Origin of the sequence: Kitasatospora sp. McL0602, assembly GCF_052076145.1 — a bacterium.
Classification (GTDB): Bacteria; Actinomycetota; Actinomycetes; order Streptomycetales; family Streptomycetaceae; genus Kitasatospora.
The window spans coordinates 5,113,872-5,229,214 of record NZ_CP197246.1 but is presented as its reverse complement, the minus strand read 5'-3'; the positions used below and the strand labels follow the sequence as shown (position 1 = coordinate 5,229,214).

General features: G+C 70.8%; 85 protein-coding genes, 2 tRNA genes, 3 rRNA genes and 1 pseudogene (1 of these 91 only partly in view). 18 read left to right on the top strand and 73 right to left on the bottom strand.

From position 1 onward, the window contains the following. From ACR68M_RS23780 to ACR68M_RS23675, 22 genes are all read right to left on the bottom strand, one after another. Nucleotides 1–63, bottom strand: partial view of an SCO2584 family spore wall biosynthesis protein gene (locus ACR68M_RS23780; RefSeq protein WP_441246131.1) — the 5' end (the start) only. The gene continues 519 nt to the left of window position 1, outside the view; 63 of the gene's 582 nt are visible here — the first part of the coding sequence; it begins with the start codon at nt 61–63; its stop codon lies beyond the left edge, outside the window. A gap of 102 nt (nt 64–165) precedes the next feature. Then, on the bottom strand, nt 166–1,449 hold the full coding sequence (locus tag ACR68M_RS23775; protein ID WP_441246130.1) for a glutamate-5-semialdehyde dehydrogenase: 1,284 nt from the start codon (nt 1,447–1,449) through the stop codon (nt 166–168). Nucleotides 1,450–1,507: 58 nt separating this feature from the next. Beyond that, nucleotides 1,508–1,981 (bottom strand): hypothetical protein, encoded by a 474-nt coding sequence (locus tag ACR68M_RS23770; protein WP_441246129.1) that lies wholly within the window; start codon nt 1,979–1,981, stop codon nt 1,508–1,510. 75 nt (nt 1,982–2,056) lie between these two features. After that, nucleotides 2,057–3,193, bottom strand: coding sequence for a glutamate 5-kinase (gene proB / locus ACR68M_RS23765; protein WP_441246128.1), 1,137 nt, complete (start codon nt 3,191–3,193; stop codon nt 2,057–2,059). 111 nt (nt 3,194–3,304) lie between these two features. After that, the gene (gene obgE, locus ACR68M_RS23760) at nt 3,305–4,783 is read right to left on the bottom strand and encodes a GTPase ObgE (protein ID WP_441246127.1); all 1,479 of its coding nucleotides are present in this window, start codon (nt 4,781–4,783) and stop codon (nt 3,305–3,307) included. Between the two features lie 136 nt (nt 4,784–4,919). Further along, nucleotides 4,920–5,177: a 50S ribosomal protein L27 gene (gene rpmA, locus ACR68M_RS23755; RefSeq protein WP_280718232.1), complete on the bottom strand. Its 258-nt coding sequence runs from the start codon at nt 5,175–5,177 to the stop codon at nt 4,920–4,922. Between the two features lie 16 nt (nt 5,178–5,193). After that, the gene (gene rplU / locus ACR68M_RS23750; RefSeq protein ID WP_441246126.1) at nt 5,194–5,508 is read right to left on the bottom strand and encodes a 50S ribosomal protein L21; all 315 of its coding nucleotides are present in this window, start codon (nt 5,506–5,508) and stop codon (nt 5,194–5,196) included. Nucleotides 5,509–5,728: 220 nt separating this feature from the next. Next, a complete protein-coding gene (locus tag ACR68M_RS23745) occupies nt 5,729–9,199 on the bottom strand; it encodes an Rne/Rng family ribonuclease (protein ID WP_441246125.1) in 3,471 nt (1,156 codons plus the stop codon). 427 nt (nt 9,200–9,626) lie between these two features. Continuing rightward, entirely contained in the window at nt 9,627–10,391 is a 765-nt protein-coding gene (locus ACR68M_RS23740; protein ID WP_441246124.1) for a TIGR03936 family radical SAM-associated protein, read from the bottom strand. A 122-nt stretch (nt 10,392–10,513) separates the two neighbouring features. After that, nucleotides 10,514–11,167: a hypothetical protein gene (locus ACR68M_RS23735; protein WP_441246123.1), complete on the bottom strand. Its 654-nt coding sequence runs from the start codon at nt 11,165–11,167 to the stop codon at nt 10,514–10,516. Nucleotides 11,168–11,254: 87 nt separating this feature from the next. Continuing rightward, nucleotides 11,255–13,183 carry a TIGR03960 family B12-binding radical SAM protein gene (locus tag ACR68M_RS23730; protein ID WP_441246122.1) on the bottom strand — a complete coding sequence of 643 codons (1,929 nt, stop codon included), beginning with the start codon at nt 13,181–13,183 and terminating at the stop codon, nt 11,255–11,257. Between the two features lie 64 nt (nt 13,184–13,247). Beyond that, a complete protein-coding gene (gene rodA / locus ACR68M_RS23725; RefSeq protein WP_441246121.1) occupies nt 13,248–14,447 on the bottom strand; it encodes a rod shape-determining protein RodA in 1,200 nt (399 codons plus the stop codon). Continuing rightward, nucleotides 14,444–16,699, bottom strand: coding sequence for a penicillin-binding protein 2 (mrdA, locus tag ACR68M_RS23720; RefSeq protein WP_441246120.1), 2,256 nt, complete (start codon nt 16,697–16,699; stop codon nt 14,444–14,446). Before mrdA ends, rodA begins: the two co-directional genes overlap by 4 nt. 22 nt (nt 16,700–16,721) lie before the next feature. Next, nucleotides 16,722–17,378 carry a rod shape-determining protein MreD gene (gene mreD / locus ACR68M_RS23715; RefSeq protein WP_441246119.1) on the bottom strand — a complete coding sequence of 219 codons (657 nt, stop codon included), beginning with the start codon at nt 17,376–17,378 and terminating at the stop codon, nt 16,722–16,724. A 2-nt stretch (nt 17,379–17,380) separates the two neighbouring features. Further along, nucleotides 17,381–18,322: a rod shape-determining protein MreC gene (mreC, locus tag ACR68M_RS23710; protein WP_441246118.1), complete on the bottom strand. Its 942-nt coding sequence runs from the start codon at nt 18,320–18,322 to the stop codon at nt 17,381–17,383. Between the two features lie 101 nt (nt 18,323–18,423). Continuing rightward, the gene (locus tag ACR68M_RS23705) at nt 18,424–19,449 is read right to left on the bottom strand and encodes a rod shape-determining protein (protein WP_104820811.1); all 1,026 of its coding nucleotides are present in this window, start codon (nt 19,447–19,449) and stop codon (nt 18,424–18,426) included. A 330-nt stretch (nt 19,450–19,779) separates the two neighbouring features. Further along, nucleotides 19,780–20,193, bottom strand: coding sequence for a nucleoside-diphosphate kinase (gene ndk / locus ACR68M_RS23700; RefSeq protein WP_441246117.1), 414 nt, complete (start codon nt 20,191–20,193; stop codon nt 19,780–19,782). Between the two features lie 99 nt (nt 20,194–20,292). After that, on the bottom strand, nt 20,293–20,619 hold the full coding sequence (locus ACR68M_RS23695) for a DUF4233 domain-containing protein (RefSeq protein ID WP_441246116.1): 327 nt from the start codon (nt 20,617–20,619) through the stop codon (nt 20,293–20,295). 2 nt (nt 20,620–20,621) lie between these two features. After that, nucleotides 20,622–21,989, bottom strand: coding sequence for a bifunctional tetrahydrofolate synthase/dihydrofolate synthase (folC, locus tag ACR68M_RS23690; protein ID WP_441251696.1), 1,368 nt, complete (start codon nt 21,987–21,989; stop codon nt 20,622–20,624). An 80-nt stretch (nt 21,990–22,069) separates the two neighbouring features. After that, nucleotides 22,070–22,603, bottom strand: coding sequence for a hypothetical protein (locus ACR68M_RS23685; RefSeq protein ID WP_441246115.1), 534 nt, complete (start codon nt 22,601–22,603; stop codon nt 22,070–22,072). A 219-nt stretch (nt 22,604–22,822) separates the two neighbouring features. Next, the gene (locus tag ACR68M_RS23680) at nt 22,823–23,866 is read right to left on the bottom strand and encodes a rod shape-determining protein (protein ID WP_441246114.1); all 1,044 of its coding nucleotides are present in this window, start codon (nt 23,864–23,866) and stop codon (nt 22,823–22,825) included. Nucleotides 23,867–24,109: 243 nt separating this feature from the next. Beyond that, the gene (locus ACR68M_RS23675) at nt 24,110–26,752 is read right to left on the bottom strand and encodes a valine--tRNA ligase (protein ID WP_441246113.1); all 2,643 of its coding nucleotides are present in this window, start codon (nt 26,750–26,752) and stop codon (nt 24,110–24,112) included. 137 nt (nt 26,753–26,889) lie between these two features. Here ACR68M_RS23675 and ACR68M_RS23670 point away from each other — a divergent pair, with 137 nt between their 5' ends. Both ACR68M_RS23670 and ACR68M_RS23665 read left to right on the top strand, forming a co-directional pair. After that, the gene (locus ACR68M_RS23670; protein ID WP_441246112.1) at nt 26,890–27,891 is read left to right on the top strand and encodes a hypothetical protein; all 1,002 of its coding nucleotides are present in this window, start codon (nt 26,890–26,892) and stop codon (nt 27,889–27,891) included. 56 nt (nt 27,892–27,947) lie between these two features. Then, nucleotides 27,948–28,814 carry a hypothetical protein gene (locus ACR68M_RS23665; RefSeq protein WP_441246111.1) on the top strand — a complete coding sequence of 289 codons (867 nt, stop codon included), beginning with the start codon at nt 27,948–27,950 and terminating at the stop codon, nt 28,812–28,814. A gap of 92 nt (nt 28,815–28,906) precedes the next feature. On the opposite strand, the gene clpX is transcribed toward ACR68M_RS23665, so the two are convergent. The 6 genes from clpX to ACR68M_RS23635 form a co-directional block, all read right to left on the bottom strand. Further along, on the bottom strand, nt 28,907–30,196 hold the full coding sequence (clpX, locus tag ACR68M_RS23660) for an ATP-dependent Clp protease ATP-binding subunit ClpX (protein ID WP_441246110.1): 1,290 nt from the start codon (nt 30,194–30,196) through the stop codon (nt 28,907–28,909). Between the two features lie 335 nt (nt 30,197–30,531). Further along, nucleotides 30,532–31,188 carry an ATP-dependent Clp protease proteolytic subunit gene (locus ACR68M_RS23655; RefSeq protein WP_441246109.1) on the bottom strand — a complete coding sequence of 219 codons (657 nt, stop codon included), beginning with the start codon at nt 31,186–31,188 and terminating at the stop codon, nt 30,532–30,534. A gap of 67 nt (nt 31,189–31,255) precedes the next feature. Beyond that, nucleotides 31,256–31,873: an ATP-dependent Clp protease proteolytic subunit gene (locus ACR68M_RS23650; protein WP_371682527.1), complete on the bottom strand. Its 618-nt coding sequence runs from the start codon at nt 31,871–31,873 to the stop codon at nt 31,256–31,258. A gap of 285 nt (nt 31,874–32,158) precedes the next feature. Beyond that, nucleotides 32,159–33,541 carry a trigger factor gene (gene tig / locus ACR68M_RS23645; RefSeq protein WP_441246108.1) on the bottom strand — a complete coding sequence of 461 codons (1,383 nt, stop codon included), beginning with the start codon at nt 33,539–33,541 and terminating at the stop codon, nt 32,159–32,161. 237 nt (nt 33,542–33,778) lie between these two features. Then, nucleotides 33,779–35,245 carry an MDR family MFS transporter gene (locus tag ACR68M_RS23640; RefSeq protein ID WP_441246107.1) on the bottom strand — a complete coding sequence of 489 codons (1,467 nt, stop codon included), beginning with the start codon at nt 35,243–35,245 and terminating at the stop codon, nt 33,779–33,781. Between the two features lie 119 nt (nt 35,246–35,364). Further along, nucleotides 35,365–35,438: transfer RNA gene (locus ACR68M_RS23635), tRNA-Pro, on the bottom strand. 185 nt (nt 35,439–35,623) lie between these two features. On the opposite strand from ACR68M_RS23635, the gene ACR68M_RS23630 reads away from it, so the two are divergent. Together ACR68M_RS23630 and ACR68M_RS23625 are read left to right on the top strand one after the other, a co-directional pair. Then, a tRNA-Gly gene (locus ACR68M_RS23630) sits at nt 35,624–35,697 on the top strand. Between the two features lie 170 nt (nt 35,698–35,867). Then, on the top strand, nt 35,868–36,644 hold the full coding sequence (locus ACR68M_RS23625) for a DUF6348 family protein (protein WP_441246106.1): 777 nt from the start codon (nt 35,868–35,870) through the stop codon (nt 36,642–36,644). A gap of 36 nt (nt 36,645–36,680) precedes the next feature. Here ACR68M_RS23625 and ACR68M_RS23620 read toward each other — a convergent pair whose 3' ends face one another. Then, a complete protein-coding gene (locus ACR68M_RS23620; RefSeq protein ID WP_441246105.1) occupies nt 36,681–36,875 on the bottom strand; it encodes a hypothetical protein in 195 nt (64 codons plus the stop codon). A 423-nt stretch (nt 36,876–37,298) separates the two neighbouring features. Continuing rightward, nucleotides 37,299–38,531: a PP2C family protein-serine/threonine phosphatase gene (locus tag ACR68M_RS23615; protein ID WP_441246104.1), complete on the bottom strand. Its 1,233-nt coding sequence runs from the start codon at nt 38,529–38,531 to the stop codon at nt 37,299–37,301. Between the two features lie 207 nt (nt 38,532–38,738). Between ACR68M_RS23615 and ACR68M_RS23610 the strand changes: the two genes are divergently transcribed. After that, nucleotides 38,739–40,028: a GNAT family N-acetyltransferase gene (locus ACR68M_RS23610; protein ID WP_441246103.1), complete on the top strand. Its 1,290-nt coding sequence runs from the start codon at nt 38,739–38,741 to the stop codon at nt 40,026–40,028. A gap of 49 nt (nt 40,029–40,077) precedes the next feature. On the opposite strand, the gene ACR68M_RS23605 is transcribed toward ACR68M_RS23610, so the two are convergent. Both ACR68M_RS23605 and ACR68M_RS23600 read right to left on the bottom strand, forming a co-directional pair. Further along, nucleotides 40,078–40,563 (bottom strand): ribose-5-phosphate isomerase, encoded by a 486-nt coding sequence (locus ACR68M_RS23605; RefSeq protein ID WP_441246102.1) that lies wholly within the window; start codon nt 40,561–40,563, stop codon nt 40,078–40,080. 46 nt (nt 40,564–40,609) lie between these two features. Beyond that, entirely contained in the window at nt 40,610–41,209 is a 600-nt protein-coding gene (locus ACR68M_RS23600; RefSeq protein ID WP_441246101.1) for a biotin transporter BioY, read from the bottom strand. Nucleotides 41,210–41,489: 280 nt separating this feature from the next. Between ACR68M_RS23600 and ACR68M_RS23595 the strand changes: the two genes are divergently transcribed. Beyond that, nucleotides 41,490–42,911, top strand: a complete 1,422-nt coding sequence (locus tag ACR68M_RS23595) for an amino acid permease (protein WP_441246100.1) — start codon at nt 41,490–41,492, stop codon at nt 42,909–42,911. 122 nt (nt 42,912–43,033) lie between these two features. On the opposite strand, the gene ACR68M_RS23590 is transcribed toward ACR68M_RS23595, so the two are convergent. Next, nucleotides 43,034–43,669 carry a mycothiol-dependent nitroreductase Rv2466c family protein gene (locus tag ACR68M_RS23590; RefSeq protein ID WP_441246099.1) on the bottom strand — a complete coding sequence of 212 codons (636 nt, stop codon included), beginning with the start codon at nt 43,667–43,669 and terminating at the stop codon, nt 43,034–43,036. Nucleotides 43,670–43,864: 195 nt separating this feature from the next. On the opposite strand from ACR68M_RS23590, the gene pepN reads away from it, so the two are divergent. Further along, a complete protein-coding gene (gene pepN / locus ACR68M_RS23585) occupies nt 43,865–46,423 on the top strand; it encodes an aminopeptidase N (protein WP_441246098.1) in 2,559 nt (852 codons plus the stop codon). A gap of 45 nt (nt 46,424–46,468) precedes the next feature. On the opposite strand, the gene ACR68M_RS23580 is transcribed toward pepN, so the two are convergent. The 3 genes from ACR68M_RS23580 to acnA all read right to left on the bottom strand — a co-directional run bounded on the left by ACR68M_RS23580 (nt 46,469) and on the right by acnA (nt 51,302). Further along, nucleotides 46,469–47,809 carry a glycoside hydrolase family 18 protein gene (locus tag ACR68M_RS23580; protein ID WP_441246097.1) on the bottom strand — a complete coding sequence of 447 codons (1,341 nt, stop codon included), beginning with the start codon at nt 47,807–47,809 and terminating at the stop codon, nt 46,469–46,471. 139 nt (nt 47,810–47,948) lie between these two features. Next, on the bottom strand, nt 47,949–48,572 hold the full coding sequence (locus ACR68M_RS23575; protein ID WP_441246096.1) for a maleylpyruvate isomerase family mycothiol-dependent enzyme: 624 nt from the start codon (nt 48,570–48,572) through the stop codon (nt 47,949–47,951). An 84-nt stretch (nt 48,573–48,656) separates the two neighbouring features. Further along, a complete protein-coding gene (acnA, locus tag ACR68M_RS23570) occupies nt 48,657–51,302 on the bottom strand; it encodes an aconitate hydratase AcnA (protein WP_441246095.1) in 2,646 nt (881 codons plus the stop codon). A 311-nt stretch (nt 51,303–51,613) separates the two neighbouring features. On the opposite strand from acnA, the gene ACR68M_RS23565 reads away from it, so the two are divergent. Both ACR68M_RS23565 and ACR68M_RS23560 read left to right on the top strand, forming a co-directional pair. Next, on the top strand, nt 51,614–52,048 hold the full coding sequence (locus ACR68M_RS23565) for a type II toxin-antitoxin system VapC family toxin (protein ID WP_441246094.1): 435 nt from the start codon (nt 51,614–51,616) through the stop codon (nt 52,046–52,048). 84 nt (nt 52,049–52,132) lie between these two features. After that, the gene (locus ACR68M_RS23560; RefSeq protein ID WP_441246093.1) at nt 52,133–52,660 is read left to right on the top strand and encodes a superoxide dismutase family protein; all 528 of its coding nucleotides are present in this window, start codon (nt 52,133–52,135) and stop codon (nt 52,658–52,660) included. A 43-nt stretch (nt 52,661–52,703) separates the two neighbouring features. Here the strand turns inward: ACR68M_RS23560 and argF are convergent, their stop codons facing one another. The 3 genes from argF to ACR68M_RS23545 form a co-directional block, all read right to left on the bottom strand. Further along, the gene (gene argF, locus ACR68M_RS23555; protein ID WP_441246092.1) at nt 52,704–53,705 is read right to left on the bottom strand and encodes an ornithine carbamoyltransferase; all 1,002 of its coding nucleotides are present in this window, start codon (nt 53,703–53,705) and stop codon (nt 52,704–52,706) included. Nucleotides 53,706–53,815: 110 nt separating this feature from the next. Then, nucleotides 53,816–56,434 carry a polynucleotide kinase-phosphatase gene (locus ACR68M_RS23550; protein WP_441246091.1) on the bottom strand — a complete coding sequence of 873 codons (2,619 nt, stop codon included), beginning with the start codon at nt 56,432–56,434 and terminating at the stop codon, nt 53,816–53,818. Next, nucleotides 56,431–58,035 (bottom strand): 3' terminal RNA ribose 2'-O-methyltransferase Hen1, encoded by a 1,605-nt coding sequence (locus ACR68M_RS23545; protein ID WP_441246090.1) that lies wholly within the window; start codon nt 58,033–58,035, stop codon nt 56,431–56,433. The genes ACR68M_RS23550 and ACR68M_RS23545 overlap by 4 nt, the downstream gene beginning before the upstream one ends. Before the next feature lie 116 nt (nt 58,036–58,151). On the opposite strand from ACR68M_RS23545, the gene dapD reads away from it, so the two are divergent. After that, nucleotides 58,152–59,141 (top strand): 2,3,4,5-tetrahydropyridine-2,6-dicarboxylate N-succinyltransferase, encoded by a 990-nt coding sequence (gene dapD / locus ACR68M_RS23540; RefSeq protein ID WP_441246089.1) that lies wholly within the window; start codon nt 58,152–58,154, stop codon nt 59,139–59,141. 234 nt (nt 59,142–59,375) lie between these two features. On the opposite strand, the gene ACR68M_RS23535 is transcribed toward dapD, so the two are convergent. The 9 genes from ACR68M_RS23535 to ACR68M_RS23495 form a co-directional block, all read right to left on the bottom strand. Further along, nucleotides 59,376–60,296, bottom strand: coding sequence for a DUF6099 family protein (locus ACR68M_RS23535; RefSeq protein WP_441246088.1), 921 nt, complete (start codon nt 60,294–60,296; stop codon nt 59,376–59,378). A 191-nt stretch (nt 60,297–60,487) separates the two neighbouring features. Continuing rightward, nucleotides 60,488–60,823: a nucleotide pyrophosphohydrolase gene (locus ACR68M_RS23530; protein WP_441251695.1), complete on the bottom strand. Its 336-nt coding sequence runs from the start codon at nt 60,821–60,823 to the stop codon at nt 60,488–60,490. Between the two features lie 128 nt (nt 60,824–60,951). Then, entirely contained in the window at nt 60,952–62,211 is a 1,260-nt protein-coding gene (locus ACR68M_RS23525; protein ID WP_441246087.1) for an AAA family ATPase, read from the bottom strand. A 119-nt stretch (nt 62,212–62,330) separates the two neighbouring features. Beyond that, nucleotides 62,331–63,158, bottom strand: a complete 828-nt coding sequence (locus ACR68M_RS23520; RefSeq protein ID WP_441246086.1) for a putative RNA methyltransferase — start codon at nt 63,156–63,158, stop codon at nt 62,331–62,333. Between the two features lie 42 nt (nt 63,159–63,200). After that, nucleotides 63,201–63,632, bottom strand: coding sequence for a fic family toxin-antitoxin system, toxin component (locus tag ACR68M_RS23515; RefSeq protein WP_441246085.1), 432 nt, complete (start codon nt 63,630–63,632; stop codon nt 63,201–63,203). Continuing rightward, entirely contained in the window at nt 63,629–63,871 is a 243-nt protein-coding gene (locus ACR68M_RS23510) for a toxin-antitoxin system HicB family antitoxin (protein WP_441246084.1), read from the bottom strand. Before ACR68M_RS23510 ends, ACR68M_RS23515 begins: the two co-directional genes overlap by 4 nt. A gap of 170 nt (nt 63,872–64,041) precedes the next feature. Then, on the bottom strand, nt 64,042–65,304 hold the full coding sequence (locus ACR68M_RS23505; protein ID WP_441246083.1) for a hypothetical protein: 1,263 nt from the start codon (nt 65,302–65,304) through the stop codon (nt 64,042–64,044). Between the two features lie 78 nt (nt 65,305–65,382). Further along, a complete protein-coding gene (locus ACR68M_RS23500; RefSeq protein WP_441251694.1) occupies nt 65,383–66,723 on the bottom strand; it encodes a class I SAM-dependent RNA methyltransferase in 1,341 nt (446 codons plus the stop codon). Nucleotides 66,724–67,094: 371 nt separating this feature from the next. Then, nucleotides 67,095–69,161: an APC family permease gene (locus tag ACR68M_RS23495; RefSeq protein WP_441251693.1), complete on the bottom strand. Its 2,067-nt coding sequence runs from the start codon at nt 69,159–69,161 to the stop codon at nt 67,095–67,097. A 248-nt stretch (nt 69,162–69,409) separates the two neighbouring features. Between ACR68M_RS23495 and ACR68M_RS23490 the strand changes: the two genes are divergently transcribed. Together ACR68M_RS23490 and ACR68M_RS23485 are read left to right on the top strand one after the other, a co-directional pair. Continuing rightward, nucleotides 69,410–70,078 carry a potassium channel family protein gene (locus ACR68M_RS23490; protein ID WP_441246082.1) on the top strand — a complete coding sequence of 223 codons (669 nt, stop codon included), beginning with the start codon at nt 69,410–69,412 and terminating at the stop codon, nt 70,076–70,078. Further along, nucleotides 70,078–70,749 (top strand): potassium channel family protein, encoded by a 672-nt coding sequence (locus ACR68M_RS23485; RefSeq protein ID WP_441246081.1) that lies wholly within the window; start codon nt 70,078–70,080, stop codon nt 70,747–70,749. Before ACR68M_RS23490 ends, ACR68M_RS23485 begins: the two co-directional genes overlap by 1 nt. Before the next feature lie 68 nt (nt 70,750–70,817). Here ACR68M_RS23485 and ACR68M_RS23480 read toward each other — a convergent pair whose 3' ends face one another. From ACR68M_RS23480 to eccD, 18 genes are all read right to left on the bottom strand, one after another. Beyond that, nucleotides 70,818–71,609: a DUF3159 domain-containing protein gene (locus tag ACR68M_RS23480; protein ID WP_441246080.1), complete on the bottom strand. Its 792-nt coding sequence runs from the start codon at nt 71,607–71,609 to the stop codon at nt 70,818–70,820. A 2-nt stretch (nt 71,610–71,611) separates the two neighbouring features. Then, nucleotides 71,612–72,016: an OB-fold nucleic acid binding domain-containing protein gene (locus ACR68M_RS23475; RefSeq protein ID WP_441246079.1), complete on the bottom strand. Its 405-nt coding sequence runs from the start codon at nt 72,014–72,016 to the stop codon at nt 71,612–71,614. Between the two features lie 54 nt (nt 72,017–72,070). Beyond that, entirely contained in the window at nt 72,071–72,751 is a 681-nt protein-coding gene (locus ACR68M_RS23470) for a response regulator (RefSeq protein ID WP_441246078.1), read from the bottom strand. Continuing rightward, complete coding sequence (locus tag ACR68M_RS23465; protein WP_441246077.1) at nt 72,748–75,345, bottom strand: ATP-binding protein; 2,598 nt, start codon at nt 75,343–75,345, stop codon at nt 72,748–72,750. Before ACR68M_RS23465 ends, ACR68M_RS23470 begins: the two co-directional genes overlap by 4 nt. 346 nt (nt 75,346–75,691) lie before the next feature. Then, nucleotides 75,692–76,597: a hypothetical protein gene (locus ACR68M_RS23460; RefSeq protein WP_441246076.1), complete on the bottom strand. Its 906-nt coding sequence runs from the start codon at nt 76,595–76,597 to the stop codon at nt 75,692–75,694. Continuing rightward, nucleotides 76,590–77,249 carry a SigE family RNA polymerase sigma factor gene (locus ACR68M_RS23455; protein ID WP_441246075.1) on the bottom strand — a complete coding sequence of 220 codons (660 nt, stop codon included), beginning with the start codon at nt 77,247–77,249 and terminating at the stop codon, nt 76,590–76,592. Before ACR68M_RS23455 ends, ACR68M_RS23460 begins: the two co-directional genes overlap by 8 nt. A 136-nt stretch (nt 77,250–77,385) precedes the next feature. Next, nucleotides 77,386–77,502: ribosomal RNA gene (gene rrf, locus ACR68M_RS23450) — 5S ribosomal RNA — on the bottom strand. An 83-nt stretch (nt 77,503–77,585) separates the two neighbouring features. Continuing rightward, a 23S ribosomal RNA gene (locus ACR68M_RS23445) occupies nt 77,586–80,708 on the bottom strand. Between the two features lie 287 nt (nt 80,709–80,995). After that, nucleotides 80,996–82,515: ribosomal RNA gene (locus ACR68M_RS23440) — 16S ribosomal RNA — on the bottom strand. Together the 16S, 23S and 5S rRNA genes form the textbook arrangement of a ribosomal RNA operon. A 451-nt stretch (nt 82,516–82,966) precedes the next feature. Then, on the bottom strand, nt 82,967–84,652 hold the full coding sequence (locus ACR68M_RS23435; RefSeq protein WP_441246074.1) for a ribonuclease J: 1,686 nt from the start codon (nt 84,650–84,652) through the stop codon (nt 82,967–82,969). A 169-nt stretch (nt 84,653–84,821) separates the two neighbouring features. Then, complete coding sequence (gene dapA, locus ACR68M_RS23430) at nt 84,822–85,721, bottom strand: 4-hydroxy-tetrahydrodipicolinate synthase (RefSeq protein WP_441246073.1); 900 nt, start codon at nt 85,719–85,721, stop codon at nt 84,822–84,824. Between the two features lie 217 nt (nt 85,722–85,938). Then, nucleotides 85,939–86,673, bottom strand: coding sequence for an FAD-dependent thymidylate synthase (gene thyX, locus ACR68M_RS23425; RefSeq protein ID WP_441246072.1), 735 nt, complete (start codon nt 86,671–86,673; stop codon nt 85,939–85,941). 50 nt (nt 86,674–86,723) lie between these two features. Continuing rightward, nucleotides 86,724–87,158: a hypothetical protein gene (locus ACR68M_RS23420; protein ID WP_441246071.1), complete on the bottom strand. Its 435-nt coding sequence runs from the start codon at nt 87,156–87,158 to the stop codon at nt 86,724–86,726. Then, nucleotides 87,158–87,904 (bottom strand): 4-hydroxy-tetrahydrodipicolinate reductase, encoded by a 747-nt coding sequence (gene dapB / locus ACR68M_RS23415; protein ID WP_441246070.1) that lies wholly within the window; start codon nt 87,902–87,904, stop codon nt 87,158–87,160. Before dapB ends, ACR68M_RS23420 begins: the two co-directional genes overlap by 1 nt. Nucleotides 87,905–87,915: 11 nt before the next feature. Then, complete coding sequence (locus ACR68M_RS23410; protein WP_441246069.1) at nt 87,916–89,268, bottom strand: M16 family metallopeptidase; 1,353 nt, start codon at nt 89,266–89,268, stop codon at nt 87,916–87,918. Nucleotides 89,269–89,355: 87 nt separating this feature from the next. Next, entirely contained in the window at nt 89,356–91,563 is a 2,208-nt protein-coding gene (locus ACR68M_RS23405) for a polyribonucleotide nucleotidyltransferase (protein WP_441246068.1), read from the bottom strand. Nucleotides 91,564–91,974: 411 nt separating this feature from the next. Next, nucleotides 91,975–92,265, bottom strand: a complete 291-nt coding sequence (gene rpsO, locus ACR68M_RS23400) for a 30S ribosomal protein S15 (RefSeq protein ID WP_441246067.1) — start codon at nt 92,263–92,265, stop codon at nt 91,975–91,977. 226 nt (nt 92,266–92,491) lie between these two features. Next, a complete protein-coding gene (gene eccD, locus ACR68M_RS23395) occupies nt 92,492–93,949 on the bottom strand; it encodes a type VII secretion integral membrane protein EccD (protein ID WP_441246066.1) in 1,458 nt (485 codons plus the stop codon). Between the two features lie 510 nt (nt 93,950–94,459). Between eccD and eccCa the strand changes: the two genes are divergently transcribed. Both eccCa and ACR68M_RS23385 read left to right on the top strand, forming a co-directional pair. Further along, nucleotides 94,460–98,413 (top strand): type VII secretion protein EccCa, encoded by a 3,954-nt coding sequence (eccCa, locus tag ACR68M_RS23390; RefSeq protein ID WP_441246065.1) that lies wholly within the window; start codon nt 94,460–94,462, stop codon nt 98,411–98,413. Between the two features lie 452 nt (nt 98,414–98,865). Beyond that, entirely contained in the window at nt 98,866–100,275 is a 1,410-nt protein-coding gene (locus ACR68M_RS23385) for an APC family permease (protein ID WP_441246064.1), read from the top strand. A gap of 96 nt (nt 100,276–100,371) precedes the next feature. On the opposite strand, the gene mycP is transcribed toward ACR68M_RS23385, so the two are convergent. The 4 genes from mycP to ACR68M_RS23365 all read right to left on the bottom strand — a co-directional run bounded on the left by mycP (nt 100,372) and on the right by ACR68M_RS23365 (nt 104,283). Further along, complete coding sequence (mycP, locus tag ACR68M_RS23380; RefSeq protein ID WP_441246063.1) at nt 100,372–101,643, bottom strand: type VII secretion-associated serine protease mycosin; 1,272 nt, start codon at nt 101,641–101,643, stop codon at nt 100,372–100,374. A 136-nt stretch (nt 101,644–101,779) separates the two neighbouring features. Continuing rightward, nucleotides 101,780–102,070: a WXG100 family type VII secretion target gene (locus tag ACR68M_RS23375; protein WP_441246062.1), complete on the bottom strand. Its 291-nt coding sequence runs from the start codon at nt 102,068–102,070 to the stop codon at nt 101,780–101,782. Nucleotides 102,071–102,227: 157 nt separating this feature from the next. Then, nucleotides 102,228–102,539, bottom strand: a complete 312-nt coding sequence (locus ACR68M_RS23370) for a WXG100 family type VII secretion target (protein ID WP_441246061.1) — start codon at nt 102,537–102,539, stop codon at nt 102,228–102,230. A 178-nt stretch (nt 102,540–102,717) separates the two neighbouring features. Continuing rightward, complete coding sequence (locus ACR68M_RS23365; RefSeq protein ID WP_441246060.1) at nt 102,718–104,283, bottom strand: type VII secretion protein EccB; 1,566 nt, start codon at nt 104,281–104,283, stop codon at nt 102,718–102,720. Between the two features lie 336 nt (nt 104,284–104,619). Here ACR68M_RS23365 and eccE point away from each other — a divergent pair, with 336 nt between their 5' ends. The 3 genes and pseudogenes from eccE (at nt 104,620) to ACR68M_RS23350 (ending at nt 108,885) form a co-directional block, all read left to right on the top strand. Then, nucleotides 104,620–105,879, top strand: coding sequence for a type VII secretion protein EccE (gene eccE / locus ACR68M_RS23360; RefSeq protein WP_441246059.1), 1,260 nt, complete (start codon nt 104,620–104,622; stop codon nt 105,877–105,879). Beyond that, a complete protein-coding gene (locus tag ACR68M_RS23355; protein WP_441246058.1) occupies nt 105,879–106,643 on the top strand; it encodes a hypothetical protein in 765 nt (254 codons plus the stop codon). The genes eccE and ACR68M_RS23355 overlap by 1 nt, the downstream gene beginning before the upstream one ends. A gap of 146 nt (nt 106,644–106,789) precedes the next feature. Then, nucleotides 106,790–108,885 (top strand): annotated as a pseudogene (locus ACR68M_RS23350) (MinD/ParA family ATP-binding protein). A gap of 119 nt (nt 108,886–109,004) precedes the next feature. Here the strand turns inward: ACR68M_RS23350 and ACR68M_RS23345 are convergent. Next, nucleotides 109,005–109,943, bottom strand: coding sequence for a bifunctional riboflavin kinase/FAD synthetase (locus ACR68M_RS23345; protein WP_441246057.1), 939 nt, complete (start codon nt 109,941–109,943; stop codon nt 109,005–109,007). Between the two features lie 65 nt (nt 109,944–110,008). Continuing rightward, entirely contained in the window at nt 110,009–113,407 is a 3,399-nt protein-coding gene (locus tag ACR68M_RS23340; RefSeq protein WP_441246056.1) for a trypsin-like peptidase domain-containing protein, read from the bottom strand. An 88-nt stretch (nt 113,408–113,495) separates the two neighbouring features. Between ACR68M_RS23340 and ACR68M_RS23335 the strand changes: the two genes are divergently transcribed. Then, complete coding sequence (locus ACR68M_RS23335) at nt 113,496–114,173, top strand: VOC family protein (protein ID WP_441246055.1); 678 nt, start codon at nt 113,496–113,498, stop codon at nt 114,171–114,173. Between the two features lie 214 nt (nt 114,174–114,387). On the opposite strand, the gene truB is transcribed toward ACR68M_RS23335, so the two are convergent. Continuing rightward, nucleotides 114,388–115,293 carry a tRNA pseudouridine(55) synthase TruB gene (gene truB / locus ACR68M_RS23330; protein WP_441246054.1) on the bottom strand — a complete coding sequence of 302 codons (906 nt, stop codon included), beginning with the start codon at nt 115,291–115,293 and terminating at the stop codon, nt 114,388–114,390. Nucleotides 115,294–115,343: the final 50 nt, after the last annotated feature.

Below are 115,343 nucleotides of genomic sequence, written 5' to 3'. Positions count from 1 at the left end.
GTCGTCCGCACCACCGTGATCGGCGCCGCCGGAGTACGGCGAGCCCCCCACATCCTCAGCCATGGGGCTCAGCGTATTACCGGGCAGGCGATTTGTCTGTGGCTCCCGCCGGTTGGTTCCGCCAGTCGGCCTCCGGCGTCACACCCCTGACCTCACCCGGTGCCGTCAGCCCCGGACGTGCCCGTCACCGGTGACGACGTACTTGGTCGAGGTCAGCTCCGGCAGCCCCATCGGGCCACGGGCGTGCAGCTTCTGGGTGGAGATGCCGATCTCCGCGCCGAAGCCGAACTCGGCACCGTCGGTGAAGCGGGTCGAGGCGTTGACCGCCACCGTCGCCGCGTCGACCAGCTGCGTGAAGCGGCGGGCGGCGGCCTGCGAGGTGGTGACGATCGCCTCGGTGTGCCCGGACGACCACCGGCGGATGTGCGCGACGGCCGCGTCCAGCGAGGGCACCACGGCCGCGGCGAGGTCGTACGAGAGGTACTCCGTCTCCCAGTCCGTGTCCGTCGCGGGCACGACCTGCACCGCCGTGCCCTCGGCGGCCTTCAGCACCGCCTCGTCCCCGTGCACGGTGACCCCGGCCTCGGCCAGCGCCGCCAGCGCGAGCGGCAGGAACTCCCCCGCGATGTCCTGGTGCACGAGCAGCGTCTCGGCGGAGTTGCAGACGCTGACGCGCTGCGCCTTGGAGTTGAGCAGGATGCTGACGGCCATCGCCAGGTCGGCCTGGGCGTCGACGTAGACGTGGCAGTTGCCGGTCCCGGTCTCGATCACCGGCACGGTCGAGCCTTCGACCACCGTACGGATCAGCGAGGCGCCGCCGCGCGGGATCAGCACGTCGACGAGGCCGCGGGCGCGCATCAGCTCGGTCACCGACTCGCGGCTCTCCCCCGGCACCAGCTGGATCACGTCGGCGGGCAGCCCGGCGGTGGTGACCGCGTCGCGCAGCACGGCGATCAGCGCGGTGTTGGAGCGGTACGCGGAGGCCGAGCCGCGCAGCAGCACGGCGTTGCCGGACTTGAGGCAGAGCGCGGCGGCGTCCACGGTGACGTTCGGGCGGGCCTCGTAGATGATGCCGACGACACCGAGCGGCACCCGCAGCTGGCGGACGTCCAGGCCGTTGGGCAGCGTGTAGCCGCGGACCACCTCACCGACCGGGTCCGGCAGGCCGACCACCGACCGGACGTCGGAGGCGATGGCGGCGATCCGCTCCTCGGTGAGGGTCAGCCGGTCGATCACCGACTCCGCGGTGCCGGCCGCGCGGGCCCGCTCGACGTCCTCGGCGTTGGCGGCGGTGATCTCGGTGCTCCGGGCGACCAGCGCGTCGGCGATCGCCAGCAGCGCCGCGTCCTTCGCCCGGCGCGGCACTGGGGCGAGCGCGGCGGCCGCCTCCCGGGCGCGGCGCGCGACGGCGATGACGGGGCTCTCGGTGCTGGCGTGGCTGCTGGTCATGCCGAAAGGGTAGCGACTCCGTGACCGCCCCCGGCGGCGCGGGCCAGGGGGTGAGACGTCAGTACGGGTGCACGCCGCCGAGGTGCGGCGGCGGGTCGCCGAAGCCCTCGCTGATCCGCTGGTGGTAGGTCGGCCGGTCGACGACCTCCAGCCCGACGATCTCCCACGGAGGCAGGTTCGCCGTCGCCTTGTGCTCGCCCCAGAGCCGGAGCGCGATGGCCGCCGCGTCGTGCAGGTCGCGGGCCTGCTCCCAGTAGCGGAGCTCGGCCCGGTCGGCGGCGTAACGCGCCGTCAGGAAGAAGGAGTGGTCGTGCGCCAGCCGCTCCAGCGCGGCCCGCAGCTCGTCCAGCGGAGTGGACCGCCCGGCGACGCTGAGCACCACGTGCCAGAGCCGGGCCTGCTCCTGCTCGTCCTCGACGCCGCTCTCGGCCTGGCTCAATTCCCGTACGGACGAGTCTGGTTCACCACCGGAGATGCTGGTGAGCCGCCTCGGCGGGCGCTCGGGCAGTGCTTCCTGGCCCCTGCGTCCCACCGGCGGCCTCCTTGTCGACGACGACGTCTGCGGGCCGACGGCGGCTCGGCCCGACCCTTGGGGAGGGCCCGCCCGTCAGCCCCGCAGGACGACCAGGTCGTCGCGGTGAATGACCTCGCGCTCGTACGCGGCACCGAACTCCTGGGCCAGGTCTCGCGTCGACCGGCCGAGCAGACGGGGCAACTCCCTCGCATCAAAGTTGACCAGTCCACGGGCGACGATGTGGCCGTTTTCGCCAAGAAGGTCCACGGGATCGCCCGCGGCGAAATCCCCGTCGACCCGGGTGACCCCGGCCGGCAGCAGCGACTTCCCGCCCGAGACCACGGCATCCACCGCCCCCTGGTCCAGCTGGAGCGCCCCGCGCGGAGTGCTGGCGTGCTCGAGCCAGAGCAGCCGGTCGGCCGAACGGCTGCCGGTACGCAGAAAGAGCGTGCCCGTCGGACGGCCGGCCAGCGCGTCGGCCGCCTGGCTCGCCGCCGTCAGCACGACCGGGATGCCGGCACCCGTCGCGATCCGGGCCGCCTCGACCTTGGTGACCATGCCGCCGGTGCCGACCCCGGCCTTGCCCGCGCTGCCGATCTCGACCCCTTCGAGGTCGTGCGGCCCGCCCACCTCGGCGATCCTGCTGCTGCCGGGCTTGCTCGGGTCACCGTCGTAGAGCCCGTCCACGTCGGAGAGCAGCACCAGCAGATCCGCCCGGACGAGGTGCGCGACCAGCGCCGCCAGCCGGTCGTTGTCCCCGAACCTGATCTCGGCGGTGGCGACGGTGTCGTTCTCGTTCACGATCGGCATCGCGCCCATCGCCAGCAGCTGGTCGAGCGTGCGGTACGCGTTGCGGTAGTGCGCGCGCCGGCTGGCGTCCTCGGCCGTCAGCAGCACCTGGCCGACGCGGACTCCGTACCGGGCGAAGGAGGCGGTGTAGCGCGCGACCAGCAGCCCCTGCCCGACGCTCGCCGCGGCCTGCTGCCGGGCCAGGTCGCTCGGGCGGCGGTCCAGCCCGAGCGGCGCGAGCCCGGCGGCGATCGCCCCGGAGGAGACCAGCACGATCTCCGGCGCCTCGGCCCGCCCTCGGGCCTTGGCCAGCGCGTCCACCAGGGCGTCCACCCGGTCCGCGTCCAGACCACCCGAAGCGGTGGTGAGCGAGGACGAGCCGACCTTGACGACGATCCGCCGGGCGGTCAGGACCTCCTGCCGCAGGATCTGATCGGTCATCACTTGCCTCCGCTGGTACACGACGCGGGCCCGCCGCCCGGACCGTAATGTACGCGATCCGGGCAGCGGGCCCGCTCACAGGCTCAGTCCATGGACCGGCCGTGGGTCTTGCTACTCGTCCTCGTCCTCGCTCTCGACGGCGGCCGCACGGCCGCTGGAGAGCGCCTCGAAGGCCAGGTACTCGGTCTCGGCCGCGTCGCGGCCCTTCTGCTTCTCACGGCGGCGGTCGACGGCCGGGCGCGGGGAGTCCATCCGGTGGTCCTCGCCACGGCGGCCGAGCATCTCCGCACCGGCGGCCATGGTCGGCTCCCAGTCGAAGACGACGGCGTTGTCGTCGGCGCCGATGATGACGGTGTCACCCTCCTTGGCGCCGACCTTCCACAGCTTGTCCTCGACACCGAGGCGGGCCAGCCGGTCCGCCAGGTAGCCGACGGCCTCGTCGTTGCTGAAGTCGGTCTGGCGGACCCAGCGCTCGGGCTTGATGCCCCGCACGCGGTACGCGCCGTCCTCCTCCGTGACGGTGAACCCGGCGTCGTCGACGGCGGTCGGCCGCAGCACGATCCGGGTCGCCTCCTCGACGGGCTTGGCCGCACGGGCCTCGGCGACGATCTGCGCCATCGCGAAGTTCAGCTCGCGCAGGCCCGAGCGGGAGGCCGCGGAGACCTCGAAGACCCGGTAGCCGGCCTGCTCCAGCGACTCGCGGGTGATGTCCGCCAGATCCTGGCCGTCCGGCACGTCCACCTTGTTCAGGGCGACCAGGCGCGGACGGTCGTCGAGACCGCCGTACTGGGAGAGCTCGGCCTCGATCGTCTCCAGGTCGGAGAGCGGGTCACGGCCCGGCTCCAGCGTCGCGCAGTCGAGCACGTGGACGAGCACCGTGCAGCGCTCGACGTGGCGCAGGAACTCCAGGCCCAGGCCACGGCCCTGGCTGGCGCCGGGGATCAGGCCGGGCACGTCGGCGATGGTGTAGATGGTCTCGCCGGCGGTGACCACACCGAGGTTCGGGATCAGGGTGGTGAAGGGGTAGTCAGCGATCTTCGGCTTGGCGGCGGAGAGCACCGAGATCAGCGACGACTTGCCCGCGCTCGGGTAACCCACGAGAGCGACGTCGGCGACGGACTTGAGCTCCATCACGATGTCGCGGGCCTCACCCGGCTCGCCGAGCAGCGCGAAGCCGGGCGCCTTGCGGCGGGAGGAGGCCAGCGCCGAGTTGCCGAGACCGCCCCGGCCACCGGCGGCGGCGATGAAGCTGGTGCCGTGCCCGACCAGGTCGGCCAGCACGTTGCCCTGCCGGTCCATCACGACGGTGCCGTCCGGGACGGGCAGCACCAGGTCGCCACCGGTGGAGCCGGTACGGTGACCGCCCGCGCCCGGCTTGCCGTTGGTGGCCTTGCGCTTGGGCGAGTGGTGGTACTCGAGCAGGGTGGTGACCTGCGCGTCGACGACGAGGATGACGCTGCCGCCCTCACCGCCGTTACCGCCGTCGGGCCCGCCGAGCGGCTTGAACTTCTCCCGGTGCACGGAGGCGCAGCCATGGCCCCCGTTACCCGCGGCGACGTGCAGCTCGACGCGGTCCACGAAGGTGGTCATTGGATGTGCCTCCAGAGCGAAGAAATGGGGTCGGGACGGACAAACCACCCCGGGGTAAAGCAAGAAGGGTGAGCCGGAAATTTCCGGCCCACCCTCCCAGAATCTCGCCGTTACCGCTGACGCGGCATCAGGAAGATCAGGCCTCGACGGCCACGATGTTGACGACCCGACGGCCACGGTGCGTGCCGAACTGGACCGCGCCGGCCTTCAGCGCGAACAGGGTGTCGTCGCCGCCGCGACCGACATCCGCACCCGGGTGGAAGTGGGTGCCACGCTGGCGGACGAGGATCTCGCCGGCGCTGACGACCTGGCCGCCGAAACGCTTCACGCCGAGGCGCTGGGCGTTCGAGTCGCGGCCGTTACGGGTAGAGCTTGCGCCCTTCTTATGTGCCATCTCGCTATCCCCTTACTTACTTCGCGGAGTCGATGCTGGTGATGCGGACGGCGGTGTGACGCTGGCGGTGGCCCTGGCGACGACGGTAGCCGGTCTTGTTCTTGTAACGAAGGATGATGATCTTCTCACCCTTGGTGTGGTCGACGACCTCGGCGTGAACCTTCACACCGGCGAGGACCCACGGGTCGGAGGTGACGGCCTCGCCGTCGACGACCAGGATGGTCGAGAGCTCCACCGAGTCACCCGGCTTGACGTCAACACGGTCGATCTCCAGCACGTCGCCAACGGCGACCTTGTGCTGGCGGCCGCCGGCGCGAACGATCGCGTACATGCGGTACCTGCTTTCCTGCTCGGTCGGAACTCTCGATGCCAGCCGCTGGGTACGGACACAGCGGCCTCCCCCGGCTCTTCGTGAGAAGACCCAGGAGGTGATGTGCTCGGGAGCATGGCGTAGACACGCCAGTGGTCAAGAATACGTACCAGCCGCCCCAGGGGCAAACCGGCACCGTACACACCGGGGGCGGGCAGCTGCCCGCCCCCGGTGAACGGGCTTACTCAGCCGCCGAATCACCCTCGGCGGCAGCTGCCTTCTTGGCCGCCGCGCTCGTCCGCTTGGTGGCGGTCTTGCGGGCGGTGGTCTTCTTCGCCGCTGCCGTGGTCTTGGTGGCAGCGGTCTTCTTCGCGGCGGCCTTGCGGGGCGCGCGCTTCTTCGGCGCAGGCGCCTCGGCCTCGGCGTCGGTCTCGACAGCGACCTCGGCCTCGGCCTCGATCTCCGGCTCCGCGACGGTCTCGACAACCGGCTCGGCCTCGACCGGAGCAGTCTCGGCCGGGGCAGCAGCCTCGGCAGCCGTCCGCTCCTCCGCCGCGTCCAGCGCCGCCTTCACAGCGGCCTCGGCGCGGGCCTGGAGCACCACGATCTCGGCCTCGCCCGGCGCACCCGCCGGAGCGGTGGCCTTGCGCACCGCACGGCGGCGGGTACGCGGGGCCGGCGCGGCGGCGGCCGGGATCTCGACCAGGCTCGGCTGCGGCTCGGCCACGACCACCGGCGCGGGCTCGACGACCGGAGCGGCCTCGGGCTCGGCGACCGGGATGGCGAGCTGCTCGCCGCTCGGCACCAGCTCGAAGTCCTCGTGCTCGTGCTCGTGCGGCTCCTCGGCCTCCAGCTCCTCGAGCGTCTCGACGGCCTGCGGCTCCTCGGCAGCGGCGCCGCCCTTGCCCCGGCGACGGCGCTTGCCGCCCGAGATGGCCTCGCCCGAGGTGCCCACCGAGCCACCGCCGCCACCGGGGGCGGTCGGCTGCTCCATGTGGACGATGACGCCACGGCCGTTGCAGTGCACGCAGCTCTCGGAGAAGGACTCCAGCAGGCCCTGGCCGACCCGCTTGCGGGTCATCTGCACCAGGCCCAGCGAGGTGACCTCGGCCACCTGGTGCTTGGTCCGGTCCCGGCCCAGGCACTCCAGCAGGCGGCGCAGCACCAGGTCCCGGTTGGACTCCAGCACCATGTCGATGAAGTCGATCACGATGATGCCGCCGAGGTCGCGCAGCCGCAGCTGGCGGACGATCTCCTCGGCCGCCTCGATGTTGTTCCGGGTGACGGTCTCTTCGAGGTTGCCGCCCTGACCGACGAACTTGCCGGTGTTGACGTCGACCACGATCATCGCCTCGGTGCGGTCGATGACCAGCGAACCGCCGCTCGGCAGCCAGACCTTGCGGTCCAGCGCCTTCATCAGCTGCTCGTCGATGCGGTACGTGGCGAACACGTCCACGTCGGAGGTCCAGCGCTGCAGGCGCTCGGCCAGGTCGGGGGCGACACCGCCGACGTACTCGTGGATGGTGTTCCACGCGTCGTTGCCGGAGACGATGACCTTGGTGAAGTCCTCGTTGAAGATGTCGCGGACGACCCGGACGGTCATGTCCGGCTCGCCGTAGAGCAGCGCGGGGGCGTTGCCGGAGGTCGCCTTCTTCTGGATCTCCTCCCACTGCTGCTGCAGGCGCTGCACGTCACGCGTCAGCTCGTCCTCGCTGGCGCCCTCGGCGGCGGTGCGGACGATGACGCCCGCGTCCTCGGGGACGATCTTCTTGAGGATCTGCTTCAGGCGGGCGCGCTCGTTCTCGGGCAGCTTGCGGCTGATGCCGGTCATCGAGCCCTCGGGCACGTAGACCAGGTAGCGGCCGGGAAGCGAGATCTGGCTGGTCAGGCGGGCGCCCTTGTGGCCGATCGGGTCCTTGGAGACCTGGACCAGCACGGACTGGCCGGACTTGAGCACCGACTCGATCCGGCGCGGGCCGCCGTGGCCGCCCAGCGCGCCGAAGTTGACCTCACCGGCGTACAGCACGGCGTTGCGGCCCTTGCCGATGTCGACGAAGGCGGCCTCCATCGACGGCAGCACGTTCTGGACCTTGCCCAGGTAGACGTTGCCGACGTACGAGGTGGCCTGCTCCTTGTTGACGTAGTGCTCGACGAGCACGCCGTCCTCCAGGACGCCGATCTGGGTGCGCTCGCCGTTCTGGCGGACGACCATCACGCGCTCGACCGACTCGCGGCGGGCCAGGAACTCGGCCTCGGTGATGATCGGCACCCGGCGGCGGCCCAGCTCGCGGCCCTCGCGGCGGCGCTGCTTCTTCGCCTCCAGACGGGTCGAGCCCTTGATGGACTGCACCTCGTCCGGGTCGAAGGACGGCTCGGCGGAGCGGCGGCGCGGCTCGCGGACCTTCACGACCGTACGGACGCCGTCCTCGGTGGTCTCGGCAGCCACCTCGACGCCACCGGCCTCACCACTGCGACGGCGACGGCGGCGACGGCGACGGGAGGACGCCAGGCCACCGGCCAGGTCGTCGTCCTCGTCCTCCTCCTCGACGGGCTCCTCGGCGGCCTGCTCGGCCTCGACGGGCGCCTCGGCCTCGAACTCCTCGGCGTCACCGCGACGGCGGCGACGGCCACCCCGGCGGCGACGGCGGGACGGGCGGTCGTCCTCCCAGTCACCCTCGACCTCGGGGCCGGTGGTCACGGCGGCAGCGGGCTCCTCGACGGCGGCCGGGGCCTCCACGACGACGGGCTTGGGCTGCTCGCGGACCTCACGGACCTCGCGCGCCTCACGGACCTCCCGGGCCGGTGCGGAACGCTGCTGCGACTGCACCCGGACGGGCTGACGCCCGGAACGGCGACGGCGGCCGACGCCGCTGTACTCGAACTCTTCCTCCTCCGACGCCTGGGCGACGGGGGCGGCCTTGGCGGCGGCGGGCACGGCGGCGGCCTTCGGCGCGGGGGCCGCGGCCGGGGTGGCCTGGGCGGCCGGGGCCACGAACTGGGCCGGCTCCTGGAAGACCGGGGCCTGGAAGATCGCGGTGGAGGGGCGGACGGCGCGGCGGCGGACGCGGTGCGTCGGGGCGTCCTCGGCCACCGGCGGGGCCTCGACGACCGGCTTGACCTCGGCCTGCGGCTCCTCGACGGGCTCCTCGGCGGGCTCCTCCTCGACGGCGGGCTCCTCGGCCACGACGACGGGCGCGGCCTCGACCACGCGGCGGGAGCGGCGCGTCCGGCGTGCAGGCGCCTCTGCGGGCGCCTCCTCGGCGGCGGGTGCGGCAGCGACCGGCTCGGCGACGGCGGGCGTCTCCTCGGCGGCCGGGGCACCGGCGGGCGACTCGGCCCGCTTACGGGCGCGGCGGGCCCGGACGGGCTTCTCCTCGGCGACCGGCTCGGCGGCGGGCGTCTGCGCGACGACCGGCTCGGCCACCACGGCCTCGGCCGGGGCACCGGCGGGCGACTCGGCCCGCTTACGGGTACGGCGGGCCCGGACGGGCTTCTCCTCGGCGACCGGCTCGGCGGCGGGTGCGGCCGGGGCGGCCTCCTCGGCGGGGGTCTCGACCGGTACGACGACCTCGGTGGCCGCCGCCTCGGCGCCCTGCGGGGTGCCCGCCGGGCGGGAGACCGCGCGGCGACGGCGGCGCGGGGGCGCGGCCGGGCTGTCGGTATCGGTGTCGGTTGCTGCCGCAGACTGCTGCGGATCAGTGTTCTCGAGCATGCGGGTGGATCTCCCGTCAGGCCCCCGGGCTCCGCATCGGGCACGTCACGGCACCTGTGGCCCGATCGGCCGCGAGATTCGCGGGCGGACCGGGGCGGTGCCGTAGTGCGGACGCGAGGCCGCACAGGGGCTCGTAGTCTCGCTCGGCGCTCCGCACGGTGCGGGGCGTCGAAAGTCTTCTGGTTCTTGACCAGTTCTTCCAAGTTTTCAAAGCCGGGCCGTCCCCGGGCCGGATGGCTGCCGGACGGGTTCCTCGGGCTCACCGACCATCCGGGTCGGCGGGCCGCAAGGGGCTGGCCTGCGCGCGACGGCGCTCGCTCCCCTGGGGAGCCGCGGGGGCCCGGCGAGCCCTCGGCCCGGTAGCTGAAGCTCCGGGCCGGGCTCGCCTCCCACTAGGCGGACGCAGGTGCGCGCGGCCCGGCGGCCGCTACTGGCCTGTCGGGGCCGCGGCGCGGTCGAGCGCCAGCGGGTCGGTCACCGTGCCGGTCTCCTCGTCGAGCGGCCCCTGCGCCAGCCTGGTCACCTCAGCGGGGACCGGCGGCGCGAGGTCGGCCGTCGCACGAAGACCGGACAAAACGTCGTCGGGTCGTACGGCGGGTGTGGCGTGTCGTACTACCAGCCGCAGTATCGCACAGGGACCGGCCGGACGGACATCGGAGGCACGTTCCGTGCCGGTGTCGTTACCATCACCGACCTGCGACGGGAGGACTTCGAGCGCCGCGACCGCGCCGCGCGCGTCGAACACCCGCAGCCCGTTCTTGGTCTGCCGGCTGACCTCGACCTCTTCGGCGGCGAGGAAGGCGGCCACCGCTCGGGCGGCGTCCGCAGGCTCGACACCGTCGAGCCTGACCTGCCACTCGGACGCCTCCAGCCGCTCCACGAAGTTCGCGGTGCGGACCTCGACGGCGTCGATGATGTCCAGGCCGTTCGGCATCGACTCGTCCAGCTGCGCGCGCAGCTTCTCCGGGTCGCGGACGTCGGCCAGGCCGATCTCCAGGTACTCGGCCTCGCTGGCCACGCCGGTGGGGGCGGCGTTGGCGTACGAGACCTTGGGGTGCGGCGTGAAGCCCGCCGAGTAGGCCATCGGGACGGCAGAGCGGCGCAGAGCCCGCTCGAACGCCCGCTGGAAGTCGCGGTGGCTGGTGAAGCGCAGACGGCCGCGCTTGGTGTAGCGGAGACGGATGCGCTGCACCGTCGGCGCGGGCGGCGGACCGTCGGGCGTGCGGCGTGCCAGGGCGCTCAGTCCTTAGTCAGTTCTCCGTCCGGCGGGTGTCACACCTGCCGGACTCTGTCAGGACAAGGGTACGCGCCCGTTCAGCCCAGCAACGCCCGGCGGACGTCGGCGAGCACCCGCCGGACCTCCAGCTTCACCGGCCACCACACCTCGCGCCGCACCCACCGGCACGGGCGCACCACGGCGAACCGCCAGACCAGCCCGCCGACCCGCCACGCCCAGGCGACGGCCCGGCCGACCACCCGCAGCACCGGGTACAGCAGCGTCTCCCACAGCCAGACCACCGGCACGGCCACCAGCCACCGCAGCACCCAGGCCACCGCCCGCCCGAGCGGCGCCAGCACGTACCGGTACAGCGCCCGGAGCGGCACCACCAGCAGGATGTCGACCAGCCACGCGAACCCCCTGGCCAGCACCACCAGCCCCGCCAGCAGTACCCGCCCCACGGGCGCGAGCACCTCCCGGAGCAGCCACCGCAGCGGCGCGACCACCAGCACCCGCCCGAGCGGCGCCAGCACGTACCGCCACACCGTCAGGAACGGCCACACGAACACCCAGTAAAGCGCCAGCCCCACCATCCGCACGACCCAGTCCGCCGCGATCCCGACCGGCCGCAGCACCACCGCCAACAACTCCACCAACAGCCGCACCGGCACCACGACCACCAGCGCGACCGCCCGCACCACCCCGGTCAGACAGCCACCGGGCCGCCTGTCGTCCGTCCCACTGCTCACTGCGTCCCCCGTGAATGTCCGTCAACTGCCGTGAACCGGGAAACGCCCCCGCCGGAGTGTCCGGCGAGGGCGTCCCGAGGAGTCGTCCTACTGGTTGACCACCGTGAGCGGCAGGAGCTTCACGCCGGTCGGGCCGATCTGGATCTCGGTCTGCATCTGAGGGCACACCCCGCAGTCGAAGCACGGCGTCCAGCGGCAGTCGTCGACCTCGACCTCTTCGAGGGCGTCCTGCCAGTCCTCCCAGAGCCAGTCCTTGTCGAGGCCGCTGTCCAGGTGGTCCCAGGGGAGGACCTCCTCATAGGCGCGCTCGCGGGTGGTGTACCACTCGACGTCGACGCCGGTGCCGGCCAGGCCCTTCTCGGCGGCGGCGATCCAGCGGTCGTAGGAGAAGTGCTCGCGCCAGCCGTCGAAGCGGCCGCCGTCCTCGTAGACCGCGCGGATGATCTTGCCGGTGCGACGGTCGCCGCGGGAGAGCAGGCCCTCGATGATGCCGGGCTTGCCGTCGTGGTAGCGGAAACCGATGTTCTTGCCGTACTTGCGGTCGCCACGGATGGCGTCGCGGAGCTTGCCGAGGCGGGCGTCGGTGGCCTCGGCGGAGAGCTGCGGGGCCCACTGGAAGGGCGTGTGCGGCTTGGGGACGAACCCGCCGATGGAGACGGTGCAGCGGATGTCGTTCTGGCCGGTGACCTCGCGGCCCTTCTGGATGACGTTCTTCGCCATCTCGGCGATCTGCAGCACGTCCTCGTCGGTCTCCGTCGGGAGGCCGACCATGAAGTACAGCTTCACCTGGCGCCAGCCGTTGCCGTAGGCGGCGGCGACGGTGCGGATGAGGTCCTCCTCGGACACCATCTTGTTGATCACCTTGCGGATGCGCTCACTGCCGCCCTCGGGGGCGAAGGTGAGGCCCGAGCGGCGGCCGTTGCGGGTCAGCTCGTTGGCGAGGTCGATGTTGAAGGCGTCCACCCGGGTGGACGGGAGGGAGAGGCCGACCTTGTCCTCGGTGTAGCGGTCGGCCAGGCCCTTGGCGATCTCGCCGATCTCGGTGTGGTCGGCGCTGGAGAGCGAGAGCAGGCCGACCTCCTCGAAGCCGGTCGCCTTCAGGCCGCGCTCGACCATCTCGCCGATTCCGGTGATGCTTCGCTCCCGGACGGGACGCGTGATCATGCCGGCCTGGCAGAAGCGGCAGCCACGGGTGCAGCCACGGAAGATCTCGACGGACATCCGCTCGTGCACCGTCTCGGCGAGCGGGACGAGCGGCTGCTTCGGGTAGGGCCACTCGTCGAGGTCCATCACGGTGTGCTTGGAGACCCGCCACGGCACGCCCGGCGCGTTCGGCACGACGCGGGCGATCCGGCCGTCGGCCAGGTACTCGACGTCGTAGAAGCGCGGCACGTACACCCCGCCGGTCCTGGCCAGGCGCAGCAGCACCTCGTCGCGCCCGCCCGGCCGGCCCTCGGCCTTCCAGGCGCGGATGATCTCGGTCATGTCGAGCACGGCCTGCTCGCCGTCGCCGATCACCGCGCAGTCGATGAAGTCCGCGATCGGCTCGGGGTTGAAGGCCGCGTGGCCGCCCGCGAGGACGATCGGGTCGTCGATGGTGCGGTCCTTGGCCTCCAGCGGGATGCCCGCGAGGTCGAGGGCGGTGAGCATGTTGGTGTAGCCGAGCTCGGTGGAGAAGGAGAGCCCGAACACGTCGAAGGCCTTGACCGGGCGGTGCGCGTCGACGGTGAACTGCGGCACGTCGTGCTCGCGCATCAGCGCTTCGAGGTCCGGCCAGACGCTGTAGGTGCGCTCGGCGAGCACGCCCTCGCGCTCGTTGAGCACCTCGTACAGGATCATGACGCCCTGGTTGGGCAGCCCGACCTCGTACGCGTCGGGGTACATCAGCGCCCAGCGGACGTCGCAGGCGTCCCAGTCCTTGACGGTCGAGTTGAGCTCGCCGCCGACGTACTGGATCGGCTTCTGGACGTGCGGGAGGAGGGCCTCCAGGCGTGGGAAGACCGATTCGACTGTCATAAGAACCAGGAACCTAACGACGTGAATGGGGTGACCCTCAAGAGTAGCCGAGGGCCGGAAGTGCTCAGGTCCCTATCGGCCGCTGGGAGCGGACGGACTGCAGTATCCCGACGGCCATCCAGACCGCGAACATCGACGAGCCGCCGTAGGAGACGAAGGGCAGCGGGATGCCCGCGACGGGCATGATGCCCAGCGTCATGCCGATGTTCTCGAAGCCCTGGAAGGCGAACCAGGTGATCACCCCGGCGGCCAGGACCGTGCCGTAGAGGTCGGTGGCCTGGCGGGCGATCCGGCAGGCGCGCCAGAGGATGACGCCGAGCAGCAGGATGAGGGTGATGCCGCCGATGAAGCCCAACTCCTCGCCCGCAACGGTGAAGACGAAGTCGGTCTGCTGCTCGGGGACGAACTGGCCGGTGGTCTGGGTGCCGTGGAAGAGGCCCATGCCGCTGAGGCCGCCGGAGCCGATGGCGATCCGGGCCTGGGCGGTGTTGTAGCCGACGCCGGCCGGGTCGAGGGCGGGGTTGGCGAAGGCGGCGAAGCGGTCGATCTGGTACTTGCTGAGGACGCCGAGCTGCCAGATCGCGACGGCGCCGCCGGCCCCGACGGTGATCAGGCCGAAGACCCAGCGGTTGGGGGCGCCGGAGGCCAGCAGGATGCCCATGATCGTCACGGCCATCACCATCACCGAGCCGAGGTCGGGCATCAGCATGACGACGCCCATCGGCACGGCGGCGATCACCAGCGCCTGGAGGACGCTCTTGTCGCCTGGGATGGTCCGCTCGCCCGCGTCGACGCGGGCGGAGAGCACCACGGCCATCCCGAGCACGATCGCGATCTTGGCGAACTCGGCGGGCTGGAGCGAGAAGCCGCCGCCGAACTGGATCCAGGAGTGCGCGCCGTTGACGCGGGAGCCGAGCGGGCTGAGCGCGGCGAGCAGTATCACCAGCACGGCGACGTAGAGGAAGGGCACGGCGGTGCGCACCCGGCGTACTCCTATGACGATCACCACACCGCAGAGCACCAGCCCGATCAGCAGGTTGGTGAGGTGCCGGTAGAGGAAGTACTGCGGGTCGCCGTGGGTGAGCGAATCCCGCCCCCTGGTCGCCGACCAGATCAGCATCGAGCTGCCGAGGGAGAGCGCCAGCGCGGCCAGGATCAGGATCCAGTCGAGCCGCCGCAGCGGGGAGTCCTTGGCGAGCGCCCGACCGACCGCCCCGCGCTGCGGGGAGAGCCGGACGGGGCGGTACGAGCCGTACGAGGTCATGCCCGGCCCCTTCCGTTGGCGCGGGTGGGTTCGAGCGCGGCGGGCAGCAGCTCGGCCGAGCCGCCGGTGCCGACCGGCCAGGACGGGCCGAGGTACGCGGGGGTCACGGTCATCTGCGACGTCATCTGCGACGGGTCGAGGTAGTCGGCCTGCTTGAGGATGGCGGTGCCGTCCGGGTTGAACTTCGGCAGCTCGGCCTGCGGCTTGGGCAGCAGGGCCTTCGTGTTGTCGATGTTGCCCTTGTCGTCGACGCCGTACAGCGCCTGGTAGATCCGGCGCACCGAGTCACCGGAGCCGCCGGAGCCGGTGCCACCTTGGCTTATCGTCATCACGACCGCGTAGTCGCCGCTGTAGGTGGTCAGCCACGAGGTGGTCTGCTTGCCGGCGACCTCGGCGGTGCCGGTCTTGGCGTGCAGCTCGATCTTGCCCTGCGGCCAGCCCGCGCCGGTGAACTTCCAGGCCGCCGTACCGCTGGTGATGACGCCTGCGGTGGCCTGGTTGATGTAGCTGAGCAGTTTGTCGTCGGCGGGGAGCTTGCCGTCGGCGTGCGGGGCGATGTCGCGCACCAGCTGGCCGCCGGGGCTGACCACGGCCTTGGCGACGGTCGGGCGGTAGAGCGTGCCGCCGTTGGCGAGGGCCGAGTAGATCCGGGCCATCTGGACCGGGGTGACGAGGGTGTCGCCCTGGCCGATCGCGAAGTTGACGGAGTCACCGGCGCGCATGACGTTGCCGTCGACGCAGTTCTCCCGGGCGATCTCGTCGGCGTACTCGTGGCCGCCCTTGGCCGCCTGGGTGCACCAGGCGTCCTTGTTGGCGTCGAAGAAGGACTGCTTCCACTGCCGGTCGGGCACCCGGCCGGGCACCTCGCTCGGCAGGTCGATGCCGGTCTTGGCGCCCAGGCCGAACTGATGGGCCGTCTTGAAGAACCAGTCGGCCGCGTCCTTCTTCGGCTTGATGCCGCCGTCATGCATCCACTGGTCGTAGGAGAGGCCGTAGAAGACGGTGTCGCAGGAGATCTCGAGGGCCTTCTCCAGCGAGATGTCGCCGAAGCTCTCGCTCTCGAAGTTCTTGAACTCGCGGCCGCCGATGGTCAGGCTCTTCGGGCACGGGTAGTGGCCGTCGAGCGAGTACCCGGCCTGGACGGCGGCGGTGGTGGAGATGACCTTGAAGGTCGAGCCGGGTGCGGACTGACCCTGTATGGCCCGGTTGATCAGCGGGTAGTTGGAGCTCTTGTCGGTCAGCCCCTGGTAGTCCTTGGCGGAGATGCCGCCGACCCAGAGGTTCGGGTCGAAGGTCGGCGCGCTGGCCATCGCGATGATCCGGCCGGTGTGCACGTCCATCACGAGGGCGGCGCCGGAGTCGGCCTCGTAGTTCTTGTTGGTCTCCTTGTCGAAGACCTTGCGGGCGTCCGTCATGGCCTGCTGGAGCTGGTCCTCGACGGCCTTCTGCACCCGGGCGTCGATGCTGGTGACGAGGTTGTTGCCGGGCTGGGCGGGGGTGTTGCCCGCACTGCCGATGACCCGGCCGAGGTTGTCGACCTCCAGCCGGTCGACGCCGGTGGTGCCCCGCAGGTCGTTGTCGTAGACGGATTCGAGCCCGGCCCGGCCGACCTGGTCGGAGGGCAGGCGGCGGTCCCGGCCGGTCTTGTCGGCGGACTTGCTGACCTCGTCGTCCGTCACCGGGGAGAGGTAGCCGAGCACCTGGGCGGCGTTGGCGCCCTCGGTGCCGGGGTAGCGGCGCACGGCGGTGGGTTGGGCGGTGACGCCGGGGAAGTCCTCGCGGCGCTCCATTATCTGCATCGCCTGCTGCGTGGTGGCCTGCTGCGTCACCGGGATCGGCTGGTACGGCGAGCCGTTCCAGCAGGGCTGCGGCGTCTTGGCGTCGCAGAGCCGCACCTTGTCCTGGACGTCCTTGGCGGGCACGCCGAGCACCTCGGCGAGCCGGGCCAGCACGGCCTTGCCGTGGTCCTTCTGCTGGAGCAGCGAGGTACGGCTGACGGAGACCACGAGGCGGGTCTCGTTGGCGGCCAGGATGCGGCCCGAGGCGTCCAGGATCTCGCCGCGGATCGCCGGTTCGACGACCTCGCGGATGTGGTTGCCCTCGGCCTTGGCCACGTACTCGCTGCCGGTGCGGATCTGCAGGTACCAGAGCCGCCCGCCGAGTGTGGCGAGCAGCGAGAGCACCAGGATCTGCAGGACGACCAGGCGGATCGTCACCCGCTGGGTGCGGCCGGTCTCCGGGATGTTGCTCACGTGTGGTCGCTCCTTGGAGACACTAGGGGCGCTTGGCCAGGCCGGGCATGCGCTTCTTCCGCCCGAAGGCGCTCCTGCCGTAGTTCGGCAGCGGCGACGCCTCGCGGGTGGTGCGGTAGCGGGAGAGACTGCCGAGGCCGGAGCCCGAGCTGTCGCCGCTGTCGGCGGTGAGCGGGTCGTGGTCGAAGCGGCGGGCGAGCATCATCACGGCGGGTACCACGAACGGCGCGAGCAGCACGTCGTACAGCAGCGCGCTGAAGACCAGCCCGCCGAGGCCGACGTGCCGGGCGGCGGTGTCGCCGACCAGGGCGCCGACCAGGGCGTAGAGCAGGGTGGAGACCACGGCCGCACCGGCCACCACCAGCAGGGCGCTGACGGCGGAGCGCTGGCGGGCGCCCTCGGGGCGGAGCAGTCCGGCGCCGTAGCCGAGCAGGCAGAGCACCAGGGCGTACCGGCCGACGGCGTGGTCGGAGGGTGGTGCGAGGTCGGCGAGCAGCCCGGCCGAGAAGCCGATCGCGCAGCCGCCGGACGGGCCGATGACCAGGGCCAGGCCGACCACGATCAGCATCAGCAGATCGGGGGTGGCGCCGGGCAGTTGGAGCCGGCCGAGCACGCTGACCTGGATGACCAGGCCGAGCAGGACGAGGACGGCGGAGAGCAGGATGCGGCTGGGGCGCACGGTCAGTTCCCCCCGGTGGGTGTGGCGGGCGGCGCGGCGGGTGTCTGCGGGGTGGTCGCGGGTGCCTGCGGGTTGGCGGCGGCCGGGGCGGGCGGCAGGACGGCATCGCGCGGGTCGGTGCGCGGCGGGACGACGACCACGCCGATCAGGTCGAGCCGGGTGAACTGGACGAACGGCTCGACCTGGATGATCTTCGTCAGCTCGCCCGGGGTCGCCTCGACCTTGACCACCTTGCCGACGGGCACGCCGGGCACGAACGGGCGGCCGCTCTGCGAGCCGAAGGTGACCAGCCGGTCGCCGGGCTTGACCTGGGCCTTGCCGTTGAGCAGCGAGACCCGCATCGGGCCGGTGCCCTGGCCGTTGGCGAATCCGATCTCGCCGGAGCCCTCCAGCCGGGCGCCGGCGGTGAAGCCGGGGTCGGTGGCGAGCAGCACGGTCGCGGTGGTCGGAGCGACGGTGGTGACGCGGCCGACCAGGCCCTGGCCGTTGATGACCGTCATGTCGCGGGTCAGGCCGTCGTCGCTGCCCGCGTCGATGGTGATCGTCCAGGAGAAGCCCTGGGCGGCGCCGATCGCGATGACCTGGGCCGCCTTGACGGTGTATCCGCCCGCGCCGGCCGTGCGGAGCAGTTCGTCGAGCTGCTTGGTGCGGCCGGTGGCGGCGTCGGAGGAGGCGACGCGCTGGCGCAGCTCGGTGTTCTCACGGGTGATCTGGTCGAGCCGCTGCTGGTGGTCGCTCGCGTCCCGGATGGCGCGGATCGTCCCGGCGACCGGGGCGACCGCTCCGGAGACCCCGCGCTCGACCGGCCCGAGCACGCTCGCGGCGGCCCGTCTGGCGCCGCCGAGCGGTGAGCTCTCCCCGCCCTTGATGTCGACCGTGATCAGCGCGAAGGCGACCGCGACCAGCAGGATCAGCAGTAGTCGGCTCTCTCGGGTGTCCCTCACGGTGCTGGAGCTGCCCCTTCAGTTCCGGACCACCCGCCCCGGGCGGTGGGACGCCCGGGGTGAGTGCCGTTCAGTTGACTTGTGTCTCAGGTCCGTCTGGTTCAACGACGGGGCTGGGCGTCGAGGACCTGCTGGAGGGCCTCGAACTCCTCGACGCACTTGCCGGAGCCGAGTGCGACGGAGTCCAGCGGGTTCTCCGCGATGTGGATCGGCATGCCGGTCTCGCGGCGGAGCCGCTCGTCCAGGCCGCGCAGCAGGGCGCCGCCGCCGGTCAGCACGATCCCACGGTCCATCACGTCGCCGGCGAGCTCCGGCGGGCACTGGTCGAGGGTGGTCTTGACCGCGTCGATGATCGAGTTGACCGGCTCGTCGATGGCCTCACGGACCTCGGCGGCGGAGATCACGACGGTCTTCGGCAGGCCGCTGACGAGGTCGCGGCCGCGGATCTCGGCGTGCTCGTCCTTCTCGCCCTCCAGCCCGAAGGCGGAGCCGATGCTCATCTTGATCTGCTCGGCGCTGCGCTCACCGAGGAGGAGGCTGTACTCCTTCTTGATGTGCTGGACGATCGCGTTGTCGAGCTCGTCACCGGCGACCCGGATGGACTGCGCGGTGACGATGCCGCCGAGCGAGATCACGGCGACCTCGGTGGTGCCGCCGCCGATGTCGACCACCATGTTGCCGGTCGCCTCGTGGACGGGCAGGCCCGCACCGATCGCGGCGGCCATCGGCTCCTCGATGATGTGCACCTGGCGGGCGCCGGCCTGCGAGCTCGCCTCGATGACGGCGCGGCGCTCGACCCCTGTGATGCCGCTGGGCACGCAGACCACGACCCGGGGGCGGGCCAGGTACCGGCGGCGGTGGATCTTCAGGATGAAGTAGCGGAGCATCCGCTCGGTGATCTCGAAGTCGGCGATCACGCCGTCCTTGAGCGGACGGATGGCGACGATGTTGCCGGGCGTGCGGCCGATCATCTTCTTCGCCTCGGAGCCGACCGCCAGGATGCCGCCGGTGTTGGTGTTCACGGCGACGACGGACGGCTCGTTGAGGACGATCCCCTTGCCCCTGACGTACACCAGCGTGTTGGCAGTGCCGAGGTCGATCGCCATGTCACGGCCGATGAACGACAGGTTGTTGGCCATGGAGAGTGGAGTGCCTTCCCGGGCTCGGAGTCATCAGATGGCGGGGAGATGGGCGGACATCGGCTGAGCAGCCGTACCGGGCCCAGGAGTTGAGCCCATCGTAGCCACGCCGGTCAGCTCGGACGCGACGTCCGGCATACCGTCCATTGTCCGGGGTGGGACTGCTTCTCCCTGGATTGGGACGCCGTGTCGGGGTTCCGAGTTCCGTATTTGACGATCAAAGTTTCGTGTTAACGCAGATGGCCCACGGAGTGGGACCGGATTCGGTCGGACCCGGTCCCACCTGGGGTGTTTCGATCAGACGTACGACGCTGCGGATCAGGCGTGCGTCGGGAAGAAGATCTTGATCTCGCGCTCGGCCGAGGCCTCGGAGTCGGAGGCGTGGATCAGGTTCTCACGGGTGATCGTCGCGTAGTCGCCACGGATCGTCCCGGCACCGGCCTGCAGCGGGTCGGTCGCACCGGCCAGCGCGCGGATGCCCGGGACGACGTTCTCACCTTCGACGATCAGCGCGATCGACGGGCCCGAGGTCATGAAGTCCAGCAGCGGCTCGTAGAACGGGCGGCCGACGTGCTCCTCGTAGTGCTGCTCCAGCGTGGCGCGGTCGAACGTGCGCAGCTCGACAGCCGCGAGCTGCCAACCCGCCTTGCGCTCGATCCGGCTGATGATCTCGCCGGCCAGGCCGCGCTTGACGGCGTCGGGCTTGAGCAGGACGAGAGTGCGCTGGGACACGGTGCGGCTCCAGGGGATTCGGTACGGCATGGTGTATGCGGCCTTGTCCCAAAGATTACCTTGCGTGAGCTGGGCTCCCTCACCCGCAGGGTGGCTCGTTCAGGCGGTCCGGGCGGCCTTGATCACGTCGATCTTGCGACCGTAGTGAACACTGCACCACCACAGCCCGGCGAACACCGCACCAAGAACGAACATCGTCGGCAGGACGAACCCGCTGGCGATCAGCCCCAGCTGGAGGGCCCAGCCGACGGCGACCGCGCCGGGGCGGCCGAGCATCCCGCAGAGCAGGATGCACAGCACCATCGCCACCCCGCTGACCGTCCACAGCACGGCGCCGGAGACGTCCGAGAGCTGCATCGCGACGAGCGCCGCGAACATGATCAGGAGTGCCTCGCCGATCAGGGTCGAGGAACAGAGCGTCCGCATGGTCACTTCCTCCCGAGCAGCAGGCGGGCCTCGCCCACCGTGATGACCGAACCGGTGACCAGCACGCCGCAACCGCTGAGGTCGCCGTCCTGCTCGGCCAGGGTGACGGCCGCGTCGATCGCCTCGTCGAGCCGGGGCTCGACCTGGACGCGATCCGCGCCGAAGACCTCGACCGCGATGGCGGCCAGCTCGTCGACCGGCATCCGCCGGTGGGTGGAGTTCTCCGTGATGACGACCTCGGCGAGGATCGGCTCGAAGGCCGCGAGCAGCCCCGAGACGTCCTTGTCGCCGCTGGTGCCGATGACGCCGATCAGCCGGGTGAAGCCGAAGGACTCGGCGATCGCGGCGACGGCCGCCTCCGCGCCGCCCGGGTTGTGCGCCGCGTCCAGCAGGATGGTCGGGCTGCGCCGGACGACCTCCAGGCGGCCCGGCGAGGTGACGCCCGCGAAGGCCTGGCGGATCTTGTCGATGTCGAGCTTGCCGGGCCGCGCCCCGCCGATGCCGAAGAACGCCTCGACGGCGGCCAGGGCGAGCGCCGCGTTCTGCGCCTGATGCGCGCCGTGCAGCGGGAGGAAGATGTCCTCGTAGTCCTCGCCGGCGAGCCCGCGCAGCGTCACGACCTGCCCGCCGACGGCGACCTCGCGGTGGCGCACGCCGAACTCCATGCCCTCGCGCGCGACGGTGGCGTCCACCTCGACGGCGCGCCGCAGGATGGTCTGCGCGGCGTCCAGCTGCTGCTGGGCGACGACGGTGATGGCGCCCGGCTTGATGACCCCGGACTTCTCGACCGCGATCTCGCCGGTGGTGTTGCCCAGCTTGTCGGTGTGGTCGAGGGAGATCGGGGTGATCACCGAGACGGCCCCGTCGATGACGTTGGTGGCGTCCCAGGAGCCGCCCATGCCGACCTCGACCACGGCGACGTCCACGGGCGCGTCCGCGAACGCGGCGTACGCCATCGCGGTCAGCACCTCGAAGAAGGAGAGCGCGACGGGCTGCTGCTCGTCGACCATGCCGAGGTACGGCTCGATGTCCCGGTAGGTCTCGACGAAGCGCTCGGCGCTGATCGGCATGCCGTCCAGGCTGATCCGCTCGGTCACCGACTCGACGTGCGGGCTGGTGTAGCGGCCGGTGCGCAGCTCGAAGGTGTTGAGCAGCTGCTCGACCATCCGGGCCGTGGAGGTCTTGCCGTTGGTGCCGGTGATGTGGATGGAGGGGTAGGCCCGCTGGGGCTCACCGAGCACGTCCATCAGCGCGGCGATCCGGTCGAGCGAGGGCTCCAGCTTGTTCTCGGGCCAGCGCCGGGCCAGCGCTGCCTCGACTTCGCGCAGTCCGCCCGAGCCCTCGGCGGGGTCGGCGGCGCTGGGGCGGATCGTGTACGGGTTCTGCTCGGCCTTGTCGCTCACTCCCCCAGTCTACGGAGCGCGCGCGGGCCGTCCGCACAGGCGGTGCCTCAGTACTGCCGGGCCTCCGGGATGGCCGCGCTGCGGCCGGTGCGGCCGCCGTGCCGGCGGCGGAGCTCGGCGGCGATCTCCTCGGCCTCGCCCTCGGGCAGCAGCGGCAGCATCATGGCCACCGCCTGGAGCAGCCCGCCGAGCAGGTACGTGGTGTCCGGGGTGGCGGCGACGAGGGCCCGGACGGTACCGACGTCCCCGACGCCGACCGCCTCGACCAGCCGGGCGACGTCCGCGCCCTCCTCGTCGACCGCCACCGCCGAGGTGTCGCCGGGGGCGCGCTGGGCGAGCGATCGGAGCACGCGGTCACCGACCTCGGGGGCGTAGGCCTTGCGGACGGCCTCCGCCGCGATCCACACCAGCAGCGTCGTCACCTCCCGCTCGGCGTGCCGCGCGAGGAGCTCGTCCAGCTCCTGGTCGAAGGCCAGTTGGTTGCCGTGCCGGAAGGCGAGCAGCAGCGTCGCCGCCCGGCCCTTGGCGATCGCAACCTCCTCCGCAGGCAGTTCGTCGGCCAACTCCTCGGTCACCACCACGCCGTGCCTCCCGTCAGTCGCACCACCGCTGCAGAACTCCTCCTCACCGTACACAGTGGAACTGCAACTTCTGGTGAACCGGCGCGTGCAACACCGCACTCATCAACACACCGGGATATTGGGCACGAGTTCACCCGAGCCGCAATAGCCGGGAATGGGGTCGGGCGGATTCACCGGCTATCCCGGCCAATTCCCCTCGGTGCACGGCGAATCGGCGGCTCAGGCACTCACCGCGAAGACCCGGCGCAGTGCCTCGACCTCCTCGACGCACTGGCCGGAGCCGATCGCGACACAGTCGAGCGGGTTCTCGGCGACCCGGCAGGGCAACCCCGTCTCGCGGGAGATCCGTTGGGCCAGCCCGCGCAGCAACGCGCCACCGCCGGTGAGCACGATGCCCTGGCCCATCACGTCACCGGACAGCTCCGGCGGCACGTCGTCGAGCGTCAGCCGGACGGCGCCGACGATCTCGGCGACCGGCTCGTCCAGCGCCGCACGGATCTGCTCGGCCGTCACCACGGCCGTCCGGGGCAGCCCGCCGACGCTGTCCCGGCCCCGGACCTCGACCTCGGTGGGATCGTCGCCGAACGGCACGGCGTCGGCCGAACCGATCACCAACTTGATCTCCTCGGCGGTGCGTTCGCCGATCAGCAGGCCGTGCTCCCGCTTGACCTGACGGATGATCGCGGCGTCCAGCCGGTCCCCCGCGACCCGGATCGACCGGGCCGCGACGATGCCGCCGAGCGAGAGCACGGCGACCTCGGTGGTGCCGCCGCCGATGTCGACCACCATGCTGCCGGTCGGCTCGTGCACGGGCAGCCCGGCGCCGATCGCCGCGGCCATCGGCTCCTCGATCAGGTGCACCGAGCGGGCCCCGGCACTGGTGACCGCCTCGATGACGGCCCGCCGCTCCACCCCCGTGATCCCGCTCGGCACGCAGACCACCACACGCGGCCGGGCCCCGAACCGGCGCCCGGGGCGGCCGGTGACCTTGGCGAGCAGGTGCCGCAGCAGGTGCCGGGTGCCTTCGAAGTCGGCGATCACGCCGTCCTGGAGCGGCCGCCCGGTGACGATGTCGCCGGGAGTGCGGCCGAGCGTGCGCTTTGCCTCCGTGCCGACGCTGAGGACTTCACCGGTGCGCTTGTCCATCGCGACGACGGAGGGCTCGTTGAGCACAATGCCCTTGCCCCGGAGGTAGATCAGTGTGTTGGCCGTTCCGAGGTCGATGCCAATGTCCTGCCCGCGCCTTGCTTGCGTACTCGCCATTGGCCGCCCGCCTTCTCAGGTTTCAATCTCTTCGTGCACATCCGCCGAGGGCCAAGGGTACGTGAGGAATTCGGCCGAACGGGCTATCAGGAACTGCCGATTGGGTGCCGAATGACGGTGGGGCCGAAGGGCTCTGATCGCCAGGGACTTTCGGCCCGAATTGCGCCGGGCAAGGCCGAAGGGCCGCACCTCCTGCGAGGTGCGGCCCTTCGGTGTCGGCCCTTCGGTGTCGGTCGTGCGGGGTCAGCCCTGCGGCAGGGCCGCCAGCTGCGCGGTGATCCGGGCGATGTCGGCCTCGGCGGCCTCCTGGCGGCCACGGATCTTGGCGACGACGTCGTCCGGCGCCTTGGCGAGGAAGCCCTCGTTGCCGAGCTTGGCGGCGGTCTGGGCCTTCTCCTTCTCGGCGACGGCGAGGTCCTTGGTGAGGCGCTTGCGCTCGGCCGGGACGTCGATGGTGCCGGAGAGGTCCAGCGCGACGGTGGCACCGGCGACCTGGAGCGAGGCCGTCGCGGAGAAGGCCTCCTCCGGAGCGGTCAGGCGCAGCAGCGAGCGGATGGCGTCCTCGTGCGCGGCCAGCGGGGTGCCGTCCAGCGTGAGGGTGGCGGGCACCTTCTGGCCGGGCTTGAGGCCCTGGTCCGAGCGGAACCGGCGGACCTCGGTGACGACCTGCTGGAGGGTGGCGACCTCGGCCTCGGCGGCAGCGTCCAGACGGCCCTGGTCGGCCGTCGGCCAGTCGGCCACGACGACGGACTCGCCGCCGGTGAGCGTGGTCCACAGGGTGTCGGTGACGAACGGGACGACGGGGTGCAGCAGGCGCAGCGTCACGTCGAGCACCTCGCCGAGCACCCGGCGCGCGGCGTCGGCCTGCGGGCCGCCCTTGGCGAGGGTGGTCTTGGAGAGCTCGACGTACCAGTCGAAGACCTCGTCCCAGGCGAAGTGGAACAGCGCGTCGGCGAGCTTGGCGAACTGGTAGTCGTCGTAGAGCGCGTCCACCTCGGCGACGGTGGCGTTGAGCCGGCTGAGGATCCAGCGGTCGACGGCCGTCATCTCCTCGGGCGCGGGCAACGGGCCCTCGACCGTGGCGCCGTTCATCAGGGCGAAGCGGGTGGCGTTCCAGATCTTGTTGCAGAAGTTGCGCGAGCCCTTGACCCAGTCCTCGCCGATCGGCACGTCGGCGCCGGGGTTGGCGCCGCTCGCCAGGGTGAAGCGGACGGCGTCGGCGCCGTACTCGTCCATCCAGTCGATCGGGTCGACGGCGTTGGGGTTGGACTTGGACATCTTCTTGCCGAACTGGTCACGGACCAGGCCGGTCAGCGCGACGGTGTGGAACGGCGCCTGACCGTCCATCGCGTACAGGCTGAACATCATCATCCGGGCGACCCAGAAGAAGATGATGTCGTGGCCGGTGAGCAGGACGTCGGTGGCGTAGAACTTCTCCAGGTCCGGGGTCTGCTCCGGCCAGCCGAGCGTGGAGAACGGCCACAGACCGCTGGAGAACCAGGTGTCCAGGACGTCCGGGTCCTGGTACCAGCCCTCGCCGGCGGGCGGCTGCTCGTCGGGGCCGACGCAGACGACCTGGCCCTCGGGGCCGTACCAGACCGGGATGCGGTGACCCCACCAGAGCTGGCGCGAGATGCACCAGTCGTACATGTTGTCGACCCAGTTGAAGTAGCGGTTCTCCAGCTCCTTCGGGTGGATCTGCACCCGGCCGTCGCGGACGGCGTCACCGGAGGCCTTGGCCAGCGGCTCGACCTTGACCCACCACTGGAGCGAGAGGCGCGGCTCGACGATGGTGTGGCAGCGCGAGCAGTGGCCGACGGCGTGGTCGTACGGGCGCTTCTCGGCGACGATCCTGCCCTGCTCGCGCAGGGTGCCGACGATGGCCGCGCGGGCCTCCAGCCGGTCCTGGCCGAGGAAGGGGCCGTGCACCGTGATGGCGCCGTGCTCGTCCATCACCGTCAGGTTCGGCAGGTTGTGGCGCTGGCCGATGGCGAAGTCGTTCGGGTCGTGCGCCGGGGTCACCTTGACGGCGCCGGTGCCGAACGCCGGGTCGACGTGCGTGTCGGCGACGACCGGGATGCGACGGTCCGTCAGCGGCAGCGCGATGGTGCGGCCGATGAGGTGGGCGTACCGCTCGTCGTCCGGGTGGACGGCGATCGCGGTGTCGCCGAGCAGCGTCTCGGCGCGGGTGGTGGCGACCACGATCGACTCGTCGCCGTCGCCGTAGCGGATGGAGACCAGCTCGCCGGGGCTGTCCTCGTGCTCGACCTCGATGTCGGAGAGCGCGGTGAGGCAGCGCGGGCACCAGTTGATGATGCGCTCGGCGCGGTAGATCAGGCCGTCGTCGAAGAGCTTCTTGAAGATGGTCTGGACGGCCTTGGAGAGGCCCTCGTCCATGGTGAAGCGCTCGCGCGACCAGTCGACGCCGTCGCCGAGGCGGCGCATCTGGCCGAGGATCTGGCCGCCGTACTGCTCCTTCCACTCCCAGACCTTCTCGACGAAGGCCTCGCGGCCCAGGTCGTGGCGGGAGAGGCCGGACTCGGCGAGCTGCTGCTCGACCCGGTTCTGGGTGGCGATGCCGGCGTGGTCCATGCCGGGCAGCCAGAGCGTCTCGTAACCCTGCATCCGCTTACGGCGGGTCAGGGCGTCCATCAGCGTGTGCTGGAAGGCGTGGCCGAGGTGCAGGGCCCCGGTGACGTTCGGCGGCGGGATGACGATGGTGTACGGCGGCTTGTCGCTCTTCGCGTCGGCCGTGAAGTAACCGCGGTCCACCCAGCGCTCGTACAGCTCGCCCTCTACGTCAGCCGGTGCGTAGGTGGTCGGGAGGGTGGCTGCGTCGTCCCCGGGGAGGGCGTGCTCGGGGCGCTGATTCGTCGTGTCGGTCACGACACACAGTTTACGTATGCGAGGGGGTCAGTTACGAACCACATATCCGCGACCGGGGGCCGGGGCCACTCCGGGGTGCGGTAGCGTGCCGCAAAGTGTTCGATCACCACACAGCAACAGGCGGGGGAAAAACGCCGATGAACGGCCAGGGGCAGCAGTATCCGCCGGGGCAGCCGCAGCAACCGTACGGCCAGCCACCGCAGTTCGGGCAGCCACCCCAGTTCGGGCAGCCGCAGCAGCCGTACGGCGCGCCGCAGCAGCCGGGGTACGGCTACCCGCAGCAGGCTCCGCCGCCCTACGGCCAGCAGCCGGGCTTCCCCCAGCAGGCAGGTTTCCCGCAAAAGCCCGGCTTCCCGCAGCAACAGCAGCCGTACGGCGCCCCCGGTGGCTACCCGCCGCCCCCTCCGCAGAAGAGCCGTGCGGGCCTGGCGATCGGGCTGGTGATCGGCGCCGTGGTGCTGATCGGCGGCGGCGTCGCGGTCTACCAGCTCACCGGCGGCAGCGACACCACCACCGACACCGCCTCCGGGACGGCCACCGGCGCGGCCCCCCAGGGTGACAACACGACCGGCACAAGCTCCAGCCCCAGCAGCCACAGCAGCTCCGGCAGTTCCAGCAGCGGCCACGCGAAGTCCGGGGCGAAGTTCAAGCTCGCCGCGCCGTCCTCGCTGCCCGGCGGCTACGCCCAGAAGTCGAACAACGAGATCCCGGCCGCCTCCGGCGCCCAGAAGGGCCACGGCTTCAGCGCCTACGACGGCGGCCTGCTCGCCACCTACGTCAAGGGCGCGACGGGCACCGACAGCATCACCGTCGGCGGCTCCTACGGCGCGCTCGACGACCCGGGCGCGTTCATCAGCCAGGCCGGCAGCCAGATCACCGCCAGCGGCAAGATGACCTGGAAGACCCCGCTGGCCCCGGTCGACGCCAAGGACCCCAACGACCCGGACGGCAAGCTCTCCTGCGGCGTCGCCGGTATGGGCGGCCTGGGCATCCCGGTCTGCATCTGGGCCAACCACTCGACCGGTGGCTCGGTCACCTTCAGCCGCATCTCGGCGACGGGCTCGATCAGCACCGTCCCGCCGGCCGAGGCCGCCGAGCACAGCCGCGCCATCCGCGACGCGATGGTCGTCGCCAAGTAGCTCCGGAAGACCCGGTCGGCCGAGGTACCCGTTCCATCGAATCGAAGGCGAAGTCAGTGTCCGACCAGAACCCCTACGGCGCACCCCCGTCGCCGACGCAGCCCTACGGGACGCCGGCTCCGGCGCCCGCACCCGCACCCGCACCCGCACCGCCGTACGGTGCGCCGCAGTACGGTGCGCCGCAGTACGGTGCGCCGCAGCAGCCCTACGGCGCCGTCCCGCCGCAGGGCGGAGCACCCGGCTTCCCGCCCCCGCCGCCGGCACCCGGCTACGGCGGCGCCGAGACCTTCCCGGGGGCGTACGGCTACGGGCAGCCCGCCTACGGGCAGCCGGTGAAGAAATCCCGCAAGACGCTCTGGATCGTGCTCGGCGTCCTCGGCGGCGTCCTGCTGCTCGGCGGCGGCGCGGTGGCGGTGCTGGTCGCCGGCGTCGCGGCGAAGACCGGGAACGACAAGCTCGTCACCCCGGCGGCGTTCCACGGCGTCCAGCTCGACAACACGAGCGCCACGGCCACCAAGATGCAGAGCTCGATGTCCACCGCCATGGGTTCCGGCGACGGCAGCTGGCACCCCACACCGGTGACCGGCTTCTACCCGTCCGCCGACCACAAGCAGTTCGTCATCTTCGCGGGCGCCTACGGCAACCTGCTGCTCCCGCAGAAGGAGCTGAACGCCACCTTCACCGGCATGGCGTCCACCGGCGGCGAGCTGACCGGCCGGCACAGCGTCGACGCCGGCCCGAAGGGCGGATCGATGGACTGCGGCACGATGGCGTCCGCCGGGCAGCAGTTCGGCATCTGCGTGTGGGCCGACGGCAGCAGCCTCGGCACCGTCATGGAGTTCGACGCCGGCAACCCGGCCGACCTGGACAAGACGGCGGCCGACGCCCGTGAGATGCGTCAGCTCTCCGAGGTCCCGAAGTAGCGAGGACGGGCAGACGACGGAGGGGCCCGCACCGGTCGGTGCGGGCCCCTCCGTCGTCTGCGCGTCCGGCAGTTGCCGTGTCAGGCAGTTGCTCAGGCGCTCTTGTCGCGGCGCTCGCGCTTGATCATGTCGCGCGGGACGAGCGTCGGGATGGCGTGCTTGGAGACCACGTCGCCGGTGACGACCACGCGGGCGACGTCCTGGCGCGAGGGCACCTCGTACATGACGGACATCAGCACCTCCTCCATGATCGCCCGCAGGCCACGGGCACCGGTGCCGCGCAGGATCGCCTGGTCGGCGATGGCCTCCAGCGCGTCCCGGGTGAACTCCAGCTCCACGCCGTCGAGTTCGAAGAGCTTGCGGTACTGCTTGACCAGCGCGTTCTTCGGCTCGGTGAGGATCTGCAGCAGCGCCTCACGGTCGAGGTTGTGCACGCTGGTGATGACGGGCAGTCGGCCGATGAACTCGGGGATCATGCCGAACTTGACCAGGTCCTCCGGCATGACCTGCCGGAAGTGGTCACTGGCGTCCTGCTCGCGCTTGGAGCGGATGTTGGCGCCGAAGCCGATGCCCTTGGCACCGGCGCGGCCCTCGATGATCCGCTCCAGGCCCGAGAAGGCACCGCCCACGATGAACAGCACGTTCGTCGTGTCGATCTGGATGAACTCCTGGTGCGGGTGCTTGCGGCCGCCCTGCGGGGGCACCGAGGCCGTCGTGCCCTCCAGGATCTTCAGCAGCGCCTGCTGCACACCCTCGCCGGAGACGTCGCGCGTGATCGACGGGTTCTCGCTCTTGCGGGCGACCTTGTCGATCTCGTCGATGTAGATGATGCCCGTCTCGGCCTTCTTGACGTCGTAGTCGGCCGCCTGGATGAGCTTCAGCAGGATGTTCTCGACGTCCTCGCCGACGTAGCCCGCCTCGGTGAGCGCGGTGGCGTCGGCGATGGCGAACGGCACGTTCAGCATCCGGGCCAGCGTCTGCGCCAGCAGCGTCTTGCCCGAGCCCGTCGGGCCCAGCAGCAGGATGTTGGACTTCGCCAGCTCGATCGCGTCCTCGCGGCCGTTGCCGCCGCTGCGGTTGGCCTCACCCGCCTGGACGCGCTTGTAGTGGTTGTAGACCGCGACCGAGAGCGACTTCTTCGCCAGGTCCTGGCCGACCACGTACTGGTCCAGGAACTCGTAGATCTCGCGGGGCTTCGGGAGCTCCTCGAAGCGCACCTCGGAGGTCTCGGCGAGCTCCTCCTCGATGATCTCGTTGCAGAGGTCGATGCACTCGTCGCAGATGTACACGCCAGGCCCGGCGATCAGCTTCTTCACCTGCTTCTGCGACTTGCCGCAGAACGAGCACTTGAGCAGGTCGCCACCGTCTCCGATGCGTGCCACGAGGTGCTTCCCCTTCGCCAGGGGCCCCGCGGGGGTCCGGGGCCTGGTGCTGTGGACCGGCCCGCTGACAGGCGGCCGGTCTCGCTATTCGACGGTACTCTGCCGAGCCGGTGAATCCGCCGTCTTCGGCAGGTCTGCCGTACGCCCTGGGCGAATTGATACCGAACAGATGCCGTCCCACGGGGTTCGGCGCCGCTCGACGCGGCGTCGGGCCCGTACCTGAATTGTGCCGGGCCGCGGGCCCGACCGGAACGGTGCGGGGCGGGGCGTACGTCACGCGGCGCGCACCCGGGCGCGCGAACTGGGCGTACGGCCCGCCCCGACGGCCGACCGGGTCAGTCGGTCAGCGAGGTCTTGCGGGTCGAGATGATCTGGTCGATCAGCCCGTACTCCAGGGCCTCCTCGGCCGTGAGGATCTTGTCGCGCTCGATGTCGTCACGGACGGTGGCGACATCCTTGTTGGAGTGCTTGGAGAGCATCTCCTCCAGCTGCTCGCGCATCCGGAAGATCTCCTTGGCCTGGATCTCCAGGTCCGACACCTGGCCGCGGCCGGTCTCGGTGTACGGCTGGTGGATCAGGATGCGGGCGTTCGGCAGCGCCATCCGCTTGCCGGGGGTGCCGGCCGCCAGCAGCACGGCGGCGGCGGAGGCCGCCTGGCCCATGCAGACCGTCTGGATGTCGGGCTTCACGAACTGCATCGTGTCGTAGATCGCCGTCAGAGCGGTGAACGAACCGCCCGGGGAGTTGATGTAGAGCGAGATGTCGCGGTCCGGGTCCATCGACTCCAGGCACATCAGCTGCGCCATGATGTCGTTCGCCGAGACGTCGTCCACCTGCGAGCCGAGGAAGATGATGCGCTCCTCGAACAGCTTGGCGTACGGGTCGTACTCACGGATGCCCTGCGAGGTGCGCTCCACGAAACGCGGAACGATGTACCGGCCCTCGGCGCGGGCGCCCTGGAACTCGCCACGGGGCGACTGGGGGGTGATCATGAGGTTTTCTGTCCTCCGAAGCGTACGGTCAGGTCAAGTCTCTGCTGCCAGGAGCTGCCGGGCGCCGTCAGGCGCCGGTGCCGCCACCGCCGGGGACGTCCGCGGCGCTGTGCATGATCGAGTCGATCAGGCCGTACTCCTTGGCCTCCTCCGGCGTGAACCAGCGGTCGCGGTCGGAGTCGGCGGTGACCCGCTCGAAGGACTGGCCGCTGTGCTGGGCGATCAGCTCGGACATCCGCTTCTTGGTGCGGAGCAGCTGCTCGGCCTGGATCCGGATGTCGGTGGCGGAGCCGCCGAGACCGGCCGAGGGCTGGTGCATCAGGATGTTGGCGTTCGGCAGGGAGAAGCGCTTGCCCTTGGCGCCCGCGGTGAGCAGGAACTGGCCCATCGAGGCCGCCATGCCCATGGCGATCGTCACCACGTCGTTCTTGATGTACTGCATGGTGTCGTAGATCGCCATGCCCGCGGTGATCGAGCCACCGGGGGAGTTGATGTAGAGGTAGATGTCCTTCTCGGGGTCAGCGGCCAGGAGCAGCAGCTGCGCGGTGATCTTGTTGGCGATGTCGTCGTCGACCTGCTGGCCGAGGAAGATGATGCGCTCGTTGAGCAGCCGGTTGTAGACCTGGTCGCCCAGGCCGCCGAGCACGTCACCAGCGGCGGCGTGCGGCGCCATCAGGCCAGGCATCTGCATCTGCGGGAACGTCACTTAGCCACCTGCTCAGTCGAATTGAAGGCCGACCTGCGGCCGTCGCTTTGTCGCACAGCGCTCCGTCCACCGCAGCCTGCCCGGCGTGCGACAGGGCGCAGTGTCGCTGTCTAAGGACCCTAACGCGCAGGCCCGGCCCCAGAATCCCCCACGCAGAGCTGTTCGCTGTGAGCGCAGGGTCGGCGGGCCGCTACACCCGGGTACGCCAGTGGGCCCGGACACCCCTGCCGGGGTGTCCGGGCCCACTGTGGAGCACTAGGAGGCTCAGGCCTCGGTGGTCGCCTCGGCGGTCGCCTCGGCGGCCTCGGCCGACTCCTCGTCCTCGTCGTCCTCGAAGGAGACCGGCTCACCGTTGGTGTCGGTGACCTTGGCCTGCTCGACGACGGCGGCCAGCGCCTTGCCGCGGGCGACCTCGCCGACGAGCAGCGGCACCTGGCCACCCTCGACGACCTGCTGCGCGAACTGGTCCGGCGTCATGCCGGAGCCGGCGGCGCGGCGGATCAGGTGCTCGGTCAGCTCCTGCTGGTCGACACCGATCTGCTCCTTCTCGACGATCTCGTCGAGAACGAACTGGGTCTTGATGCCCTTCTTGGCCTGCTCCTCGGTCTCCGCGAGGAAGTCCTCGAGGGACTTCTCCTGGGTGGCGAGGTAGGTCTCGAGGTTGAGGCCCATCGGCTCGAGCTGGTGGTGCTCGAGGTTGTGACGGCGGGTCTCGATCTCGTCCTTGAGGAGCTTCTCCGGGTAGGACATCTCGATGAGCTTCAGCAGCTCGTCGAGCACCCGCTCCTGGGCCTGGGTGGCCTGGTCGAACTCGCGCATGCGCTCCAGGCGCTTGCGGGAGTCGCCCTTCAGCTCCTCCAGGGTGTCGAACTCGCTCGCCAGCTGGGCGAACTCGTCGTCCAGCTCGGGGAGCTCCTTCTCCTGGACGGTGGTCACGGTGACGGTGACCTCGGAGCTCTTGCCGGCCTGGGTGCCGCCCTTGAGCTCGGTGCTGAAGGTCTTCGACTCGCCGGCGGCGAGGCCGACGACGGCCTCGTCGATGCCGTCCAGCAGGCGGCCGGAGCCGATCTCGTAGCTCACGCCCGACGCGGTGCCGTCGTCCGGCACCTCGCCGTCGACCTTGGCCTCGAGGTCGACGATCACGACGTCGCCCTCGGCCGCGGCGCGCTCGACGTCCTTAACCGAGGAGAAGCGCTCGCGCAGCTGCTCCAGCGACTTCTCGACATCGGCCTCCTCGACCACGATCGGGTCGACGACGACCTCAATGGTGGAGAAGTCCGGCAGGGTGATCTCCGGGCGGACGTCGACCTCGGCGGTGAACTTGAGGTCACCACCGTCGGCCAGGCGCTCGACACCCTCGATGTCGGTGATCTCAGGCTGTCCGAGGACCTCGATCTTGCCCTCGTCGACGGCCTGCGTGTAGAAGCGCGGCAGGGCGTCGTTGACCGCCTCTTCCAGCACGGCGGCACGGCCGAAGCGCTGGTCGATGACGCGGTTCGGGACCTTGCCCTTGCGGAAGCCCTGAACCGTGACCTGCTGGTTGATCTTCTTGTACGCCGCGTCGAGGCTGGGCTTGAGCTCCTCGAAGGGCACCTCGACGGTGAGTCGAACCCGAGTGGGGTTCAGAGTCTCGACGGCGCTCTTCACGGTTGGGTCTCCTAGGGGCTTGCGGTCTGGTTGTCTACGCCCGGTTCGAGCGGCCGTGGGCCGGTTCTGGCGGGCGAGACGGGCGATGGGCGGTTGGAGCTGCATCTCCCGTACGGGGGTGGACGGTGAGCTTGACTCCTCGCCCTCGGGCGGTTGACCTGCACGCATGCCGCAGGCACCACCGCCAGCGGCCCATCCTACCGGTACCACGAAAGGCGGACGCCAGGACGCCGCGCATCACGCCGTGGCGGCGCCCGTCCGAGCCGGCTCGGAAGCCTGTCCGGAGGCCCCGCGCATGGTCGCCGCAGCGTCCGAATCCCGCACGAACAACGCCGTGACCGCCGCGATCAGGGCCAGCCCGGAGGCGACCAGGAAAGCCGTCCGGTACGCCGCGAGGTTCGCCGTGGGCGTACCGGCGGCCGTGGTGGAAAGGGTGCCGACGGCCGCGAGCACGGTGCCGAGCACCGCGACCCCGAGGGCCGAGCCCAGCTGGCGCTGGGCGTTGTAGAGCGTCGAGGCGGCTCCGGTGCGCTCGGCCGGGATGCCGGCGAAGGCGGCCGTCTGGGACGGCATGAAGACGTGGCCCATCGCGAAACCCGTGACGAGCAGCAGCGCCCGGACGGCCCACAGGTTGCTGTCCGGGCCGATGGCGGCCATCAGGGCGAGACAGACCGCGACCACGGCGGCGCCGGTGGCGATCAGCCGCCGGGGGCCGACCCTGGGGTAGAGCCGCCCGGCGACCTGGGAGGCGGCCATCACACCGAGCGCCTCTGGGAAGACCATCAGGCCGCTGTGCAGGGCGTCCATGCCGAGGGCGTCCTGCATCAGCAGCGGGAAGAGGTAGAGCATGCCGAGGAAGGCAGCGCCGGAGAAGAGCGAGAGCAGGTTGGCGACCCGGAAGATCCGGTCGCGGAAGAGCCGCAGGTCGAGCATCGGCTCGGGGCGGCGCAGCTCGGTCAGCACCAGGGCGACCAGTGCGGCCAGGCCGAGCAGGCCGGAGACCGCGATCCTGGCACTCCCCCAGCCCTGGGTGGCGCCCTCGGAGAGCGCGTACATCGCCAGGCCGAAGCCGACGGCGGCGAGGGCGAAGCCGGGGGCGTCGAAGCGGCCGGCCCGCTCGGTGCGGTAGTCGGGGAGGAAGACCAGGCCGAAGATTAGGGCGAGCACGCCGATCGGGACGTTGACGATGAAGACCCAGTGCCAGGACCAGCTGTCCACCAGCCAGCCGCCGAGCACCGGCCCGAGCGCGGGGGCGACGGCGGTGGGCAGCATCAGCACCCGCGTCGCGCGGACCCGCTCCTCCTGCGGGAAAGCCCGGAAGAGCATGGTCATCCCGACCGGGGTGAGCAGGCCGCCGGCCGCGCCCTGGAGAATCCGGTACGCCGTCAGCTGGTCGAGACTGCCCGCGCTGCCGCAGAGCAGCGAGGCTAGCGTGAAGAGGGTGAGCGCGCCGAGGAAGACCCGCCGGGTGCCGAAGCGGTCGCCGAGCCAGCCGGAGAGCGGCACGAACACGGCGAGGGTCACCAGGTACCCGACGTTGACGACGCCGACCGAGGCCGGGTCGACGCCGAACTGACGGCCGATGGAGGGCAGTGCGACGTTGACGATCGTGGTGTCCATGATCGACATGAAGAGCGCGGCCACGAAGACCACACCGACGGCGACCTTCGGGGCCAGGCGGGGCCGTGCGGCGGGGGCAGTCATTCCGGGGGGCTCGTCTCTCGCAGGGCAGCAATTAGATGAAGAATCAACATTCACCCTGCCCGACCGGCCACCGAAACGCCAACAGGGCCCCGTCCGCCGGACGAGACCCTGCCGCACTGTCGGGGTGGCCGGATTCGAACCGACGGCCTTCCGCTCCCAAAGCGGACGCGCTACCAAACTGCGCCACACCCCGTGCTGCCGAGAGGAAGCGTACACGTCGCCCCACCCTCACCCGCCGTAATATCGACGGTCCGTCGGACCACCCGACCACGGCCCGGCGGACCACCCGGTCGCGGAAGTGGTGTGCGCGCAACCACCCCGACCAGGTACGCTGTTCCCGTCCTCGCGACCGACAGCGGGAGCAGGGCAGCAGTGCATGCGGGTGTAGCTCAATGGTAGAGCCCCAGTCTTCCAAACTGGCCACGCGAGTTCGATTCTCGTCACCCGCTCCACACCAGGCCCGGCCTCGGATCCCGACGGATCCGGGGCCGGTGCCGTTTCCACCCCGACGACCTGTCAGGCCCGTTTCGCCGTGTCAGGCCCGTTTCGCCAGGGCCGCCCGGGTCGATACCCTCGCTCACGTTCGAAGTACCGGGATTTTGTTCGATCGAGGAGTCTGCCCGTGCGTCCGCTGGACCGGCTGGCCGTCATACAGCGCAGTGTGGTCCGCGAAATGGCGCGGTACGGGCGGGAGTTCAGGGCCGACGGCGAGTTGGTGCGCGGGCCCGGGACGACGGCGGTGGCCGTCCGCGAGCACCCCGGGGGCAGCGGGGGCGGGCACGTCGACCTGGGCTTCGTACTGGAGCTGGGGCGGGCCGACGGCGCCGTGGTGTGGGACTGCGCGGCCGGGCTCGGCAAGACCGAGGAGGAGCAGCTCGACAACGCCGTACGGATGTGGGCGACGACCACCGCGGCGGCCGTGGTGGAGCTCCAGGAGCGGCGCGGCGAGCACGGCGACCACTACCGGCACCCCGAACTGCCGGGCTGGTACGCCGTCCAGGGCCCGGCGGCGGTGTTCGGCTTCGGCAGCGAGCACCTCGCCGGATGGCTCGCCGGCCACCAGGTGCTGCCCGCCCTCGCCGAGGCCCTCCGGCCGGAGCTGACGGCGCCGGGCGTCAACGGCGTGAAGCTCTTCCTCGGCGGCAAGGCCGGCGAGGACGTCGCGGAGGTGCGTGTCAACGGCGAGGTGTCGGAGGCCGCCTCGGCCGCCCTGCGGGCACTGCCCTGGCCGCGCGGCGAACGGCTCTGCTGGGCCCGGCTGACCCTGCTGCTCGCGGACGAGCGCAGCACGGAGCCCGAGCCGGCCCCGCCGGTCGCGGCACCAGCCCCGGTCTACACCCCCGCGCCCCGCCAAGGGGCGCTCAGCCGCTGGTGGCAGGCCCGTCGAGCGGGGCAGTGACTCCCTGGCTCCCCGCCTGCACCCTGCGCGCAGCCGTCAGCTGATGACGGACGAGATGGTCTTGGCCAGCTGCCCGAGGAAGTCCTGGATGGGCTTGGCCGCCGTCGACTGGCTGACCATGAAGCCGAAGAGCCCGGCGAGGATCGCGTGGCTCAGCTTCATCTGCTTGTTGCGGATGAAGATGATGACGATGACACCGAACAGGAACAGAGCTGAGACGGAGAAGGCCACCAGAATTCACTTCCTCAATCATTCGTAGCGAGGCTGCGTTACGAGGCTCCTCTGTGAGACCCCGCGGCGACGCCCCCGCGCCCAGAATCCCCCGAGTCCCGACCAGCCCCGCCCGGACTCAGTGTGGTCGTTCGTGCGGACTGCGTAAAGGACTTGCCTGAAGCCCGGCACGAAGATCCTGCGATGTGAGACGAATTTCCGCCGACCGAGACGATAGCCGAAGGCGCCTGACGGAGCGTCGGCAGGGGCGGGCTGACCAGCGTCCGGCCCGCACCGGCGGCGCGCTCCGTGTGCGTAGATCCACTCCACCGACGGTCCGCCGACGGTCCGTCAGGATTGGCCGAAGATCACCGTCGGGACTTGACACCCGCTACCGGTACTTCACACCCCGTTCACCGCTCACCGAGCACCCGTCCCGGGCTGTCACTGCCGCCACAGCAGCAGCACCGCGCGGTCGTCGTTGACGTCCTTGGCGACGGTCTCGATCAACCGCACCGCCCCGCCCCGGCTGCCGCTCGCCAGCTGCGCCCCGGCGACCAGCCGGTCGGCCTCGCCCATCAGCCGGTCCATGCCCTCGGTGAGATCGCGGCCGGGCACCTCGACCATGCCGTCGGTGCAGAGCATCAGGACGTCGCCGCGGTTCAGCCGCCCTCGGACACCCTCGAACTTCGCGCCGTCGTAGATCCCCAGCAGCGGGCCCTCGACCGACTCCTTGACCTCCCAGCGCCCGGCGCCGGAGAGCCGCTGCATGCCCGGCAGGTGCCCGGCCGAGAGCAGCTCGTACTCGCCGCTGTCCAGGTCGAGCACCAGGTGGACGGCGGTGGCGAAGCCCTCCTCCCAGTCCTGGCGCAGCAGGTAGCCGTTGGCGGCGGGCAGGAACTCGTGCGCGGGCAGCGAGCCGAGCAGGCCGCCGAAGGCGCCGGAGAGCAGCAGGGCGCGCGAACCGGCGTCCATGCCCTTGCCGGAGACGTCCGCCAGGACGACCTCCAGCACCCGGCGGCCGGGGCCGGTGCGGGCGGCGACCACGAAGTCACCGGAGAACGACTGGCCGCCGGCCGGGCGCAGCGCCATGTCGGCGTCCCAGCCCTCGGGCAGTTCGGGCACCATGCTCTGCACCCGCAGCCGCTCGCGCAGGTCGAAGAGCATCGAGCCGCCGCCCCGCCAGGGCACTCCTACCCGGCTGCGGAACTGTGCGAGCAGCAGCCCGGCCACCCCGACGGCGCCGACCACCAGGGCGGCGCCGGGGGTGACACCGAAGACGTACGTGTCGGGGCGGTCGCTGGCGACGCGCTCGCCGGTGTGGATCAGGGACTCGGTGGAGAGGCCGAGCGCGGCGGCGGCGTAGAGCAGCACGAGGGTGCCGGGGCGCAGCAGCAGAGAGCCGGCCAGGATCGGCAGCACCAGGGCGGTGGGCGGCACCCAGGCCGGGATCCACACGTTGAGCAGCACCAGCAGCGGGACTGCCAGCAGGAAGACGGCGAAGGCCAGCCAGTCCGAGGCGTCGCCCCGGAAGTAGTCCACCCCGGTTCGGCGCAGCCTTCTCCGGGCCCGGTAGAGACGCGCTCGCCACCGGGCCGTCCAGGGCTCCGGTGCCGCTGTCGCGGCCGGGCCCTTCGCAGTCGTCTGGGGCGGTGTGCCCGGCGTGCTGCCAGCCATGGGCTCTGACCTTATCCACCGGCACGGCCCGCCGTCGACGGGGTGGACGGCGCGGGCACCGCTTCCGCGCTGCTTCTGCGCCGGTTCAGGGTGTTCAGCTTGTTCAGCGGGGGCGTGCGGGGCCGGTCCGGGGCGCTCCCCCGCCGAGCGGCCGGAGACCCGGCAATTCGCTCGCGCACGACACAGCCGGGTGGTAGCAGTTGGCATATGACTCCCGACGCCGCCCCTGCCGCCTCCGCCGCCCCTGCGGCCACGCACGAGCCCCTGCCCGTCCGCCCCCTGCGGGCCGAGGACTGGGACAGCTGGTACCGCTGCCTGGAGGTCGCCTTCGGCGGCGAGGAGGACCAGCCGGAGGCGCGGCAGCTCTGGCGTGACCTGACGGAGCTCGACCGCTCGCTCACCGTCCGGGACGGCGAGCAGGTGGTCGCCAGCGCGGGGGCGTTCAGCTTCCGGATGTCGGTGCCGGGCGGCGCCGTGCTGCCGACCGCCGGGGTCACCATGGTCGGCGTGCTGCCGACGCACCGGCGGCGCGGCGTGCTGACCTCGCTGATGCGCAGGCAGCTGGCGGACGTCCGGGCGCGCGGCGAGGCACTGGCCGTGCTGACCGCCTCCGAGCCCGCCATCTACGGCCGGTTCGGCTACGGCCTGGCGACCTGGCGGATGGAGATCACCGCCCCGAGCCCCCGCGTCGGCGTGCCCCGCACCCCGGTCGACGGGCTCCGGCTCCGGCTCGCGGACCCGGTGGGCAGCGCCCCGGCCTGCGAGCAGCTGTACGCGACGCGGGTGCCGCTGCGCCCCGGCATGCTGGAGCGCCGCCCCGGCTGGGAGCGCTGGCCGCTGCTGGACGCGCCCGGCTCCCGGGAGGGCGCCTCCCCGCTCCAGTGCGTGCTGGCCGAGGACGCGGCGAGCGGGCGCCTGCTCGGCTACGCCCGGTACTCGGTGCAGACGAGCTGGCCGGGCGACATCCCGGCGGGCGTGGTGAAGGTACGGGATGTCGAGGCCGCGTCGCCGGAGGTGTACGCGCAGCTCTGGGGCTTCCTGCTCGGCCTCGACCTGACCGACAGCGTCAACGCGCCGAACCGCCCGGTCGACGACCCGCTGCTGCACCTCGTCGACGACCCGCGCCGGCTGCGGCCGACGCTCGGCGACGCGCTGTTCGTCCGGCTGGTGGACGTCGGCGCGGCCCTGCGGGCGCGCGGGTACGCGGCGCCGGTGGGCGTGGTGCTGGAGGTGACGGACGACTTCTGCCCGTGGAACGCGGGGCGCTGGCGCCTGGAGTGCAGCGGGCCCGGCAAGGAGGCGGTCTGCGATCCGACCACCGAACAGGCCGATCTCACGCTCTCCGTACGGGAGTTGGGCTCCGCTTACCTGGGCGGGGTGACGCTCGCCGCCCTCGCGGCGGCAGGCCGGGTCCGCGAACTGCGCCCCGGCGCACTGGCGGAGGCCTCACGGGCGTTCGCCTCGGACGTCGCGCCGTGGTTGCCGCACGGGTTCTAGGGGCAGGTGCACTGCCCAGGGGCGCGGGGCGCCCCTGGGAGGTGAACGGTCAGCCCTGGGGGTGGTGGGCCGGGATCGGGGGCAGTTCGCCGGTGGTCTCGTAGTCGCTGAGCATCTCGATCCGGCGGGTGTGCCGCTCGGCGCCGCTGTACGGGGTGTTGAGGAAGATCTCGACGAACTTCGTCGCCTCCGCCTCGGTGTGCATCCGGCCGCCGACGCTGATCACGTTGGCGTTGTTGTGCTCGCGGCCGAGCGAGGCCGTCTGCTCGCTCCAGGCGAGGGCGGCCCGGACACCCTTGACCTTGTTCGCGGCGATCGCCTCGCCGTTGCCCGAGCCACCGATCACGACGCCCAGCGCCTCCGGGTCGGCGGCGGTGCGCTCAGCGGCACGCAGGCAGAACGGCGGGTAGTCGTCCTCCGCGTCGTAGATGTGCGGCCCGCAGTCGACCGGCTCGTGGCCGGCCTCCTTCAGCCACTGGACGAGGTGGTTCTTGAGGTCGTATCCGGCATGGTCGGAACCCAGGTACACGCGCATGGGTACGAGTGTGGCATGCGCGTGCACCCGCCTGTCGGACGACCCCTCAGCGGCGCGCGAGCAGCTTCCAGGCCAGCGGCAGGGCGCCCGTCGCGAGCACCACCTTGAGTCCGTCGCCCACCAGGTAGGGGTAGAGCCCGAGTTCGGCGGCGCGGGCGAGCGGGACGTGCAGCGCGAGGGCCAGGTACGGGACGCCGACGGCGTAGATCGTCAGGTTGCCGAGCACCATCGCGACGGCCGTCCGCAGCGGGCTGCGGTCGGCGCCGCGCCGGGCCAGCGCACCGGTCAGGGCCGCCGCCAGCACGAAGCCGAGCACGTACCCGAGGCTCGGCATCGCCCAGCCGGAGCTGCCCGCCGCGAACCACGGCATGCCCGCCATCCCGGCCAGCAGGTAGAGGCCGAGCGAGGCGACGCCCCGGCGGGTGCCGAGGGCGGTGCCGACCAGCAGAGCGGCGAAGGTCTGGCCGGTCACGGGCACCGGCGAGCCGGGGACGTTGACGGAGAGCTGCGCGGCGAGGCCGGTGAGCGCCGCACCGCCGCCAACCAGGGCGAGTTCGCGGGCCTGGGCGCCGAGCCGGGTGGCGGCGCGGGGCAGCAGATCGGCGAGGACCGGGGTGGTGGCGGGTACGGCGGTGGCGGTGGCCATGAGGGGCTCCAGATCGGTGACGGCTCCAACTGATCACTCCGGTGATCAGTTGTGAACCTACGTGGTGGGACGCACCCGCACGACGTCGTCCCCGACAAAGCGTCAGGGCCCGCGCTTGTCGGATATCGACTGAATATGTTCATTCAGGTGAGAATCTGACTACGTCTAGTCACGACTTCGTCCGTATACCGATCCCCTGCCGAAGTGCCTTGGCACGGCCCACGGCCATGCCGAATATTGGGGAGACCCGCCCGCTATCCGTACAGTCTGGACCCCACCCATGCAGACTCCCTCTCCCCAGCCGACGCTGGAGCCCCTGGACCAGGCGTCCGGCTCCGGAGCACCGGGCGGGCAGCTCACCCACGGGCTGAAGCAGCGTCACCTCTCGATGATCGCCCTCGGCGGCGTGATCGGCGCCGGGCTCTTCGTCGGCTCCGGCGCGGGCATCGCCGCCGCCGGGCCGTCCATCGTGCTGGCCTTCGCCGCCTCCGGGCTGCTGGTCATGCTGGTGATGCGGATGCTCGGCGAGATGTCGGCGGCCCGACCGGCCAGCGGCTCGTTCTCGGTGCACGCCGAGCGGGAGATAGGCCCCTGGGCCGGGCTGACGGTGGGGTGGATGTTCTGGACACTGCTCTGCGTCGGTGTCGGCGCCGAGGCGATCGGCGCCTCCCACGTGATGGCCGCCTGGTTCCCCGGGGTGGCGTCGTGGGTCTGGGTCGCCCTCTTCATGACCTTCTTCGCCGGCACGAACCTGGCCGCCGTGAAGAACTTCGGCGAGTTCGAGTTCTGGTTCGCCGCCGTGAAGATCACCGCCATCGCGGCCTTCCTGGTGATCTGCGTGCTCGCCATCCTCGGCGTGCTGCCGGGCACCTCCGCCCCCGGCGCCGCCAACCTGACCGGCCAGGGCGGCTTCTTCCCCAAGGGCTCCGCCGGTCTCGTCACCGGCCTGCTCGCCTCGGTCTTCGCCTACGGCGGCCTGGAGACGGTGACGATCGCCGCCGCCGAGTCGGAGGACCCGCGCCGCAGTGTCGCGGGCGCCGTCCGCACCGCGATGTGGCGGATCGCCCTCTTCTACGTCGGCTCGATGGCCGTCATCGTGACGCTCGTCCCGTGGAACGACCCGGCCGTCGTCAAGGACGGCCCGTACGTCGCCGTCCTGAACAGCATCGGCATCCCCGGCGCGGGCCAGGTGATGAACGTCGTGGTGCTGATCGCCCTGCTCTCGGCGATGAACGCCAACATCTACGGCTCCTCGCGGATGGCGTACTCGCTCGTCCAGCGCGGCCAGGGCCCGCGCGCCCTCGGGCGGGTCAGCGGCGGTGTCCCCCGGCTCGCCGTGCTGGCCTCCTCGGCCTTCGGCTTCGCCGCCGTCCTGCTCAGCTACTGGTGGCCGACCACCGTCTTCAGCTGGTTGCTCAACATGGTCGGCGCCGCCGTCCTGGTGGTCTGGGCCTTCATCGCGGTGGCGCAGCTGCGGATGCGGCGGCGGCTGGAGCGCGAGGCACCCGACCAGCTGACCGTCCGGATGTGGCTCTACCCGTACCTGACCTGGGTCGCGCTGGCCGCGACCCTCGGGGTGCTGGCACTGATGACGATGGACGCCGACAACCGGGTGCAGCTGTACTTCACGGCGGGGCTCGCCGCGGTCCTCTCCGCCATCGGCCTGGTCAAGCAGCGCCGCACTCAGCCTTCTGCACTCTGAGGAACCACCACAGGGGCGCGGGGCCCCTCTTGATTAACTGCGTGCGCGCGCAACCGTGCACCTTCGTGGGTGCTTGGTCGCGCAGTTCCCCGCGCCCCTGGAGGCTCGCCAGTGGCGCGAAGTTACTCGAAGGACGGGCCGGCGGTGCGGCTGCGCTTGATCTCGTAGAAGCCCGGGGTGCCGGCGACGAGCAGGGTGCCGTCCCAGAGGCGGGCGGCGGCCTCGCCGCGCGGGGTCGGGGTGACGACCGGGCCGAAGAAGGCGATGCGGCCGCCGTCGGGGCCGTCGACCGCGATGACGGGGGTGCCGACGTCCTGGCCGACGAGGGTGATGCCCTCGCTGTGCGAGGCGCGCAGGGCCTCGTCGTACGCGTCGGTGTCGGCGGCGTCGGCCAGCTCGGCCGGGAGGCCCGCGGCGACCAGCGCGGCCTCGATCGTCGCCCGCTCGTTGGGCAGCGCCTGGTTGTGGAAGCGGGTGCCGAGCTCGGTGTAGAGCGGGCCGAGCACCTTCTCACCGTGCGCCTGGGCGGCGGCGATCAGCACCCGGACGGGGCCCCACGCCTTCTTCATGCCCTCGCGGTACTGCTCGGGCAGGTTCTCGTTGTGCTCGTTCAGCACGGCCAGGCTCATCACGTGCCAACGAGTGTCCACCGGGCGGAGCTTCTCGACCTCGAGCATCCAACGGGAGGTCATCCACGCCCAGGGGCAGATCGGGTCGAACCAGAAGTCGGCGATCTTGCGGGAGTCTGCGGTCGTCACTGACGGCGTCCTTCGGTCGGGTTGCGGGTGCCTGCCATCGGGACCCAACAGCAGCCGCCCGCCCCGCATTCCGGCCGCCCGGTACGGGGTGTGGAGCCGGTGCAATGGTACGGAAGCGAGTGCGTGAAAGGATGCCCTCCGGGAAGACCTCCCAGCGCCAACACAGCGTGCGAGCCGGACAAAGGAGTACCGCCCGTGCCGGGTAAGAACCTGAGCCGCGAGGAAGCCCAGCAGCGGGCCGACATCCTCACCGTGGACAGCTACCACGTCCACCTCGACGTGGCCTCCGCCGTCGACCCGGCCGTGGCCACCTTCAAGTCGACCACCACGGTGGCCTTCGACTGCACCGCCCCCGGCTCGGCGACGTTCGTCGACCTGCTGGCGCCGGCCGTCCGGTCCGTCAGCCTGAACGGCCGCGAGCTCGACCCGGCGGTGGTCTTCGACGGCGCCCGCGTCGCGCTCGACGGCCTGGCCGAGCGGAACCTGCTGGTGATCGAGGCGGACTGCGCGTACAGCCGCACCGGCGAGGGCCTGCACCGCTTCGTCGACCCGGCCGACGGCGAGACCTACCTCTACACCCACTTCGAGCCGGCCGACGCCCGCCGGGTCTTCGCGACCCTGGAGCAGCCCGACCTGAAGGCGCCGTTCACCTTCACCGTCACCGCCCCGGCCGCCTGGGACGTCTACGCCAACGGCGTCCACGAGAACATCACCGCCGAGGGCGACACCCGGGTCTGGCAGTTCGCGCCGACCCGGCCGATCTCCACCTACCTCACCGCAGTGGTGGCCGGCCCGTACCACGTCGTGCGCGACCACTACAGCCGCAAGCTGACCGACGGCAGCACGCTGGAGATCCCGCTCGCCGCGACCTGCCGCAAGTCGCTGGCCCCCTACTTCGACGCGGACGAGATCCTCACCGTCACCAAGCAGGGCCTGGACTTCTTCCACGACGAGTTCGACTACCCGTACCCGTTCGGCAAGTACGACCAGTGCTTCGTCCCGGAGTACAACATCGGCGCGATGGAGAACCCGGGCTGCGTCACCTTCCGCGAGGAGTTCGTCTTCCGCTCCAAGGTCACCGAGGCCGCGTACGAGGGCCGCGCCAACGTCATCCTGCACGAGATGGCGCACATGTGGTTCGGCGACCTCGTCACCATGAAGTGGTGGGACGACCTCTGGCTGAAGGAGTCCTTCGCCGACTTCATGGGGTCGTTCTCGCAGATCGAGGCCACCAAGTACCAGGCCGCCTGGATCACCTTCGCCAACCGGCGCAAGGCGTGGGCCTACCGGCAGGACCAGTTCCCCACCACCCACCCGATCACGGCCGACATCCGCGATCTGGAGGACGCCAAGCTCAACTTCGACGGCATCACCTACGCCAAGGGCGCGTCGGTGCTGAAGCAGCTCGTCGCCTACGTCGGACGGGACGCGTTCTTCGAGGGCGCCCGGCAGTACTTCAAGCGGCACGCCTTCGGCAACACCGTGCTCGGTGACCTGCTGGAGGCCCTGGAGGAGACCAGCGGCCGCGACCTGACGGCCTGGGCGGCGGCCTGGCTGCAGACCTCCGGCGTCAACCTGCTCACCCCCGAGATCTCCACCGACTCCGAGGGCCGGATCACCGAGTTCGCCGTCGCCCAGGACGGCGGCACCCTGCGGCCGCACCGCCTCGCGATCGGCTGCTACGACCGGGCCGAGGACGGCACGCTGGTGCGCACCCAGCGCGTCGAGCTGGACGTCACCGGTGCCCGCACGGTCGTCACCGAGCTGGCCGGGCGGCCGCGCCCGGCGCTGGTGCTGCTCAACGACGACGACCTGACGTACTGCAAGATCCGCTTCGACGACCACTCGCTGGCGACCCTCCGCAGCTCGCTCGGCTCCATCGCCGATCCACTGGCGCGCGCGCTGTCGTGGTCCGCCATCTGGAACCTCACCCGGGACGGCGTGATGCCCGCCCGCGACTACATCGACCTGGTGCTGCGCTTCGCCGGGACGGAGTCGGAGATCGGCGTGCTCCAGTCGCTGCACCAGCAGTCCAAGGGGGCGCTCGACCTCTACGCCGCGCCCGAGTGGCAGGCCGAGGGCGCGCGGATGCTCGCCGAGGGCGTCCTGCGCGAGCTGCGCGCCGCCGAGCCGGGCAGCGACCACCAGCTCGCCTGGGCCCGCTTCCTCACCCACACCGTCGGCACCGAGCACCTCCAGCTAGTCCGTGGCCTGCTCGCGGGCACGGCGCGGATCGACGGGCTGGAGATCGACCAGGAGCTGCGCTGGGAGCTCTGGCTCGCCCTGGCCTCCGCCGGTGAGGCCGAGGAGGCGGAGCTGCGCGCCGAGCTGGAGCGCGACAACACCGCCAGCGGCAAGCAGCACCTGACGCACTGCCTCGCCGCCCGGCCCACCCCGGAGGCCAAGGCCGCCGCCTGGTCGGCCGTGGTCGACTCCGACGCGCTGCCCAACGCGCTGGTCGAGGCCAACATCGCCGGCTTCGCCCAGGCCGGTCAGCGCGGGCTGACGGCCGGCTACCTGACGCCGTACTTCGAGCTGCTGGAGTCCGTCTGGGCGCAGCGCAGCATCGAGATCGCGATGCGGATCGTCGGCGGCTTCTTCCCGAGGCTCCAGACCACCGAAGCCACGCTGGCCGCCGCCGACGCCTGGCTGACCGGCCACCCGCAGGCCGCCCCGGCGCTGCGGCGGCTCGTCCTGGAGGGCCGCGACGACCTGGCGCGTGCGCTCAAGGCGCAGGCCTGCGACCGCGGTTGACGCATCGAGCGGGGCGCAGGGCACTGCTCTGCGCCCCGCTCACTGTCAGCCCTCCAGCCCCTTGTCCAGTGCGGACACCAGCGAGCCCTGCGCGTCGTCGTTGTCCAGTGCCCAGGCCATCACGCCCCCGAGCCCGTTCCAACTCGCGTACCGCGCCTTGCGGGTGAGCAGCTCGGGGGTGTCGTACGACCAGAACTCGGTGCCGTCGTACTTCCAGGTCGCGCCGTGCAGCCAGTCGTAGTGCACGGTGCCGGGCAGGTCCTTGAGCTGGTTGTACGGCAGGTTCCCGCCCCGGGCCGGGCCGGTCGAGGTCTGGTACAGGCCGTACTTGCTCCCGGCCGGGACGCCCGTCCAGCCGTAGCCGTAGAACGGCACGCCGAGCACCGCCTTGCGGGGCGGCAGGCCACGGTCGAGGTAGTGCTGCACGACCCGGTCGGCACTGTAACTGCGGTTGTCCGCAGCGGTGTCGGCGCTGTCGGAGTAGAGGTTGGCGTTGTGGTCGGTCGCCGTCTCCCAGGTGCCGTGCAGGTCGTACGTCATCAGGTTGAGCCAGTCGACGGCCTTGGCGACCTTGGGGATCTCCAGCCGGTCGGCCTTGGTCTCGTTGGCAGGGACGGCGGCGGTGAGCAGGTAGTGCTTCCCGCCCTTCCCCTCCTTGCCGCCCACGGCGCCCAGGGTGTCCAGTTGGCGGCGGAACTCCTGCATCAGCAGCGTGTAGTTGCGGCCGTCCTCGGGGCGCACGACGTTGCCGGGGTCGCCGCCCCCTCCCGGGTACTCCCAGTCGATGTCGATCCCGTCGAACACCCCGGCCGCCGCGCCCGGCGCGACGCCCGGCAGATTGCCCTTCAGGTAGAGGTCGAGGCAGGAGGAGACGAACTTGCGGCGCGAGGCGTCGGTGGCGGCCGCGTCGGAGAAGTACTTGGACCAGCTCCAACCACCCAGCGAGATCACCGCCTTGAGCTGCGGGTTGACCGCCTTGAGCTTGCGCAGCTGGTTGAAGTTGCCCTTCACGGGCTGTGCGTCGGCGTCGGCCGTGCCGTCCACCGACTCGTCGGCGCCGACCGGGCGCTGGTAGTCGGCCCAGGCGTCGCCGACCCCGGCGGCGTTGGCCTCGAAGCAGGTGCCGTCCGAAGAGACGTTGCCGAAGGCGTAGTTGAGGACGGTGAGCTTGCCGGCCTGCCCGGAGGTCTGCACCTTCTTGGCGGAGAACCCGCTGTAGATGCCCCACTGGGTGAAGTACCCGACCCGCTGCCCCTGGAGGCCGTGGTGCTGGGCGGCGGCGGCATCGGCAGCCTGGGCGGTCGCAGGGGCGGCCAGAAGGGCCGCCAGCGTGGCGGCAGCGAGCAGTGCAGAGGTACGGCTGGGTGTACGGCTGGGTGTACGCATACGAGAAGACCCGTGGCTCTCTCTGAGGCAGCGTCAAAGTCGACCTGGAATGGTCCAGACCAAGCTGATCAGAGGTTTAGTCCATTGGAGCCCGACTGCACAAGAGCCGTGCGCCGACGGGCATTCAAGAGCGCGCTCCCTACATCCGCGCGGTGAGCGAGGGCAGCCCCTCGCCCGAGAGTTCGGCGAGGCCCACCCGGCGGCCGGTCACCGCCAGCAGCAGGGGCAGCATCGGGCCGCTGACCTCCGGCCCGTCGCCCGCCCGCCAGTCGGTGTCCGTCGCCCGCAGGGTCAGCCCGGCGGCCCGGCGCTTGCCTCCGATCAGCAGGTTGGAGCGGCGGTAGAAGTCGGCGCAGCGGGTCAACGCCGCCATCGGGTAGTCGTGGGCGATGCCCAGCGGGCGGCGGATGTCCTCGGCGTGCACCACCGTCTCGCCCAGCCAGCTGTCGTCCGGGCCGGGCGGGTGGCTGACGGAGTCCAGCTGCTCCGCGAAGGCGTCCAGGGTCTGCTGCGTCGTGCCGCCGGTCAGCTCGGCGATCTCGCGGGCCGTCATCACCTCGAACCGGAAGCCGGCCCTGGCCATCCGCGAGAAGAAGCCCGGCGGGGTCATCCGCGCCGTCGCCGCCATGTGCGCGAGCGTGTCGCGCACCGTGCGCCCCGCGCAGAGCGACGGCGTCCGCCACTGCTCGGCGGAGAGCTCCGCGACATCGGCGAGCAGAGCGCGCCGCTCACTGTGGATCATCGACCACGGGTCCGGCTTCATACCTCCGTGGTAGCACGAAGACGGCCGGGCCGCCCCTCCCCGCCGTGGGGGTGGGACGGCCCGGCCGCCGTACTACTCGCGCACTCAGCCGATCAGGCTGCGCAGCACGTACTGCAGGATGCCGCCGTTGCGGTAGTAGTCCGCCTCGCCGGGGGTGTCGATGCGCACCTTCGCGTCGAAGGTGACGTCGCCTGCGGTGACCTTGACGGTCTGCGGGATGCCGCCCTCGTTGAGCGCGACGACGCCGGAGATCGAGAAGGTCTCCTCGCCGGTCAGGCCCAGCGAGTCGGCCGTCTGGCCCTCGGGGAACTGCAGCGGCAGAACGCCCATGCCGATCAGGTTCGAGCGGTGGATGCGCTCGTACGACTCGGCGACGACGGCCTTGACGCCGAGCAGCGCGGTGCCCTTGGCGGCCCAGTCACGGGACGAGCCGGAGCCGTACTCCTTGCCCGCCAGGATGACCAGCGGGGTGCCGGCGGCCTGGTAGTTCTGCGCGGCGTCGTAGATGAACGACACCGGCGCGTCGGCCTGGGTGAAGTCGCGGGTGTAGCCGCCCTCGGTGCCCGGCGCGATCTGGTTGCGCAGGCGGATGTTGGCGAAGGTGCCGCGGATCATCACCTCGTGGTTGCCACGGCGGGAACCGTACGAGTTGAAGTCGCGCTTCTCGACACCGTGCTCGGTGAGGTACTGCGCGGCCGGGGTGCCCGGCTTGATGTTGCCGGCCGGGGAGATGTGGTCGGTGGTGACCGAGTCGCCCAGCTTGGCGAGCACGCGGGCACCGGCGATGTCGGTCACCGGGCTCGGGGTCTTCGCCATGCCCTCGAAGTACGGGGGCTTGCGGACGTAGGTGGACTCGGCGTCCCACTCGAAGGTGTTGCCGGTCGGGATGGGCAGCGACTGCCAGCGGTGGTCACCGGCGAAGACGTCCGCGTAGTCCTTGGCGAACATGTCCTGGTCGATGGAGGCCGCGACGGTCTCCTCGATCTCCAGCTCCGACGGCCAGATGTCGGCGAGGAAGACGTCGTTGCCGTCCGCGTCCTTGCCGAGCGAGTCACGGGTGATGTCGACGTTCATCGAGCCCGCGATGGCGTAGGCGACCACCAGCGGCGGCGAGGCCAGGTAGTTCATCTTGACGTCGGGGTTGATCCGGCCCTCGAAGTTGCGGTTGCCGGACAGCACCGAGACGACGGCGAGGTCGGCGTCGTTGACGGCCTTGGAGACCTCCTCGGGCAGCGGGCCCGAGTTGCCGATGCAGGTGACACAGCCGTAGCCGACCAGGTTGAAGCCCAGCTTCTCCATGTAGGGGAGCAGGCCGGCCTTCTCGTAGTAGTCCATGACGACCTTGGACCCGGGGGCCAGGGTGGTCTTGACCCAGGGCTTGACGTGCAGGCCCTTCTCCACGGCCTTCTTCGCCAGCAGGGCGGCGCCCAGCATGACGGAGGGGTTGGAGGTGTTGGTGCAGGAGGTGATCGAGGCGATCACGACCGCGCCGTTGTCGATCTCGTACGTGCTGCCGTCGGGGGCGGTGACGGCGGTCGGCTTGCTGGCCTCGGCGGAGTACGTCGGCAGCGCCTCGGCGAAGCGGGTCGCGGCCTCGGCGAGGATCACGCGGTCCTGCGGGCGCTTCGGGCCGGCGATCGACGGGACGACGGTGGAGACGTCCAGCTCGAGGTACTCGGAGTAGACCGGCTCGACCGACGGGTCGTGCCAGAGGCCCTGCTCCTTGGCGTACGCCTCGACCAGCGCGAGCTGCTGCTCGCTGCGGCCGGTGAGCTTGAGGTAATTGATGGTCTCGACGTCGATCGGGAAGATCGCACAGGTCGAGCCGAACTCCGGCGACATGTTGCCGATGGTGGCGCGGTTCGCCAGCGGGATGGCGGTGACGCCGGCGCCGTAGAACTCGACGAACTTGCCGACCACACCGTGCTTGCGCAGCATCTCGGTGATGGTGAGGACCAGGTCGGTCGCGGTGGCGCCGGCCGGGAGCTCGCCGCTCAGCTTGAAGCCGACGACGCGCGGGATGAGCATCGAGACCGGCTGGCCGAGCATCGCGGCCTCGGCCTCGATGCCGCCGACGCCCCAGCCCAGCACGCCCAGGCCGTTGACCATGGTGGTGTGCGAGTCGGTGCCGACACAGGTGTCGGGGTACGCCTGGCCGCCGCGGACCATGATGGTGCGGGCCAGGTGCTCGATGTTGACCTGGTGGACGATGCCGGTGCCCGGGGGGACGACCTTGAACTCGTCGAACGCGGTCTGGCCCCAGCGCAGGAACTGGTAGCGCTCCTTGTTACGGCCGTACTCGATCTCGACGTTCTGGGTGAACGCGTCCTTGGTGCCGAACTTGTCGGCGATGACCGAGTGGTCGATGACCAGCTCGGCGGGGGCCAGCGGGTTGATCTTCGCCGGGTCGCCGCCCAGCTCCTTGACGGCCTCACGCATGGTGGCGAGGTCGACGACGCAGGGCACACCGGTGAAGTCCTGCATGATCACGCGGGCCGGCGTGAACTGGATCTCCTCGCTCGGCTCGGCCGTGGCGTCCCAGGCACCCAGGGCGCTGATGTGGGCGGCGGTGATGTTCGCGCCGTCCTCCGTGCGGAGCAGGTTCTCCAGCAGCACCTTGAGGCTGTACGGCAGCCGCTCGGAACCCTCGACGGCGGAGAGCTTGAAGATCTCGTACGACTCGTCGCCCACCTGCAGCGAGCTGCGGGCGTCGAAGCTGTTCGCGGACACGACTGACTCCTTCTAGGTGCTTCGTGCTGGGCACTGGACGCGGACGCTTCACGCGGGCGCGATGGTAAGGTAAGCCTTAGCTAATCTCGCACCTGAACCGTGAGCGTGCGTCTCTCGGCAAGTATCTTGACGTCAAGATAAACCATAGCGCGGAGTTATCTCGATGTCGAGATAAACCATAGTGCATGCACATGTGAGTGTGGCGTCAGGCATGCCCCGGTATCCGGGCCGCCGTCCGCTCTCTGTCAGCTCCTCCCCCGCTACGGTGGGCACGCCCTGCCCGCCCCACTCCTGCCGCCCCGGAGCCGCCCATGATCGTCGTCGATGCCTCCGCCCTGGTGCTCTCGCTCGCGGACGGCGGCGCCCGAGGCGACGCGGCGCGGGCCGCCCTGGCGGCGGACGAGGACTGGGCCGCCCCGGAGCACCTGCTGATCGAGGTCATGCAGTCCCTGCGCGGGCGCTACCTGGCAAAGGAGAACACGGCCGAGCAGGTCGCGGCCGTGGCGGCCCAGCTGCCCGGCCTCCCCTTCCGGAAGGTCGAACTGGCGCCCCTGCTCGGCCGGATCTGGGAGCTCAAGGACAACCTGACCCCGGACGACGCCGCCTACGTCGCGGTCGCCGAACTGCTCGGGGCCCCCCTGATCACCGCCGACCTGCGGCTGATGCGGGCCAGCGGGCCCCGCTGCGAGATCCGCGGCATCGGCGCCGCCCGGCGGCCGGCTCCTCCGGCCGACTCGTCCGGGTGACTTCCCGGCAGGTCGGCATACGGGTGCGCGGACGGGCGGTCACCGTGGGCTGAGTTGCCCGTCCCACCCGAAAGGCCCGTACCGATGGCTCTGCTGCCCGCCGCCCTGCTGCCGCTCGCGTTGCTGCCGTCCGTCGCCTCGCCCTGGACGGTGGTCGAGGCGGACTTCGACCCGGCCTCGGCCTTCGTGCCCCCGGCGGCGATCAGCTACGCCCCCGATCTGGTGCCCTACGGCTCGCACGTCCACGTCACCGTGCTCCGGTCGGAGGGCCGCACCACCGTCGAGGTGGAACTGACGGGCGTGGCGGCCGGGCGCACCTTCCCCGCGCACGCCCACACCGGGCGGTGCGGCGCCGAGGCGGCCGCCTCGGGCCCGCACTACCAGGACCAGGTCGACCCGGTGCAGCCCTCCACCGACCCGGCGTACGCCAACGACCGCAACGAACTGCGGATGGCCGTCCGGACCGACGACCAGGGCGCGGGCACGGCCACGGCCGAGGTGCCCTGGAGCTTCCGGCCCGGCGAGGCCCGCTCGATCGTGCTGCACGCGGGCACCCCGGCCGGGGCCCACGGCCCGGCCGACCGGGTGGCCTGCGTGGACGTGGACCTCTGAGACCGCTGAGACCGCTGAGACCGCTGAAGCCGCCCGCCGCCGGTCAGGAGCCGAGCGTCGCGACCAGGACGGCCTTGATGGTGTGCAGGCGGTTCTCCGCCTGGTCGAAGACGACGGAGTGGCTGGACTCGAAGACCTCGTCGGTGACCTCCAGCTCCGACATCCCGGTCGTCTCGTACATCTGACGGCCGATCGCGGTGCCGAGGTCGTGGAAGGCCGGGAGGCAGTGCAGGAACTTCACGGCCGGGTTGCCCGTCGCCCGGAGGGTGTCCATCGAGATCTGGTACGGCTTCAGCAGCGCGATCCGCTCGGCCCAGACCTCCTTGGGCTCGCCCATCGAGACCCAGACGTCGGTGTAGAGGAAGTCGGCGCCGGCCACCCCCGCCGCAACGTCCTCGGTCAGGGTGATCCGGGCGCCGGTCGTGGCGGCGAGCTGCTCGGCCGCCTTCTGCACGTCGGCGGTGGGCCACAGCTGCTTGGGCGCGACGATCCGGACGTCCATGCCGAGCAGAGCGCCGGTGACGAGCAGTGAGTTGCCGGTGTTGCAGCGGGCGTCCCCGAGGTAGGCCAGGGTCACTTCGGAGAGCGGCTTGACGCTGTGCTCCTGGATGGTCAGGACGTCGGCGAGCATCTGGGTCGGGTGCCACTCGTCGGTGAGCCCGTTCCAGACCGGGACGCCGGCGTGGGCCGCCAGCTCCTCCACGACCTCCTGCCCGTGGCCCCGGTACTCGATCCCGTCGAACATTCGCCCGAGCACCCGGGCGGTGTCCTTGATCGACTCCTTGTGACCCATCTGCGAACCCGACGGGTCCAGGTAGGTGGTGCCGGCGCCCTGGTCGTGGGCGGCCACCTCGAAGGCGCACCGGGTGCGGGTGGAGGTCTTCTCGAAGATCAGGGCGATGTTCTTGCCGCGCAGGCGCGGCTGCTCCGTCCCGGCATACTTGGCGGCCTTCAGCTGCGCGGAGAGGCTCAGCAGGAAGCGGAACTCCTGCGGAGTGAAGTCGAGCTCCTTGAGGAAGTGCCTGTTCCGGAGGTTGAACGCCATACCGGGCTCCTGGGATGAGAGGGGGCGGGACGGGATACCGAGACGGGAAGTGTATACGATGCTCGGAATTTGTATGCAGAAATCCCTCTCCCCCCAGGAGCCCGGGGCGTTCAGAGCCGTGGATCCACCGGCTCCGACTCCAGTGCCAGCACCGCGAAGACGGCCTCGTGCACCCGCCAGAGCGGCTCGTTCGCGGCCAGTCTGTCCAGCGCCTCCAGGCCGAGCGCGTACTCACGCAGGGCGAGCGACCGCTTGTGGCCGAGGAAGCGCTGGCGCAGCTGGTCCAGGTACCGCGTGTAGTCGGGACCGTAGATGATCCGCAGGTACTCCCGGCCCCGGACCTTGATGCCGGGCTGGATCAGGCCACCCGGCCCGCCCCTGCCCTCGGTGCGGGCGAGAGAGCTGAGCGGCTTGACCACCATGCCCTCTCCGCCCGCCGTGGTCAGGCCCTCCCACCAGGCGACACCGGCGGCCGTCGACTCCTCGTCGGCGGTGTCGACGAGCAGACGGCCGGTCGAGCGCAGGATCGGGGCCTGCGGATCGTCCGCGTCGACCAGCCGGTCGATCCAGGCGAGGTGCTCGTCGTGCGGGCGCACGGCGAGGTTGGCCCCCTCGGCCGCCAGCACCTGGAAGGGCGCCAGCCGGATGCCCGACAGGCCCTCGGTCGGCCAGCAGTACCGCCGGTAGGCAGCGGTGAACGCCTCGGCGTCCGCCGCGCGCTGCCGCTGGCGAGCCGTCAGCTCACCGAGCTCCAGGCCCCGCCCGGCCGCCTGCTCCAGCGCGGCCAGGACCACCGGCAGCGCCGAGCCCGCCGCCGCGCCGACGGCCGCGTACTGACGGCGCAGCAGCTCGACGGCCTTGAGCGACCACGGCATCAGCTCGGCGTCGAGCAGCAGCCAGCCCGTGGCGAGCTCCTCGAACAGCCCGGCCCGCTCGGCGGCGGCCCGGACCCGCTCCAGCACCGCGTCGGTCAGCTCCTCGTCACTGAGGAAGGCCCGGCCCGTCCTGGTCCAGATCGCGCCGGGGCCCTCGACCCCGAACCGCTTCTCCAGCGCGGCGCCGTCCCGCGCGACCAGCACGACCGCGCGGGAGCCCATGTGCTTCTCCTCGCAGACGACGTGCCGCACGCCGTCCTCCCGGTAGGCGGCGAACGCCTCCTCCGGGTGTTCCAGGTAGCCCTCGCGACGGGAGGTCGCGCTCGGGGCCATCGTCGGCGGCAGGTAGGTGAGCAGCCTCGGGTCCAGCGCGAAGCGGCTCATCACCTCCAGCGCGGCAGCCGCGTTCTCCTCCCGGACGGAGACCCGGCCGTGCAGCGCGGTCTCGACGATCCGCCGCCCGGAGACGTCCGCCAGGTCGAGCGGGCGGCCCTCCCGCCCGCCGGGCGCGTCGGTGTGCAGCGGGCGGATCGGCGCGTACCACTCCTGCTCGGCCTCGACGGCGACCAGCTCGCGCTCGGGGTAGCGCAGGGCGGTCAGGCTGCCGCCGAAGACGCAGCCGGTGTCGAGGCAGATGGTGTTGTTGACGAAGCTCGCGGTCGGCACGGGGGTGTGGCCGTAGACCACCAGCGCCCGGCCCCGGTACTCCTCCGCCCACGGGTAGCGCACGGGCAGGCCGTACTCGTCGGTCTCACCGGTGGTGTCGCCGTAGAGGGCGTGCGAGCGCACCCGGCCGGAGGCGCGGCCGTGGTACTTCTCCGGCAGACCGGCGTGGCAGACCACCAGGTTGCCGCCGTCGAGCAGGTAGTGGCTGACCAGGTCGCGGATGAACGTCCGGACCTGGGCGCGGAACTCCTCGCTCTCCCCCGCCAGCTGGTCCAGCGTCTCCTGGAGGCCGTGCGAGACGGTGACCTTGCGGCCGTCCATCCAGCGGCCGAGCTTGTTCTCGTGGTTTCCGGGCACGCAGACGGCGTGACCGGCGGCGACCATCCCCATCACCAGGCGCAGCACACCCGGGCTGTCCGGGCCACGGTCGACCAGGTCACCGACGAAGACGGCGGTACGGCCCTGCGGGTGGACGGCGTCGACCGGGCGGCCCTGCTCGTCCCGGCCGAGGGTGTAGCCGAGGCGGGTTAGCAGGGTCTCGAGCTCGGAGCGGCAGCCGTGGATGTCACCGATCACGTCGAACGGGCCGGTGAGGTGACGCAGGTCGTTGAAGCGCTTCTCCAGCACGATCTCGGCGGCGGCCACCTCGGCCTCGCCCCGCAGGACGTGCACCTTGCGGAAGCCCTCCCGCTCCAGCCCCTTGAGCGAACGGCGCAGCTCGCGCTGCTGACGCGGGATCACGTGCGGCGGCAGCTGCCGGTCCGGCCGGTGCCGGTTGCGCTCGGCGCAGACGGCGGGCGGGATGTCGAGCACGATCGCGATCGGCAGCACGTCGTGCTCCCGGGCGATCTTCACCAGCTGCCTGCGCGCCTCCGGCTGGACGTTGGTGGCGTCCACCACCGTCAGCCGGCCGGCCGCGAGCCGCTTGCCGACGATGTAGTGCAGCACCTCGAACGCCTCGGCCGAGGCCGACTGGTCGTTCTCGTCGTCGGCGACCAGACCACGGCAGAAGTCGGACGAGACCACCTGGGTCGGCCGGAAGTGCGTCCGGGCGAAGCTGGACTTGCCCGCGCCCGTGGTGCCGATCAGGACGACCAGCGAGACGTCGGTGACGGGGAGGCGGCGGGTGGGCGGCGCGTCCTGCGCCGGGGTCGCATCAGTGTCGGTGTCAGTGTCAGCGTCGGTCATCGGGGCACGCTCCCTTCGGTGGTGGTGGTCTCGGTGGTGGTGTCTGCGTTGGTGTCTGCGTTGGTGCCGGTGGCTGCCCGGAACAGGGCGAGCTGGGTCGGCGCGCCGACCTCCTCGTCGTACGGGCCGACGGGGCGGACGGTGACGGTGTAGCCGAACGTCCGGCCGACCCGCTCCGCCCAGGCCAGGAACTGCGCCCTGTCCCACTCGAAGCGGTGGTCGGAGTGCCGGACGTGCCCGGCCGGGAGGCTCTCCCAGCGGACGTTGTACTCGACGTTGGGTGTGGTCACGACCACCGCCGCCGGGCGGGCGACGCCGAAGACCGCGTACTCCAGAGCGGGCAGTCGTGGCAGGTCGAGGTGCTCGATCACCTCGGAGAGCACTGCGGCGTCGTAGCCCTTCAGCCGGGTGTCGGTGTACGTGAGCGCGCCCTGGACGAGCTTGACCCGAGCGGCCTGTCGCTCCGTCATCCGGTCGAGGCGCAGCTTTCGGGCGGCCGTCGTCAGGGCCCTGACGGAGACGTCCACTCCGAGCACCTCGGTGACCCGGGTCTCCTTGAGCAGGGCCGCGACGAGCTCACCCTGCCCACAGCCGAGATCCAGGACACGGGCGGCACCGGTCTCGGCCAACGCCGCGAGAATCGCCCGGCGGCGCTGGACGGCAAGCGTCGGCGGCTTCTCGTCCGAACCCTGCCCGTCCGAAGCCTGTGCCTCCTCCGCCTCCGTCTCCTCCCCGCTCTCGTCGGTCACGGCGTTGTCGATCTCCTCGGCCTCGCGGTCGTCGGCCTCGGCGAGCCGGGCCAGTTCGAGGCGCGCCATCGCCGTCCGGGCGAGCGACCAGCGGCGGGCCAGGTAGCGGCGGGTGATGAGGGCCAGCTCCTGGTGTCCGCCCAACCAGCCCTCACCTGCGGCGAGCAGCTTGTCCACCTCGTCCGGCGCGACCCAGTAGTGCTTCGAGTCGTCCAGCACCGGGAGCAGCACGTAGAGCTGCTGGAGCGCCTCGGCCAGCCGGACCGTCCCCGTGAGCTCCACCCGGACGTACCGGGAGTCGCCCCACTCGGGGAAGGAGTCGTCCAGCGGGACGGACTCCGCGTCCACCCGCCAGCCGAGCGGCTCGAACAGCCGCCGCACCAGGGCGGCCGGCCCACTGCCGGACTGCCCCTCGGCGCCCTCCCCCGCCGCCTTGACGGGCACGGCGGGCAACGAGATCCGCAGCGGCAGCGGCTGCTCGGCCAGGCCGGGCCTGGTCTCGCAGACGCCCTTCATCGCCGTCCGGTACACCGTCCGCAGCGCCACCGCGAGCAGCGAGGACGCGGCGTACGGGCGGTCGTTGACGTACTGGGCGAGCGCGCCAGCAGCATTCCCGTTGGCGGGGGAGCCGCCACGGCCCTTGCCCCGCCCCCGCCGCACCAGCGCCACGGGGTCGATGTCCAGCAGCAGGGCTGCCGTGCAGACCGCCTCGGTCGCCTCGGGGTAGAAGACGTGGGCCTCGCCGTGGGAGGTGGCGAACCGCTGCACCTTGTCGGGGTGCTTGTGGAGCAGAAAGCCCAGGTCAGTGGCTGGGCGTTCGGCCGTACCTGTGGTGGAGATCGAGATGAACACCCGTCCGAGTATTGCCCAGGGTCGCTCTCCGTGACACCGGGTTTTGTCCTGCCGGCCCGTGTCCGCACGGTGGGCGTGTTCGGCAACGGGGCCCGGGATTCGTTAACGTGCACGATGTGACTGCTGATACCTCCACCCTCGCAAACGGCGCTGCCGCCTCCGGTCTGGCGACCATCGCTGCCGACGGCACCGTCCTCGACACCTGGTACCCCGCACCGCAGCTGGCTACGGCCCCCGGCCCGGCCGGCACCGTGCGGCTGAACGCCGCCGAGGCCGAGGCCGAGCTCGGTCCGGGCGCCTCCGAGGCCCTCCGCGCCGACGCACGCCGGGGCGTCGAGGTCGTCGCGGTGCGCACCACGATCTCCTCCCTGGACGAGAAGCCGCTCGACGCGCACGACGCGTACCTGCGCCTGCACCTGCTGAGTCACCGTCTGGTGAAGCCGCACGGGCAGAACCTGGACGGCCTCTTCGGCCTGCTCGCCAACGTCGCCTGGACGAGCATCGGCCCGGTGCCGGTCGAGAAGGTCGAGCAGGCCCGCCTCGCCGTCCGTGCCCAGGGCGGCCAGCTGGCCGTCTACGGGATCGACAAGTTCCCCCGCATGACGGACTACGTCGCCCCCTGCGGCGTCCGGATCGCGCACGCGGACCGGGTGCGGCTCGGTGCCCACCTCGCGGTCGGCACGACCGTCATGCACGAGGGCTTCGTCAACTTCAACGCCGGCACCCTGGGCACCTCGATGGTCGAGGGCCGGATCAGTGCGGGCGTCGTCGTCGGCGACAGCAGCGACATCGGTGGCGGCGCCTCGATCATGGGCACCCTCTCCGGCGGCGGCAAGCAGGTCGTCTCCGTCGGCGAGCGCTGCCTGCTCGGCGCGAACGCGGGCATCGGCATCTCGCTGGGCAACGACTGCGTGGTCGAGGCCGGCCTCTACGTCACCGCGGGCACCCGGGTGACCACCCCGGACGGCAAGATCGCCAAGGCGGTCGAGCTCTCCGGGCAGGACAACCTCCTCTTCCGCCGGAACTCGCAGAGCGGCGCCGTCGAGGTCATCGCCCGGTCCGGCTCGTGGGGCGGCCTCAACGCTGAGCTGCACGCGCACAACTGACCTCCGCTCTCCCCCGACCCCCGGCCGTCGCACCGACGGCCGGGGGTTTCGGCTCTCCCGGGCTCGCGCGCTAGCCGAGCCCTCCGGTGTGTCGCAAACCCGGTGTCACTCCTGGGGCTGACCAGCGACGGGGGTTGGACCTCTACGAGTGGTCCTCCGTGACCGCCACCGGGACGGTTCGTTGCACCGACGGGGCCGCTGGCCGGGCGTCCGCCCGGTCTCTGTCCTGACAACTCACACCGCGCTACCGAGCTGGAGGGGCCCCCTCATGTCCGAGCCCTGGTCCGAGACACCCGTCACACCACCGCCCACGGCGTCCGCAGGTGCGCCCAAGAGCCTGTTGGAACAGATGCAGGAACTGCTCAACTCCGTCAACGCCGACCTGGCCGGCCTCGACGCCGACCTGCAGTCGTCCGGCACCCGGACCCCGGAGGACAAGGAACCGGCCGACCGCTCCACCGGCTCGGCCACGCCGGGCTGGTAGGCCCGCCCCGCGACCGGCGGACGCAGCGGCACCAGCAGTATCGGTACGCCACTCAGCGGCGCGTCGGCCTCGGCCTCCTGATCGGCCCCCGGCCCGGACCTCACACGGTCCGGGCCCGGCCGCGCGGAGTCGACGTCCAGGCAAGCCAGGATGTCCACGTCCGCGTCGTCCGAGGGCTCACGACGGATCGTCCGGAGCAGCTCCGCGACCAGGTCCTTGCACTCCGACCCGGCATCCACACCGTCGATGCAGCGCCAGTAGAGGCTCTCCCCCTCCGCCCCGCAGGCCAGCACCACCAGGGTCTCGGCGACGTCATGGAGCAGACGCCCGAGCTCCTCCAGCACCGGCTCCAGCTCGCCGAGTTCTCCGAGCCGCCCGGCCCGGCCCGCGCCCGTCCAGTCGGCGCGGCTCCAATCCGGCTCCTCGCCACCGTCGCCCACCCCCGAACCGGCGGGCAGCGACGGTTGGTCCATGGAGCCCACGGCGTGCGCCCCCGCATCACAGAGGAGCTGCCCGAGGGCGCTGATCTCCCCGTTCTCCGACTCGGCGATCCGGGCCCCGATCGTCTCGGTGAGCATCCCGGCCTGCCAGGCCTCGGTCAGCACGTCCGGCACACTCCTGGCCTCGGCCAGGGCATGCCGGGCCGTCTTGATCAGTCGCAGCGCTTCCATGGCTCGCCGCTCCCTTCGCTCACGTCGGGCCGCCGTCTCCGGCGGTCGTTCACGGCGTAAGCGTGCTGCGAAGCAAGGCTGCGCGCAGCAACCCGTCAGATCCTGTGGACAACCCACCCCTGTGGATAACTCATGTCCCCCACACGGACGAACAAGCAGCCCTCCGTTGGGCCGATCGAGTGACGCAGCACTCAGCCTGCGTCCCCACCCGCCCCGCGCCCCGGCACCGGGAACCGGAGCTCGTTGCGCTCGATCTTCGCTGCCAGCGCCGCCGCCGGGTCGACCCCGACCGACGTGCAGAACTGCAACAGGTACGCCAGCACGTCCGCGACCTCGTCCCGCACCCGGTGCGCGTTCTCCGAGTCGTCCATCACGGCCGCCGCCTGCTCGGGCGTGAGCCACTGGAAGATCTCCAGCAGCTCCCCCGCCTCGACGCTCAACGCCGCCGCCAGGTTCTTCGGCACGTGGAACTGCTGCCACTCCCGCGCGGCCGCGAACTCCGTCAACCGCCGCTGCAACTCCGTCAACGACGGCGCGCCACCCGGCACCGACCCAGCGTCCAGCCCCGCGTCCGACCCCACACCTGCCCCCGCATCCGTCCCTCGATCGTTCACGCCCCAAGATCTACCGCACCGCAGCAGCTCCCCGCCACGGTTCAGTCGGACGCCCCCGCCGACTGCGCCGGCACCCGGGGCGTCTCCGGCCGCAGCACGCTGTGCCCGGTGGCCGAGTCACGCCGGCACTCGATCAGCTCCACGCCGCCCGCCTCCCGGGCCGCGCCCGGGTCCTGCAGCGCGCCCAGCAGTCGGACGTCCTCGCGGTCGCACACCTCCCGGGCGACCCGCAGCAGCGCGGCGGTCTGCTCCGCCGCGAGCCCCGCGCCCAGGTCCTCCGCGAGCACGGTGAGCTGACGGTGCGCCGAGGGGATGTCCCCGGCCGGGTCGACGTCCAGCACGCCCGCGCCGGTGAGCAGCACGGCGGCGAAGGCGAGCAGCCGGAGCATGCCGTCCGAGGCCTGGTCGGCGCCCGTCCGGCCGAGGACGCCCTCGTCGAAGACGGCGAGCAACCGCTGTTGCGCCTCGGGGCCGCGCCGGGCGACGTCCAGGCCGAGCAGCGGGTGCGGCGCCGCCGCCTGGACGGCTTTGAGCAGCCGCCCGTACCGCCGGGTGCACTCGCTCTTCAGCCGGGCCAGCACGGCGGAGATGTTGGCGGCGCTGCCGAGCAGCCGGGCGTCCGGGTCGGGCTTGGCCCAGTCCCGCATCTGTGCGGGCACGGGGTGCAGCGGGAAGACCTCGCGCAGCGCGGTGAGCAGGTGCTCGCCGGCCGCGAGCACCATCCGCTCGCCGGGTGACGACCCGGCGACCCGCAGCGGGATCTGACTGGTGATCAGGGTGCTGTTCGGGAAGGGCGCCCTGATGTCGCCCTGCCGGGTGTCGTTGTGCCAGGTGACGTTGATCTTGCCGTTCGCCACGTCCTGCTCGCCGGTCTCGATCAGCGTCCGCCCGTCGCAGGTCAGCCACTCTCGGGCGACCCGTACCGGGCCGTCCGTCCGCACCACGAGTTCGAGCCGGATCGGCCCGGCGGCGGAGCGCACCGTACAGCCGAGGATGATCGCGTTGCGGCCGTGCGGCACGCACCCCGCCAGCCCTCCCCGGACGGGCGTCGCCAGTGGCCCCGAGCTGCCGCCGACGCCGTCCAGCGACGGGCCGATCGGCTCGCCGAGCGCGAGCCGGGAGAGCACCGCCAGCGAGTCCAGCGCGTTCGACTTCCCCACGCCCGACGGGCCGTACAGCACCGTCAGCGGGGAGAGCGGCAGGGTCGTCCTCCGGTACGACTTGAAGGAGGTGAGCCGGAGCTCCTCGACGGTGGGGCGAAGGACGGGACGGACGGCGGACTTGAGAGCTTCGCTGGTCACTCGGGGGACCTTAGCCTCCGTCGGAGGAGGCGAAACGTGCCTGCTCGGGAGGTTCATCACAACGAGTAGACCGCCCGACGGACCGCCCGCCTGACGGCCCGACGGGCTGCCGAAACGCTTCAGCAGTAGGTCGCGACCTGCACCGACCCGGTCACCTCGACCGGCTCCGGCAGCTCGGCGAGCGTCGCCGTGAGCCGGTCGGCGTCGGTGTGCCAGGCGTTCGGGCCCATCGCGACGACGGCTGCGGCGTCCGCCCGGGAGAGGCTCAGCCGGAACTCGACCTCGACCCGGTCCGTCCGGGTCAGCCAGGGGCTGAGCTTCTCGTCGATCCGCCGTTCCTTGTCCTCGTCGACCGAGAGCAGGCCCAGGGCCGCGACCAGCTCCCGCAGGTGCCGCGAGGTCGGCGAGACGAGCAGCAGCCGCCCGCCGGGGCGCAGCACCCGGCGGATCTCGGGGCCGTTGCGCGGCGCGAAGACGTTGAGCAGCAGATCGGCGCAGCCGTCGCGCAGCGGCAGCCGACGCCAGGCGTCGCACACCACGGCGCCGATCCTCGGGTGCGCCTTGGCCGCCCGGCGCAGCGCGTACTTGGAGATGTCGAGCGCGGCCCCGGCGCCGCCCGTCCGGGCCAGCACCTGGGCCAGGTAGTACCCGGTACCGGCCCCGAGGTCGGCGACCAGCCCGTCGTCCCCGAGGGGCGTCCCGGCCGCCGCCGCAAGGGCGTCCGCGATCGGGCGGTAGTGCCCGGCGGCGAGGAAGTCGCTGCGGGCGGCCACCATGTCGGCGGTGTCGCCGGTGCCCGTGTGCGCGTCACCGGCGAGCAGGCTCACGTAGCCCTGCTTGGCCTGGTCGAAGCTGTGGCCCGCCGCGCAGCGCAGCGTGCGCCCGTCGAGGGTGAGCCCCTGTGCACAGTGCGGGCAGGCCAGGTAGCGCTCGATGTCCTGCAGCAACGTCCGTCGTTCCTCGCGTGGGGGTGTGGGCCCCCAGCGTAGCTACTCGGACTCGCCCTCCTCCCCGTCGTCCTCGCCGCTGACGCCTTCCCCCTCCGGCTCGTCGACCACCCAGGTGGCCAGCCGTTCGGCCACTCCGCCGACGCCGAGCTTGCCCTCGCGGATGGCGCGGGCCAGGCTGCGGACCTCGCGGGCGGTGGTGGCGACGGAGCAGCCGCTCGCCGACAGGTAGGCGTAGGCGACGGCGGTGGCGTAGAGCTCGTTGTTGCGCTCCAGCGCGGGGACGCGGATCAGCTGGTGCATCAGCGCCGCCGCACGGTCCTGCGGCTCGGGGTAGACGGCGATGTCGAAGATGTCGGCCTGGTGCCGGGCCACGCCCGCCAACAGCGATCCGTAGTCGGTGACCTGGGGATCACCCGGGGTGTACTGCTCGGCTGTCATGAGCAGCCAGGAGAGGTCGACCTCAAGCTTCAACGGCGCACGTCCTGCAGCTCGGCCTGCCCGCGCTCGCCGAACTCGGCGAGGAACGCCGTCTCGTACTCCTTCATGAACTGCGCGGCCTTCTCGACGAACAGCCGCCCCGCCTCGCCCATGTCCTGCTGGACGAGCCGTTCGATGTACTGGTTCATGCTGATCCCCTGCTGCTCCGCCCGCTCACGGGCCATCTCGGCGGTGGTGGCGTCCACCCGGACATTCAGCTGCTTCTTGGCCATACCTCAAGCTAGCGCCAAGGTGCTAGCACAACAAGGGCGCATTCAGGACTCGCCGCGCTCTCCCCCTCCGCGCCCCGCCCCTCACCCGTCCCTGCTGCGTACGCCCATACCCAGTGCACGGCGAAAAATGGCCCCTCGGCCCGGAGTAGTCGCGCCCAAGGCTTCCGAAGCTAGTGCCGGTCCCCGTCGATCCGGCCGGTGACTGCCAGCGCGGTGGGCCGCAGCTCGCGCAGGCGCTGTGTCAGGGCCAGCAGCGCGAGCCCCAGGTACACGTAGGCGAGGACCAGCCGGGCGTTCTCCCCGGGCAGCGCGAACTGGACGGCGAAGAGGCCGAAGAGCAGCCCTGCCTTCCAGGGCAGGAACCGCAGGTCCAGCAGCAGCACCACCGCCAGCACGGTCTGGGCCGCCGTCAGCATGACCTCGTCCACCTGACGCTCCACCAGCGGGAGCGACCACGCACCGCCGCCCGCCGCGTAGGCCAGCGGCAGACAGCCGACCAGCAGCGTCCACTGGTTGACCTTGCTGGAGAGCAGCGCCCCGAGGCCGTCGTCGCCGCGCAGCCGCCAGGCGAAGACCACCGCGACGATCAGCTCCGGTGCCTCCGAGGCCAGCGGAGCGAGCCACTGCACCAGCAGGAACCGGTCGATGCCGAGCGAGGCGCCGGCGTCCACCAGCGAGGTCGCGAAGGGCTCGGCGCAGGCGAAGACCACCCCGGCCGCGAGCACGAAGACCCCGACGGTGGTCGCCCTGCGCCGGGTCACCGGGAGCTGGGCCAATCGGGCGGGCACCCCGACCAGCTCCTCCTCGTCCGTCTCGCTGCACCGCCCGATCCGGTACAGGTAGTAGCCGTACCAGGCGATCAGCAGCACGGCCACCAGCCAGGAGATCTCCCGGCTCAGCGGCATCACGAAGGCGAAGAGCGCGGCCGCCCCCAGGAAGGCCACGTCGATCCGCCGGTGCTCGCGCAGCACCACCCCCGGCCGCACCCCGGCGCGGCGCGCGGCGAAGTAGGCCGCCAGCGCCACCAGCGGCCAGCCGACACCGACCAGCAGCCGGTTCGCGCCGGTCATGTTGGCCGCGGCATAGGCGGCGTACTCCGGCCTGCTGCCCGCCGTGTACGCGAAGTACAGGTCGACGGCGTACTCCGGCAGCACCGCGATGAACGCCAGCAGCGCCAGCGCCAGCGGGCCGGCGATGTCAGCCCGTGCCGTCTCGGCGGCCCACATCAGCAGCAGCGCGGCCGCCAGCACGCCGACCCCGTAGACGGCCATCCCCGGCACCGGCGAAAGGTGCACACCGGCCAACCGGAGCACCACCGCCGGAGCCGCCCCGGCGCATGCGGCGCCCAGCCTCAGCGCCGTCACCCCCGCCCCGGGCGGCTCGGCCGACGGGGCGTCGGCCTCCAGGGTCCTGACCTCGGGCGTTGCGCTCATCAGCCATCCTCGGAAGCCACCTGCACGTACCAGGAGGCTAGGTCGGCGAGGAGCGCAACGCCCGTACTGCTAGACCGATCAGGCCCCCGCGACCGGCTCCAGGATGGCCACGCACTCGAAGTGGTGGGTCATCGGGAAGAGGTCGAAGGCCCGCAGCGAGACCGGCCGGTAGCCGTGCTCGCGGAAGAAGGCCAGGTCACGGGAGAGCGCGGCCGGGTCGCAGGCGACGTACGCGATCCGGCGGGCCGAGAGCCCGGCCAGGTGGCGGACGGTCTCGCGACCGGCCCCCGCGCGCGGCGGGTCGAGCACGATCAGATCGGTCGACTCGATCCCGGTACGCGGGAGCAGCGTCTCGACCTTGTCGCACTCGATCCGGACGTTCTCCAGCGCCGCCAGGTTGTGGCGCGCGTCGACGACGGCCTGCTTGCTGGACTCGATGCCGAGCACGGCACCGTCCTCGCCGACCAGGTCGGCCAGCGCCCCGGCGAAGAGACCGACACCGCAGTACAGGTCGAGCGCGTTCTCGCCCCACTGGGCGTCCAGACCGTCCACGACGGCCTGCACGAGGGTGTCGGGCGCCTCCGGGTGGATCTGCCAGAAGCCGCCGTTGCTGACCCGCCAGGTGCGGCCGGCCGCCCGCTCACGGACGAAGGTGCGGCCGTGCACCTGGTGGTAGTTGTCCTGGTCGTCGATCCGGGAGATCGAGACCGGCTTGTCGAGCTCCACCAGCGGCAGCTGCTCGCCGGGCATCGGCGTGAGCACGAGCTGACGGTCCGAGGAGCCGGAGGAGGCGATCACCTCGACGGTGCTCAGGCCCGTCCAGTCACGGCCCTCCAGCCCCAGCTCGGCGATGCCCTCGGAGGCGATCAGGCACCCGTCGACCAGCTGGAGGTCGTGCGAGCGGTGCTTGCGCAGGCCGACCCGCCCGGTCTCCTGGTCGACCGTGTACTGGACGCGGCTGCGCCAGCGCGGCACCTCGCCCGCCGGGAGCTTCTCGCCGACCGGCTCGACACTGCCGTCCCAGCCCGCCTCGGCGGGGGTGAGCCCGGCCAGCTTGGCGAGCTGCTCGGTGAGCACCTGGCCCTTGAGCTTGCGCTGGCCGCCCGGGGTGACGTGCTGCCAGTCGCAGCCGCCGCACTTGCCAGGGCCCGAGAACGGGCAGGGCGCGGCGATCCGGTCCTTGGACGGGGTGAGGATCTCCACCGCGTCGGCCCGCAGGAAGCGCGACTGCGTGGTGCCCTCGGTGACCTGTGCGATCACCCGCTCGCCCGGCAGCGTGTGCCGGACGAACAGCACCCGGCCCTCGTGCCGCGCCACGCAGTGCCCGCCGCCGTGCGCGACCGGGCCGACCTCGACCTCGTACCGCTCGCCGACCAGCGGGTCACCGGCGGCCACCCGGGGGGCCGACGGCGTCCGCAGCGCCTTGGGCGGGCGCACGGCCTGCTTGCGCGCGGCCGGCTTCCGCCCACCGCCCTTGCCGGCTTCGCCCGCCCGGTTCGCGTCACCGCCCGCGGGGGCGGCCTTCCGGCCGGGCGCGGCCTTCTTCGCCGCGGCGCCCTGCTTCACCGACGCGGCCTGCTTGGCGACCGCCGCGGGCGGCGGCGGGGAGGACTCGCCGGGGGCCAGCGGAGCGGTCTGCGCCGTGTAGCCGTCCCGGTCGGTGGCCTCCGGACGGACGGGCTTGGCCCCCCACCTCATGCGGACGACCTGACCCGGCTTGGAGCCGGACTTGCCCGACTTCGCGCCGGACTTGCCCGACTTGCCGGAGGAGCGGGGCGGGGTGTTGCGGCTCACGAGGATGCGTCCTTGCTGCGGGGGTCGGTGACTTCGGAGGATGCGGAGCCGGCGGTGGCCGAGGGCCTGTTCTGCTGCCTGGGCTCACCACGCCGGACGGCGCCGGGGGCGGACCAGGCCTTCTGCGGCTTGCGCCGCTCGGAGGACTCCAACTGCCAGGGTACGGAAGTCACCATCACCCCGGGCTTGAAGAGCAGGCGGCCCTTGAGCCGCAGCGCGCTCTGGTTGTGCAGAAGGTGCTCGTACCAGTGCCCCACCACGTACTCGGGGATGTACACCGACACGACGTCGCGCGGGCTGCTGCGCCGCAGGTTCTTGACGTAGTCGAGCACCGGCCCGGTGATCTCGCGGTACGGCGAGTCGAGGGCCTTCAGCGGCACCTCGATGCCGCGCTCGTCCCACTCCGCGCGCAGCGCCGCCGTGTCCGCCGGGTCGACGTTGACGGTGACGGCCTCCAGCGTGTGGGCGCGGGCCAGCCGGGCGTACGCGAGCGCCCGCAGGGCCGGCTTGTGCAGCTTGGAGACCAGCACGATGGCGTGCACCCGGGTGGGCAGCACGACGTCGTCCGGCTCCTCGGCGGCGACCAGCTCGGCGGAGACGCGGTCGTAGTGGCGGCGGATCGCCTTCATCATCACGAAGAGCACCACCATGGTGGCGATCGCGATCCAGGCGTGGCTGATCTTGGTGACCAGCACCACGATCAGCACGGCGGCCGTCATGACCAGGCCGAAGGTGTTGATCGCCCGGCTGCGCTGCATGTGGGCGCGCTTCTTCGGGTCCGTCTCGGTGCGCAACAGGCGCGTCCAGTGCCGGATCATGCCCGACTGGCTCATGTTGAACGAGACGAAGACACCGACGATGTACAGCTGGATCAGCCGGTTCGGGTCGGCGCCGAAGGCGATGATGAACAGGATCGCGGCGAGGGCCAGCAGGATGATGCCGTTGGAGAAGGCGAGCCGGTCGCCACGGGTGTGCAGCTGACGCGGCAGGTACCGGTCCTGGGCGAGAATCGAGCCGAGCACGGGGAAGCCGTTGAAGGCGGTGTTCGCGGCCAGCACCAGGATCAGGCCGGTCACGGCGGCGATGAAGTAGAAGCCGGGCGTGAAGTTGGAGAAGACGGCCTCGCTGATCTGCGCCAGCGCGGTCTTCTGGTGGTAGCCGGCGGGGGCACCGACGAGCTGCTCCACCGGGTTCTCGGCCATCTGGGTGCCGGTGAGGTGGGCCAGGTAGATGATGCCCATGAACATCACGACGGCGATGCTCGCCATCATCAGCAGCGTGGTCGCCGCGTTCTTGCTCTTGGGCTTGCGGAAGGCGGGCACGCCGTTGCTGATCGCCTCGACACCGGTCAGCGCGGCGCAGCCGGAGGAGAACGCCTTGAGCAGCAGGAAGACCAGCGCGAAGCCGGCCAGCGAGCTGTTGCCGGGGGTGGCCTCCAGATGGAAGCCTGCGCTCTCGGCGTGCATGTCCGTCCCGAAGACGAAGTGCCGGACGATGCCGTAGAGCACCATGCCGAGCACACCGGCCATGAAGGCGTACGTGGGCACGGCGAACGCGCTGCCGGACTCCCGGACACCGCGCAGGTTCATGCCCATCAGGATGACCACGAGAGTGACGGACAGGCCCATCTCGTGGCCGCGCAGCGAGGGCACGGCGGAGACGACGTTCGCCACCCCGGAGGTGGTGGAGACCGCCACGGTGAGGATGTAGTCGACCGCCAGGGCGCTGGCGACCACCAGACCGGAGTTCGCCCCGTGGTTGACGGTGGCGACCTCGTAGTCGCCGCCGCCACTGGGGTAGGCATGCACGTTCTGCCGGTACGACGCGACCACTGCGAGCATCACGATGGCGACGACGACGCCGATCTGCCAGGAGAAGTGGATCGCGGAGGCCCCGGCCAGCGAAAGGGTGAGGAGGATCTCCTCGGGGGCGTAGGCCACGGACGACAGGGCGTCGGAGGCGAAGACGGGCAGCGCGATCCGCTTCGGCAGGAGCGTCTCCCCCAGCTTGTCGCTGTGGAGCGCGCGCCCGATCAGGATGCGTTTCGGAAGGTCGGCAGGCATAGGCACGTTAAGGAATCGTAGAGGCTGTTTATCTCGCCGCCGACCTCTGCGACCACCTTCGTCGAGACTGCGTTCGGTGGGTCGGCTAGCGTGTCGGATGATGAGCTTGCGGGCAACACCCTTGTTGCCCCGCCACACCGGCCCGAAGATGTGGCTCGTACATCACCCCGGCACCCCGGGGTGTGGAAGGAAGACGAACGGTGTTTGCGCAGGTCATGACCCCGACGGATTGGGTGAGGTAGCGTCCCGTGCACATCGTCATCATGGGGTGCGGACGCGTGGGTTCGGCCCTCGCGAGAGCGCTCGAGAAACATGGTCACTCGGTCGCCGTCGTCGACCAGGACCCGACGGCCTTCCGCCGGCTGGGTGCCGGATTCAACGGCCGCCGGGTCACGGGTGTCGGCTTCGACCAGGACACCCTGAGGGAAGCCGGCATCGAGGAGGCCGGTGCCTTCGCCGCCGTCAGCAGCGGCGACAACTCCAACATCATCGCCGCGCGGGTGGCCCGGGAGAACTTCGGCGTCGAACACGTCGCGGCCCGGATCTACGACCCCCGCCGCGCCGAGGTGTACCAGCGGCTCGGCATCCCGACCGTCGCCACCGTCCGCTGGACGGCCGACCAGATGCTCCGCCGCCTGCTGCCCAGCGGCGCCGAGCCGCTCTGGCAGGACCCGAGCGGCAGCGTGCAGATGGCCGAGGTGGCGTACGCGCCGTCCTGGATCGGCCACAAGCTGAGCGCGCTGGAGGAGGCGTCGGGTGCGCGGGTCGCATTCCTCACCCGGCTGGGCGAGGGCATGCTGCCCACGCCACAGATGGTGGTGCAGGAGGGCGATCTGGTGCACGTGACGCTGCGGCGCACGGACCAGGCGGCCGTCGAGGCGGCCTTCGCCCGGGGCCCGCAGGAGGATGAGCACTGATGCGAGTCGCAATTGCCGGAGCCGGTGCCGTCGGCCGCTCGATCGCGGGTGAGCTGCTGGAGAACGGCCACGAGGTCCTCCTGATAGACAAGAACCCGAACTCCATCTCGGTGGAGCGGGTGCCGATGGCGGAGTGGCTGCTCGCCGACGCCTGCGAGATCACCTCGCTGGACGAGGCCGCGCTCCAGCGCTGCCACGTGGTGATCGCCGCGACGGGCGACGACAAGGTCAACCTGGTCGTCTCGCTGCTGGCCAAGACCGAGTACGGCGTCCCCCGGGTGGTCGCCCGGGTGAACAACCCGAAGAACGAGTGGCTGTTCAACGAGTCCTGGGGCGTCGACGTCGCGGTCTCCACGCCGCGCCTGATGTCGGCCCTGGTCGAGGAGGCCGTCAGCGTCGGCGATCTCGTCCGCCTGATGCGCTTCAGCCAGGGCAACGCCAACCTGGTCGAGCTGACCCTCGCGGCCGACACCGAGCTGGTCGGCACCCGCGTCGGAGACGTCGAGTGGCCGCCCGACACCGCGCTGGTGACGATCATCCGCGAGGGCCGCGTCCTCGTCCCGGGCAAGGACGACACCCTGGAGGGCGGCGACGAGCTGCTCTTCGTCGCCGCCCAGGAGCGCGAGGAGGAGCTGGAGGACCTGCTCTCGGCGGTCTCCGGCGCGCAGTAGCCCGTGCACGTGCGTGAGGGCCGTACCCGGCTTTCCCGGGTACGGCCCTCACGCACGTGCGGTGCTGGTCAGTCCTCGACCGGCGCCTTGATGGGCGGCGGCGCCTTGAGCAGGATCCGCCAGGTGACGTACATCGCCAGGACGAGCGCCGGGATGCCGAGCGCCGTCTTGAGCCAGCCGAGCAGCGTGGTGTCGCCGGTGAAGTACAGCGGGAAGAGGATCACCGGCTTGATGCCCATGATCACCACCCAGGCCCAGGTCGCCTTGGTGTACGCCTTCAGGCGGCCGGGGTTCTCCGTCCGCCAGGTGAACATCTCGCCCGTGACGGGGCCGAGCATCAGGCCCACCAGCGGCCAGCGGACGACCGCCGAGATCGCGAGCGCGAGGCAGTAGGCGACGTTGTAGAGCAGGCCGGGCAGGTAGAAGTTCTCCGCCTTGCCGGTCTTCATCGAGATCCAGGCGCCGATCGCCACCCCGAAGACGCCGCTGAAGGCGTGCTGGATGGTCTCCCGGCGCAGCAGCCGGATCACCACGAAGACCGCGCTCAGGCCGAGCGCGGCCCAGGCGGCGGTGGAGACCTGGTGGGTGATGTTGAAGGTCAGGATGAAGACCAGACCGGGCAGGGTCATGTCGACCATGCCGCGGATGCCGCCGAACGCCTTCATGATGCTGTCGGCCGCCTCCCGGGAGGCGGCGGCCTCACGGGCCGCGATCTCCTCGGCGGTCTCCTCAGCGGTCGCTTCGCCGGGCCCGGCCGCCGTCACGGCGGTCAGGGCCTGCTCGACACTGGCTTCGAGGTAGCGGTCGTCGCCGGGTACGGCGGTGCGGGCGGCGGGGTCGCCGCCTGGCAGGTTGGTCACGCTCACTCGCTCCCGTGTCCGGCCGGACGCAGTTCGTAGCGGGGGTTGAAGAGCACGCGGCGCCCACGTGCAAGGCCGATCCGACCACTCGCGATCAGGCGGCGGCCCGGCTCGATGCCGACGATCGAACGGCGGCCGAGCCAGACCACGTCCAGCGCCTCGCTGCCGTCGAAGAGCTCGGCCTCCAGGGCCGGGACTCCGGCCCGGGGCCGGAGCGTCACCGTCCGAAGGGTGCCCGCCACGGTGACCAGCTGTCGGTCCCCGCAACTGGCGATCGGAGTGCAGCCCGACTCCGCGGTGTCCTGGCGCAGTTCCTCGGCCTGGAGCTCCTCGGCGGAGGAGGTCAGGCGGTTGAACATGCGGCGGAAGCGGCCCTGCGGCTGGTCGCTGCTGTTGTCACCGTTCATGCCCGAAGGGTACCGGTTCCGCACCTCCCGACGGCAGGGCCGGGCGGCCCCGCCTCACGCCTCGAAGCGGTACCCCATGCCCGGTTCGGTGATGAAGTGGCGCGGGTGCGAGGGGTCGGCCTCCAGCTTGCGGCGCAGCTGCGCCAGGTAAACCCGCAGGTAGTTGGTCTCCGTGCGGTACGCCGGGCCCCACACCTCCTGGAGCAGCTGGGTCTGACTGACGAGCCGCCCGGCGTTGCGGACGAGCACCTCCAGCAGGTGCCACTCGGTCGGCGTGAGGCGGACGTCGGCACCCTCCCGGTTGACCTTCTTCGCCGCCAGGTCGACGGTGAAGCTGTCGGTCACCACCACCGAGTCGCCCTCGCCCGCGACGGGCTCGGCCCGGCGGACGGCGGCCCGCATCCGGGCGAGCAGCTCGTCCATGCCGAACGGCTTGGTCACGTAGTCGTCGGCGCCCGCGTCCAGGGCCTCGACCTTCTCGTCCGAGGCGTGCCGGGCGGAGAGCACGATGATCGGCACCCGCGTCCAGCCGCGCAGCCCCCTGATCACCTCGACACCGTCCATGTCCGGCAGGCCGAGGTCCAGCACGACCACGTCGGGGTGCCGGGCGGCGGCCAGCTCCAGCGCACTGGCACCGTCGTGCGCCGCGTCCACCTCGTACTTGCGGGCCTTGAGGTTGATCACCAGGGCGCGGACGATCTGCGGTTCGTCGTCCACGACGAGGACCCGGGTCATACGGGTTCCGCCTTTCGGGTTGATGCGTTCTGCGCCGTGCTCTGCGCTGCGCTCTGCACGGCTTCGGGCAGGTCGACGGCGGGCAGGGTGACGACCATGGTGAGCCCGCCACCGGGGGTGTCCTCGGCGGCGACGGTGCCGCCCATCGCCTCGACGAAGCCCCGGGCCACCGCCAGCCCCAGGCCGACACCGGCCCCGCGCGGGGCGTCGCCGTAGCGCTGGAACGGCGCGAAGATCCGCTCCTTGGCGTCCTCCGGCACACCCGGGCCACGGTCCACGATCCGCAGCTCGACCCGGCCGGGGGCGCCCGGTGGGTGCAGCGCATCGGCCTTGACCAGGACTCTCACGCCGTCCGGGCTGTACTTGACGGCGTTCTCGATCAAGTTCGCGAGCGAGCGCTCCAGCAGCCCCGCATCGGCGTGGATCATCGGCAGCGTCTCCGGCACGTCCAGCCGGACGGCCTCCAGCGGCACCCCGCCCAGCGCGTACGGGACGACCTCGTCGAGGTCCGTCTCCTGGATCAGCGGGGTCACGGTGCCGGTCTGGAGGCGGCTCATGTCCAGCAGGTTGTTGATCAGGTGGTCGAGCCGGTCAGCGCCGTTCTCGATGCCCTCCAGCAGCTCGGCCTCGTCCGCCTCGTCCCACTCGACGTCGTCGGACCTGAGCGAGCTGACGGCCGCCTTGATCCCGGCCAGCGGGGTCCGCAGGTCGTGCGAGACGGCGGCGAGCAGAGCAGTACGGATGCGGTTGCCCTCGGCCTCCCGGCGCGCGGCGGCGGCCTCCCCGGCCAGCCGGCGGCGCTCCAGCAGCACGGCGGCCTGCGCGCCGAAGGCGCCCAGCAGCCGCCGGTCCTCGGCCGGCAGCACCCGGCCACGCAGCACCAGCGCGAGGTTCTCCCCCACCGGCACGTCCACGTCGCCGTCCTCCGGCCGCTCCGGCGGCTGCGGGCCGCCCGAGGCCGCGCAGCGCCACGGCGCGTGCTCGTCGGCTCGCTCCAGCAGGGCCGCCGAATCCTGCTGGAAGGTCTCCCGCACCTGATCGAGCAGCGCGGTCAGCAGGCCGTCACCACTCGGCACACCGCGCAGCACCGTGCCCGCCAGCGCGCTCAGGGTCTGCGCCTCGGCCTGGCTGCGGGCCGCCTGGTGGGTGCGGCGGGCCGCCAGGTCGACGACCGAGGCCACCGAGATCCCGACGGCGGTGAAGATCGCAACGGCGAGGATGTTCTGCGGCGCCGAGATCGTGAAGGTGTGGAGCGGCGGGGTGAAGTAGTAGTTCAGCGTCGCCGAGCCGACCAGAGCCGAAGCCACGGCCGGGAAGAGCCCGCCGACCAGCGCCGCGCACACCGTCACCGACAGGAAGAGCAGCATGTCCGTGGAGAGGCCCAGCCCGTGCAGCTCGGTCAGCAGCACCGCGAGCAGCGGCGGCCCCGCGACACCGATCAGCCAACCCGCCACCGCACGCGGCCGCCCGAGGTCGGTGACCTTGCGGATCGGGATGCGGCCCCGCCCCTTGGCGGCGTGCTCATGGGTGACGATGTGCACGTCGATGTCGCCCGAGTCCCGGGTCACCGTCGCACTGACGCCGGGCCCGTAGATGTACTGCCAGGCGCGGCGGCGGCTGCTGCCCAGCACGATCTGGGTCGCGTTGACCCCTCGGGCGAAGTCCAGCAGCGCCGCCGCCGGGTCGTCGCCGAGGACGGTGTGGAAGCTGCCGCCCAGGCCCTCCAGCAGCGCCCGCTGCTCGATCAGGCTCTGCGGCGAACCGGCGCCGGTCAGCCCGTCCGAGCGGGCGATGTGCACGGCGAGCACCTCGCCGCCGGAGCCCCGGTCCGCGATCCTGGCCGCCCGGCGGATCAGCGTGGCACCCTCGGGCCCACCCGTCAGACCCACCACGATCCGCTCACGCGCCTGCCAGGTGCCCTCGATGCCCTGCTCGGCCCGGTAACGCTGGAGGTACTCGTCCACCCGGTCGGCCGTCCAGAGCAGCGCGAGCTCGCGCAGCGCCGTCAGATTGCCGGGGCGGAAGTAGTTGGAGAGCGCCGCGTCGATCTTCTCCGGCGCATAGACGTTGCCGTGCGCCAACCGTCGCCGCAGGGCCTGCGGCGACATGTCGACCAGCTCGATCTGGTCCGCCCGGCGGACCACCTCGTCCGGCACGGTCTCGCGCTGGCGGACACCCGTGATGCCCTCCACCACGTCCCCGAGCGACTCCAGATGCTGGATGTTGACGGTGGAGACGACGTCGATGCCCGCAGCGAGCAGATCCTCGACATCCTCCCAACGCTTGGCGTGCCGACAGCCCGGGACGTTGGTGTGCGCCAGCTCGTCCACCAGCACCACCGCCGGGGCCCGCTCCAGCACCGCGTCGAGATCCATCTCGGTGAACACCGCACCCCGGTGCGTCAGCTCCCGGCGCGGCACCGTCTCCAGACCTTCCGCCAACTCCGCCGTCAGCAACCGGTTGTGGTGCTCGACGAAGCCGACCACCACATCGGTGCCCCGGAGCAGCCGACGCTGCGCCTCCGCGAGCATGGCGTACGTCTTCCCGACCCCGGGGGCCGCCCCGAGGTAGATCCGCAGCCTGCCGCGTGCCATGCGCACCATTCTTGGTCCCGCCGAGGAGCACCGCCCCCCGGACACCTGTTCGCCGACTTCGAGACTACGGCCCAGTAGGCCGGATATCCCCTGATCAGAGCAGTGAGACGGCAGATTTAGCGGCATTTTGACGGGAGGTGGGCACCGACAGCGAAGATCCCCCACAGCCCGGGAGCCCGGCCGACGGGCTGCGGAGTCCCCTGTGCCCCGCAGAACGCACGACCACGCCCCCGGGCGCAGAGGCGATCTCGCATCATTGACGCTCGCGGGAGCCCTCAGGTTGCATGGAATTCAGGAAAACTTCCAGCTTTCTGGGAGACGGCTGTGAGTCACCCGTCCGCCGAGGTCACGGCCCCGGGCGGGCGGCCAACGCCGCAGCCGCGTCCCGGAAGGCACCCGCGACGTTCACCACGGCGGCCACCGTGCTCTCCTTCCGATGCACCAGCAGCACGACCAGGCGCTTCCCCACCACCCGGGCGGTCATCTCCTCGATCACCGGATCCGGGCCACGCCGCCGGACGGCAGCAGTGGCGGGCGTCTGGTCCTCCAACGTCCACCCGGCCCCGCTGGCGGTGCACTCCGCCCCGGTACGGAACAGCGCTCCCCCCGCGATCGCGGCCTGCTCACTGTCGAAGTCCAACACGTACTGACGTGCCGTCGCGGAGTGACCCGCCGTGTCGGCGTAGTCGAACTCCCACCGCTGCACCGCCCCCGAGAACTCCACCAGCCCCTGCCCGCACCCGGCGGCGAACGACGGGACGGACGGCGTGGCCGCCCAGCCCTCCACCTGGACCCACGGGCCGTACAGACCGTCCACCGTGGGCAACTGACCGGGCGACAGCAGCAGACCGAACGTCGACCGGTCCATCAACGAGCCCGGCGTCGGCCGCGCCTCACCCACCACCCCGGGCAGGCCCGACCCCAGGTCGGGCCCCGGCAGCTCCAGGACGGGCGACAGCGTCTGCTCCGCCGCCGCAGGTCCGACGCTCGACGTCCCGTCACCACCCCCACCGGGCAGCAGGGTCAGCCCCCAGAGCCCCGTGAACGCGAGTGCAGCCGCCACGAACCCGACCGCGCCGCGACGGCGCCTGCGCCGCCCGGCGGCACGCCGCATCACCGCGTCGGTCGCCGGCGCCCGCACACCGGTCGCCAGCTCGTCGCGCATGCTGCCGAACAGCTCCTCCAGTCTGGCGGTGCTGATGGTCGGGCGGTCAAGGTCGTCGTCCACGGTGATCGTCGTCCCCTCACGCATGAGCGTTCGCTGCCTTCGTCAACGCCGCCGCAGCCAGCGGTGCCTGCACCTGGGTCTGCTTCTGCGTCCGCGTCTTCGTCACTGGAGGCCCGGCCGCCCGCGACGGCTTCTCCTTCTCCGCCACCCCCGGCAGCACCTGGGTGTCCTCCACCACATCGACCTCGGGCTCCTCGCCCAACAGCAGCGCGAGCGCCTGCCGGCCCCGGTGCAGCCGCGCCTTCACCGTCCCGACCGGCACACCCTCCTCGGCAGCGATCTCCGCCACCGACCTGCCCCCCATGTGATGCAGCACCAACGCCGACCGCTGCGCCTCCGGCAGCCTCCGCAACGCCTCGACGAGGGCGACCGACTCCGGTCCCGGCCCCGGCACCGGGCTTCCGGGACCGTGCCGGACCCAACTTCGCACAGCCGTCCTGGTGCGCCGCCACCGGCTGATCGCGATCCGCTGCCCGGTCAGCCTGATCCACGCGACCGGGTTCTCGTACCTGCTGAGCTTGTCCCAGTGGTCCCAGGCGCGGACGAACGCCTCCTGGGCGGCATCCTGCGCCTCGCCCAGATCACCGGTCAGCGCATACAGATGCGCTACGAGGTGGCCGTAAGCCCCCTCGTAGAACGCCCGGTACTCGTCCTCTGCCCCACAATCCCCGCCCATGTCGGGCAGTGTGCCGTGGACCGGTCCACGAAGCAACCACTGCTCCCATGATCCCGCCAGGTCAGCCCTGATACCTCCGATCCCGGAAATGCGAAAGGCCCCCATCCGTTCCCGGATGAGGGCCTTCCTAAAGATTGTTCGGCGGCGTCCTACTCTCCCACAGGGTCCCCCCTGCAGTACCATCGGCGCTTTGAGGCTTAGCTTCCGGGTTCGGAATGTAACCGGGCGTTTCCCTCACGCTATGACCACCGAAACACTATGAAACCAGACGACCGCACCACCCCTGGCCAGGGATGGGGTCGTTGTTTCAGAACAACACAGTGGACGCGAGCAACTGAGGACAAGCCCTCGGCCTATTAGTACCGGTCAGCTCCACCCCTTACAGGGCTTCCACATCCGGCCTATCAACCCAGTCGTCTACTGGGAGCCTTACCCTCTCAAGGAGGTGGGAACATTCATCTCGAAGCAGGCTTCCCGCTTAGATGCTTTCAGCGGTTATCCCTCCCGAACGTAGCCAACCAGCCATGCCCTTGGCAGGACAACTGGCACACCAGAGGTTCGTCCGTCCCGGTCCTCTCGTACTAGGGACAGCCCTTCTCAATATTCCTACGCGCACAGCGGATAGGGACCGAACTGTCTCACGACGTTCTAAACCCAGCTCGCGTACCGCTTTAATGGGCGAACAGCCCAACCCTTGGGACCTACTCCAGCCCCAGGATGCGACGAGCCGACATCGAGGTGCCAAACCATCCCGTCGATATGGACTCTTGGGGAAGATCAGCCTGTTATCCCCGGGGTACCTTTTATCCGTTGAGCGACGGCGCTTCCACAAGCCACCGCCGGATCACTAGTCCCTGCTTTCGCACCTGCTCGACCCGTCGGTCTCACAGTCAAGCTCCCTTGTGCACTTACACTCAACACCTGATTGCCAACCAGGCTGAGGGAACCTTTGGGCGCCTCCGTTACTCTTTAGGAGGCAACCGCCCCAGTTAAACTACCCACCAGACACTGTCCCTGATCCGGATCACGGACCCAGGTTAGACATCCAGCACGACCAGAGTGGTATTTCAACGACGACTCCACAACAACTGGCGTTGCTGCTTCAAAGTCTCCCACCTATCCTACACAAGCCGAACCGAACACCAATATCAAGCTATAGTAAAGGTCCCGGGGTCTTTCCGTCCTGCTGCGCGAAACGAGCATCTTTACTCGTAATGCAATTTCACCGGGCCTATGGTTGAGACAGTCGAGAAGTCGTTACGCCATTCGTGCAGGTCGGAACTTACCCGACAAGGAATTTCGCTACCTTAGGATGGTTATAGTTACCACCGCCGTTTACTGGCGCTTAAGTTCTCAGCTTCGCCACACCGAAATGTGACTAACCGGTCCCCTTAACGTTCCAGCACCGGGCAGGCGTCAGTCCGTATACATCGCCTTACGGCTTCGCACGGACCTGTGTTTTTAGTAAACAGTCGCTTCTCGCTGGTCTCTGCGGCCGGCCCCAGCTCACCGAGTAAATCGGATCACCAGTTCCGGCCCCCCTTCTCCCGAAGTTACGGGGGCATTTTGCCGAGTTCCTTAACCATAGTTCACCCGAACGCCTCGGTATTCTCTACCTGACCACCTGAGTCGGTTTGGGGTACGGGCCGCCATGAAACTCGCTAGAGGCTTTTCTCGACAGCATAGGATCATCCACTTCACCACAATCGGCTCGGCATCAGGTCTCAGCCTTAATGAGTGACGGATTTGCCTATCACTCGGCCTACACCCTTACCCCGGGACAACCACCGCCCGGGTTGGACTACCTTCCTGCGTCACCCCATCGCTCACCTACTACCCTGTTGGGTCAGCGGCTCCACCACGTCCCATTGTCCGAAGACTCCGGGCCGGCTTCACGGCTTTAGCATTCAGAGGTTCGACGTTGGCGCTTCAAAGCGGGTACGGGAATATCAACCCGTTGTCCATCGACTACGCCTGTCGGCCTCGCCTTAGGTCCCGACTTACCCTGGGCAGATCAGCTTGACCCAGGAACCCTTGGTCAATCGGCGCAAGAGTTTCCCACTCTTGTATCGCTACTCATGCCTGCATTCTCACTCGTGAACCGTCCACAACTGGATTCCTCCGCTGCTTCACCCGGCACACGACGCTCCCCTACCCATCACAGCCCCCGTTGGGGGTATTGCTGCAATGACACGACTTCGGTGGTGTGCTTGAGCCCCGCTACATTGTCGGCGCGGAATCACTTGACCAGTGAGCTATTACGCACTCTTTCAAGGATGGCTGCTTCTAAGCCAACCTCCTGGTTGTCTCTGCGACTCCACATCCTTTCCCACTTAGCACACGCTTAGGGACCTTAGTCGGTGTTCTGGGCTGTTTCCCTCTCGACCATGGAGCTTATCCCCCACAGTCTCACTGCCACGCTCTCACTTACCGGCATTCGGAGTTTGGCTAAGGTCAGTAACCCGTTGAGGCCCATCGCCTATCCAGTGCTCTACCTCCGGCAAGAAACACGTGACGCTGCACCTAAATGCATTTCGGGGAGAACCAGCTATCACGGAGTTTGATTGGCCTTTCACCCCTAACCACAGGTCATCCCCCAGGTTTTCAACCCTGGTGGGTTCGGTCCTCCACACGGTCTTACCCGCGCTTCAACCTGCCCATGGCTAGATCACTCCGCTTCGGGTCTTGGGCGTGCAACTCACTCGCCCTATTCGGACTCGCTTTCGCTACGGCTACCCCACACGGGTTAACCTCGCTACACACCGCAAACTCGCAGGCTCATTCTTCAAAAGGCACGCAGTCACGAGACAGATGGGCAAGCCCACTGTCCGACGCTCCCACGGCTTGTAGGCACACGGTTTCAGGTACTATTTCACTCCGCTCCCGCGGTACTTTTCACCATTCCCTCACGGTACTATCCGCTATCGGTCACTAGGGAATATTTAGGCTTAGCGGGTGGTCCCGCCAGATTCACACGGGATTTCTCGGGCCCCGTGCTACTTGGGAGAAGCTCAAGCAAGCCGTACAGATTTCGTCTACGGGGGTCTTACCCTCTACGCCGGACCTTTCGCATGTCCTTCGACTACCCATACGGTTTCTGACTCGCCGACCGGCCGGCAGACCGATCAAGAACTTTCCCACGACCCCGCACTGGCAACCCCTGCCGGGTATCACACCAGAACGGTTTAGCCTCATCCGGTTTCGCTCGCCACTACTCCCGGAATCACGGTTGTTTTCTCTTCCTGAGGGTACTGAGATGTTTCACTTCCCCTCGTTCCCTCCACACACCCTATGTGTTCAGGTGCGGGTGACAGCCCATGACGACTGCCGGGTTCCCCCATTCGGAAACCCCCGGATCAAAGCCTGGTTGACGGCTCCCCGGGGACTATCGCGGCCTCCCACGTCCTTCATCGGTTCCTAGTGCCAAGGCATCCACCGTGCGCCCTTAAAAACTTGGCCACAGATGCTCGCGTCCACTGTGCAGTTCTCAAACAACGACCAGTCACCCACCCTCAGCACACCTTGCGGCACACCTCGAGTAGGACCGGCATCTCTGAAGCAACAACCACTTTCATGGCCGTTCCCTCAGGACCCAACAACGTGCCCGACACACCCGACCGATAACCCGTCTTCCACGCCCCGAAGGACAGTACTAACGGAACCAACCGTGTGTGCCGAATAGTCAACGTTCCACCCATGAGCAACCGTGCGAGACATTCGCTCGCATCCGGCTATGTGCTCCTTAGAAAGGAGGTGATCCAGCCGCACCTTCCGGTACGGCTACCTTGTTACGACTTCGTCCCAATCGCTGGTCCCACCTTCGACGGCTCCCTCCCAAGGGTTAGGCCACCGGCTTCGGGTGTTACCGACTTTCGTGACGTGACGGGCGGTGTGTACAAGGCCCGGGAACGTATTCACCGCAGCATGCTGATCTGCGATTACTAGCAACTCCAACTTCATGGGGTCGAGTTGCAGACCCCAATCCGAACTGAGGCCGGCTTTTTGGGATTCGCTCCGCCTCGCGGCATCGCAGCCCTTTGTACCGACCATTGTAGCACGTGTGCAGCCCAAGACATAAGGGGCATGATGATTTGACGTCGTCCCCACCTTCCTCCGAGTTGACCCCGGCAGTCTCCTGTGAGTCCCCATCACCCCGAAAGGCATGCTGGCAACACAGAACAAGGGTTGCGCTCGTTGCGGGACTTAACCCAACATCTCACGACACGAGCTGACGACAACCATGCACCACCTGTATACCGACCACAAGGGGGCGACCATCTCTGGCCGTTTCCGGTATATGTCAAGCCTTGGTAAGGTTCTTCGCGTTGCGTCGAATTAAGCCACATGCTCCGCTGCTTGTGCGGGCCCCCGTCAATTCCTTTGAGTTTTAGCCTTGCGGCCGTACTCCCCAGGCGGGGAACTTAATGCGTTAGCTGCGGCACCGACGACGTGGAATGTCGCCAACACCTAGTTCCCACCGTTTACGGCGTGGACTACCAGGGTATCTAATCCTGTTCGCTCCCCACGCTTTCGCTCCTCAGCGTCAGTAATGGCCCAGAGATCCGCCTTCGCCACCGGTGTTCCTCCTGATATCTGCGCATTTCACCGCTACACCAGGAATTCCGATCTCCCCTACCACACTCTAGCCTGCCCGTATCGAATGCAGACCCGAGGTTAAGCCTCGGGCTTTCACATCCGACGTGACAAGCCGCCTACGAGCTCTTTACGCCCAATAATTCCGGACAACGCTCGCACCCTACGTATTACCGCGGCTGCTGGCACGTAGTTAGCCGGTGCTTCTTCTGCAGGTACCGTCACTTGCGCTTCTTCCCTGCTGAAAGAGGTTTACGACCCGAAGGCCTTCATCCCTCACGCGGCGTCGCTGCATCAGGCTTTCGCCCATTGTGCAATATTCCCCACTGCTGCCTCCCGTAGGAGTCTGGGCCGTGTCTCAGTCCCAGTGTGGCCGGTCGCCCTCTCAGGCCGGCTACCCGTCGTCGCCTTGGTAGGCCATTACCCCACCAACAAGCTGATAGGCCGCGGGATCATCCTGCACCGCCGGAGCTTTCCACCAACCCCCATGCGGAGGAAGGTCATATCCGGTATTAGACCTCGTTTCCAAGGCTTGTCCCAGAGTGCAGGGCAGATTTCCCACGTGTTACTCACCCGTTCGCCACTAATCCACCCGAAGGCTTCATCGTTCGACTTGCATGTGTTAAGCACGCCGCCAGCGTTCGTCCTGAGCCAGGATCAAACTCTCCGTGAATGATGTCCGGATATCCGGTAGCACTCGCGTTGAGCGGCACGGCGACCCACCGGAATAGGGTGGCCCCGTGCACTGCGTCCTCGCTGTGTTTTGTTACTAAAGGAATCTCCAACCCGGAACGCCGAAACGATCCAGGCCGGGGATGTCAACATATCTGGCGTTGACTTTTGGCACGCTGTTGAGTTCTCAAGGAACGGACGCTTCCTTCAAGCCGCTCTCGCAAGCTCTCCGGGCGCTTCGTTCTTTCGTGTTTAAAGCTTATCAGATGTTTTCCGGCGGTTTACCACCGGGCTCTTTCTGATTTGCTTTCCGCCTTTCGGCGCTCCCGAACTCTAGCAGAGTTTCTCGACCGGATTTCCGGCTCCGAATTGCTTCGGAGGGAGAATGACCCGGTCGTGGGGCAACTCGGAGAACACTACGCACCGGGTTGCCCCACGTCAAATCAGGGTGCTCAGACCTCGACCACGACGGGAAGGATCATCGGGCGGCGGCGGTAGTTGTCCGCGACCCACTTGCCGATCGTGCGGCGCACCAGCTGCTGGACCTGGCGCACCTCCAGGACACCGTCGTTGGCGGACCGCGCGAGCGCCTCCTCCAGCTTGGCGACGACCGGCCCGAAGGAGTTGTCGTCGATGCCGGAACCGCGGGCCTGGATGGTCGGGCTGCCGACCATCTTGCCGCTGTTGGAGTCGACCACGACGAAGACGGAGATGAAGCCCTCCTCGCCGAGGATGCGACGGTCCTTCAGCGAAGCCTCGGTGACGTCACCGACGGACGAGCCGTCGACGTAGACGTACCCGGCCTGGACCTTGCCGACGATCTTCGCGACGCCGTTCTCGAGGTCCACGACGACGCCGTCCTCGGCGATGACGGTGCGGTTCTTCGGGACACCGGTCTTGATGGCAAGGTCGGCGCAGGCCCGCAGGTGGCGCCACTCGCCGTGCACCGGCATCAGGTTCTTCGGCTTGCAGATGTTGAAGAAGTACAGCAGCTCGCCGGCCGAGGCGTGCCCGGAGACGTGCACCTTGGCGTTGCCCTTGTGGACGACGTTCGCGCCCCAGCGGGTCAGGCCGTTGATGACCCGGTAGATCGCGGTCTCGTTGCCCGGGATGAGCGAGGAGGCCATGATCACGGTGTCGCCCTCGACGATCCGGATCTGGTGGTCGCGGTTGGCCATCCGGGAGAGGGCCGCCATCGGCTCGCCCTGGGAGCCGGTGCAGACGAGCACCACCTCCTTGTCCGGGAGGTCGTCCAGCGTCTTCACGTCGACGATCAGGTTGCCCGGCACCTTCAGGTAGCCGAGGTCACGGGCGATGCCCATGTTGCGGACCATCGAGCGGCCGACGAAGGCGACCTTGCGCTTGTGCTCGTGTGCGGCGTCCAGGACCTGCTGGATGCGGTGCACGTGGCTGGCGAAGGAGGCCACGATGATGCGCTTGTCGGCGCTGGAGAAGACGTTGCGCAGCGCGGCGGAGATGTCCCGCTCGTGCGGGATGAAGCCGGGGACCTCGGCGTTGGTGGAGTCCACCAGCAGCAGGTCCATGCCCTCCTCGGCCAGCTTGGCGAAGGCGGGGAGGTCGGTCAGGCGACCGTCCAGCGGCAGCTGGTCCATCTTGAAGTCGCCGGTGCAGACGACCATGCCGGCCGACGTGCGAATGGCGACCGCGAGGGCGTCCGGGATGGAGTGGTTGACCGCGATGAACTCGCAGTCGAAGGGGCCGATGCGCTCGCGCTCGCCCTCCTTGACCTCCAGCACGTACGGGCGGATGCGGTGCTCGGCGAGCTTGGCCTCGATCAGGGCCAGCGTCAGCTTGGAGCCGATCAGCGGGATGTCCGGGTTCTCGCGGAGGAGGAACGGGACGGCGCCGATGTGGTCCTCGTGGCCGTGGGTCAGGACGATGCCGTCGATCTTGTCGAGGCGGTCCCGGATGGACGAGAAGTCCGGCAGGATCAGGTCGATGCCCGGCTGCTCTGCCTCCGGGAAGAGCACTCCGCAGTCGACGATGAGCAGCCGGCCGGCGTACTCGAAGACCGTCATGTTGCGGCCGATCTCACCGAGACCGCCGAGCGGAGTGATTCGGAGGGCGCCCTCCTTGAGTGCGGGGGGCGTGCCGAGTTCGGGGTGCGGGTGGCTCAAAAGGAACTCTCCTCACGACGCACGCCATATGCCCGGGGGTCCTCCCCGGAGACATATGGCGCGCGTGCTGTCGTTGATTGCCTACTTACCAGGTATCTCGCGCCTTCGTCTCCGGTCCAGCGGCAGCCCCGCGAGGGGCCGGCGAGCCGGGAGCGCGCACGTCTTGTCTTTAGAGGTGTACCCCGCCGGCGGCGAGATCCTTCCTCAATCGGTCGATCTCCTCCGGCGTGGCGGACACCAGCGGGAGTCGCAGTGGACCGGCCGGGTGTCCCTGGAGGTTCAGGGCGGCCTTGCTGAGGATGACGCCCTGGGTGCGGAACATGCCGGTGAAGAGCGGGAGCAGGTTCTGGTGGATCGCGGTGGCCTTGGCGACGTCACCCGCAAGGTACGCCTCGATCAGCGCGCGTAGCTCGGTGGCGGCGACATGGCCCACCACACTGACGATACCGACAGCGCCGACGGAGAGCAGCGGCAGGTTGAGGATGTCGTCGCCGGAGTACCAGGCGAGGCCGCTGCGGGCGATGGCCCAGGAAGCCGCGCCGAGATCGCCCTTGGCGTCCTTGTTGGCGACGATCCGGGGGTGCTCGCCGAGCCGGACGAGGGTCTCGTGGCTGAGGGCGACGCCGCTACGGCCGGGGATGTCGTAGAGCATCACGGGCAGCTCGGTGGCGTCCGCGATCGTCACGTTGTGCTGGTAGAGCCCCTCCTGCGGGGGCTTGCTGTAGTACGGGGTGACGACCAGCAGGCCGTGCGCTCCGGCGGCCTCGGCCTGCCGGGCCAGCTCGACGCTGTGGTGGGTGTCGTTGGTGCCGACCCCTGCGACGACGTGTGCCCTGTCGCCGACCGCCTCCACCACGGCACGGACGAGCTGGGCCTTCTCGGCGTCGGTGGTGGTCGGGGACTCACCGGTGGTGCCGTTGAGCACCAGTCCGTCGTTGCCGGAGTCGACGAGGTGCGCGGCGAGGCGCTGCGCACCGTCGAGGTCGAGTCCGCCGTCGGCAGTGAAGGGGGTCACCATCGCGGTGAGGACCCGGCCGAAGGGGGTCTGAGAGGTGGAGGTCGGAGCCATGCGTCCAAAACTACTCGTAGGCGGCCGGTGGGTACCTAAGCCGGTCCAGGGTTCGGACAGGTGTGCCGGGGTGGAACGTGGCCTGACATGGGATTCCGGTGCTGCATGCTCGGGGGTTCAAGCAGCACCGGAATCCTTGTCCTGAGACTAGGGAGCGGCTGTTGAAGCTGCAATCCAGACATGCCAGGACTTCTGCCGATATGCCTATCGGCCCAGGTCAGGGGGCGACGCGGCCGTGGGCGTTGAAGGCCGCATGGGTGAGCGGCATGAGCTTGGCCCACTCCGCCTCCATCTGCTCGGCGACCATCTCGATCTCGCGCTGCGGGAAGGACGGGACGGTCGCCCGGTCGTCCTTGGTGCGCAGCGAGAGGAAGTGCATCAGCGAGCGGGCGTTGCAGGTCGCGTACATCGAGGAGAACAGGCCGACGGGGAGGACGGCGCGGGCGACCTCGCGGGCGACACCCTCGGAGAGCATCTGCTGGTACGCGGCGTAGGAGGCCTCGTACGCGGCCTTCATCTGCTCGTCGACGACGGTCTGCTGCTTCTCGGTGCCGTCGACGAACTCGTAGCGGCCGGGGCGGCCCTGCTGGACGAGCTTGCGGTCGGTGCCGGGCACGTAGAAGACGGGCTGCAGCTCGCGGTAGCGGCCCGACTCCTCGTTGTAGGACCAACCGCTGCGGTGGCGGTGAAACTCGCGGAAGACGAAGATCGGCGCGCTGATGAAGAAGGTCATCGAGTTGTGCTCGAAGGGGGTGCCGTGGCGGTCCCGCATGAGGAAGTTGATCAGGCCCTTGGACTTGTCCGGGTCCTGTTGCAGGGCTTCCAGGGACTGCTCGCCCGTGGTGGAGACCCTGGCCGCCCAGATCACGTCCGAGTCCTGGGCGGCGTGCCGGACCAGGTCCACGGTGACGTCGCTACGGAACTTCGGGGCCAGCTCGACTTCGTCGTTCACTCGGCAATCCTCATTGTTCGACAACTGGTGCTGCCCACCAGGGTAGGGGGTCAGACGTGCAGCCTGATCGCGTGCTGCATGGTCTTGCGGGCGCGCGGCACGTCACCGGCGTCGGCGTAGGCGACGGCGAGGCGGAACCAGACCCGCCAGTCGCCGGGGGTGGCCTCGGCCTCGGTCCGGCGGCGGGCGAAGACGGCGTCGGCGGAGGCCCGGTCGATCCGGCCGCCGGAGGTGCGCTTGAGCTCGTCGACGGGCAGGCCGCCCTCGGCCTCCAGCTCGCGGGCGAGCCGCTCGCTGGCGCGGCCGAAGCGGACGGTCTGGCGCAGGAACCAGACGCCGATGGCGGGGATGACGAATGCGCAGAGGCCGATGCCGATGCCGAGCGGCTTGCCGGTGGCGATCAGCTGGATGCCCTCGCCCACGCAGATGACCGAGACCAGCAGCAGGACGCCCGCGAGGATGAAGAAGCCCGTACGGGAGGTCATCACAGGTCCAGGAAGTTCTCGAGGCCGAAGGTCAGCCCCGGGGTGTCGACGACCTTGCGAGCGCCGAGCAGGATGCCGGGCATGAAGCAGCTGTGGTGCAGCGAGTCGTGCCGCAGGGTGAGCGTCTCGCCGGTGTCGCCGAGCAGCACCTCCTGGTGGGCCAGCAGGCCGCGCAGCCGTACCGAGTGCACCGGCACGCCGTCGACGTCGGCGCCGCGGGCGCCGGGGAGGCCGTGGGTGGTCGGGTCGGTCTGCCGGGGCAGGCCGGCCTCGGCGCGGGCGGCGGCGATCAGCTGGGCGGTGCGGGCGGCGGTGCCGGAGGGGGCGTCCGCCTTGTTGTTGTGGTGCAGCTCGACGACCTCGACGGTCTCGAAGTACTTCGCGGCGGTCTGGGCGAACTTCATCGCGAGCACGGCGCCGATGGAGAAGTTCGGCGCGATCAGCACGCCGACGCCGGGCGAGGCGTCGAGCCAGCCGCGCAGAGTGGCGAGCCGCTCCTCCGTCCAGCCGGTGGTGCCGGTGACGACGTGGATGCCGTTGGCCACGCAGTACTGGAGGTTGGCCATCACCGCGTCGGGGTGGGTCAGCTCGACGGCGACCTGGGTGCCCGCCTCGGTCAGCGTCTCCAGCTTGTCGGAACGGCCGGGGGTGGCGACGAGTTCGAGGTCGGGGGCGGCGGCGACGGCCTTGGCGGCCTCGGAGCCGATCCGGCCGGTCGCGCCGATGACGGCGACTCGCAGACTCATGGGGTGTCCTCTCAGACCAGGAGGTCGGCGAGCTTCGCGGCCCGCTTGTCGTTGACCGGGCCGATCAGGGCGAGCGAGGGCCGGTGTGCGCCCAGCACATCACGGGCGACGGCGTGCACGTCCTCCAGGGTGACGGAGGCGATGCTCTCCAGCATGTCGTCGACCGACAGGTGGTGGCCGTAGCAGAGCTCGGCCTTGCCGATGCGGTTCATCAGCGAGCCGGTGTCCTCCATGCCGAGCACGGTGGAGCCGGAGATCTGGCCGATCGCGCGGCGCAGCTCCTCCTCGGTGATGCCCTCGGCGACGACCTTGGCGAGCTCCTCGCGGCAGATCTTCAGCACCTCCTCGACGCGCTTGGGCTGGCACCCGGCGTAGATGCCGAAGAGGCCGCTGTCGGCGTAGGAGGAGGAGTACGAGTACACCGAGTACGCGAGGCCGCGCTTCTCCCGGACCTCCTGGAAGAGGCGGGAGCTCATGCCGCCGCCGAGGGCGGCGTTGAGCACGCCCATCGCCCAGCGGCGCTCGTCGTGCCGGGCCACGCCGGGGACGCCGAGCACCAGGTGGGCCTGCTCGGTCGGGCGGTTCAGCACCTCGACCCTGCCGGCGGTGCGCACGGCCTTGACGCCCTTGCGGACCTCGGCCGGGTGGCCGGTGGACTTGGCGAGCACCCCGGCGAAGGCCTTCTCGACCATCCGGACGACCTTGGCGTGGTCGAGGTTGCCGGCGGCGGCGACGACCAGCTGCTCGGGCTTGTAGCGGCGCTTGAAGAAGCCGGCGATCTGGTCCCGGGTGAGGCCGGTGACGGTCTCCTGGGTGCCGAGGATCGGGCGGCCGAGCGGGGAGTCCCCGTAGACGACCTTGGCGAAGAGGTCGTGGACGACGTCGCCCGGGTCGTCCTCGGCCATCGCCATCTCCTCGAGGATGACGCCGCGCTCGGCCTCGACGTCCTCGGGGCGGATCAGCGAGCCGGTGAGCATGTCGCAGACCACGTCGATGGCCAGCGGCAGGTCGGTGTCGAGCACCCGCGCGTAGTAGCAGGTGTTCTCCTTGGCGGTGAAGGCGTTCATCTCACCGCCGACGGCGTCCAGGGCGGCCGAGATGTCGAGCGCGCTGCGGCGCTCGGTGCCCTTGAAGAGCAGGTGCTCCAGGTAGTGCGTGGCGCCGTTCAGGACGGGCGTCTCGTCCCGCGAGCCGACGCCGACCCAGATGCCGAAGGTCGCCGAGCGGACCGTGGGCAGGGTCTCGGTGACGACCCGCAGGCCGCCGGGGAGGACGGTACGGCGTACGGTGCCGGCGCCGTCGACGCCCTTGAGCAGGGTCCGGGTGCTGCCGGGGCGCTGCTGTGCTGCCGAGGCCTGGGCCACAAGTGTTCCTCTCAAACAATGACAACAGGGTGCGGCCCGCACGCTCCGGGCTGGGAGTGTGCGGGCCGCGGTGGAGCTAGGAGCGCGTCACTCGGACGCGGCCTCCGCGCCCTCTTCGCCCTCGGTGACCGGGATCAGCGAGAGCTTGCCGCGCGGGTCGATCTCGGCGATCTCGACCTGGACCTTGGCGCCGACGGCCAGCACGTCCTCGACGTTCTCCACGCGCTTGCCACCGGCGAGCTTGCGGATCTGCGAGATGTGCAGCAGGCCGTCCTTGCCCGGCATGAGCGAAACGAACGCGCCGAACGTCGTGGTCTTCACCACGGTGCCCAGGTAGCGCTCCCCGACCTCCGGCATGGTCGGGTTGGCGATCTGGTTGATCGTCGTACGGGCAGCCTCCGCCGAGGGACCGTCGACCGCACCGATGTAGATGGTGCCGTCGTCCTCGATGGTGATGTCCGCGCCGGTGTCCTCCTGGATCTGGTTGATCATCTTGCCCTTCGGGCCGATGACCTCACCGATCTTGTCCACCGGGATCTTGATGGTGATGATGCGCGGTGCGTACTGCGACATCTCGTCCGGAGTGTCGATCGCCTCGTTCATCACATCGAGGATGTGCAGACGGGCGTCCTTGGCCTGCTTCAGCGCGGCGGCCAGGACCGAGGCCGGGATGCCGTTCAGCTTGGTGTCGAGCTGGAGCGCGGTGATGAAGTTGCGCGTACCGGCGACCTTGAAGTCCATGTCGCCCATGGCGTCCTCGGCACCGAGGATGTCGGTCAGCGTGACGTAGTGCGTCTCGCCGTTGACCTCCTGCGAGATCAGACCCATCGCGATACCGGCGACGGCGGCCTTCAGCGGCACACCGGCGTTCAGCAGCGACATGGTCGAGGCGCAGACCGAGCCCATCGAGGTGGAGCCGTTGGAGCTCAGCGCCTCGGAGACCTGGCGGATCGCGTAGGGGAACTCCTCGCGGGTCGGCAGCACGGGCAGGATCGCCCGCTCGGCCAGCGCGCCGTGACCGATCTCGCGGCGCTTGGGCGAGCCCACGCGGCCGGTCTCGCCGACCGAGTACGGCGGGAAGTTGTAGTTGTGCATGTAGCGGCGACGCGTCTCCGGGGAGAGCGTGTCGAGCTGCTGCTCCATGCGGAGCATGTTGAGAGTGGTGACGCCCAGGATCTGGGTCTCGCCACGCTCGAACAGGGCCGAGCCGTGCACGCGCGGGATGGCCTCGACCTCGGCGGCGAGCGTACGGATGTCCGTGACGCCACGGCCGTCGATGCGGACCTTGTCCTTGATGACGCGCTCGCGGACGATCTTCTTGGTCAGCGCGTTGTACGCGGCGCTGATCTCCTTCTCGCGGCCCTCGAACTCCGGGAGGAGCTTCTCGGCGGCGATCGCCTTGACGCGGTCGATCTCGGCGTTGCGCTCCTGCTTGCCGGCGATGGTGAGCGCCTTGCCGAGCTCGTCCTTGACCGCGGTGGTCAGGGCGGCCAGCACGTCGTCCTGGTAGTCCAGGAAGACCGGGAACTCGGCGGTGGGCTTCGCGGCCTGGGCGGCGAGCTTGGCCTGCGCGGCGCACAGCACCTTGATGAACGGCTTCGCGGCCTCGAGACCGGCGGCGACGACGTCCTCGGTCGGCGCCTCGGCACCGTCCTCGACCAGCTTGATGGTCTTCGTGGTGGCCTCGGCCTCGACCATCATGATCGCGACGTCACCGTCGGCCAGGGTGCGGCCGGCGACGACCATGTCGAAGACGGCGTCCTCCAGCTCGCTGTGGGTCGGGAACGCGACCCACTGACCCTTGATCAGCGCGACGCGGACGCCGCCGATCGGGCCGGAGAACGGCAGGCCGGCCAGCTGGGTGGACGCGGAGGCGGCGTTGATCGCCACGACGTCGTACAGGTGGTCGGGGTTGAGCGCCATGATCGTGCAGACGACCTGGACCTCGTTGCGCAGGCCCTTGACGAAGGACGGGCGCAGCGGGCGGTCGATCAGGCGGCAGGTGAGGATCGCGTCCTCGGAGGGCCGGCCCTCGCGACGGAAGAACGAGCCGGGGATGCGGCCCGCGGCGTACATCCGCTCCTCGACGTCGACCGTCAGCGGGAAGAAGTCGAAGTGCTCCTTCGGCTGCTTGGAGGCGCTGGTGGCCGACAGCACCATGGTGTCGTCGTCCAGGTAGGCCACGGCGGAGCCGGCGGCCTGACGGGCCAGGCGGCCGGTCTCGAAGCGGATGGTACGGGTGCCGAAGCTGCCGTTGTCGATGACGGCCTCGGCGTAGAACACGTTCTCTTCCACCTGGAAGATCTCCTCTTTCGTACGTTTCCGAGGGAGCGCCCCTGCGCTTGTCCACCTGCGGCCCTGGGCATTACCGGGCCGGTCTTCGATCGAAGCCTCCGGGCTGTCCGCTCTGGGACTCCCGGCGGCCACTACCGAGGACCGGCGCCTCTCGGCTGCCTGGTCGGCGGTCGCGTGTGGACGCTCCTCCGGATGCGGGCGGCTTCCGTTTGAAGCCTTCGGCCCGCTGGGGTGATGTCGTGCTGCCTCAGTTCTCGCGGCGTCGTGCCGACGCCATGACCGGGCATGCCCCTCACCTTACAAATTCACACCCTACAGAGCGCGTCATTACCACGCGTGTGGAAATGAGTCTGTCCGGATGCAGCGAGGGGCGGCTCCCCTGGGAAGGGGAGCCGCCCCTGCACGGCGGTCTTAGCGGGCGCCACCGGCGGCACCGCGACGGATGCCCAGACGCTCGACGAGGATACGGAAGCGGTTGATGTCTTCCTTGGCCAAGTACTTCAGCATCCGGCGACGCTGGCCGACCAGGATCAGCAGACCACGACGCGAGTGGTGGTCGTGCTTGTGGAACTTGAGGTGCTCGGTCAGGTCCGAGATACGGCGGGACAGCATGGCGACCTGGACCTCGGGGGAGCCGGTGTCGCCTTCCTTGATGCCGAACTCGGCGAAGATTTCCTTCTTGACAGCGGCGTCGAGAGCCACAGCAACTCCTTCTGAGATGGTCCGAGCGATCCTGGTCTACGGCACAGGATCTGAAGTGACTCGGTGTCGTACGTCGAGCGCCGCCTCCCGCGGCTTCGGGCCCGAGGGCTCCGGGGCGGGACAGGCTGCGCTCAAGGGCCAATCGTAGCAGTGCCCGCCACCGACCCCGTGATCGGGGCCCGTGGCGGGCACTGTGCGCTGGTGGGGCGGTCAGCTGGTGGAGCGGTCAGCTGGTGGCGCCCCGGATCAGACCGTAGACATCGAGGACGGCGAGGGCCAGCGGGACGAGCGAGATCAGCATCACGCCGTCGACCATGTCGAGCATCCGGCCCCAGAACGGGGAGACGCCCAGGCGCGGGACGACCAGCGCGATGGCGGTCAGCACGGCCGCACCGAGGGCGATCGAGGCGGCCAGCCAGATGGTGCGGATGTCGGCGGAGGTGCCGCCCGCCGCCTTGATGATGAAGAGCGGCGTGTGCAGCGAGAGGCCGATGATCAGCAGGGCCAGGCCCATCAGACCGGCGATGACCAGGCTGAAGACCTGCGCGGTGTAGCGGAACAGCCGAGCCCGCAGCATCGTGGCGATGCCGAGGCTCAGCGCGAGCAGCTCGCCGAACATCTTGTCGCTGAAGCCGAGCACGGTGCAGGCGCCGACGATGGTCGCGGCGCAGCCGCCGACCAGGCCGACCAGCACCTCGTGGCCGCGGCGGGCCTGGTGCGCGATCCGCTCGTACTGCACGGCCTCGGCGCGGCCGGTCTCCTCGCTGTAGGCCGTGCCGCGGGTGCGGGTCTGGCCGGGGGCGCTGAAGCCGACGGGCAGGCGGGCGAAGCGGGCCGAGAGCGCGGGGAGGAAGCCGATCACCGAGACGGCGGCGACGCCGGTCACGGCGGCGATCCGGGTGGCGGCGGTGTCCGGGAGCAGCACGGCGGCGAAGGTCGCCAGGGTGCCGGCGACGGCGAGGAAGGAGGAGGCCACGAAGACCGAGTCCTTCTCCGGCAGCAGGCCGACCAGCAGGATCGACGTGATCAGCACGGCGACGCAGCCGACCAGGAACTGCAGGCGGCCGGGGCCGTCGCCGAGGTGGGCGACGGGCATGATGCCGGTGCCCGCGATCAGGACGTGCGGCAGGGCGCCGAGGCCGAGGGCGAGCGCGGCGTCGTGGTCCCCGTAGACCCGCGCCCGCACGGCGGCGAAGGTGACCAGCACCACGGCGGTGACGCCGGAGAGGATGCCCGGCAGGCTGTGCATGTCGTGCCGCAGGTCCGAGAACCAGAGCGCGAAGCCGAGCAGCGCGAGCAGCACGCCGGCGCCGATCAGGCCGAAGGCCCGCATCAGGTCCGGGCTCCAGAAGCGGCGGTCCGCCTCCACGGCGCTGGCGATGGCGTCCGCGACGTCGTCGTAGACGGCGGGTGGCAGCGACTCCGCGAACGGGCGCAGGCTGAGCAGGTCACCGTCCCGGACCTGCTGGGCGGAGAGCGGCAGGCCGCTGTCCAGCACCGTGCCGTCGCGGCGGACGAGGTGGAAGCCGGTCGGCGCACCGTCCACCTGGGTCTGGCCGGACAACCGGAGCACCTCGGGGTAGACGTCCGCGAGCGGAACGTCCTCCGGTAGTGCGACATCGATCCGGCTGTCCGGTGCCACGACGGTGACCCGGCAGAATCCGGTCGTTGCGTTTGCGCTCACCGGCGCTTCCCCCTCGTTGACTGTGCCTGTAAGTCAAGGCGCCGACCGGGCCGGACCGGAACTGACACGATCCGACCAAGAGTTGGCGCGGCGTTACCCTACCGCCCGGCGGAGAGTCCGTCCCTACTGGGCCCCGGATCTCCGCACGCCCGACACCTTGTCAGGCCCTGGGGGCACCGCTGTGCGGGCAGGAGCGGGGTCTTGGAGGAACTGCTGACTTCCGGTGAGATTTGGGTGGAGGGTGACACCGGCTCACTCCGGCGGCCACCGGGTCTGCTTGACCGGTTTGACCTGTTCTTACCCGTCGCCGGGCGGTGGCGGTCGCGAAGCACTCGCCCCCGTGCTGAATCTGTCGGGTCCGACCAGTAGGATCGGCCCCTGCGCAAGGCGTACGGGGGCGGTTCAGCGTGAACTCCCGGGGGCGCCTGCGGTCGGCGGAGCGGGGGCGGCGTCATCACACGGGGCGTCCTCACCCGTACGTATCCCAGTTGCGTGAGGGCTGATGCCGTAGTGAGCGTGGTTACTGTCAAGCGTCCGGCGCGGGCCTATCCGCCCGCTGTGCCGGACGAGCCGGTGGAGTTGGTGCCACCACCGGAGCTGCCCAGGTCGGGCGCCGAGGACTGGATGATGTCGCTGCTGCCGCTGCTCGGCATGGGCGGCTCGGCGGCGTTCTTCTTCTCCCCTGGTGCTCAGGGGCCGATGAAGATGATGGGTGTCCTGATGGTCGCCTCGACCGCCGGTATGGCGGTGGCGCAGATCGTCAAGGCCCGCAAGGGCGGTAACGCGGGAACCTCGGACGAGCGCCGGGACTACCTGAAGTACCTCCAGCAGATGCGGCGTCAGGTGCGGCGCACGGCGGAGCGCCAGCGCGGCGCGCAGCTCTTCCTGCACCCCGAGCCGGACCAGCTCTGGTCGATCGTCGCCGAGGGCCGCAGGCTCTGGGAGCGCAGGCCGACCGATCCGGACTTCGCACAGATAAGGCTGGGCCGCGGGCCGCAGCAGCTGTCGACACCGCTGGTCGCACCGCAGACCGCTCCGCTCGACGAGCTGGAGCCGCTGGCCGCCGAGGCGATGAAGAACTTCCTCACCTCGCACGGCACGCTCCAGGACCTGCCGCTGGCGGTCTCGCTGCGCGCCTTCTACCACATCACGGTCTGCGGCGACCCGGACACCGTGTACGGCAACGTGCGGGCGATGGTCGCCCAGCTGACCACGCTGCACTCCCCCGACGACCTGATGGTCGCCGTCGCCGCCGCGCCCGGCGCGGTGGACGAGTGGGAGTGGGTGAAGTGGCTGCCGCACACCCAGCACCGCAAGGAGAACGACGGCGCGGGCTCGCGCCGTCTGATCGCCACCGGGCTGGGCGAGCTGGAGGGCCTGCTCGCCAACGAGCTGGCCGGCCGCAAGGGCTTCTCCCGCGACGCGGTGCCGTCGCCGGACCAGCCGCACCTGATCGTGATCATGGACGGCGCCGCGGTGCCGCCCGATTCGCTGCTGGCCGGCGCCGAGGGCGTCGAGGGCGTCACCGTCATCGAGGTCGTCCCGGGTGATCTGGACGAGCCCAGCGGCCACCTGATCGTCACCGTCACCCCGGACGAGCTGCTGCTGGAGTCCGCCTCCGGTGCCTCGTACTCCGGCAAGCCGGACAGCCTCTCCTCCTGGCAGTCCGAGGCGCTGGCCCGCCAGCTCGCGCCCTTCCGCTCCTCGGTGGGCGGCGACGACGGCGACCCGTCGCTCGTCAGCATGGACTTCACCGAGATGATGAGCACCGGTGACCCGGGGGCCTTCGACCCGGCCCGGCACTGGCGGCCGAAGCCCATCCGGGAGAAGCTCCGCGTCCCGCTGGGTGTCGGCACCAACGGCGAGTACGTCTGGCTGGACCTCAAGGAGGCCTCGCTGGAGGGCATGGGCCCGCACGGCATGTGCGTCGGCGCGACCGGCTCCGGCAAGTCCGAGGTGCTCCGCACCATCGTGCTCGCGCTGGCCGTGACGCACTCCTCCGAGGTGCTCAACCTCGTCCTCGCCGACTTCAAGGGTGGTGCGACCTTCGCCGGCATGTCGGAGATGCCGCACACCGCTGCCGTCATCACCAACCTCGAGGGCGAAGCCACCCTGATCGACCGCATGCGCGACTCGATCGAGGGCGAGATGAACCGCCGCCAGGAGCTGCTGCGCTCGGCGGGCAACTACGCCAACATCAACGAGTACGAGCGGGCCCGCGCCGCCGGTGCGGCCCTCGACCCGCTGCCCTCGCTGCTGATGATCATCGATGAGTTCTCCGAGCTGCTCACCGCGAAGCCGGACTTCATCGACCTGTTCATCCAGATCGGCCGGATCGGCCGTTCGCTGGGTATGCACATGCTGCTCGCCTCGCAGCGACTGGAGGAGGGCAAGCTCCGCGGTCTGGACACCTTCCTCTCCTACCGCCTGGGTCTTCGCACCTTCTCGGCCGCCGAGTCGCGGGCCGCGATCGGCGTGCCGGACGCCTACCACCTGCCGCCGATCCCCGGTGTCGGGTACCTGAAGTTCGGCTCCGACGTGATGGAGCGCTTCCGCGCCGCGTACGTCTCGGGGGCCTACCGCCCGCCGGGCCAGGTGCTCGCCAGCGGCGGCCGCACCGTCACCGCGCAACCCGTGCTGTTCACCGCGGCCGAGGTCGAGGTCATCGAGCCGGTGATCGAGGAGGTCGTCGAGGTCGTCGAGGAGATCGACGACTCACTGCTCGACACCATGCTCGACGTCTTCGTGGCGCGCATGATCGGCCAGGGCCCGCCGGCCCACCAGGTCTGGCTGCCGCCGCTGGACGCCGCGCCCAGCGTCGACCAGCTGGTGCCGCCGCTCCAGGTCACGGCCGAGCGCGGGCTCACCTCGCCCGAGTTCGGTGCGCTCGGCCGGCTCGTGGTGCCCGTCGGCATCGTCGACAAGCCGCGTGACCAGCGCCGTGACGTGCTCTACCAGGACTACTCCGGCTCGGCCGGTCACGGTCTGATCGTCGGTGGCCCCCGCTCGGGCAAGTCGACCCTGCTCCGGACGATGGTGGCGGGCTTCTCCGTCACCCACACGCCGTCCGAGGTGCAGTTCTACATGCTCGACTTCGGCGGTGGCGGCTTCCAGGCCCTCCAGGGCCTGCCGCACGTCGGCGGGGTCGCCGGGCGTCTGGACGTCGACAAGGTGCGCCGCAGCGTCAGCGAGGTGCAGGGTGTCCTGAACCGTCGCGAGGAGCTGTTCCGCGCGACCGGGATCGACACCATCGCCACCTACCGGACGCGGCGCGCGGCCGGTCAGCTGCCGGACGAGCAGTTCGGCGACGTCTTCCTGATCATCGACGGCTGGCTGACCTTCAAGCAGGAGTTCGAGCTGCTGGAGCCCGTCATCGCCGACATCGCCCAGCGCGGTCTCGGCTACGGCGTGCACGTCGTCATCACGGCCGCCCGGTACGCCGAGGTCCGCCCGGCGCTCAAGGACCTCCTGCTCAACCGCACCGAGCTGCGACTCGGTGACTCGATGGAGTCCGAGATCGACCGCAAGGTCGCGCAGAACGTCCCGGCCGGCCAGCCCGGCCGGGGTCTCACCGCGACCAAGCTGCACTTCCTCTCCGGTCTGCCCCGCCTCGACGGCTCCTCGGAGATCGAGGACCTGGTCGACGGCGTCGCCGACCTGGTGCAACAGGTGGACGCGGCATGGACGGGCCCGCGCGCACCGCAGGTCCGGATGCTGCCCGCCGTGCTCGACGGGCACTCGCTGCCCAAGGGCTTCGAGCGCCCCGAGCTGGGCATCTCCTTCGGTGTCGACGAGGTCGAGCTGGCCCCGACGTTCATCAACTTCGAGACCGACCCGCTCTTCATCGTCTTCGGTGAGAGCGAATCGGGTAAGTCCGCGGTGCTGCGGATGCTGATCAAGCAGATCACCGAGCGGTACACCCCGGACCAGGCCGGCATCGTGGTCGGCGACTTCCGCCGCGCACTGCTCGGCACCGTCCCGCAGGAGTACCTGGTCGAGTACGCGGCGGCAGCGCCCGCCATGACCTCGATCGTGGACATGCTGCGCGGCGCCTGCTCGCGCCGTCTGCCAGGCCCGGACGTCACGCCGCAGCAGCTGCGCGACCGCAGCTGGTACACCGGCAAGGACATGTTCGTGATCGTCGACGACTACGAGCTGGTCGCCACCCAGTCGGGCAACCCGCTGGCGCCGCTGGCCGAGTTCCTGCCGTTCGCCCGTGACATCGGCCTGCGCGTGATCATCGCCCGCAGCGCCGGTGGTGCCGGTCGCTCGCTCTTCGAGCCGATCATGCAGCGGATGCGCGAGCTCGGCGGGCAGGGTCTGCTGCTCTCCGGCGACAAGAACGAGGGCGCACTGCTCGGCACGGTCAAGCCGCAGCCGCTGCCGCCGGGCCGTGGTGTGTTCGTCTCGCGCAAGATCGCGAACGGGCAGATGGTTCAGACCGGGTGGCTCCCCATCCAGTAACACACTGTGACGAACAGGGCCCGGGTCTCCATGACCCGGGCCTTTTTCGTCCCGAGTGCCGAAACGTTATGGATTTACTTTCGGCCCTGAGCTGCGGTTCTCGTTGCCCCGCCCGGGGCCTCGCAGGGCACTGACACCCGTCGGGAGAGCCATGATCCCACCGACAGACGACCTTTGATTCAGTGGCCGTTAGCGATAATTCACCTTGGATTCATCTGCGATCTTCCACTTGGAGCAAGTCAGACATACTCGACAATTACCGTGCGCGATCATCGGATCGCATGTTCATACGCGTTTACGCAACGGAATCCGAAGCCATTCGCCGTTGACTCGGTCAATCCGACCAAGGTTCCATGGCGGCTCGGGAGCGACAGGACCAGGAACCAGGCAGACGCTGCGGAGGCGATACCGCTCCCTCCCCCAGAGACCGCTCAGAGTCGATCGGAATGCCCATGACCGACACGCTTCGCCCGCCACTCGCCGTAGCCCCCACGGCGGCGCCGGGCACCACAGAGGCCCCTCGGAAGCTGAGCCGCTCGCTCGGCGTCGTGGGCGGCACCCTGCTCACGCTCTCCTGCGTGACACCCGCCTCCTCGCTCTTCGTCATCGTGCCGACGCTCTTCAACACCCTCGGCACCGCGACCGCGATGAGCATCGCGATCGGCGCCGTCCTCTGCATCGCGGTGGCCTTCTGCTACTCCGAGCTCGGCACCCTCGTCCCGAGCGCCGGCGGCGAGTACGCGATGGTCGGCACGCTGGCCGGACGGTTCGCCGGCTGGCTGGTGTTCATCCAGTCGCTGATCGTCGTGCTGATCGTGCCCGCCGTGATCGCGATCGGCACGGCCGCCTACCTCGCACCCATCGTCAACGTCAGCCCGGAGATCGCGGGCGCCGCCGTCATGCTGGCGGCCACCGTCGCCGGTCTGCTCGACCTGCGGGCCAACGCCTGGATCACCGGTGTCTTCCTGGTCCTGGAGGTCATCGCGGCCGGGGTCGTCTCCGTCCTCGGCTTCGCGCACAGCCAGCGCGGCGTCGGCAGCCTCGTCCACGGCGTGGTGGCCGACAGCAGCGGCGCCACCAGCGCGGTCGGCCTCGGGGCGATCCTCGCCGCGATGGGCACCGCGCTCTTCGTCACCCAGGGCTTCAGCACCGCGATCTACCTCTCCGAGGAGCTGGAGAACCCGCGCCGCAACGTCGCCCGCACCGTGCTCTGGACGCTGGTGCTCTCCGTCGTGGTCATCATCGTCCCGGTCATCGCCATCACCCTGGGCGCCCCCGACCTCGCCACCCTCAGCGGCGGCGACATCTCCGGCATGGTCGCCGGGTGGAGCGACTCCGCCCTCGGCACCTTCATCAGCCTCTGCATCGCGCTGGCCATCATCAACGCCGGCATCGTGATGGTCATCCAGAACTCCCGGGTGCTCTTCGCCTCCGCCCGTGACAAGGCCTGGCCCGAGCCGGTCAACAAGGCCTTCGGCACCCTGAACCGCTTCAACGCCCCCTGGGTCGCCACCCTCGCCGTCGGCATCCCCGGCGCCGCGCTCTGCTTCGCCGACCTGACCGAGCTGACCAACATCACCGGTGTCGCCGTCGCCGCGCTCTACCTGCTGGTCGCCGTCGCCGCGCTGTTCTCCCGCCGCGCCCAGCACAAGGACGCGCCCGCCTGGCGCCAGCCGCTCTGGCCGGTCCTCCCGGTCGTGCTGATCATCGCGCTCGGCTACATCCTCACCCAGCTGGACGTCAAGGCCCTGATCTGGACCGGCGCCATCACGGCCGCCGCCAGCCTCTACTGGGTCTTCTACCTGCGCCCCCGCCAGGACACCCGCTGGGTGATCACCGTCCCCGAGGACGACCAGGCCTGACCCTCCCGGAACGCGAAACGGCCGGCCCCCTCCACTCGGAGGGGGCCGGCCGTCTGCTGTGCGCAGTCCTGCAGAACAGCGCTACGGCACTACAGGTCAGTCCTGGAGGCGACGCCGGTCGCGCAGCACCACCGCGCCACCGCCCAGCCCGGCCACCACCAGGCCGCCCGCCCCGAGGACGAACAGGGCGGTCCGGCTGTCCCGGTCGGCCTGCGTCTCTGCCAGCCCGAGCGGCTGCGCGACGATCCCCGCCGAGTCCAGCTGCACCGACGGATTGGCGGACGGGGAGTCGGACGGCTCGGAGTTGCTCTGCACCGCCTTGACCGGGTCGACCACGCCCCAGCCGATCTGGTTGTCGCGGCCCTTCCCGCTGCGCTCGGCGGTCTGCTCCAGCCGGGTGCGAATCTGCTGCGCCGTCCAGTTCTTGTACTTCTGCTTCAGCAGCGCGGCGACACCCGCGACGTACGGGGCGGAGAAGCTGGTGCCGTTGTCCACGCACTGGCCGCCGGCCCGCGCGGTGGAGAGCATGTCGACACCGGGCGCCACGACATCCAGGAAGTCGCCGAACTGCGAGAACGAGGCACGTTCGTTGTTGCGGTCCGAGGCGCCGACCGCCAGCACGGTGTCGAAGGCGGCGGGGAAGGTGTCGCCGTCCAGGCCGTCGTTGCCGGAGGAGGCGACCACGACGACACCCGCCTTCTCCGCCCGCAGCAGCGCGGCCTCCAGCTCGTCCTTGCCCCCGAAGACCTTCCCGTTCTCGTCCGTCCCGCGGACGTCCTGGGAGATGTTGATGACTCCGACCCCGGCCTTGACCGCCTGGTCGATGGCCTGGATCAGGTGTGGCACGTCGCCGCTGCCCTGCGCGTCGTTCTGCCGGATGGCGAGGATGCTCGCGCCCGGCGCCAGACCGACGAAACCCGTCCGGTCGGACGGCGCGGCGGCGATGATGCCGGCCACCTTGGTGCCGTGGCCCACCTGGTCGTTGAAGGCGGTGGCGGTGTCCTCCTTGCCGTCCTTCAGCATCTTGGCGCCACCGTCGACGACCTTGCCCGGCCCGGCCAGCTGCGGGTTGGTGTTGTCCACACCGGTGTCGATCACGGCGACCGTCACACCGCTGCCGTCGATCTTCTTGTTCGCCTTGGCCTTCTCCGGCGTGCTGGTGTCAGGCGCCCAGAGCTTGTCCAGCACCACCCGCTGGAGGGCCCACGGGACGCTCTTGACGTCCTGCGACGGGACGGCGCACTCCGCCGCCGCGGAGACCACCAGCGGCGCCCAGCGCGCCGTGCTGCTGTCGGCGTACGCGGGCGCCGCGGACAGGCCGCCGACCACCCCGAGCACCACCAGGGCCGCACCTGATCTGCGGAACATCCTCAACGACGGCACCCTGCTTCTTCCCCTCTGAATCCACCGGCGTCCGTCCGTCCGCCGATGCTGTGCCACGCCACTCCCCACGCGCCAGGGGCGGGCGCCCGACCGGACGCCCGCCCCTGTGCTGCACTGCAGATCAGTTCCAGATACCGGCGTTCTTGTTCTCGGTGTTCTGGTAGTTCTGAGCCGCGTTCTCCAGCGAGGTCGAGATCTGGCCCAGGGCCTGCTGAAGGTCAGCGGCCTTGGCGTCCCACTGCGCCTGGCGGGCACGGTAGCCCTCCTGGGCAACGCCCTCCCAGCTGCTCGCGATGCGCGTCACGCCGGCCTTGAGCTCATCCAGCTGCTGCTGGATGCGCGAGGCCGTCTGACGGACCTCGGAGGCCGCATTCTGGATGGTCGAAAAACTAACGAGAATGTGGTCGCCCATGATGTCTGTCTCCTTGTCGAGGAAGTCAGGCCGGCCCGTGAAGGGACCGCCGCACAGATCTCAACTGTGCGATCCGAAGCTGTCCGGCCTGAAGTGCGGGTTCGAGCTGCGAGATCCGGCGCACGGGGCGACGCCCCACGCGCGCGGAGCCGCAGGCTCAGCCGAAGCTGCCGCCCGCGTGCGTCATCGAGGACTGCTGCTCCTGCTCGGTGGCGCTGTACAGCTTGGTCGTCGCCTCGATCGCCTGCTTGATCTCGTCAAGCACCTTGTTCAGCGCCGTCGCGTCCTCGTTGAAACGCGCCTGGAGCTGACCGTAGGCAGTGGCCGCCTGGCCCTGCCAGCCGGCCTTGATCTCGTCGACCAGAGTGTTGAGCCTCTGGATCTCGCCCTGGACCTGAGCGTTCACCTCACCGATGCGGTTGGCGAAAGCATTCATTTCCTCAGCGGTCGTCTTGAACTGACCAGCCATAATCCACCGTCCCCCATGAGACAGACTTCTTTGACGGATAGTCCTGGCACGGTCCATCCGTCCGACATCACGGTGTGACGTCACCCAGCACTGTAGCGGCCGACCGCAAGTCACCCAACACCGGGAGCAAGGTAGTTACCAGACCAAGACACTGCCTTCGCAAACTCCTGACGAATCGTCAGTAGTTCTGCGGCAGAACAGCAGTGTTGACGTCCAGTGCGGGACCGGCCGGGACGAGGTTCGCCCAGTCCTTCGGGACCAGCACCGGCTGGATCTTGTCGTAGCCCAGCCGGGCCTGCGCACCGTCGCCGGCCTGCGGGGCCGGCTGGCCCGTCGTGGCTGCCCCAGGCTTCGCCGTGTTCGTGCTCAGCTGGTACCGCAGACCGGTCTCGGTGATCAGGAAGTTGCTGCCCGAACCGGCCACGCCGCCGCCGTCCGAGGACTTGAAGACCAGGCCCGCCCCCGGCGACACGTGCGCGCTGGAGGAGCCGCTGGACACCTCCGCAGGGTAGTTGACGTCGGCGAAGACGCTGCGCTTGGCGTTGCCGTTGGCGTCCATGCTCTCGAAGGTGCTGCACACCACCGTCCGCGGCTGGTTGTCCCCGAGGAAGTTCGCCGGGTGCCCGATCGGGCGCTCTTTCGGCAGGTCCCCGTCGGGCTTCAGCATCGTCTTCGAGTCGATCTTGCTGGAGAGCGCCGTGTAGTCGGCCTGGGTCAGCTCGGCCGGCTTGGCCTCCACGCCGTCGTAGAGCACCTTGTCGACCGGCCCCTTGGCGATCAGGGCCGCCTGGAAGGCCGACACCTCGTAGAGGTTGTCCTTGCCGACCACGTAGAAGCTGGTGCCCTGGTAGGTCAGCAGCCGCCCGACGAACCGCTCCGCCGGCTGGGTGAGGTTCAGCTTCGACGGGACCTTGTCCCGGTGGTCGAAGTCCGGGATGTCCGGGTACTGGATCCGCTCGCCCTCGTTCAGGGTGGCGATCCACTCGTTGGTGACCTGCTGCGGGGTCGCCCGGCCGAACACCGCGCCGGCCAGGCCGGTGCGGTCCTGGTCGCTGGTGGAGAGGGTGCCGATCGCGTGCTTGTTGCCGTTCGAGTCGACCAGGTACTGGCTGCCCCGGTTGCCGCTCGAATCAGGCTCCTGCACGTACAGCCACTGGCCCGGACCGAGCACCAGGCCGGGCTTGTCCAGCTGCTGGGCGTCCTTGCCCGCCGCGACGAACACCGCCTGGTTGACCGAGGTCTGGCTGTTGTCCTTGCCCGCCTTGTCGCAGACCGACCACTTCTTGGGCGCCGAGGCGACGTCGGCGCTCGGCAGCTTGTCCGGCCCGTACGGGATGCCGATGGTCGGCCCGTGGTTCTTGTACGCGTCGAGCACCGAGTCCGCGACGATCACGATCTTGGCGTTGGCCGGCGTGACCAGGCGGGCCGAGGCCATGTTCAGGACCTGGTGGAGCATCGGCTCCTTGGTCTTCTCGTCCGGGAGGATCACGTACCGGGTGGTCGAGTCCTTGCCCTGGATGATGTTCTTGCCGTCGTCCCAGCCCTGCGGCGCCGTCGGGCTGATGACACCGAGCATCCCGAAGCCCGCGACCAGCACCGCTGCCACCACGACACTGGGCAGCACGGCCTTGACCGGACGCGGCGCGTCCTCGTCGTTGCCGCCCCCACTGGGCTGAAGGAAAGCGCCCACCATGCGCTTGCGCGCGAAGGTGTAGGCGTTCAGCTCGTCCCGGCGTGATGCCATGCTCGTCGTCTCCCCTGTTGTGACGGCCACCCGTGCCCGGACCGGTGGCTGTGCGTACGTCAGCACGATTCGTCCCGTGATGAGTCTGCCACCCCCCGGGCGAAGACCGCAGCAAACCCTCTACGATGCGGCAGCAGACGGTGAGTACCGTACGGCTCCGGTCCACCGACCAGCCAACCGGGCCGTGACAACTGATCAGAGAGGGTCACTCGGGGGATGCCAAGCCAGACCGCTCCAGAGCGACGTAGTACATCGCACGGCCGCCGCGCCGGCAACGGAGGGGGCTCCGGACGCCGCTCCCGGCCCGCTCAGGCCCACCCGACCGCTCCGGTGCAGGTGAAGGTCCACCCCCGCCCCGGGCTCCTCGGCACCCGCCTCCAGCTGCAGCAACTCGTGCTGCTGGAGGTCGCGGTGGCCCTGGTCGCGGTCGGCTGGGCGATCAGCCCGGCCATGGCCGGGGTGTTCGCCGTGCCCGCCGTCCTGCTGCTCGTGATGGCCCTGCTGCCGCTCGGCGGGCTCAGCCTGCCGGAGGCGCTGCGCGTCCGGGCCGAGTTCAACGCGCGCCGCAAGCAGTCGGCCCGCAACGTGCCGCCGCCCGGCACCGACCCGGCGCTGGCACCGGCACTGGAGGTCGAACCGGCGCTGCGCACCTGCACCCACGCGACCGAGACCGACTTCGGTGGCCGTCCGATGCGCCGGGAGACCGGCATGGTCGGCGACGGCACCTTCCTCACCTCGGTGCTGCTGGTGCAGGCCAAGGACCAGCCGCTGCGGCCCGCCCGCACCTCGCTGCCGCTGCCGCTGGACGTGCTGTGCTCGGCCCTGCGGGTCGACGACATCACGCTGGAGTCGGTGCAGCTGGTGCAGCACACCCAGCCCGCGCCCGCGCCGCACCTGCCGGACCAGTCGCTGGCCGCCCGCGCCTACCACCAGCTGCCGGACGGGCTCTCCACCCCCGGCCTGCGGCTCACCTGGGTCGCCCTGCGGCTCAACCCTGAGCAGACCAGCACCGCGGTGCTGGCCCGCGGCGGCGGCGAGGAGGGTGCCCGCAAGGCCCTCCAGCGCGTCACCGACCAGCTCGCCGGCCGGCTGAACGGCGCGGGCTTCACCGCGACGGCACTCGACGAGCGCGAGCTCATCGCCGCACTCTCCATCTCGACCTGCGCCAACCCGATCGCGGTGGCGGGCCGTCAGGGCACCGGAGGCGGCGGCGGTACGACCCGCCGCACCCAGGAGAGCCGCAAGTTCTGGCGGATCGACGACCGCTGGCACAGCACGTACTGGATCTCCCGCTGGCCGCAGCTGAGCCGCCCCGGCGGTGCACCGGGCCGGATCGCCGCGCCCGACCTGGTGAACCTCGTCACAGGCACGCCCGCCCTGGCCAGCACCTTCAGCCTGACGGCCACCCAGGGCACCGGCGGCGCGCTGGCGATCAGCGGGCACGTCCGGGTCACCGGGCGCAGCGAGAGCGAGGTCGACCAGGTCGGCCGCCTGGTGGAGTCCCGCGCCCAGAACGCCGGAGTGGGCCTGACCAGGCTCGACCTCGAACAGGCCCCCGGCCTGCTCGCCACGCTGCCCCTGGGAGGGACTTCCTGATGGCCTATCAGACCTACCCTGCCCACGCCCCCGAGCCGGGCGCCGAGCAGGCCCGAGTCAAGAACATCCGCCCCGGCTTCGGCCTGCGCGGCCCGCGCCGCGAGCGGCACGTGCTCTCCCCCGAGGACCTCGGCGCGCTGGCCTTCCCGGTCGGCGACGACGGCGTGGTGATCGGCGTCGACCCGCAGCAGCAGCCCGCGGTGCTGGGCCTGTTCCGGCCGACCCCGTACGAGCTGGTGCTGGTCGGCGGCATGTGGACGGCCCAGATCATCGCGCTGCGGGCCGCCGCCACCGGCGCCCGGATCGCGGTCGAGACCGGCCGTCCGCAGGCCTGGGCCCCGATGGCGCAGGCGGCCGGCGGCGGCCAGCCGTGCGTGACGATCCACCAGGCCGGTCGGCTGGGCGCACAGGGCGCGTCCGTCGCCTCGCCGGTCCTGGTCGTCCGTGACCTCGGTGCCCGTCCGCCGCGCAGCCGCCTCTCGGCGGCGCCCTGGCAGACCACGGTGACGCTGCTGCCGTACCTCGGGCCGAACGCGTCCCGGGTGCTCAACGCCGCCGACCTGGTGGGCATCCAGCGGGTCTCCCCGCAGGAGGCCGAGCTGCTCGCCCGGGTGCTCTCGCTGGGTGACCAGGAAGTGGCCGCGCTGCCAACTCTCGGTGACAACATCACCCTCTGGGCGACCCGGATGCGGCGCCAGTTCGTGATGACCAACCCCGGTGAGGCCGAGGCCCAGGTGCTCGGTCTCGCCCGCCGGATGGACTGACCGGTATCGACACGGCCGGGCTCACGTACCATCACGGTACGTGGGCCCGGACCTCTTTCGGGTGGGCCGCCGGACGCACGGACGGCGGGCTCCACCTCGTGAGCGGTCGGCAGCGGCCCGGCGAGCTGTGCCGGTGCAGGTCACGTATGAGACACCGCCTTCAGTTGACCGCGATTCACGGCCTAGTCTTGTTGCCCGACGGCACCGCGAACAGCGGCGGCGAACACGAGGGAGCCCAAGTGAGCAGCGATCGGGACGGCGTCTACGTCGGCGACAACGCGGCGGAGGACGACGACGACTGGTCGGACACGCCCGACTACTCGCCCCCGTCCTGGTACACCCAGAGCTCCGGCCCGCAGGGCGCCGCACCCGCCCCGGCGCCTGCTCCGGCTCCGGCCCCGGCCCCGACCCCGGTCGCGCCTGCACCGGTGGTGCCGGAGGCCGTCGAACCGCCTGCGCCGATGCCGATGCCGGTCGCCGACGTGCCCGTCGCTCCGGCCCCGGTCGCTCCGATCCCCGCTGCCCCGGCGCCCGTCGCGCCCGCTCCCGCTCCCGTGGTGCCGCAGCCGGCCCCGCGCCGGTGGCCGCCGAGCCTGCGCCCGCCCAGACCCAGGTGCAGTCCGCTCCGGCGCCCGTCGCGCCCGCACCCGTCGCATCCGCACCCGCACCCGCACCCGAGCCGGTGGCCTGGCCGCCGACGGCCGAGCAGCCGCCCGCTCCGGCGCAGCCCGCGCAGCCGTACCAGCAGCAGCCCGCGCCGCCCGGCCCGTGGCCGCAGCAGGTGCAGCAGCAGGCCCCGCAAGCACCTCAGGCTCCGCAGACGCCCCAGGCACCCCAGGCGCCTCAGCAGCAGATGCCGCCCGCCCAGCCGGTCGACCCGCGGCAGAGCGGCTGGCCGCAGCCGCAGGCGTACCAGCAGCCGCCCCAGCAGCAGCAGCAGCCTCAGCAGCAGGCGCCCCAGCAGCAGATGCAGCAGATGCCGCAGCCCGGCTACCCGCAGCAGCAGGCCATGCCGCAGGCTCCGGCGGCCTTCCAGCAGGGCGGCCAGCAGCAGATGGCGCACGGCGCCGCGCTCGGCTACACCGCCGCCGTGGAGCTCTCCTCGGACCGCCTGCTGCGCGGCCAGCCGAAGCAGCAGCGGCAGTCCTCGCGGTTCCAGTTCGGCGGCAAGGCGGCGCAGGCCGACCGGGCCCGCAAGCTGGAGATCATCCGGACGCCGGTGATGAGCTGCTACCGGATCGCCGTGATCAGCCTCAAGGGCGGTGTCGGCAAGACCACGACCACCACCTCGCTCGGCGCGACGCTGGCCAGCGAGCGGCAGGACAAGGTCATCGCGATCGACGCCAACCCCGACGCGGGCACCCTGGGCCGCCGGGTGAAGCGCCAGACCGGCGCGACCATCCGTGACCTGGTGACGGCCATCCCGCACATGCGCAGCTACATGGACGTCCGCCAGTTCACCTCGCAGGACCTGCACTCTGGCCTGGAGATCCTGGCCAACGACGTCGACCCGGCCGTCTCGACCACCTTCAACGACTCGGACTACCGCCAGGTCATCCAGGTGCTCGGCCAGCACTACCCGATCATCCTGACCGACTCCGGCACCGGTCTGCTCTACAGCGCCATGCGCGGGGTGCTCGACCTCGCCGACCAGCTGATCGTCGTCTCCACCCCCAGCGTGGACGGCGCCAGCAGCGCCTCCACCACGCTGGACTGGCTCTCCGCACACGGGTACGCCGACCTGGTGCAGCGCAGCATCACGGTGGTCTCCGGGGTCCGCGAGACCAGCAAGATGATCAAGGTCGAGGACATCGTCGCGCACTTCCAGACTCGCTGCCGCGGCGTCGTCGTGGTGCCCTTCGACGAGAGCCTGGCGGCCGGCGCCGAGGTCAACCTCGCGATGATGCGGCCCAAGGTCCGGGACGCGTACTTCGAGCTGGCCACCCTCGTCGGCGAGGACATCGCCCGCGCCCAGCACGCGGCGGGCGGCGGCTGGCAACAGCAGCAGCAGCAGTACCCCGGCTACCCCCAGCAGCAGGGCTACCCGCAGCAGCAGCAACAGCAGCCGTACCCGCCCCAGCAGGGCGGCTACCCCGGCCAGCCCGCTCCCGGCGCCCCCTGGGCCCCGCAGCAGCAGGGCCAGACCCCGCCCCCGCCGCCGGGCCAGGCCCTCCCCCAGGAGTGGTCCCAGCAGCCCCCGCAGCAGCCCGGCTACGGCTACCCGCCCCCGCAGCAGCCTTAGCAGGAGCTCGAGCCACCACAAGGGGCGCGGGGAACTGCGCGAATCCGGAAGCGACGGTCCAGTGCCTTCCGATTTCGCGCAGTTCCCCGCGCCCCTGACGCTCACGCGCCGAGCCGACGTCAGTCGGTGAGTTCGCGGGCCTGCTTGACGTCGTCGGCCATCCGGTCGAGGAGGGCGTCGATCGAGTCGAACTTCTCCATGCCGCGCAGGTAGGCGAGGAAGTCCACGGCTGCGTGCATGCCGTACAGGTCGAGGCCGACGCGGTCGATCGCGTAGGCCTCCACCGTGCGGGCGGTGCCGTCGAAGGTCGGGTTGGTGCCGACCGAGATCGCGGCGGGCATCCGCTCACCGGCGACGGTCAGCCAGCCCGCGTAGACGCCGTCGGCGGGGACGGCGCTGTGCGGCACGGTGTCCACGTTGGCGGTGGGGAAGCCCAACTCCCGCCCGCGCTGGGCGCCTCGGACGACGATGCCCTCCACCCGGTGCGGACGCCCGAGCACCTCGGCGACGGCCGTCAGGTCACCCTCGGCGACCAGCCGCCGGACCAGCGTCGAGGAGAACGGCTCGCCGCCGCCCGCCTCCCCCTGGACCTTCAGGTCGACGACCTCGACCTCGAAGTCGTCCGCCCGCCCGAGCTCCGCGAGCAGCTCGACGTTGCCCGCCGCCTTGTGGCCGAAGCGGAAGTTCGGGCCCTCGATGACCAGCCGGGCCCGCAGCGCGTCGACCAGCACCTGCTGGACGAAGGTCTCCGGCGACTCCTGCGAGAACTCCAGGGTGAACGGCAGCACCAGTACGGCGTCCACGCCGAGCTCCGCCATCAGCTCCGCCCGGCGGGCGTGCGGGGCGAGCAGCGGCGGGTGGCTGCCGGGGCGGACGACCTCGCTGGGGTGCGGGTCGAAGGTCACCACGACGGCCTTCGCGCCGAGCTTCCGCGCCCGCTCCACCGCCCGGTTGATGATCAGTTGGTGGCCGCGGTGCACACCGTCGAACGATCCGATGGTGACGACGCTGCGCCCCCAGTCCCCGGGGATCTCCTCCAGGCCACGCCAGCGTTGCACCCTGACCGCTCCTCGTTCCGTACGTCGCGCACCCGCTGTGCGCTCAAACGCTCCAAGTCGAACCCCTATAGCGTGCCATGCGCCCGCCCCGGCTTCGGCACCGGAAGGCCCGCTGCGCGCGGCGAGGGGACGCCGGGCCCGGCCCCGGCCCCCCGCTCGGCCTCGGCGGCGGCGTACTGCGGGTCACGACCCTCCGCCACCAGCTCGCGCATCCGCGTCAGCAGCGGCCCGCCCGGTGGCCGCGGCTCCCCCTCCGGCCACTCGGCGAGCAGCCGGGCGAAGGCGGCGGAGCGGCCCGCGCAGCGCACCAGCACGGCGTCGGCCGGCCCGTCCTCGGTCGCCGTCCGGCGCACCAACTCCCGGGCCCGGCCCGGCTCGTGCTCCGCACAGGTGTCGGCCGTCAGCTCCAGCACCGCCGTCAGCACCAGCGGGTCGCGCTCGGCCAGCAGCAGGGTGTCCAGCGCCTTCGCGCGGGCGGGCAGGCCGGGCCCGGCGAGAAGCACCGCGAAGACCCGCCGGACGGCGGCGGGCTGGCTGCGGCGGATCTCGGCCAGCAGCGGCCCGGCCTCCGCCGACCGGGCGAGCAGCCGGTCGAGGTACTCGGCGACCTGGGCGGCCCGCTCGGGACGCTCCCTGAGCAGCCCGGCGGCCAGCGCGAGCCCCTGCCGGGAGGTGCCGGGGTCGGTGGCCTCGGCGAGCAGCCACAGCGCCTCGGCCACCGCCCCGCCCGGCTCGGCCAGCCGGGCCCGCAGCGCTGCCAGGACGGGCACCGGTTCGGCCGCCAGCGCCGGGCCGAGCACCTCGGCGGTGACGAACGGGTCGTCCGCCCGGTAGGCGGCCAGGGCCGCCGCCAGGTGGGCCGGCCTGGTCTCCGGGTAGCGCACGAGCAGCGCCAACGCGGCGCCGTGCAGGGCGGGTTCGTCCTCGCGGGCGAGCAGGGTGGCGGCGGTGAAGCGGAGCAGCGCGGGGCCGGGGCCGCCCGCGTGCGGGGCCGCTCGCAGGGCGTGTACGGCGGCCGCGACGTGCCGCTCGGGTCTCGGGTCGTGGCTCCAGCGGTCCACCGCGCGGCAGAGCGCGGAGGGCTCCTCGGCGGCCAGCAGCGAGAGCAGCGCGTCGGCCCGGGGGTGCGCCGCATCGACCAGGCACTCCGTCAGGTCGTCCAGCGCCAGGTGCCGGTGCGCGTACGACAGGTCGTGTGCGACGTCCGCGACGGTGCTCCCCGGGCGGGCGGTGAGCCGCCCACCGTCCTCGAACCAGCGGCAGAGCAGCGGCAGTACGCCGCGCGGGTCGGCGGCCAGCAGCTCGGCGGTCGCGGCCCGGAAGCTCTGCGCGGGGCCGTCGGAGCGGACCAGCAGCCGGAGCAGGCCGAGCCGGTCCGCCGGGGTCAGCGGCAGGGCGGCCCAGAACTCCGGGCCGAACTCGCCGCCGTGCTCGCCCCGCCTGGCCAGCCACTCCAGCAGCGGCCGGTGCGCCGTCGGGTCGGGCGCCCCGGCCAGTACGGCGGCGAGCAGCCGCCCGGCCCACCAGGCGGGCTCGCTGCCGGGCTCGGCGCGGTCGAGCGCCTGGCGGAGCCGGTCCAGCCACCCGTCGAGGGCCGACGCCTCGGCCGGGCCGGGCCGCCGGAGCGCGGCCAGCACCGGGCCGATCCGGTGCCGGGGCACACCGTGCGGGCAGGCCGGGTCCGCCGTCTCGGCGAGCAGCAGCCGCAGCGCACCGTCCAGATCCAGGTGCAGCCCCTGGAGCCACTCCGCGAACTCCTCGTGCGCCATCCGGTAGCCGTCCCCCGCCGGGACGAACACGCCCTCCCCCAGCACCGCCTGCGCCCAGCCGCCCTCCGCCGGGAACAGCTCGTCGAACACCCCCCGGCCCAACCCGCCGTGCCCCACCGCCAGCATCCGCCGGGCCGCCTCGTGCAGCCGCCCGGCGACCGTGGCGGCGAGGCGCCGCACCTGTCCGGGCTGCTCGACCGCCGGGCGCGGCGCACCCCGGCGGTGCGCGCCGGGGCGGCGCACCTGCGCCCCGGCGGCCAGCCGTCGCGCCACCCGCAGGCAGCACAGGTCCAGGTGGGCCGCGTACAGCTGGTCGCGCCCCGGCGCGGGCCCGCGCACTCCGGCGCCGTGCAGGCCGCCCGCCAGCCGCAGGGCCAGCGGGTGCTGGGCCAAGGGGTGCTGGGCCTCGGCCGGGCCCAGCCAGCCGGCGGGCAGGCCGTAGCGCCGCGCGGCGCGGTCGGCGGCCTCGGCGGGCAGCAGGCCGAGACCGTGCACCTGGGTTTCCGTCAGGTCCGCCCCGCAGCGGTCCCACTCCTCCGGGCGGCAGGCCAGCAGCAGCCGGGCGCCGCTGCCGGCCAGCCACTCCCGCCCGGCCGCGAGCCAGCTCGCCGAGACGGCGGCCGGGGCCTCCTCCGGCGCGTCCAGCACCACCAGCAGCGGGCGGCCCGCCGCCGCACAGATCCCGGCGACCTCGTCCGGGTCAGGCGGTGGCACCTCCAACAGCCCGGCGGCACGGGCGAGTTCGCGCCCCACGGCGGAGGCCGGGGAGCTGTCGGCGGCGGCCAGGTCGGCGCCGCGCAGCCAGAGCGTCGGCCCAGGCCGGCGCCCGCCAGCCCGCCGGACTGTCAGCGCCGCCAGCTCGGTGGTCCGCCCGCTGCCCGGCCCGCCGACCAGGGCCGTCACGGGGCCCTGCGGCTCCTCGCCGGTCAGCCCGTCCGGCCGGTCCACCCGGTCGGCGGCCAGATCGGCGATCCGTCCGGGCCCGGCACTCGCCGACCCCAGCTGAACGGAGGCGAGTTGCAGCACCCCGCCCAGATTGAGCGCCCTCCCGTACGCGGGCACGGTCGCCGCGTTCCGCGCCAGCACCGACGCGAGGCCGACGCCGACGAGTGGCACCGCCGGGACACCCCTCGGGTGTCCGCTCCGCAGCCCCGGCGCGACCACCCCGACCACCGCGCCGGTCTCGGCGTCCAGCACCGGGGCACCCGGCGTCGGCAGCGTGTCCAGCTGCGGCAGGTCGAGCAGCAGCGCGGCCTCCACCAGGTGGAAGGCGTCCGCCCACGGGTACATCGCTCCGCAGCTCGCCAACACCCCACCCTGGGTCAGCGCGGGCTCCTCGCCCCCGGGCCGCAGGTACGGCACCGCGACCAGCACCCCCGCACCCCCCGTGGCGACCGGCAGCGGCGGCACCGGCAGACCGCCCACGGCATCCGTCCGCAGCAGAGCCAGCCCGTGCTGCGGCAGCGCCTCGATGCTGCCCTCCCCCAGCACCCGGGTCTGCCCGCCCGGCGTGTGCAGCACCAGCCGGGTCAGCCCGGCGACCACCTCGTGCGCGGTGACGACCGTCCCCAGCAGGTCCACCACGAAGCCGAAGCCCGTCGTCCGCCCGCCCGTGTCGCACACCCGCACCACCGCGAGGGCCGACCGCTGCCCACCGGCCATCCGCCCTGCCTCCCCACCACGGCCGTCGTCCATGCCGCGGTGAGCCTGCCCCGGCTCACCCCCACCACTCCGCCGATCACTCGTCCGGGTGAGAGTTCGGCCATCCGCTATCTTGTCCGGCATGATCGACGCAGAGCCCGTGACCGGGCGCATCCGACCCCGTCAGTTCCACGAGGCTGCGGGGGTCGAGGACTGGCGGGTGCTGGGCGAAGGGGCCTGCACGTACTTCCGTACGGGGTCGTTCGCGGTCGGCGCCGCATTCGCGCAGGCGCTCGGCGGGCTGCCCCGCTGCCCGGACGTGGACCTGCGGCAGGACGGCGTGACGGTACGTCTGATCACCCTCACGCCCGACTACTACGGGATGACCGAGCAGGACGTCGAACTCGCCCGGCAGATCTCCGCCATCGCCCGTGACCTCGGCCTGACCGCCGACCCGTCGGCCGTCCGGACCGTCCAGGTCACCGTCGACGCCCTGTCCATCGCCGACGTGGTGCCGTTCTGGCGGGCCCTGCTCGGCTACCAGCACCGCAGCGGCAGCCCCGAGGACCTGATCGACCCGCAGGGCCGAGGCGCACCGATGTACTTCCAGCAGATGGACGAAGCCCGCCCCCAGCGCAACCGCGTCCACCTCGACGTCTGGGTCCCCCACGACCAGGCCGAGACCCGGATCGCCGCAGCCCTGGCCGCCGGCGGCCGCCTGATCACCGCCGAACACGCCCCCAACCACTGGGTCCTCGCCGACCCCGAGGGCAACGAAGCCTGCGTCGGCACCTGCGGCGCGCCCCTACCGGGGCGTTAGCCCCCAGGGGCGCGGGGCTCTGCTGGATTCACTGCGTGCGCGACATCGGAAGGTGCAGCGCCGCACTCTTCGATGCTCGCCGAACTTGCACTATCCAGGGGCGCGGGGAACTGCGCGGGGCGGAAGGCACCGGACCGTTGCTTCCGTACTCGCGCACGCAGTGAATCCAGCAGAGCCCCGCGCCCCTGGTGGCTGGCCGTCGCGACAGCGTGCGTCAGCCGACGAAGACCGCTACCGGCTTGGCGCGGCCGCCATCCTCCTCGACCAGGGCGAGAAAGGTGCCGGCGGGGTCGAAGACGGCGATCGGGCCGTCGACGCCGAGGCCGGGGGCCTTGAGCCGCATGCCGTTGGAGAGCAGCTTCGCCTGCTCCTCGTCGATGTCCCAGCGGGGAAAAGCGGCTGCGGCGGCGTCCGCGATCGGCAGCACCTCCAGCTGCTCCTCCAACTGCTCCAGCGTCCGTGCCGACTCGACGCCGTAGGGGCCGACCTTGGTCCGCCGCAGGGCGGTCAGGTGGCCGCCGACGCCGAGACCGGCGCCGAGGTCGCGGGCCAGTGCCCGGATGTAGGTGCCGGAGGAGCACTCGACGGTGACGTCGAGGTCGACCACGGGGGTGCCGTCCTCGGCGACGGCCGGGCGGACGTCGTGCACCACGAAGGAGTGGATGGTCGTCGCCCGCGCCGGGATCTCGAACTCCTCGCCCTCCCGGACGCGTGAGTACGACCGCTTCCCGTCGATCTTGATGGCACTGACCTTGGACGGCACCTGCATGATCTCGCCGGTCAGCACGGCGACGCCCGCGTCGATCCCGTCCCGGGTGACGCCGGAGGCGTCCGTCGAGGAGATCACGTCGCCCTCGCGGTCGTCCGTGATCGTGTCCTGGCCGAGCCGGATGGTCGCCTCGTAGGTCTTGGCGGTGAGCATCAGGTGCCCGAGCAGCCGGGTGGCCCGCTCGACGCCGATGACGAGCACGCCGGTGGCCATCGGGTCCAGGGTCCCGGCGTGGCCGACCTTCCGGGTGCCGGCCAGCCAGCGAAGTTTGGCCACCACCCCGTGCGAGGTGATGCCCTCCGGCTTGTCGACAATGACCAGACCGTCGGGGCCGGTGCCTTTACGCTTCATCGGATCTTTCCGTGCAGAGGGTTCGTGCAGAGATGGCGGGCAGAGGTGGC

Bases quoted from the DNA above. Each gene is read 5' to 3' on its own strand.
- ACR68M_RS23775 (WP_441246130.1), bottom strand. From the start codon at position 1,449: ATGACCAGCAGCCACGCCAGCACCGAGAGCCCCGTCATCGCCGTCGCG.
- proB (WP_441246128.1), bottom strand. From the start codon at position 3,193: ATGACCGATCAGATCCTGCGGCAGGAGGTCCTGACCGCCCGGCGGATC.
- obgE (WP_441246127.1), bottom strand. From the start codon at position 4,783: ATGACCACCTTCGTGGACCGCGTCGAGCTGCACGTCGCCGCGGGTAAC.
- rpmA (WP_280718232.1), bottom strand. From the start codon at position 5,177: ATGGCACATAAGAAGGGCGCAAGCTCTACCCGTAACGGCCGCGACTCG.
- rplU (WP_441246126.1), bottom strand. From the start codon at position 5,508: ATGTACGCGATCGTTCGCGCCGGCGGCCGCCAGCACAAGGTCGCCGTT.
- ACR68M_RS23745 (WP_441246125.1), bottom strand. From the start codon at position 9,199: ATGCTCGAGAACACTGATCCGCAGCAGTCTGCGGCAGCAACCGACACC.
- ACR68M_RS23730 (WP_441246122.1), bottom strand. From the start codon at position 13,183: ATGACAGTCGAATCGGTCTTCCCACGCCTGGAGGCCCTCCTCCCGCAC.
- rodA (WP_441246121.1), bottom strand. From the start codon at position 14,447: ATGACCTCGTACGGCTCGTACCGCCCCGTCCGGCTCTCCCCGCAGCGC.
- ACR68M_RS23695 (WP_441246116.1), bottom strand. From the start codon at position 20,619: ATGCGGACGCTCTGTTCCTCGACCCTGATCGGCGAGGCACTCCTGATC.
- ACR68M_RS23680 (WP_441246114.1), bottom strand. From the start codon at position 23,866: ATGGCGAGTACGCAAGCAAGGCGCGGGCAGGACATTGGCATCGACCTC.
- ACR68M_RS23670 (WP_441246112.1), top strand. From the start codon at position 26,890: ATGAACGGCCAGGGGCAGCAGTATCCGCCGGGGCAGCCGCAGCAACCG.
- ACR68M_RS23655 (WP_441246109.1), bottom strand. From the start codon at position 31,188: ATGATCACCCCCCAGTCGCCCCGTGGCGAGTTCCAGGGCGCCCGCGCC.
- ACR68M_RS23650 (WP_371682527.1), bottom strand. From the start codon at position 31,873: ATGCCTGGCCTGATGGCGCCGCACGCCGCCGCTGGTGACGTGCTCGGC.
- ACR68M_RS23640 (WP_441246107.1), bottom strand. From the start codon at position 35,245: ATGACTGCCCCCGCCGCACGGCCCCGCCTGGCCCCGAAGGTCGCCGTC.
- ACR68M_RS23615 (WP_441246104.1), bottom strand. From the start codon at position 38,531: ATGGCTGGCAGCACGCCGGGCACACCGCCCCAGACGACTGCGAAGGGC.
- ACR68M_RS23610 (WP_441246103.1), top strand. From the start codon at position 38,739: ATGACTCCCGACGCCGCCCCTGCCGCCTCCGCCGCCCCTGCGGCCACG.
- ACR68M_RS23605 (WP_441246102.1), bottom strand. From the start codon at position 40,563: ATGCGCGTGTACCTGGGTTCCGACCATGCCGGATACGACCTCAAGAAC.
- ACR68M_RS23600 (WP_441246101.1), bottom strand. From the start codon at position 41,209: ATGGCCACCGCCACCGCCGTACCCGCCACCACCCCGGTCCTCGCCGAT.
- ACR68M_RS23595 (WP_441246100.1), top strand. From the start codon at position 41,490: ATGCAGACTCCCTCTCCCCAGCCGACGCTGGAGCCCCTGGACCAGGCG.
- ACR68M_RS23580 (WP_441246097.1), bottom strand. From the start codon at position 47,809: ATGCGTACACCCAGCCGTACACCCAGCCGTACCTCTGCACTGCTCGCT.
- ACR68M_RS23575 (WP_441246096.1), bottom strand. From the start codon at position 48,572: ATGAAGCCGGACCCGTGGTCGATGATCCACAGTGAGCGGCGCGCTCTG.
- ACR68M_RS23565 (WP_441246094.1), top strand. From the start codon at position 51,614: ATGATCGTCGTCGATGCCTCCGCCCTGGTGCTCTCGCTCGCGGACGGC.
- ACR68M_RS23560 (WP_441246093.1), top strand. From the start codon at position 52,133: ATGGCTCTGCTGCCCGCCGCCCTGCTGCCGCTCGCGTTGCTGCCGTCC.
- argF (WP_441246092.1), bottom strand. From the start codon at position 53,705: ATGGCGTTCAACCTCCGGAACAGGCACTTCCTCAAGGAGCTCGACTTC.
- ACR68M_RS23550 (WP_441246091.1), bottom strand. From the start codon at position 56,434: ATGACCGACGCTGACACTGACACCGACACTGATGCGACCCCGGCGCAG.
- ACR68M_RS23535 (WP_441246088.1), bottom strand. From the start codon at position 60,296: ATGGAAGCGCTGCGACTGATCAAGACGGCCCGGCATGCCCTGGCCGAG.
- ACR68M_RS23510 (WP_441246084.1), bottom strand. From the start codon at position 63,871: ATGGCCAAGAAGCAGCTGAATGTCCGGGTGGACGCCACCACCGCCGAG.
- ACR68M_RS23505 (WP_441246083.1), bottom strand. From the start codon at position 65,304: ATGAGCGCAACGCCCGAGGTCAGGACCCTGGAGGCCGACGCCCCGTCG.
- ACR68M_RS23495 (WP_441251693.1), bottom strand. From the start codon at position 69,161: ATGCCTGCCGACCTTCCGAAACGCATCCTGATCGGGCGCGCGCTCCAC.
- ACR68M_RS23485 (WP_441246081.1), top strand. From the start codon at position 70,078: ATGCGAGTCGCAATTGCCGGAGCCGGTGCCGTCGGCCGCTCGATCGCG.
- ACR68M_RS23475 (WP_441246079.1), bottom strand. From the start codon at position 72,016: ATGAACGGTGACAACAGCAGCGACCAGCCGCAGGGCCGCTTCCGCCGC.
- ACR68M_RS23470 (WP_441246078.1), bottom strand. From the start codon at position 72,751: ATGACCCGGGTCCTCGTCGTGGACGACGAACCGCAGATCGTCCGCGCC.
- ACR68M_RS23465 (WP_441246077.1), bottom strand. From the start codon at position 75,345: ATGGCACGCGGCAGGCTGCGGATCTACCTCGGGGCGGCCCCCGGGGTC.
- ACR68M_RS23460 (WP_441246076.1), bottom strand. From the start codon at position 76,597: ATGCGTGAGGGGACGACGATCACCGTGGACGACGACCTTGACCGCCCG.
- ACR68M_RS23455 (WP_441246075.1), bottom strand. From the start codon at position 77,249: ATGGGCGGGGATTGTGGGGCAGAGGACGAGTACCGGGCGTTCTACGAG.
- dapA (WP_441246073.1), bottom strand. From the start codon at position 85,721: ATGGCTCCGACCTCCACCTCTCAGACCCCCTTCGGCCGGGTCCTCACC.
- ACR68M_RS23420 (WP_441246071.1), bottom strand. From the start codon at position 87,158: ATGACCTCCCGTACGGGCTTCTTCATCCTCGCGGGCGTCCTGCTGCTG.
- dapB (WP_441246070.1), bottom strand. From the start codon at position 87,904: ATGAGTCTGCGAGTCGCCGTCATCGGCGCGACCGGCCGGATCGGCTCC.
- ACR68M_RS23385 (WP_441246064.1), top strand. From the start codon at position 98,866: ATGACCGACACGCTTCGCCCGCCACTCGCCGTAGCCCCCACGGCGGCG.
- mycP (WP_441246063.1), bottom strand. From the start codon at position 101,643: ATGTTCCGCAGATCAGGTGCGGCCCTGGTGGTGCTCGGGGTGGTCGGC.
- ACR68M_RS23375 (WP_441246062.1), bottom strand. From the start codon at position 102,070: ATGGGCGACCACATTCTCGTTAGTTTTTCGACCATCCAGAATGCGGCC.
- ACR68M_RS23370 (WP_441246061.1), bottom strand. From the start codon at position 102,539: ATGGCTGGTCAGTTCAAGACGACCGCTGAGGAAATGAATGCTTTCGCC.
- ACR68M_RS23365 (WP_441246060.1), bottom strand. From the start codon at position 104,283: ATGGCATCACGCCGGGACGAGCTGAACGCCTACACCTTCGCGCGCAAG.
- ACR68M_RS23355 (WP_441246058.1), top strand. From the start codon at position 105,879: ATGGCCTATCAGACCTACCCTGCCCACGCCCCCGAGCCGGGCGCCGAG.
- ACR68M_RS23340 (WP_441246056.1), bottom strand. From the start codon at position 113,407: ATGGACGACGGCCGTGGTGGGGAGGCAGGGCGGATGGCCGGTGGGCAG.
- ACR68M_RS23335 (WP_441246055.1), top strand. From the start codon at position 113,496: ATGATCGACGCAGAGCCCGTGACCGGGCGCATCCGACCCCGTCAGTTC.
- truB (WP_441246054.1), bottom strand. From the start codon at position 115,293: ATGAAGCGTAAAGGCACCGGCCCCGACGGTCTGGTCATTGTCGACAAG.